Genomic DNA, 112,521 nt, shown 5'->3' with positions numbered 1-112,521 from the left:
TTCCTTGCAGCCGAGGGCGGCGCCCTTGCGGGCGATGTCGAGGACCTCGTCCGGGGACATGAACATCCCGTGGCCCGCGCGGCGGAGCTTGCCGGGGACGGTGACGAAGGTGCAGTAGTGGCACTTGTCCCGGCACAGCCGGGTGAGGGGGATGAAGACGCTCTTCGAGTACGTGATGACGCCGGGGCGGCCCGACTGTTCGAGGCCGGCGTCGCGCACCCGGGCGGCGGAGGCGGCGAGGTCGGTGAGTGCCTCGCCGCGGGCCTGGAGGAGGACGGCGGCCTCGGAGACGTCGAGGGCGACGCCGTCACGGGCGCGTTTGAGGGCGCGACGCATGGAGTTCTCGGTGGGGCCGGTGCCGCGGGGGGCGTCGGAGGAGCCGGTTCCGGAGGTCGCGGAAGTCGTCATCCTTCGAGCATACGGTCGAGCTGATCAGTGCCCAGGGGCCAGCCCCAGCAGGGCCCCGTACTCGTCCAGCACCCGCAGCACCTCCGCCTCCCCCGCCGGCGGCAGCTGGACCACGACCTCCTCGATGCCCAGGTCGGCGTAGTGCGCGAGCTTGCCGGGGGTCGGGAAGACGGCGTACGGGACGATCTGCAGTGCCTCCGGGTCCCGTCCCGCGTCGGCCCAGGCGGCGCGCAGCACCGGCAGCGACTCGGTGAGGCCGCGCCCGCCGATCGGCATCCACCCGTCGGCGTACTCGCTGATGTGGGCGAAGAGCTTGGGCCCGGCGGCCCCGCCGACGAGGGTGCGCGGCCCGATCACCGGTCCGCGCGGCTTCTGCACGGGCTTGGGATAGGCGGAGGAGGCCCGCACGCTCCCGAACTCCCCCTCGTACCCGACCGGTTCCTCACTCCACAGCGCCCGCATGAGCGCCATCCGGTCCCGTACCAGCTCGCGCCTGGTCCGCCACTCGACCCCGTGATCGGCGGCCTCTTCCACGTTCCAGCCGAAGCCGAGGCCGAGGGTGAAGCGGCCGCCGCTCAGATGGTCCAGGGTCGCGATCTGCTTGGCGAGGCCGATCGGGTCGTGCTGGGCGACGAGCGTGATGCCGGTGCCGAGGCCGAGCCGCTCGGTGACGGCGGCGGCCTGGCCGAGCGCGACGAAGGGGTCGAGGGTACGGCCGTACTCGGGCGGCAGTTCGCCACCCGCCGGGTACGGGGTGGTCCGCTCCACCGGGATGTGCGTGTGCTCGGGGAGGTACAGCCCGGCGAACCCCCGCTGCTCCAGCTCACGGGCGAGCCGGACGGGGGTGATGGTCTCGTCGGTGAGGAAGATCGTGACGGCGATTCGCATGTCCCATCTGTACCGGCCGGGGGTGGATATGTCCATACCGACCAGTCGGCATCGCATTCACACCAGGATTGAGGGGGTGTGGCGGGGCCACCGCGGCTTACCTTGGGAAACGTGAGCTTCGCGGCGGCGGACGGTGCGGACGGTCAGGAGCAGGGGCAGGAGACGCGGACGGTGCGCGGCACTCTGCCCGCAGGGTCGCCCGACTATGTGTACGTGCCGGTGGAAGTCCCCTCCGGCGTACGGGAGATCAGGGTCGCCTACACCTACGACCGGCCGTCCGTCCCGGCCGGCGCGCAGGGCAACGCCCTGGACATCGGCATCTTCGACGAACGCGGCACGGACCTGGGCGGCCGGGGCTTCCGGGGCTGGTCGGGCGGGGCCAGGACGGAGTTCTTCGTACGGGCGGACAAGGCGACGCCGGGGTATGTGCCGGGCCCGGTGCGGGAGGGGACCTGGCATGTGGCCCTCGGGCCGTACACGGTGGCGCCGCAGGGACTGTCGTACGAGCTCACGATCACGCTGACGTACGGGGAGCCCGGCGAGACGCCGACGCCGACGCCGACAACGACGTACCCGCCGTCGCGCGCGAAGGGGCGGGGCCGGGCGTGGTACCGGGGCGACTGCCACCTCCACTCCTGGTACTCGGACGGCCGCCGCACCCCGGCGGAGATCGCGGCCCTGGCGCGTGCGGCGGGCCTGGACTTCATCAACACGTCGGACCACAACACGTATGCGTCCCACGCCCATTGGGCGACGGAGGCGGGCGAGGACCTGCTGATCCTGCTGGGCGAGGAGGTGACGACGCGGAACGGACACGTGGTGGCGCTCGGCACGGACCCCGGCACCTTCGTGGACTGGCGCTACCGGGCACGCGACAACCGCTTCGGCCACTACGCCCGCCAGATCCGCCAGGCCGGTGGTCTCGTGGTCCCCGCCCATCCGCACGCCACCTGCGTCGGCTGCGGATGGAAGTTCGGGTTCGGGTTCGGGTTCGAGTTCGGGGCGGCGGACGCGGTGGAGGTGTGGAACGGGCCGTGGACGCCGGACGACGAGGTGACGCTGGCGGAGTGGGACAACACGCTGGTGGCGGCGGTCGGAGACAGCCGCGGGTGGCTTCCGGCGATGGGCAACAGCGACGCGCACCGGGACCCGGACGTCGTGGGCCTGCCCCAGACGGTCGTCCTGGCCGACGACTTGACCCGCGAGGCGATCCAGGAAGGCATCCGGGCGGGCCGCTCGTACGTCGCGGAGTCGCAGAACGTGAGCCTGTCCTTCACGGCGACGGCCAGTGGACGGGGCGAACTCGCGGGGATCGGCGGGCGGTTGGAGGTGTCCGCCGACAGCGAGGTGACGGTCCGCCTGGAGGTGACGGGCGCTCCGCGCTGCACGGCCCGTCTGATCACGGACCAGGGTGTGCTGCTGACGAGCGATGTGCTGCCGGTGACGGGGGCGGGGGTGGTGGAGTGGCGGACGACTGCGGCGTACGCGGCGTATGTGCGGGCGGAGGTGCGGCATGAGACGGCGGCGGGTCCCGTGCCGGGGGCGATGGCGGCGTTCACGAACCCGATCTTCCTGGGTCGCTGGCGGCGGGGCGGCTGACCGCGGGAGGGCTGACCGCGGGAGGGCTGGTGGCGGGAGGGCTGACCGCGGGAGGGCTGACCGCGGGAGGGCTGACCGCGGGACGTGAGGCGCCTATCGTCCAACCATGGACGCCACTACTCCTCCTCCCCGTGTCCTCGTCATCGGACTCGACCCGTACCGGGTGCCCGGGCCGTGGGATCCCGAGCCCGTGGCCAAGGGGATCGAGGCGGGTCTGGCCGAGTTCGCCGAACACGGCGTCGGGGTCGTGACCTGCCTGATCGGTCTGGACGGCAGTGACGACGTGGAGACGCTCGTCGGCAACGCGCTGCGGTCCCATCCGTGGGAGTGCGTCGTCATCGGCGGGGGCCTGCGGCACTCGGACGACCAGGCCGAACTCCTGGAGCAGGTGGTCAACCTGGTCCGCCGCCACGCACCCGATGCGGCGATCGCGTTCAACAGCACGCCGGCCGGCACGTACGAGGCCGCCGCGCGCTGGATCGGCTGACGAAGGGGTGCCGTGAGTCAGCTCACCATCACTTGGACGTTGCACCATCATGGCTGGGCGCTTTGCAAAGTGGCCGATCACAGCGGTGAGGCGGAGGCCCTCGCGTCATACGTGACCAGCGGCCCGGAACAATTCCTGCAAGCGATCGCCAGAATCGCACTGACGGACACCGAGGCACGGGCCGAGTTCGAGGGCGAGCCGGAGGTCTACCGGTGGCTCTTCCGCCGCGAAGGCACTGACGTCGAGATCGACCTGCTGAGGGCCAACACCTGCCGTACGCCGGACAGTTCAGCTGTCGTCCTGTGGTCCAGCCGCCATGCGATCAAGTCCGTCGTGAGGGCCGCGCTTCGCGCGTTCGACAAGGTCGCCCATGAGCTAGGCGAGGACGGTTACGCATCCCGGTGGGGCCGCCCCTTCCCCCACACGGAACTTGAAGCACTACGCGCCGCCCTCCAGACGAAAGGCCCGATCCCGATCCCGATCCCCACCGGCCCATCCGAAGGCGTGAGCGAAAACGACCGACGGCTGATGGCCAATCATCGCGTCCATGTCGTACCCGCCGTCCTGGCTCTGGCCAATCCGCCGTGGCAGCGGGACGTATGGCTTGACCCCACGGCGTTCGAGAACCTGGACCATGTCTTTCACACGCTCTTCGACGACTTCTGCGACGCCGACGAGCCTGAGCGGTATCTCGGCGTGAGTCTTCGAACCGCCGAGGAGGTGGCCCTCATGAGGGAACTCGGTGCCGCGCTGAACGCGGCTGCCGCCGAAGCGCCGGGCGACACCGACTCGGAGTACCTCCAGGCAGCTGCCTGGCCGGACGTCGTAGCCATCGCCGGACGCCTCTCTCAGGTCATGGTCGCGAACGACTTGAGGGAGCTTGCCGTACTGCTCGACGGCGGCGGTTGCGGCTAGCGTGTTCGCATGGCGGAGGCGGACGGAACCAGGCGCAGACCCAGGCAACTCGGCGAACTCGCGGATGTGTACGACTTCCTGGAGGAAGTACGACTCCGTCCGAACATGTGGGTCCGCCACAACTCCTTGCAGCACCTGGACTCCATGCTCACCGGCTACCGCGTCGCCCTGGGCATCCACGACATCGCGGAGCCGTTCGACTTCTGGAACCCCGGCTCCCACAGGCCCTTCTCCCAGTGGCTGTGCCAACGACTGGGCCGCCAGTCCTCCCTCGGCTGGGCAACGGAGATCGAACGCGAGGCGGAGCAAGCCGGCAGGCCCGCCATGGAGATGTTCTTCGAGTTTCTGGACGAGTTCCGCGGCCGTGCTCACGAGCTCTGAGACATCGACTTCAGTCCCTCTGTTCCTCAACCAGCCCGATCGCAAAGGGGAAGGACTCCAGGAACTCGCGCCGCGCGGGCTCCTGCTCCGCCTTGGCCAGGTCCGCGAGCACCTCCAAAAATCGTCGGCTTTGATGCGAGGGCAGCTGCAGAAGCACCCCGCCCACGCTTTCCATCATCTTCACCGCGGAGTCGGGATCGACTTCCTCGTCCTCACAGCTCTCCAGCCACCACACGACGTCGACGATCAGGCCGGTGAGCACCGGCACGAGCGGATCCTTGTAAGTCATGCGGGCAACTTAGCCGCGCCCTACGACATCGCCTCAGCGTCTGTGCCGGCGGCCCTCCAGCACTGCTTCCACCGTCACGGTTCCTGCCAGCGTGCCCGTCAGCCATTCCGCGAGGGTCATACCCTGGGGCCGGCACTCGCCTTCGTGGCTGCACCACATGGGGCCCGCGGGATCGCGGAAGTCGATCAGCGACCAGATGGCGCAGCCCCAGTCGTAGATCAACACCAGGCCGGCTGGGATGCGGCCGGACGGATCCGGGCCGTCCTGGTACAGCTCGGCGATGTCCGCGAAGTGGCCCTGCGCGGACCCGCCGCTCACCCCCAGGATCCCTTCGTTCGGACCGAATCCTCCATTGGCGACTTCGACGTACAGGCGCCGCAAGAGAGAAGGCAACGGGAACCCGATGACGTCCTCCGCCGCGGCGACGGCCTCCGGCGTCGCGGGCGGCGGCAATGTCCCCGCCTGGGCCACGGCCCGCACCGCCTCGACAACCTCGTCGTCAGTCACCCGGTCACACTCAGCGCATAGCTGATTTCCGAAAGGCGGCTCCCGGACAGAGCGAAGGCGTTGCCGGGGTTTCGGTACGAGTGGCCACCGTCGTTGATGCGGACGCCGTCTGTCATACGCCAGTGAGCGGGTGACCACTGGCCCTGGTTCTCCAGGAGCATGCCCGCCACTTCGGCAGTCTCTTCGATCAGGGTGAGAGCTGCGAGCGCGGTAGCGACAGGAATGGCCGCGTCGTCGGGAAGCTGTGCATCGCCGAGTGTCGGGAAGAGCAGCAAGAGCCGGGCGTCGGCGTCGTCCACGCCCTCCTTGGCCGGCTGCCGCGCCGTGGACAGCAACTCCGGCCAGGCCATGCCGGGTCCCATGAAATGACCGTCATCCACGGCAAGGGTTTCCGCCGCGGACCACGCAGGGTGATGGATCAGGTAGTCCACCCCGTGGTCGCCCTCGATGTTGCGGTAGACGACATGGATGGTGTGTCCGGACGACAGGGGCACACTGAACACCGGCCATTCACGCTCGGAGGACAGCACGCGGTACAGCTCCATGGCCGTATCCCAGTCAGCGCCGAACGCGGCTCGCTGTGCGTTCTCGCCACGGAGGCAGGTGCCGAGGTGGACTGGCCAGAACAGCGGATCGTCGAGGTAAGCGGTGCCCTGGACCAGGGGGCCGTCTTCGTATCCGGGGATCTTCAGCACGTGCGGATGATGACATGAGGGGCAGGCCCCGCCGAGGGCAGCGGTCGTAAAAGTGCGTGCTGATGCAGGGGCCGTTCGTCGAGGATGCCGTCATGGACAACGACCTCGTGGCCTTCCTCCGCGCGCGCCTGGACGAGGACGCCGACGTGGCCCGGCGCTGCGATGGGGTCGGCCATCCGGACCTGAGCGGATTCCATCCCGCGATCGCGCGGCACGTGGCCCTGCACGACCCTGTCCGCGTGCTGCGCGAGGTCGAGGCCAAGCGACGCGTGCTCGACAGGCACACGCTCAGTCCGGCCGAAGGCGACCCGGAGCGGCCCTGGGACGACCGTGACGACTGCCAGTTCGACGGCGATCCCTGGCCGTGCGCAGACCTGCTCGACTTTGCCCTCCCCTACCTGGACCATGCCGACTTTCCCGCGCGCTACAAGTCGAACCATGAGTCCGACTAGGGCGTGCATCGAATGTGGATCTTGGTGAGGCGCTTGCCTTACTTCAGAGGCAATCGTCTCGGCGTGCCTGCGCTGGCAGGTTTGGTGATCTCTTCGCGTCGGAGGACGCGGACCAGGACGGAGAGGTCAGCCATGTCCATGGACGCATCTACGAACACGCGCAGTGTGGTTGAGGAGTTGCTGCGCAGAATCCGCGAGGGCGGCCCCGAGCGCATCGCGGAACTGTATGCCCAGCAGGGCGATTGGAGGCTCGATTGGCCGGAGACCGAGCACGGTCGTACGGCTACGCCGTGGATCCGTCACCGATCCACCCGGGCTGACGCGGCCGCCCACTATCGCGAGTTGGCCGAGTACCACGTACCGGAGTGTGTGGCGACCGAGGTCGAGCGCATCCTTATCGATGGAAGCGACGCGGTCGTGCTCGGCGAGATCCGACAGACCGCCCGGCCCACCGGACGTGTCACCCGACACCATGTCTACGAGGACAGCCTGGCCGTCGCCCAGGCATTCGAGGCAGAGAGCCGTTGAAAGGCCGCCAGGCCAATCGAGAAGATGCTGCTCACAGCCACTCGTTGATGGCCGCGACGAGGACGGTCGCCTCGTAGCGGACCGCGAACTTGTCGTACCTCGTGGCCACGGCAGGTATCTCTTGAGCCGCTGCCGCACTCGACTCCGTGCAGAGCTTTGCAGTCCTGCGGGTCGAACTTCGGTGGCCGGCCGCCGCGCGAGCCGCGTCTCAGGGGTGGTGCAGCGGATCCCCCGCCGGCGCAGGTAAGCGCGGTTCTTCCGGGAGACGTACGCCTTGTCGGCGGGCACGCGATCGGTCCGGTTGCGCGGCCTGCCCGGCCGTGATCACGACGGACATGGGCTTCTGGCCCTGTTCGACGGCCAGGTGCACCTTGGTGGTCAGGCCACCACGCGAGCGTCCGAGGCCGGGGGCGTCCGGCTCGACGGTGACGCCGCCGGGCGGCTCCTTCTGCAGCTCCCAGGCAGCGGCATCGCTCCACCCCCCAGTATGGCCCTGGTCACCAAGCTCCCACCCCGCCCCCGCACTCCGCCCACAACAGCTTCCCGCCCTTCGACGCGCCCCATTCACGGAGTACCGATACGCCCAGGGCATCCGCGTACGCCCGGACCAGTGGCAGGCCGCGGCCGTGTTCCGCGTCCGGCGAGGGTTCCGGGGCCGCCGCGTTCGTGAAGCCGGGTGGGACTCGAGGGTCCGTGTCCCAGACCGCCACTCGGACGCGGCCCGGTTCCGACGAGAGGAGGCGGAGGGCGTATTGGCCGTGCGTGTGGCGGTGGGAGTTCGTGAGGAGTTCCGTCGCCAGGAGTTCTGCCGTGGGGGTCAGGTCCGGGAGTTCGTGGGCCGCGAGGATCAGTCTCAGGGTGGCTCGTGCGACGCCCGGCGCTCGTGGATCGCGGGGAAGGTGCAGGGTGTAGTTCCAGGACGGGGATACGGTGGCCATCGGAAGTCTCCGGTCACTGAGGGGAGTTGGGTGGGTGCGACGGGTACGACGGGTGCGACGGGTGCCTGGTGTCTTTGTCGTGGTGGCCCACGGTGCGCTTCCAGGCGGCGACACGCCCAGGAATGAAGATAGGGGCCCCGCAAAGCTGCTTTGCGTGGTTTCGAAGGTTCTCAGCGATACTTCCCTCGTGTGGGTGACGAGCTCGCTGTACGCCCGCTAGGAGACGTCGCATGACCCCAAGACCCGCGCCAACGGCCCGACGCGTACGGCTCGCCACCGAGCTGCGCAAACTCCGGGAGCGAGCCGGTCTGACGTCCACCGAGGCCGCGCAGCTGCTCGGCAGCAGCTCGGGTCAACTCAGCAACGTCGAGTCGGCCAGGTTCGGGGTGAGCCCCGAGCGCGTCCGGGCGATGGCGCACATCTACTCGTGTACGAACCAGCCCTACGTCGACGCCCTCGCGGACATGGCCGCCGAGAAGACGCGCGGCTGGTGGTGGGACGCCTACCGCGAAGTGCTTCCGTCGGGGCTGCTCACCCTCGCCGAGCTGGAGCACCACGCGACGGCCATCCGTACCGCGTTCACCTCGCACATCCCGGGCATGCTCCAGACCGCCGAGCACGCCCGGGAGATCTTCAGCCAGGCGATTCCGGCGCCGACCCCACCGGAGGTGGAGCACCGCGTCTCGCACCGCATCAAACGCCAGGACGTGGTGTTCCGCGCGCACCCGAATCCGTACAGCACCGTCATCCACGAGGCCGCCCTGCACATGCGGGTGGGCGGCCGAGGAGTGGCCCGTGCGCAGCTGACGCACCTGATCGAGATGAGCGAACGGGACCACATCTCCCTGCGGGTGCTTCCCTTCGACGTCGGGGCGTTCCCGGGATCAGGGCAGTCCATCAACTACCTGCGCGGCCCGGTGCCGGAGTTGGACACCGTGCAGCTGGACCAGTTCCACGGTCCCGTACTGCTCGACGCCGAGGCCCACCTGGAGAAGTACCGGCGCCTCCTGGACGTCGTCGAAGCCGCCGCGCTCAGTCCCGAGAAGTCCCGGGATCTCATCCACGCCATCGCCCAGAGTCTGTGAAGGAGCCAGTATGTCCACGCGTCGTTGGCAGAAGTCGTCGTACTGCCAAGAAGGTGAGGCCTGCGTTCACATATCCGTGGCCCCGGGCGCCGTTCACCTCACCGACCGCCCCGGCCCGCCTCAGCCCGTCCTGACCACGACCCCCGCCGCCTTCACCGCCCTTCTTCACGTGCTGAAGGCCGGCACCCCGCTGGCGTCCTCGCCGCCCCCGGTCAGCTCCGCCACCACCGCCGCATGATCCGACGCCCACACCCCGCCCACCGGCCCGTCCCCGGCCCGCCGGACCCCCCGTACCGTCCCGATCCCCTCCGGCCCCGCCGGGCCGCCCACGTGGATGTAGTCGATGCGGGCGGCGGGGCCGAGGCCCGGGTGGACGTACGGGTTCGCGGGGTCCCATGTCGCGGACGCGGCCGTCGCGTCCGCGTAGTCCCACGCGTCGAAGAAGGACTGGCCCGGCACCACCGGTGCCGTTCGCGTGCCGCCGAACAGGCGGACCTCGTCCGAGTCCGGTGGGGCGTTGAAGTCGCCGACCACGACCGGTGGGAAGTCGGTGCCCGTGCGGTGCTCGGCGACGAAGTGGGCCAGGGCCGTGACCTGGTCGCGGCGGATCGCGGAGGCGTGCGGCTGGGACGTCAAGTGGGCGGTGAAGAAGGGGACTTGGGATCGCGGAGCGTCCAGGCGGGCGTACAGTGCCAGCCGGCCGTCGTTCACCTCCGCCGGGGCCGGGAGTCGTAGCACCTCCCGCTCCACCACCGGCCACCGGCTCAGCACCGCGTTGCCGATCTCGACGCCCGGCTCACCGATCCGCCGCTGCCAGCGCTCCGAGGCGTCGGACGCGGCCCATGTCCAGTGCAGGCCCAGTTCGCCGGCCAGCCAGCCCGCGAGGTTGCCGCCGCCCGCCGCCCACACCTCCTGCAGGCCCACGACGTCCGGGCGCAGCTCCCGCAGGACCGCGAGGATCGCCTTCTGGCGCTCCGCCCACGGGCCGAAGCGCCACCACAGGTTCCAGGTCACCACGCGCATGGGGCCCACCGTTCCTCACCGGGGAACCGTCACGGAGAATCCGTTCGAGGTTCCATCGCTCGTTCTGGTCCCCGTGAGGAACATTGAAGAGCATCAGCACCGCCACGAGACAGGAGAACCGGAAATCATGCCCCGCAGCGCCGAGGACAAGTACCTGACCGTCACCGCCTTCCAGCGGCGCCTCAACGCCGTGATGCGCCGGCTGCCCACCCAGACGCTGCTGGAGACCACGGGTCGTGTCTCCGGGCAGCCGAGGCGTACGCCGGTGGGCGGGCGCCGGGTCGGCGACGCGTTCTGGCTGGTGTCGGAGTTCGGGGACCGGTCGCAGTACGTGCGCAACATCAAGGCCGATCCGCGGGTACGGGTGCGGATCCGCGGTCGCTGGTACGCCGGGACCGCGCATCTGCTGCCCGACGACGACCCGATCGCCCGCCTGCGCGCGCTTCGGTCACTGAACAGCGTGGCCGTACGGGCCATAGGCGCGGCACTGCTGACTGTGCGCGTGGATCTGGACGCCCCGGGGTCCCGTTAGGAGCCGGCCGGCCGCCTCCGCAGTGCCGGCTCCGTGAGGGGTCGCGGCTGCCAGACGCCGTCGGCCCGGTACAGGTCGGTGCCCGGTGGCACGATCTCGTCGATGCGGTCGAGTGCGGCGTCGTCGAGCACCAGGTCCGCCCCGGCCAGCAGGGAGGTCAGCTGGTCCATCGTGCGCGGGCCGATGATCACCGAGGTGACGGCCGGGTGCACCAGCGGGAAGGCGACGGCCAGTTCGGGGAGCGTGCAGCCCAAGTCGTCCGCCAGCGCTACGAGTTGCTCCACCGCCGCGAACTTCGCCGGGTTCCCCGGGACCGCCGGGTCGAAGCGGTGCGGGGTGAGTTTCGCGCGGCCGGTGGTGAGGTCGACCGGGCGGCCCTCGCGGTAGGCGCCGGAGAGGAAACCCGAGGCCAGCGGGGACCAGGTCAGCACGCCCATGCCCAGGCGCTCGGCGGTGGGCAGTACGGCGCGTTCGATGCCGCGGGCGAGGAGGGAGTACGGCGGCTGCTCGGTGCGCATCCGCATCAGCCCGCGCCGCTCCGCCACATGGTGGGCCTCCACCAGGTCCTCGGCCGGGAACGTGGAGCAGCCGAACGTCCGGATCTTGCCCGCCCGCACCAGGTCGGTGAGGACGGACAGCGTCTCCTCGATGTCGGTGGTGTGGTCGGGGCGGTGCACCTGGTAGAGGTCGATCCAGTCCGTGTCCAGGCGCCGCAGGCTGTCCTCGACCGCCCGGACGATCCAACGCCGGGAGTTCCCGCTGCGGTTGCGGCCCTCGCCCATCGGGAAGTGCACCTTCGTGGCGAGTACGACGTCGTCGCGCCGGCCCTTGAGCGCCTTGCCGACGATCTCCTCGCTCTCGCCCTTCGAGTACATGTCGGCGGTGTCCACGAAGTTGATCCCCGCGTCGAGCGCGGCGTGGATGACCCGTACGCCGTCCTCGTGGTCGGGGTTTCCGGCGGCGCCGAACATCATCGTGCCGAGGCAGTGGGTGCTGACCTCGATGCCGGTCCTGCCGAGGACGCGATAGCGCATACCGGTTCTCCGTACTCCGTGGCGGTCGGGCTCGGGAAGCGTCGTCACTCTAGGACTTGGAGTGTGCTCGACCGCAAGCGCGGCGGGGGGAGATGTAATCGCGTCAGCCGGTCGCCCTCGCGCACAGGTCCAGCACCAGCTCCCGTACCGCCTCCGGAGCCCGCAGCGTCGGCAGATGGTCGCAGTCCGGGCGGCGTACGAGGACGCAGTCCGGGATCGCCGCGGCCATCGCCTCGTTGCAGCGGACGGTCCGGGGCATGTCCTGCTCGCCCAGCAACAGCGTGCAGGGCATGGCCAGTTCGCCGAGCCGGGGGAAGGCGGGCGGGTCCTCGGCCTGGTGGCCGTACGTCGTGAACCAGGCCGGGACGGCCGCCCGTACCAGCTCGGCGGCCTCGGTGTCGGGAGGGGTGCCCGCCGTGCCCCAGGACGACAGGGAGAGGTCCACCAGCCCGTCCATGTCCCCCGCCCGCGCCAACTCGCCGATACGGGCCGTCAGTTCGGGCGACTCCAGGTCCGGGTAGCCCGTGATGCCGGGGACCAGGAGGGCGAGTCCCGCGACCCGGTCCGGCTCGTCCAGGGCGAAGTTGATCGCGGTGCCCCCGCCCATGCTGGAGCCGACCAGCACCGCGCGCCGGACGCCGAAGTGGTCCAGCACGGCCCGCAGGTCGGCGGCGAGGGAGTACGTGGTGGTGGGTGCGGGTGAGCGGCCGTAGCCACGGGCGTCGTAACGGATCACCCGGTACCGGTCGACGAGCGCCGGGGCGATCGGATCCCAGACCCGGGAGTCGGCGACGCCGGGGTGCAGCAGCACCACCGGGGTCCCCTCCCCGCCCGTGTCGTCCGCCCAGAGCTCACCGCCGTCGACGTACACCTTGGTCTCCATGGACCGAGGGTCTCACCGGGGCCGCACGGCTGTACGGCGGTGGCCCTGGGCGGGCGCGTCACTTCGCCGGCTTGTAGAAGGCGTACGTCGCGCTGTACGCCACGCTCGTCTGGTCCGTTCCGGTGCAGGCGCCGGCCGGGGCGACGCCGCCCGTCGTGTTGAGGCGCTGTATGTAGGAGACGCCGGCGAAGACGCCCGCGCCGCGGGTGGCGGTGGCCTGGAGCAGGAGCTCGGGGACGGCGTCGGTCCTCGGGGAGCTGGCGATCGCCGTGGCGTTCACCGCGCTGCCGTCGACCGTGGAGACCCAGACGGGGCCGCGGGAGTGCAGGGCGACCGCGCGGCCTCTCTTGTCCGACAGGGTGGCGGCGGGCTCCAGGAGCTTCCAGGCTCCGTCGGTGCAGGTGTAGGTCTGCACGCCCCGGGCGGCGTAGACGGCGGTCAGCTTGTTGCCGTCGGGCACCTTGAGCGCGGCGGGGGCCTTCACGGGCTTGGGGGCGGTGTCGGCGGGGGCGGCGTTGCCGGCGGTCGTCCCCAGGAAGGCGGTCGCGGCGGCGAGGGTAGTGGCGGTCAGGGCAAGGCGCTTGGCGTACTTCAAGGGAGTTCTCCGGAAGGGTTCTGATTGATTTGCGGAGGAACTCTACGGTCAAGTCACCTTGTTCTAGGTGTAGTTAGCGAACTGTTCGTCTCGACGCCCCTCAGCCCGGCCAGACGATCGCCTGCACCTCCCCGTACGCGTGCAGCGCGTACGACCCCACGTCCCGTCCCACCCCGCTCTTCTTGAACCCGCCGAACGGCGCCTCCATGTTCCGCCCGACGGTGTTGACGCCGACGCCGCCCGCCCGTAGCCGCCGGGCCACCCGGAAGGCCCTGGCCACGTCGCCCGACCAGACGTAGTCGATGAGCCCGTACTCGCTGTCGTTGGCCAGGGCGACGCCCTCGTCCTCCTCGTCGAAGGGGACGACCACGACCACCGGGCCGAAGATCTCCTCCCGGGCCACCCGCATGTCGTTCGTGCAGTCCGCGAGGAGGGTGGGGGCGACGAAGAAGCCGCGGTCGCAGGAGGCCGGACGCTCGCCGCCCGTCACCACCACCGCACCTTCCTTGCGGCCCAGTTCGACGTACGACTCCACGCGCTCGCGGTGGGCGGAGGAGATCACCGGGCCCACCACCGTCGCCGGGTCCCGGGGGTCGCCGATCTTCAACCTGCCCGCGTATCCGGCCAGTTGCTCGACGAGCCGGTCGTACACGCCCCGCTGCGCCAGCACTCGCGTCGGGGCCGTGCAGATCTGGCCGCTGTAGAAGGAGAAGGTGGTGCCGATGCCGGCCACCGCCGAGCCGATGTCCGCGTCGTCGAAGACGACCGCGGCGCCCTTGCCGCCGAGTTCCATCAGCTGCCGTTTCATGGCGCGCCCGCACACCTCGCCGATGCGCTGCCCCACGGCCGTGGAGCCGGTGAAGCTCACCATGTCGACGTCGGCCGACTCCACCGCCGCCTCGCCGACCGCCACCGACTGCCCGGACACCACGTTCACGACACCCGGCGGCACGCCCGCCGCCTCCAGCGCCTCGGCCATCCGGTAGACGGACAGCGGGTCCTGCGGGGCGGGCTTCACGACCACGGTGTTGCCCATCGCGAGGGCGGGGGCGATCTTGCCGGCCGGGTTCGCCCACGGGTTGTTGTACGACGTGATGCAGGTGACGACGCCGACGGGCTGCCGTATCGCCAGCGCGCCCATCACACCGGCCTTCCCCATCGGGCCCGCCTCGTTGATCTGCGGAGGGATCGCCCACTCGGCGGGCTCCACGCGCGCGTACCGGCGGAAGCGGGCCATGCCGACGCCGACCTGCATCGCCCGCGCCGTCCCCGTCGTGGCGCCCGTCTCCGCCTGCGCCAGTTCCGCGTACGGCGCGAAACGGCTGCCGATGACCTCTGCGGCGCGCCCCAGGATCGCCGCGCGCTCCTCCGGCGCCGTCCTCGACCACGGCCCGAAGGCCTCGCGGGCCGCGGCACAAGCCGCGAGCACCTGATCCCGCGAGGCCTCCGGAGCCCACCCGATGGTCTCCTCGGTGGCCGGATCGACGACGGCGTACCGGCCCCCGTCCGGCTCGACCCACTCACCCCCGACGAACAGCCGCTGCTCGGCGCCGACTTCACTCACCTGGCACTCACCGCCACCGCATCCGCCCCCAGCCGCTCGACCCACTCACCCCGACGAACAACCGCCGCCCGCCGCCGACTTCACTCACCCGACACCCACCGCCACCGCATCCCGACCCGAACCGCAACGGCTTCCCCAGCCCGGCACCGCTCACCGCGCGCCCGCCGCAGTCGCGGCCCGCCCCCGCCGCACGGCACCGCCCCGGCACGGCCGAGCTCGACCCCCACCCGGACCCCGGCACCGCCCCGCGCACGACCCTCGTCTCCCGCCTGAGCCGCGGGACCGCCCCGCGCACGGCCCTCGTCTCCCGTCGCAGCCGCGGCACCACCCCGCCCACGGCCTCCCTCACCGCGTACTCACCGTCCTCGTATCCCTCCCCGACCGCAGCACCCGCCCCGGCGCCGCTCACCGCGTGCTCGCCGCAATCGCGGCCCGGCCGCCGTACGGCGCCGGCTCCGGTGCGGCCGAGCTGGACTCCCGCCCGGGCCCCGGCACCGCCCCGCGCACGACCCTCATCTCCTGCCGGAGCCGCGGCACCGTCCCGTCCACGGCCCTCCTCACCTCGTACTCACCGTCCTCGTATCCCTCCCCGACCGCAGCACCCGTCCCGGCACCGCCCCGCTCACCGCGTCGTCACGGATCGCCTCGACGCCGTTGACCCACACGGCTCGTATCCCGATCGCCTTGGCGTCCAGGCGTGGGCTGTCGCCCGGCAGGTCGTGCACCAGGGTGGCCGGGCCCGCGTCGATCCGTTCCGGGTCGAAGAGCACGAGGTCCGCATGGAAGCCCTCCGCCACCCGGCCCCGCTCCCGCAGCCCGAAGAGCCGCGCCGGGTCGTCGGTCAGCATCTTCACCGCCTGCTCCAGTCCGACCAGCTTCCGGCGCCGCAGGCAGTCGCCGAGGAAGCGGGTGGTGTACGGCGCCCCGCACATGCGGTCCAGGTGGGCCCCGGCGTCCGACCCGCCGAGCAGCACGTCCTCGTGCTGCCAGGTCTCGGCCCGCAGGGCCCAGGACGCGGGGTCGTTGTCGGTCGGCATGGGCCACAGGACCGTACGCAGCTCGTCGGCCGCGCAGATCTCGACCAGCGCGTGGAAGGGGTCCTGGCCGCGCTCCTTCGCGATGTCCCCGACGACCCTGCCGCTCAGCCCGGCGTTCGCCTCGCTGTACGTGTCGCCTATGACGTACCGCCCGAAGTTCGCGAGCCGCCGGAAGACGCCCGCCTCCTTGGAGTTGGCCCGCTCCAGCATTTCCGCACGCACGTCAGGGTCCCGCAGGCGGGCGATCCGCTCCGGGACCGGCAGGCCCAGGATCGGGCCCCAGCCCGGGATCAGGTTCAGCGCGCAGAACGTGCCCAGGGACATGTTCATCGGCGTGAGGATCGGCATGGTCAGCGCGACGACCCGGCCGCCCGCCTTGCGCGCCTGCTCGCTCGCCAGCAGCTGCCGCGGCACGCGTTCGGGCACGGAGGCGTCGATGGTCAGCACGTTCCAGTTCAGGGGGCGCCCGGCCGCCGCGCTCATCTCCGCGAACAGCTCGATCTCCTCGTCGCTGAACTGGTCCAGGCAGCCCGCGACGATGGCCTCGATCTGCGTGCCCTCGTGCTCACCGACGGCCCGCGAGAGAGCGAGCAGTTCGGCGGGTTTGGCGTGCCGGGAGGCGACCGGCTGCCCGTCGCCGTCGGAGTGGGTACGGGACTGGGTCGTCGAGAACCCCCACGCGCCCGCGTCCATCGCTTCGTGCAACAGCCGTACGATCGCCGCCAGTTGGTCCTCGGTGGGCTGGCCACCCACCGCATCGGGCCCCATCACGTACCGCCGCAGCGCGCAATGCCCCACCATGAAACCGGCGTTGACCGCGATCCGCCCGTCGAGAGCGTCCAGGTACTCCCCGAAGGAGCTCCAGCTCCACGGCGCCCCCTCCTCCAGCGCCACCAGCGACATGCCCTCGACCTTGGACATCATCCGGCGGGTGTAGTCGGCGTCCTCGGGGCGGGCGGGATTGAGCGGGGCGAGCGTGAAACCGCAGTTGCCGGCGGCGACCGTCGTCACCCCGTGGTTCAGGGACGGGGTCGCGTACGGGTCCCAGAACAGCTGGGCGTCGTAGTGGGTGTGCGGGTCGACGAACCCGGGGGCGAGGACGAGCCCGGAGGCGTCCTCGGACGTCCGGGCCTCCTCGGTGACGGTCCCGATGACGGCGATACGACCGTCACGGATACCGACGTCTGCGGTGAAAGCGGGCGCACCGGTCCCGTCGACGACGGTGGCGCCCTTGATGACGTGATCAAGCATGCGGTGCCTCCTTGAACTGCGTTGGCCATGCCCACCCAGGGGCGCGGGGAACTGCGCGACCAGCCCCCACCCGCCCGCAGCCGCCGTACGACCTCAGACAGCCCCCCGGAACCGCGTAGTCCGATGCACCGGATCCGTGTCGATCTTCGGGATCACGTGCTCCCCGATCAGCCGGATCGTCTGCAGCGTCTCCTCCTTCGGCACCCCCACCGGCAGCCCGAAGCTCAGCTGGTCCGCCCCCGCCTGCTCCCACCGCTTGCACTGGGTGAGCACCTCGTCCGGGTCGCCGCAGATCAACAGCTCTTCCTCGACGAGCAGTTCGACGAACTCCGGCGTGTACTCCGGCAGCGTCTCCGGCCAGACCGGGAAGCCCTCGGGCCGCGGGAAGGTGTCGTGGTACCTGAACACCAGCGAGGGCAGATAGTGCAGCCCACCGTGCACCGCGATCTCTATCGCCTCCGCGTGCGTCGGCGCGCAGATCGCCGTCGTCGTCACCATCACGTTGTCGTTGACGAACTCCCCGACCGGCTCGGCGTTCACGATCGCCGTCTTGTACTGCTCCAGCACCCACTCCATGTCGGAGACCTTCTGGATGCTGAAGCCGAGCACGCCGAGGCCCTTGCGGGCGGCCATCGCGTACGACGGCGGCGAACCGGCCGCGTACCACATCGCCGGGTGCGACTTCCCGTACGGCTTCGGCAGGACCTTGCGCGGCGGCAGCTGCCAGTGCTTGCCCTGGAAGCCGACGTACTCGTCCTGCATCCACATCTTCGGGAACTCGGCGATCGTCTCCTCCCAGATCTCCTTCGTGTAGTTCATGTCGGTGATCCCGGGGAGGAAGCCGAGGATCTCGTGCGAGCCGGCGCCGCGGCCGGACCCGAACTCGAAGCGCCCCTCGCTGAGGTGGTCCATCATGGCGACCTTCTCGGCCACCTTCACCGGGTGGTTGACCTGGGCGAGGGGGTTGAAGATCCCGGAGCCGAGGTGGATGCGGTCCGTCGCGTGCGCCAGGTAGCCGAGGAACACGTCGTTGGCGGACAGGTGCGAGTACTCCTCCAGGAAGTGGTGCTCGGACGCCCAGGCGTACTTGAAGCCGGACTTGTCCGCCTGGATGACGTACTCGGTCTCCTCCATCAGCGCCTTGTGCTCGGCCAGCGGGTCGGTCTCGGCGCGTTTGCCCACGTATCCCTGTACAAAGAGCCCGAATTCCAAGGCGGGTCACCGTCCCAAGTCCAGGTGAGTTCTGAGTGTCTGAGTCTTTGAGTCTTTGAGTCTTCGAGTCCTACGACTTTCTGACGTGCCGTCAGAAACGTCAATAGTTGACGCCCCGTCAGATGATGCTCACCCCTGCCAGCCACCCGCCGTCGATCACGAAGGGCTGCCCGGTGATGTACGAGGAGTCGTCCGACGTCAGGAAGAGCGCGAGCTTCGCCACCTCTTCCGGCGCCCCGATCCGCCCCAGCGGCACGAGCTTGCGGTACAGCTCGTGCAGGGCCCGGCCGGTCTCCTCCGCGTCCGCCTCCGCGTCCAGCTGGGCCGGGTTGGACATCGCGGTGTCGATGGCGCCGGGGCACATGGCGTTGACGCGGATGCGGCGGTGGGCCAGCTCCAGCGCGGCGACGCGGGTGAGGCCGAGGATGGCGTGCTTGGTGGCGGCGTAGGTGCCGACCGCCGCCATGCCGGTCACGGCCGTGTAGGACGCGGTGTTCACGATCGTGCCGCCGTCCTCCATCACCGGCGCGACCGTCCTGATGCCGAGGAAGCAGCCGACCTGGTTGACCCGTACGACCTGCATGAACTCGTCGAGGGGCGTGTCCACCAGGGAGTTGAAGCGCAGGATGCCGGCGTTGTTGACCAGCCCGTCTATCCGGCCGTACGCGTTCTTGACGGTGCTCACGGCCGAGCGCCAGGCGTCCTCCTCGCCCACGTCCAGGTGGAGGTAGCGGCCGCCGATCTCCCGGGCGAGGGCCTCGCCCTGCTCGTCGAGCACGTCCGCGACGACGACCTCGGCCCCTTCCGCCCTGAACAGCCGGGCCTCCTGCTCCCCCTGTCCACGCGCCGCCCCGGTGACGATCACGACGCGTCCGTCCAGCTTGCCCATGCCGTAACTCCTTAGAGGTGGGGGGCCACTTCGGCGCCGAAGGCCGCCATCTGGTCGGTGAGTTCGGTGCGGCTGCGGCAGCGGAACCGCACCTGGATCTGGTCCACGCCCATCGCCGGGTAGGCGCGCAGGGACTCGGCGAGCGCGGCCGGGGAGCCGGTGAGCGTGCGGCGGCCGACGTCCCAGCCGGGTGTGCCGACGTACAGCGGCTCGGTGATGGCTCCCATCACGAACGGCCCCTCGACGTCTGCCTCTTCGCGCAGCCGCCGTATCCGGTCCATCTGGGCGGGCAGGCGGTCCCTCGGGTCCCCCTGCGGCAGCCAGCCGTCCGCCTTGAGGGCGGCCCGGCGTACCGCGGCGGGCGAGGAGCCGCCCACCCACACCGGCACCCGCTCCTGCGCCGGCCTCGGCCGCTGGCCCAGCCCCTCGAAGTCGTAGAGCTTGCCGTGGTGTTCGGGGTACTCGTCGGGGCCCAGGGCGGCCCGCAGCGCGTCGATCGACTCGTCGAGCACGGCACCCCGGTGCTCGAAGTCGACGCCCAGCACCTCGAACTCCTCCCGCACGTGCCCGGCCCCCACCCCGAGGACCAGGCGGCCCCCGCTGAGGTGGTCGAGGGTGGCGTACTGCTTGGCGGTGAGGAGGGGGTGCCGCAGCCCGATCACCGCCACGTGGCTCAGCAGCCGGACCCGCTCCGTCACGCCCGCCAGGAAGGCGAGGGTGGCGACGGGGTCGTACCAGACCGTGCTCATCGCGGCGGCGAGGCGGCGCGGGACGGCCACGTGGTCGCAGCCGGCGATGTAGTCGAAGCCGGCGCTCTCGGCGGCGCGGGCGATCCCCACCAGGTCGGCGGGGCCCGCGTCGGCCTCCCAGGGCTCGGCGTAGATGGTGCTCTGGGACTGGACGGGGAGTTGGATGCCGTACCTCACGTACGGCTCCACAGGCCCTCGGGGGTGAGCCCCAGCAGCTCGATGGCGTTGCCCCGGACGATCCGCTCCACCACGTCCGCGTCCAGATGCCCCATCTGCGCCTCCCCGACCTCCCTCGACTTCGGCCAGGTCGAGTCGGAGTGGGGATAGTCGGTCTCGTAGAGGACGTTGGCGACGCCGATCGCGTCGAGGTTGCGGAGCCCGAACGCGTCGTCGAAGAAGCAGCCGTAGACGTGCTCGGCGAAGAGTTCGGACGGCGGGCGGTGGACCTTGTCGGCGACTCCGCCCCAGCCGCGGTTCTCCTCCCAGACCACGTCGGCGCGTTCGAGGATGTACGGGATCCAGCCGATCTGGCCCTCGGCGTACATGACCTTGAGGTTCGGGAAGCGTTCGAACTTGCCGCTCATCAGCCAGTCGACCATCGAGAAGCAGCAGTTGGCGAAGGTGATCGTCGAACCGACCGCGGGCGGGGCGTCCTTGGAGGTCGAGGGCATACGGCTGCTGGAGCCGATGTGCATCGCGATGACCGTGCCGGTCTCGTCGCAGGCCCTGAAGAGCGGGTCCCAGTCGTCGCCGTGGACGGACGGGAGGCCGAGGTAGGGGGGTATCTCGGAGAAGGCGACGGCGCGCACGCCCCGGGCGGCGTTGCGGCGGACCTCGGCGGCGGCGAGTTCGGCGTCCCAGAGCGGGATGAGGGTGAGCGGGATGAGGCGGCCCCGGGCCTGCGGGCCGCACCACTCCTCCACCATCCAGTCGTTGTAGGCCTGGACGCAGAGCAGGCCGAGTTCGTGGTCCTGGGCCTCGGTGAAGGTCTGGCCGCAGAAGCGCGGGAAGGTCGGGAAGCAGACGGCGGACTGGACGTGGTTGACGTCCATGTCGGCGAGGCGCTGCGGGACGTCGTAGGAACCCGGTCGCATCTGCTCGTACGTGATGACTTCGAGCTTGATCTCGTCCCTGCTGTAGCCGACGGCGGTGTCGAGGCGGGTGAGGGGGCGCCTCAGTTCCTCGTAGACCCACCAGTCGCCGAGCGGGCCGTCGTCGCCGGGTTCGCCCATGACCGGGCGGAAGCGGCCGCCGAGGAAGGTCATCTCCTTCAGCGGGGCGCGGACTATTCGGGGGCCGACGTCCAGGTACTTCTTCGGGAGCCGGCTCTGCCAGACATCGGCGGGCTCCACGGTGTGGTCGTCGACGGAGATGATCAGCGGAAACGTCGCTTCGGTGTCCATGGCGGCCACGGTAGCGCCGATCTGACGGTCCGTCAGCTATGCCGACAGGGACGGGTGCGTGGGGCGACTCCGCGGTCGGCTCCGAGGTCGGCTCCGTGGTCGGCCGTGTCCGTATCTGTGCGAAGGGCGCGTGAGGGCTTTGTGATATCCCACGCGGCTGACTGTGACCGTGCCCTCCACAGCTGACGCATCCGGCGTGTACAAGGCAAACTGTCGGGGTTGCTCAAAGTTTCTAGGGGGACGGCGATGGTCGACCGTGTGCCGCGGGGTCCCGAGGTTCCGCGGGTGCCGCAGCAGAGGCAGCCCGCGCCCTCCGCTGGGCCGGAGGCCGTGCGCTTCGCCGTGCTCGGGCCCGTGCGCGCCCGGCGCGGCGAGGAGCAGCTCAGCACCGGTTCCCCGCAGCAGCGCGCCCTGCTCGCGGCCCTGCTGCTGCGCGAGGGCCGTACGGCGACCGCCGCCGAGCTGATCGACGCCCTGTGGGGCGAGGAGCCGCCCTCGCAGGCGCTGGCCGCGGTGCGCACGTACGCCTCCCGGCTGCGCAAGGTGCTCGACCCCGGGGTCCTGGTGAGCGAGTCCGGCGGGTACGCGGTGCGCGGCCTCGCCGAGGGCGCCTTCGACCTGGCGGTGGCGCAGGACCTGGCGGCCGAGGCGGAGAAGGCGCGCGGCGCCGGGGACCTGTGCCACGCCCGCGAGGTGCTGGACCGCGCGCTGCACCTGTGGGACGGCGAGACGCTGGCCGGCGTACCCGGGCCGTACGCGGAGGCACAGCGGGTGCGCCTGGAGGAGTGGCGGCTCCAACTCCTCGAATCCCGCCTCGACATGGACCTGGAGCAGGGCTGCCACGCGGAGGCGGTCGCCGAGCTCACCGCGCTGACCGCGGCCCATCCGCTGCGCGAGCGGCTGCGGGAGCTGCTGATGCTGGCGCTGTACCGCAGCGGCCGGCAGGCGGAGGCGCTCGCGGTGTACGCCGACACCCGCCGCCTGCTCGCCGACGAACTGGGCGTCGACCCCCGCCCCGGCCTGCGCGAGCTCCAGCAGCGCATCCTCCAGGCCGACCCGGGCCTCGCCGAGCCGTCCGCCCCGCAGGCCGCGCCGGCCCCCGCCCCCGTCCGCCCGGCCCAACTCCCCGCCACCGTCCCGGACTTCACCGGCCGCGCCGCCTTCGTCAAGGAACTCGGCGAGGTGCTGGCCACCGCCGAGGGCCGGGTGATGGCGGTGTCCGCGGTCGCGGGCATCGGCGGCGTCGGCAAGACGACCCTCGCGGTGCACGTCGCCCACCAGGCCCGGACCGCCTTCCCGGACGGGCAGCTGTACGTCGACCTGCAGGGCGCCGGCGCCCGCTCGGCGGAGCCGGAGACGGTCCTCGGCTCCTTCCTGCGCGCTCTCGGCACGGCCGACTCGGCGATCCCGGACTCGCTGGAGGAGCGCGCGGCGCTGTACCGGTCGGTGCTCGACGGCCGCCGGGTCCTGGTGCTGCTGGACAACGCCCGGGACGCGGCGCAGGTACGACCGCTGCTGCCCGGCACGGAGGGCTGCGCGGCGCTGGTCACGTCCCGGGTGCGGATGGTCGACCTCGCGGGCGCGCATCTCGTGGACCTGGACGTGATGTCCCCGGACGAGGCGCTGTCGCTGTTCACCAAGATCGTGGGCGAGGAGCGGGTGGCGGCCGAGCGGGAGGCTGCCCTGGACGTGGTCGCGGCCTGCGGTTTCCTGCCGCTGGCGATAAGGATCGCGGCGTCCCGGCTGGCGGCCCGCCGCACCTGGACGGTCTCCGTCCTCGCCGCCAAGCTCGCCGACGAGCGGCGCCGCCTCGACGAACTCCAGGCCGGCGACCTCGCGGTCAAGGCCACCTTCGAGCTCGGCTACGGCGCGCTGGAGCCCGCCCAGGCACGGGCGTTCCGGCTCCTCGGCCTCGCCGACGGGCCGGACATCTCGCTCGCGGCGGCCGCGGCGGTGCTGGACCTCCCGGTGGAGGAGACCGAGGACCTGCTGGAGGCCCTCGTCGACACCTCGCTGCTGGAATCCGCGGCTCCGGGCCGCTACCGCTACCACGATCTCGTACGGCTCTACGCGCGTGCCTGCGCCGAGCGGGACGAGTGGCCGCCGAGCGAGCGCGACGCGGCCATGTCCCGCCTCCTGGACTTCTACCTGGCCACCGCGGCCGGGGTGTACCTGATCGAGCGGCCCGGCGACCGGCTGGTCGACCACCTGGCCGCCCCCGAACACCCCGGGCTGGTCTTCGCCGACCGGCACCAGGCGCAGGACTGGCTGTACTCGGAGGCGGTCTGCCTGCTGGCCTGCGTGCGCCAGTCCGCGGGCTCCGGCTCGCTGCGGCGCGCGGTCGACCTGCTGTGGGCCGCCGTGGACCTCGCGGAGTCCGGCACCAACTCCAAGGCGTACGAAGGAGTCGCCTCGGCCCTGCGCGAGGCCGCGCGGGAGGCCGGGGACGCCCGGGCGGAGGCGCGGGCGCTGATCACGCTGGGGTACGCGCACAGTGTGACCGGCCGCTTCGACCTGGCGGACGAGGAGGCGGCCCTGGCCCACGAGCTGATCGGCGCCGCGCCGGATCCGCTGGCCGGGTGCTGGGCGTCGAACATCCTCGGCGTGATCGCGCTCTACCAGAGCCGCCACGAGGACGGCGAGACCCACATCAACCGCGCCATCGAGGGCTTCCGCGCCTGCGACGACCGGGCGGGCGAGGCGGCCGTGCTGTGCAACCTCTCCCGGATCCACCTGGCCACCGGCCGCACCGACAGCGCGGTGTCGCTGGCCCGCCAGGGCATGGAGATGTACGACGCCATGGGGCACGCCCTCAAGGGCGCCAACGGCCGCTACGCGCTGGGCCTCGCGCTCACCGAGCACGGTGAGCTGCCCGAGGCCGCCGACCGCCTCCAGGAGGCCCTGACCGTCTTCCGGGACAGCCGCCAACGGCTCTGGGAGGGCATGTCCCTGTTCCGGCTCGCGGAGGTCGACCTGGCCGCCGGGCGCCCGGCGCAGGCCGCGGCCAACGCCGAGAGCGCCCTGACCGTGCTCCGGGGCATCGGCGGCGACTGGCGCCGGGCAGGGGTCCTCGTCACCCTCGGCCACGGCCTGAGCGGCATCGGCCAGCCGGGCCGCGCCCAGGTCTGCTGGCGCGAGGCCCTGGAACTGTTCGAGTCCCTGGACGCCCCGGAGGCGGAGACGGTACGACCACTGCTGACGCCGCTGACGCTGGCCTGAGCGCTCCGCTGGAAGTGCCGTGATGAGTCGCCGATCGGCTGCGGCGCCATCGTGGCTGGTCGCTCCCCCACGCTCGGCTGCGCTCGCGCGGGGGGGACCCCCATCGCGGCGGAGCCGGACGACGCACCGCGAAGCCCCGCCCCGCAGCGCCTCCGCGGGCCGTTGACGAGCCGTCATCGCCTGCCTACCGTCCAAGCACAGCGAATCCGAACAAAGTTCGAGATATCGACCGGAAGAAGGTTCCGGATGGACGGCATGGAAAGGTCACGGCGGTCGCTGTCCGCGCTCGGGCTGCCGGATCGGGACCTCGGGGAACTGCCCGACTCGGACAAGCGCTTCCCGGACGGCGCGCAGTACCGGGTGGAGATCCCGTCGGTCGAGGGCCCGGGCCCGTTCCAGGCGGTCATGGACGAGGCCGATCGGCACGGGATCCGGATCCATCGCATCAGCCAGGGCAGCGGCATGATGCTCCTCACCGACCCGGAGATCGAGCAGATGGTGGCGCTCGGCCGCGAACGCGGGGTGGAGGTCTGCCTCTTCGTGGGCCCACGCGGCGGCTGGGACATCGGCGTCCAGGCCACGTCGGCCGCGGGCGGCGGCGCGGCGGCGGTGCTGCGCGGCGCCGACCAGCTGGCGTACGGGGTCGAGGACGTCATCCGGGGCTGCGACCTCGGCGTGCGCAGCGTGCTGGTGGCCGACATCGGCCAGCTGTGGGTCCTCGGCCGTATGCGGCGGTCCGGCGACCTGCCGCCGGACCTGGAGATCAAGGCGTCGATATCGATGCCGACTGCCAATCCCGCGGCAGCGCGAGTACTTGAGGACCTCGGGGTCACCACGATCAACCTGCCGATCGATCTCACCCTCGCCCAGATCGCGGCGATCCGCAGCGCGGTCGACGCACCCCTGGACGTCTACGTGGAGGGCGCCGACGACTTCGGCGGCGTGGTCCGCTACTACGAGATCCCGGCCCTCGTACGCGTGGCGGCCCCCGTCCACCTCAAGTTCACGGTACGGAACGCGCCATCGCTGTATCCCTCCGGAGCACACCTCACCGACATGGCCGTCGCGACCGCACGCGAGCGCGTACGGCGGGCGGCGATCGGCCTTTCCCTGCTCCGCCGCCACTATCCCGAGGCCGAGGCCGGTCCCGGACAAATGTTGGCGAAACCGTAGCCCGCTCAGGGCCTTGACGACATATCAGGCCAGTTCTACGTTCAGCCCCACCAAACGTGCCGAACGTCGTTCGAAATACCGTGCATCATGGGCCGAGCGCGCCGGAGTGGTCATGAAGAAGATCGATCCGCAGGTGGAAGAAGCCGTCGACACGCTCGGCCTGAACGGGCTGGCCAGGCGGCGGCTGCTGAGCGGCGTCGGAGTGGTGAGCGCCTCGGCCGCCGCGGCGGCCTTGCTGTCCGCCTGCTCGGCCGACAACAAGAGCGACAGCGACAAGTCGGGCGGCGGTGTCGGCGACTTCCCGAAGACGCCGAAGTGGAAGTTCGTGTTCGTCAACCACGTCACGACGAACCCGTTCTTCACTCCGACCCAGTACGGCGCGGCGGACGCCTGCGCGCTGCTGAACGCCTCGTTCCAGTGGACCGGCTCGAAGGACTCGAGCGTCCCGGAAATGGTCAGCGCCATGAGTTCGGCCATCTCCGCGAAGGCCGACGGCATCGCCATAGCGGTCGTCGACAAGAACGCCTTCACGTCGCCCGTCGGCAAGGCCCTCGACGCCGGGATCCCGACCCTCTCGTACAACGCGGACGGGGCGAAGGGGGATCCGGGGACGAGCCGGCTCTGTTACGTCGGGCAGGACCTCTACCAGTCCGGGGTCGAGCTGGGCCGCCGTATCGCCTCCCTGATGCCCTCCGGCGGACAGGCGGTGGGGTTCATCGCCACCCCGGGCGCGCTCAACATCCAGCCGCGCATCGACGGGGCCACCGACGCGATCAAGGCGTCCGGCAAGTCGATCGACTTCAAGTCGGTCGCCAGCGGCGCGGAACTGCCCCAGGAGCTGTCGACCATCGACGCGTACGTCAGCGGGCACAAGGACCTCAAGGGCATATTCGCGGTCGACGCGGGCTCGACGGAGAGCGTCGGCAAGGTCGTGAAGAAGTACGGCCTCAAGCAGAAGGGCGTGGTCGCGGGCGGCTTCGACCTGAACCCGAACACCCTCACCGCGATCAAGGCGGGGGACCTCGACTTCACCATCGACCAACAGCCCTATCTGCAGGGCTTCCTGAGCGTGCTCTACCTGTGGCTGTACAAGCTCTCCGGCGGACTGGTCATCCCGAGCGTCACCGACACCGGCCTGCTCTTCGTGACCAAGGACAACGTCGACCCCTATCTCCAGACCAAGACCCGGTACGAGGGCTCCAGCACGAAGCAGCAGTTGGTCAAGCGCTCCGGCCCCATCGCACACGCATGAGCGAGCGGACCGTGCAGGACACGACCGGCGGGACGACCACCACGGCCGGCACCCCGCCGGTGCGGCGGAGCGGCCCGCTGCGCCTGGCCTTCGAGGCGTTCGTCATCCGCCGCGAGGCCACCATCTTCATCGTCGCGGTGGCCCTGCTGCTGTACTTCTGGTCCAACAACTCGGACTTCCTGGCCCGCAGCAACCTCGTCAACCTCTCCCAGCAGACGGCGCCGTACGCGATCATCGCGGCGGGCATGGTGCTGCTGCTGGTGAGCGGCGAGATCGATCTGTCGGTGGGCGCCGTCTTCGCCCTGTCGCCGTTCCTGATGCACTACATGATCGACTACTACGGCACGTACCCGATCGTCGCGATCATCGGCTCGGTACTGGCCGGCGCCGTCATCGGTCTCGTCAACGGCTTCGTGGTGGTCGTGCTCAAGGTGCCGTCGTTCGTCGCCACGCTCGGCATGCTCTTCCTCATCCTCGGCATCATGCTGACCACGTCGCACGCCTACCCGGCGCAGATCCCGGAGGCGGCGCACGGGGTGCGCGGCTGGTTCGGGCAGGCGGACTGGTCGGAACTGATCTGGTGCCTGATCATCGTCGCGTACTTCCACGTGCTGCTCACCCGCTCGCGCTGGGGCCTGCACACGATCGCCACCGGCGGCAACCCGCTCGGCGCGAGCGAGGCCGGCATCAGGACCGGCCGCATCAAGTTCGGCAACTTCATGGCCACCAGCGCCCTCGGGGCCTTCGCCGGCATCCTGGAGGCCTTCCGCGTGGACTCGATCGACCCGACCTCCGCGGGTGCGGACGGCGCGTCCCCGATGTTCACCGCCGTCTCCGCCGCGGTCATCGGCGGTACGGCGCTGGCCGGCGGCTCGGGCACGGTCGTCGGCGCGCTGCTCGGCGCGCTCGTCCTCGCGGAGCTGCGCAACGGGTTCAACCTCATCGGCATCAACGCCAACCCGTTCAACATCATCCTCGGCGCGGCGATCATCCTCTCCATGGTGCTCAACGTGTACCTGGCCAGACTGCGAAGGGCGGGCCGCCGATGAGCGAGCCGACCGAGCCGCCAGCGGCACCCGCGCTCTCCGTGGAGCACGTGGCCAAGGGCTTCGGCGCGGTCACGGCGCTGCGGGACGTGAACCTGCGCCTGGACAAGGGTGAGGTGCTCGCCCTGGTCGGCGACAACGGTGCCGGCAAGTCGACCCTGTTGAAGATCCTCTGCGGGTTCCACCGGCCCGACGCCGGCCGCATCCTCCTGAACGGCGAGGAGGTGACGCTCAAGTCGGTCGACCATGCCCGCTCGCTCGGCATCGACGCGGTGTACCAGGACCTGGCCCTGGTGAACGAGCTGACGGTCTACCACAACATGTTCCTGAACCGGGAGATGATCCGGCCCACCCGGCTGCTGCACAACCGCGCGATGCGCAAGCTCGCCCAGGAGCACCTGGACGAGATGGGGGTGAACATCCCCTCGGTCGACGTCGAGGTCGCCAAGCTCTCCGGCGGCCAGCGCCAGGCCATCGCCGTGGCCCGCTCGGTCTACTCCGAGGCCAAGGTGCTCCTTCTCGACGAGCCCCTGGCCGCGATGGGCGCCAAGGAAGGCGCACTCATCCTCGACCTGGTCAACGACCTCAAGGCCCGCGGCGAGGTCTCCGTCATCATCATCGCCCACAACTACGCCCAGGTCTTCGAGGTCTGCGACCGGGTCAACCTGCTTCAGCACGGTGAGATCACCTTCGACAAGCGCACGTCTCAGACGTCGGTGGCCGAGCTGACCGACCTGGTGGTCGAGGAGTACCGGCGGTCGAGGACCAAGTAGGGCGTTCATCGTTCGTTTATCGCCACCCGGCACTCTGGTCCTGTCGTTCCGTCGCGTCGGGGGGCAGACGGGTCGACCTGGGCCGTTGCACTACGGTGAGCGGTCACGAAGCCGGCCCGGCGGCCCTCGGGGGAGTCGCCGGGCCGGCGGCCACATCAAGGAACCCGAACGGGGAGGCAGTCGTCATGAGCGACGAGAACACCACGGACAACCTGCACGCCACGGACGTCGAGGACGGCACCGAGGTCAGCCCGGACAACCTGCACGCGACCAGCGAGCCGCTCACCGGGGTGAACCCGCTCAAGGCGGACAGCGGCACCGCCACGGTCACGCCGGACAACCTGCACGCGACCGACGAGAAGGCCTGATCAGGCTTTTTTCCCACACGGGGACGGCCGCGGCGGCACCGAGGGGGAGCCGCCGCGGCCGAGGCGTGTCCGCGGTCAACCACGGCCGCGCAGCTCTCCCTTGACCACCTTCCCGCTCGCGTTGCGCGGCAGCTCCGGCACGAACTCCACCTCCCTGGGCACCTTGTAGTTGGCCATCTCGCGCCGGGCCCAGGCGATCAGGTCGTCCGCCGTGAGCACCGACGCCGCCCGCCGCACCACATAGGCCTTCCCGACCTCGCCGAGCCGCGGGTCCGGTACGCCGATCACGGCGACGTCGGCCACGTCCGGGTGGACGCCGAGGAGTTGCTCTATCTCCGCCGGGTAGGCGTTGAAGCCGCCGACGATGAACATGTCCTTGATCCGGTCGGTGATCCGGAGGTTCCCGGCCGCGTCCAGGACGCCGACGTCACCGGTGTGCAGCCAGCCGTCCTCGGTCAGCGCCTCGGCCGTGGCCGCCGCGTCCTCGTAGTAGCCGCGCATCACGTTGAAGCCGCGCACCAGGACCTCGCCGGGCTGCCCGGCCGGGGCCGCGACCCGCACCTCCGTGCCGGGTATGGCCCGCCCGGACGTCGCGGCGATCACCTTCGGGTCGTCGCCGCGCCGGCACATCGTCACGATGCCGCTGGCCTCCGAGAGGCCGTACGCCGTCAGGACGGTCTCCACGCCCAGTTCGCCGCGCAGCCGCTCCACCAGCTGGAGCGGCACCACCGCGGCGCCGGTCACCACGAGCCGGAGGGCGGACAGGTCGTGGGCGTCCCGCGCCGGATGGTCCAGCAGGGACTGGTGGAGGGTCGGCGGACCCGGCAGCACGGACACCCGTTCCGCCGCGATGTTGGCCAGGACGGTGTCGACGCCGAACACCGGCTGGGGAATCATCGTCGCGCCCCGCATGAGACAGGCCAGCACCCCGGCCTTGTAGCCGAACGTGTGGAAGAAGGGGTTGACGATCAGGTAGCGGTCGCCCTGCCGCAGTCCCGCCAGGTCGCACCAGATCTCGTACGCCCTGAGCGACTGGGCATGCGTGATCACCACGCCCTTGGAGCGTCCTGTCGTGCCGGACGTGAACACGATGTCCGAGGGCATCGAGCCGTCCAACTGAGCTGAACGCGCGTGGACTTCGGCCGCCCCGACGCCGTCCCCGGCCGCCAGGAAGTCCTTCCACGTCCGGAAGTCGGCCGGCGCGTCGTCCGACAGCACCACCACCTGCTCCAGCCCGGGCACCCCGCCCCCCTCCGCGAGCGCCCGCCGCAGCGAGGCCACGTACGAGGTGCCGAGGAACGTCCCGGTCACGAACAGCAGCCGCGCCCCGCTCCGCCGCAGCACGTCCACCGCCTCGCCGCCCTTGAAGCGGGTGTTGAGCGGCACCAGCACCGCGCCCGCCGACACCGCCCCGAGCGCCGAGACGATCCAGTCCAGGGAGTTGGGCGCCCAGATGCCCACCCGGTCGCCCGGTTCGACCCCGGCGGCGACACAGGCCGCCGCCGCGCGCTCCACCCGGTCGCCCAGTTCGCCGTACGAGATCCGGGTACGGCCCTCCACCACCGCCTCGGTCGACGCGTACCGCCGCGCCGACCAGCGGACCAGCTCCGGAATGCTCCGCCACTCCACCATCGGCCCTCCCCGCACAAGGAACCAGCGACCCATTAGCTGACTACCCGTCAGATTAGCTGTAGCCTGACGGGCTGTCAGCAGGCCTCACAGTGTGCGGAGGTGCGTGCAGCGTGACCTTCAAGGACGCGACGGCGATCGTGGGCATCGGTCAGACACCCTTCGCCAAGAACCTCGAAGACGACGAGAGAACCCTCGCCTGCCGGGCGGTGTTAGCCGCCCTCGACGACGCCGGGATCGCCCCCGGCGAGGTCGACGCCCTCGCCTCGTACACGATGGAGGAGACGGACGAGGTCGAGCTGGCGAAGGCGGTCGGCTTCGGGGACCTGACCTTCTTCAGCAAGGTCGGCTACGGCGGCGGCGGTTCGTGCGCCACGGTCGCCCACCTGGCCGCCGCGATAGCCGCCGGCCAGGCCACCGTCGGCGTCGCCTGGCGGTCGCGCAAGCGCGGCAGCGGACCGCGCCCCTGGAAGAACACGACCGTCCAACTCCCCACCCCGGCCCAGTGGACCCGCCCCTTCGGCCTGCTCCGCCCCGCCGACGAGATAGCCATGCTGACGCGCCGCTACATGCACGAGTACGGCGCGACCCGCGACCATCTCTTCAACGTCGCCCTCGCCTGCCGCAACCGCGCCAACCAGAACCCCGCCGCGATCATGTACGAGCGCCCGCTGACCCGCGAGATGTACATGACCTCCCGCTGGATCAGCGAGCCCCTCTGCCTCTTCGACAACTGCCTCGAGACGGACGGGGCGTTGGCGTGCGTGGTGGTCGGCAGGGAGCGGGCGCGCGACTGCCGGCGGCGGCCCGTGTACGTCCACTCCGCCGCCCAGGGCCTGCCCGCCCAGCACCACGGCATGGTCAACTACTGGAACGACGACCCGCTCACCGGCCCCGCCTGGACCGCGGCCCGACACCTGTGGAAACACGCCGACTTCACACCCCAGGACGTCGATGTCGCCCAGATCTACGACGCGTTCACCGCGCTGATCCCGCTCTCCCTGGAGGGCTACGGCTTCTGCGGCCGCGGCGAGGGCGGCGCCTTCACCGAGCAGGGCGCCCTGGAGACCGGCGGCCGGCTGCCGATCAACACCGGCGGCGGGGGGCTGAGCGAGGCCTACGTCCACGGGTTCAACCTCATCAACGAAGGCGTACGGCAGCTGCGGGGCACCAGCACCGCACAGGTCCCGGACGCCGGCACCTGCCTCGTGACCGCCGGCGAGGGCGTTCCGACCTCCGCGCTGCTGCTGACCAACAGGAGTTGACATGCTGGACCCGGTCAAGGACACCGACGGCGCCCCCTTCTGGCGGTACGCGGCCGAGGGCGAACTGCGCGTGCAGGCCTGCGCGGACTGCGGCGAGCTCCGCTTCCCGCCCCGCCCCTGCTGCCCGCACTGCCAGTCCTTCGCGGCCGAGTGGCGGCCCGTCTCGGGGCGCGGGCGCGTCTGGTCGTACGTCGTCCCGCACCCGCCGCTGCTGCCCGACTACGCGGCACAGGCCCCGTACAACGTGATCGTCGTCGAGCTGGAGGAGGCCCCGCGGATCCGTCTGGTCGGCAATCTGGTCGCCGAGGCGGGGGCGCGACTCGACTCGGTGGCGGTGGAGCGGATCCGGATCGGGGCGAAGGTGCGGGTCGTGTTCGCGGGCGGGCTGCCGCAGTGGGTGTCGGCGTGAACACCCTGCTCGTGTCGGGTGACAAGGACACCGGCGTCACCGTGGTGACCCTGAACCGGCCGGAGCGCCTGAACGCCGTCGACCTCGCCATGGCCGCCGAACTGGCCGAGGTGTGGCGGGAGTTGCGTTTCGACGCGGACACCCGGGCCGTCGTCCTCACCGGCGCGGGCGAGCGGGCCTTCTGTACGGGCCTGGACCGGGACTCGGTGGTCCCGCAGCCGGGATCGCCGTACATGATCGACGATCCGCTCCTGCGCATCGGGCCGAAGTCCAACGACCTCTGGAAACCCGTCATCGCCGCCGTCCGGGGCATGGCCTGCGGCGGTGCCTTCTACCTGCTCGGCGAGTGCGACTTCCTGATCGCCGGCCCCACCGCGACCTTCTTCGACCCGCACACCACCTACGGCATGGTCAGCGCCTACGAGTCGGTGCTGATGGGGCAGCGGATGCCGCACGGGGAGGTCGCCCGGACGATGCTCATGGGTACCGCCGAACGCCTTGGCGCGCGGCGGGCGTACGAGATCGGGCTGGTCTCCGAACTGACGGAACCCGGTGCGGAGTTGGCGGCGGCGACCGCATGCGCGTCCGTCATCGCCGACTACCCGCCGGAGGGCGTCCAGGGCACCGTCCGCGCCCTGTGGTCCGCCCGGGAGGCCGCGCTCGCCGCCGGGTACGCGCAGGCCCCGCACCTCATCTCGCTCGGCAACCTCCCGGACGAACGGCAGGCGGAGCTGTTCGCCGAACGGAACAGGACATATCGCACGCGCTGACGTAGCGTCTAGGTGGGACGGCCGCCGTCCACACCCTTCCGTGCGCTTGGTACGACGGCCGTCACCCGATCGTTCAGGCGGTACGGGCCGTGCCCGTGCCCTTCTCCGCGTCCAGCGCGTACACGCAGCGGTCCTTGCTGCACGCGTACACCACCCCGTCCCTGACGACCGGCGACCCGGTGATCTCGCCGCCGGTCGCGAGCTTCCAGCGCAGCCGGCCGTCGTCGGCCTTCAGGGTGTAGAGCAGGTGGTCCGTGGAGCCGAAGTGGATACGGCCCTCCGCGACCGCCGGGGCGCCCACGATGTCGCCGCCCGCCTGGAAGCGCCACTTGGGCGTGCCGGTGACCGCGTCCAGCGTGTAGAGGCCCTTGCCGCTGCCGACGTGCACGTGCCCCGCGGCCACCAGGACCGGGTCGATCGAGGAGCGGGACTCGGTGGCGATGCGCCAGCGGTCGCGGCCGTCGGCGGCGTCGAGGGCGTACACCGTGCCGAGGTAGTCGGCGAGGTAGATGCCGCCGCCGGTGACGGCCGGGCCGGGCGCGAAGGTCGGCGGGGAGAGGAAGACCGCCGGGGCCTCGAAGTGCCACTTCACATGACCGCTCGCCACGTCCAGGGCGAGGACGCGGGTGCCGGCGGAGACGTAGACACAGCCGTCCGGCGCGTGCGTCAGCCGTACCGGGACGCCGCCGCAGGAGGCCGCGTCGCCGATCGGGTACGACCAGCGCTCCTCGGCCGTACGGGCGTCGAGGGCCCGCAGCCGGGCGTCCTGCCAGACGTAGACCGTACCCTCGTGCACCGACGGCCCGGCCTCGGGCGACTCGAAGTCGGTCTGGGCGCCGGACAGCTCCCACAGCTTCTGGCCGTTCGAGGCCTCCCAGGCCTGGACGCCGCCGCCGCGGGTGCCGGTGACGACGGTGCCGCGGTCGGCGTGCAGGGAGTAGACCCAGGCGTCGGTGGACAGCCGCCACAGGTCGGCGCCCTCCCGGCAGTCGAGGGCGAAGAGGGTCGGCCCGTCGGAGGCGTGGATACGGCCGTCCGAGACCGCCATCGACCAGGCGACGTCACGGGTCTTGAAGCGTCGGCGGCCGGTCGCGACGTCGAGCGCGTGCACCTCGAAGGAGGTGACGTAAACGAGGTCCCCGGCGACCGACGGGGTGCCCCACACGTCGTTCGACATGCGGAAACGCCAGGGACGCCAGCCGGCGGCCGTCTCCGGGGGCGCGGGAGGGGCCGCAGGTACGACAGGGCCGACGGCAGGATCGGCGCCGTTGACGCCGGGGCGGGGCTTGGCCCAGGAGGCGGCCAGGGCGGCCTCCGGCGGGGGCGCCTTCACGGCCGCCGCGCGGACGTCGGAGACGCGGGGGCCGGGGCCGATCGGCACCTGGGCGCCGGCCAGCCGGACCGGGCCGGTGTCGGGGGCGCCCACGGGGACGGGCGAGGGGACCGCGGGGTCGTACGAGGGCGGGGGCGGCGGGACCGGGGCCTGGCGGCCGCCTCCGCTGCGGGCGCCGCCCTGCTGGCCGGGCTTGGCCGCCGGGCGGCCGTTGCGCCGCGCCTCGATCAGGCTCACCGCGCGCTCGGGCAGCCAGGCCGAGGCCGTACCGCTGTCGTCGGAACCGGAGCCGAAGAGGTGCGGGGCGAGCTGGGCCTGGAGGTCGGCCGGGTTCGGGCGGTTCGTCGCCTCCATCTGCATGAGGGACTCGATCAGCGGGCGCAGCTCGTTCGGCAGGCCCTCCAGGTCCGGGCCCTCGCGCAGCAGCATGAAGACCGTCTCCACCGGGTTGGCGCCGTGGAAGGGCGGGTGGCCGGTGGCCGCGAAGACCAGCATCGAGCCGAGCGAGAAGACGTCCGAGGCGCCGGTGACGGACCGCGAGTCCTTGGCCTGTTCCGGGGACATGTAGGCGGGGGTGCCGACCGCCACGTTCGTCATGGTCAGACGGGTGTTCGAAACGCCGGACGCGATGCCGAAGTCGATGACCCGGGGGCCGTCCTCCACGACGAGGACGTTCGAGGGCTTGAGGTCGCGGTGGACCAGTCCGGCGCCGTGGATGGACTGGAGCGCCTCGGCGACACCCGCCGCCAGCCAGCGCACCGCCTGGGCCGGGAGCGGCCCGCACTCGTTCACTATCTCCTCGAGCGAGGGCGCGGGGACGTACGCGGTGGCCAGCCACGGCACGGCGGCACGGGGATCGGCGTCCACCACGGCGGCCGTGTAGAACCCGGAGACCGCGCGGGCCGCCTCCACCTCGCGGGTGAAGCGGACGCGGAAGAGCTGGTCCTCGGCGAGCTCCGTGCGGACCGTCTTGATCGCCACGCGCCGGCCGGACGCCGAGCGCGCGAGATAGACCAGCCCCATGCCGCCGGCACCCAGCCGTCCCAGCACCTCGAACGGCCCGATCCGCCGCGGATCGTGCTGCGTCAGCTGATCCACCACTTGCCTGCCACCTCCCCGTACGGGCCCCGTCACCCACATATGTACGCGACCCCGTGCAGCGTCTCACCACCGCACCACCCCTGGCGGCGCGCACCCTGATTCTTCCTGTCCCGGGCACTGGTTGCGAACCCGGGTCCGAAACGGGGTGTCTCACGCCAAACCGGGACGATTCACCCGCCGATTCACCCGTCGAGCCGCTCCAGTACCGCGAACGACGCCCCCTGATTGTCGGTGACGACCGCCACCTTTCCGTAAGACGTCTCGAATGGTGGTGCCTGTACCCGGCCGCCGAGCCGGTTCACCGTCCCGAGGACGGATTCACAGTCCTCGACCTGGAAGTGGACCAGGAAGTGGGGCGGCATTTCGGCCGGAAACACCTCCGAGACGGCCGCCCGGCCGAAATCGGGCTTCGCGTCCGGCCCGAACAAGGCGTCGTGGAAGAGACCGCCGTAGAAGTCGTTCGCGGCCTCGGTGTCCCGCGCGTACAGCTCGGCCCAGGCGAAGGCGCCGGGCTCGTGCCGCCTGCCGAAGCCGGGGTGGCTGCCCGGCTCCCAGAGGCCGAAGACGGCCCCCTCCGGGTCGGTGACCAGCGCTGTCGTGCCCAGGTCGCCCACCGGCAGCGGCGCGGTGACGACCTGTCCGCCGGCCGCCCAGACCCGGTCCGCGAGGGCCTCCACGTCCGGTGTCGCGAAGTACACCGTCCAGACGGTGGGCATACGGCCGTCCGTCTTGTGCGCGAGCGCGGCGACCGGCTCGCCCTCGCGCAGCGCCCAGACGGAGCCGCCGTAGCGCTGCTCCTCGAAGGTCCACCCGAAGAGCTCACCGTAGAACCGCCTGCCCGCCTCGACGTCGGGAAGCTGCGCGTCCACCCAGCAGGGGACGCCCTCTCCGTACGTGGATGCCCTGTTTTCGGCCATGCGGCAAAAATAACGGCGCCTCGCGCACCGCGCAGGACCAGCACACCCGCCCCGCGGTGCTCGTGCACCCCATTTGCAGTCGGCCGAATCGCGCTCCGATCACCCCTCGGTAAGCTGACGGCATGACAGGACAAGTGCGTACCGTCGACGGCCGCGTGGCCGGCCGGCGTGGGCAGGCGACCCGGCAGAAGCTGCTCGACTGCCTCAGCGAGATGCTCAGCTCCTCCCCTTACCGGGACGTCAAAGTCATCGATGTCGCCCGGAAAGCGGGTACTTCGCCCGCGACCTTCTACCAGTACTTCCCGGACGTCGAGGGCGCCGTCCTGGAGATCGCCGAGCAAATGGCCACGGAGGGCGGTCAGTTGACCGCGCTGCTGGAGGGCCGGTCGTGGGTCGGCAAGGCCGGCTGGGCCACGGCCCAGGAACTCGTGGACGGTTTCCTGGAGTTCTGGCGCAAGAACGACGCGATCCTCAGGGTCGTCGACCTCGGCGCGGCCGAGGGCGACAAGCGGTTCTACAAGATCCGCATGAAGATCCTGAACTCGGTGAACAACTCCCTCACCGACTCGATCAGGGAACTGCAGTCCAAGGGCAAGGTCGACAAGGACGTGAACCCGGCGGCGGTCGCCGGTTCGCTGGTCGCGATGCTCGCGGCCGTCGCCTCGCACCAGAAGGGCTTCCAGACCTGGGGCGTCAAGCAGGCCGAACTCAAGCCGAACCTGGCGCTGTTGGTGCACCTGGGCGTGACCGGAAAGAAGCCGGCGAAGTAGGTCCGCGCCCTCCGGCTCAAGTCCTGTCTGGCAGGCGGTGGTCCACCTCGGTGGACCACCGCCTGCCGCTCTCCGCACGGGAGTTCGCACGGGCGGCGCGGCCCTATGAGGTCCGGGTGATCCGGAAGACCCGTATCTCCCGCTCGACCCGCGCCTGATAGGTGGCGTACGGCGGCCAGAACACCAGCAGCTTCTTCCACACCGCCGCCCGCTCCTCCCCCTCCAGCAGCCGGGCGCGCACCGGGATGTCCGTGCCCTTCCAGCTGATCTCGGCGTCCGGATGGGCGAGGAGGTTGTGGGTCCAGGCGGGGTGGTCCGTACGGCCGAAGTTGGACCCGATGAGGATCCACTCGCGCCCGCCCTCCTCGGGCATGCACGCCAGCGGCGTCCGGCGCGGCACCCCGCTGCGGGCCCCCTTGGCCGTGAGGATCACGCCCGGCAGCATCTGGGCACTGACCAGCACCTTCCCCCGGGTGAGCCGGTGGACGGCGCGGTCCAGGGCCGGGATGACATGCGGGGCCACCTTGGCGAAGCCCCTGGTCGAGGACACCCGCTGCACAACCCGTTCGCCGATCACACCGACACCTCCCGGCCCTCGAACAGTCGCGCCGCGTCCGCGGCGTGCGCCCGCAGCCGGTGCACCGGCCCGAACAGCAGCTCGTCGCCGGCGGCGCGCTTGAAGTAGAGATGGGCGTCGTGCTCCCAGGTGAAGCCGATGCCCCCGTGCAGCTGGATCCCCTCGGCGGCGGCGCACCGCAGCGCCTCCAGGGCCTGCGCGAGCGCGAGCCCGCCCGCGCTCTCGCCGTGCCCGGCCGCCCAGGCCGCGTAGTACGCCGCCGAGCGGGCCGCCTGGAGCTGTACGTACACGTCGGCCAGCCGGTGCTTGACCGCCTGGAACGACCCGATCGCCCGCCCGAACTGTTCCCGCTGCTTCACGTACTCCACGGTCCGCTCCAGCGCCCGGTCGGCGGCGCCGACGGCCTCGCAGGCGAGCACGGCGGCGGCCGAGTCGCCGACGGCACGAAGGGCGCCGAGGACCCCGCGCCCGTCCTCGCCGCCCAGCAACTCGGCCTCCACGTCGCGCAGTTGGAGGCGCCCCTGCGGCCGGGTCGCGTCGAGGGCGGTCTGCCGCGCCCGTACGAGCCCCGCCGCGTCGCCGGGCACGAGGAAGAACAGGGTCCGTGAGCGCGCGAACCCACCGGCATGCGCGGCGACCACCAGGAGCTCCGCGCTGTGCCCGTCGAGCACCTGCCCGACCTCCCCGTACAGCCGCCACCCCTCCCCCGCCCGCCGGGCCTGCACGCCTCCCGCGCGCCCGCCGCCCGCCCACTCCCCGCCGTTGCCGCCGGTCAGCGCGAGGGCGGTGGCCAGCGCGGTGCCGGGTACGGCGAGGGCGGCGGTGAGGGCGCCGGAGGCGAGCCGGGGCAGCAGCGCGGCGCACTGGGCCTCGGTGCCGAGGGCGCGGACGACCGGTCCGGCGAGGACGGCGGTGGCGAGCAGCGGCACCGGCGCGAGCGCCCGCCCCAACTCCTCTCCCGCCAGGGCGAGTTCGGTGACCGAGCAGCCCACACCGCCGTACGCCTCGGGAAGGGCGAGCCCGGGCAGGCCGAGCTGCTCGGCGAGGGCGGTCCAGAGGGCGGGGTCGTGGCCGTCGGGCGTGTCGAGGGCGGCGCGGAGTTCCTCGGGTCCGCAGCGCCGGTGCAGGAGTTCGCGCAGCGTACGGCGGATCTCGTCCTGTTCGGCGGTGAAGCCTGCGTCCATGACTCTTCCCTCCCGATCTGACGGTCCGTCATATTAGGAGCGCCGAAGCGATATGCCCAGAGGGAAGCGAGGGGTCATGGCCACCGGGATCCGGAAAGTCGCCGTGGTGGGCGCGGCCCTGTCCGACTGCGGCCGGGTGGACGACGCGACGCCGTACACCCTGCACGCCCAGGCGGCCCGCCGCGCGCTGGCGGACGCGGGCCTGGACCGTGCGGTGGTGGACGGCTTCGCCTCGGCGGGCCTGGGCACACTGGCCCCGGTCGAGGTCGCCGAGTACCTGGGCCTGCGCCCCACCTGGGTCGACTCCACGTCGGTGGGCGGCTCGACCTGGGAGGTCATGGCGGCGCACGCGGCGGACGCGATAGCCGCGGGCCACGCGAACGCGGTCCTCCTGGTGTACGGCTCGACGGCCCGCGCCGACATCAAGGCGGGCCGCCGCACCGGGAACCTCTCCTTCGGCGCCCGCGGCCCCCTCCAGTTCGAGGTCCCGTACGGCCACACCCTCATCGCCAAGTACGCGATGGCGGCCCGCCGCCACATGATCGAACACGGCACGACGATCGAGCAGTTGGCGGAGGTCGCGGTCCAGGCACGCGCGAACGCGGCCCTGAACCCGGACGCCGTGTTCCGCGCCCCGATCACGGTGGACGAGGTCCTGTCCGGCCCGATGATCGCGGACCCGTTCACCAAGCTGCACTGCTGCATCCGCTCGGACGGCGGCGCGGCGGTCCTGCTGGCGGCCGAGGAACTGGTACGGGACTGCCGTACCGCCCCCGTCTGGGTCCTAGGCACCGGGGAGCACGTCTCGCACGCGGCGATGTCCGAGTGGGAGGACTTCACGGTGTCCCCGGCGGCGGTGAGCGGCCGCCTGGCCTTCGAGCGGGCGGGTGTGACCCCGGACGAGATGGACTTCGCCCAGCTCTACGACGCCTTCACCTACATGACCCTGGTGACCCTGGAGGACCTCGGGTTCTGCGGGAAGGGCGAGGGCGGCGCGTTCGTGGAGAAGGGCCGGCTCAGGGTGGAGGGCGGGGAACTGCCGGTGAACACGGACGGGGGCGGCCTGTCGGCCCAGCACCCCGGGATGCGGGGGCTGTTCCTGCTGGTGGAGGCGGTACGGCAGCTGCGGGGCGAGGCGGGCGACCGCCAAGTGCGGGCACGGGACGGCGAGTTGCCGCGGCTGGGAGTGGCGTCGGGGACGGGCGGGTGGTTCTGCTCGTCCGGGACGGTGGTGCTGGGCCGGGACTGACGACCGCCGCGCCGCGAACCGTGAACGCGACGGAGGTCGTACCGGACGTAGGCTTCGACTGAACCCCTCCCGACCCGCAGCGCACCGACCAGCCGGCCACAGCCACAGCCACAGCCACCGGAGGAGAGCCGTATGGCACTGGCCCGTGAAGAGCGTGCAGAGTTCCTGGCCGAGCCGCATGTCGCCGCGTTCTCGGTGGACGGGGGTGAGGGGCGGGCGCCCGTCAGCGTGCCGATCTGGTACCAGTACGAGGACGACGGGACGGTGTGGATCCTGATCGTGCGGGACTCGCGCAAGGACCGGCTGATCCGGGCGGCGGGACGGTTCACGCTGCTGGCGGACCGGCTGGAGCCGACGATCCGGTACGTCTCGGTGGAGGGGCCGGTGATCGGGTCCGAGCCGGCGACGATCGAGCAGCTGAGGGAGATCTCGGCGCGGTACCTCCCCGCCGAGAAGGTGGACGAGTACGTGGACTTCGCCTGGAAGAACCACGGTGAGCAGGTGGTCGTCCGCATGCGCCCGGAGCGGTGGCTGTCGTCGGACCTGGGGACGGTCTGAGCTCGGATCGAGCCGTGCCGCACGGGACAATCGGGGCATGGGAACGGATCTGCACGAACTGCTGAGGTCACTGCGGGTGTGGGACCCGGAGGTGACCAGCCTGCCGCCCTTCGATCCGGCGGCGGCCCCCGCCGAACCCCTCCCCCTCTTCTCGGCCTGGCTCGCGGAGGCGGTGGCGGCGGGCCAGCGCGAGCCGCACACGATGTCCCTGGCGACCTCGGACGCCGACGGCAACCCGGACGTACGGATCGTGATGCTGCACGGCGCGGACGAGGAGGGCTGGTCCTTCGCGACCCACGCGACGAGCCGCAAGGGCACCCACCTGGCGGCCCGCCCGTACGCCGCCCTGGCCTTCTACTGGCCGGCGCTCGGCCGCCAGGTCCGCCTCCGCGGCCCGGTCACCACGGCCCCCTCCACCGACTCCCGGTCCGACCTGCACGCCCGCTCGACCGGCGCCCTCGCCGCGGCCCTCACCGGCCGCCAGAGCCAGGTCCTGGGCTCACTGGAGGAACTGGCCGAGGAATCCCAGGCGGCCTGGGACCGCGCCCGACGGGAACCGGACGCCCCGGTCCCGACCTGGACCCTGTACCGCCTCCGCCCGGACGAGGTGGAGTTCTTCCAGGGGGACGAGCGGCGACGGCACGTACGGCTGAAGTACGGGCGGGTGGACGGCGGGTGGGCCAGGGAGCTCCTCTGGCCGTAAGGCATCAGCGGCGCGCGAACTTCTCCACGGCCGCCGGGGTGACGGGTGTGAAGAAGTTGACCAGGTTTCCGTCGGGGTCGCGGAAGAGGAGTGAGCGGTTGCCCCAGGGCATCGTGGTGGGCTCGTTGACGAAGTCGGTGACGAAGCCCGTCAGGTTCTGGTGCACGCGGTCCACGTCGTCGACGAGGAACTCGGTGATCACGCTGTGGTTGGCGGCCGGGCGGGCGGAGCCGGGAGCGAAGAGCGGGACGGTGCGGGTGCCGCCGATCGCGAGGGTGGCGGCCCCGATCCTGAGTTCGGCGAAGTCCTCGGTGGCCCAGGCGGCCCGCGCCCCGGTGGCCCGCTCGTAGAACTCGACGAGGCGCGGCACGTCACCGGTGATGATGCGGATCGAGACGAAGTCCATGGAGATCTCCTTGGTCGGGGGCCGGTCGGGGGGGCCGGTCAGGGGCCGGTCGGGGCCGGTGGCGGCGTTCTCTTCACTTCGCAGGCTAGGAGAAATAGGGGACAGAATCGGTCCTGTATTCGCGTTAGGCTGCCGGCATGCCTCGACCCACCGGCCGCGTGCTGACCCTCCTGGAGCTGCTGCAGTCGGGCGGCACCCGGACGGTGGCCGAACTCGCCGACCGGCTCGGCGTCGAGGGGCGCACCGTGCGGCGGTACGTGGACCAGCTGGTCGAACTGGACGTGCCGGTGGAATCGGTACGCGGACGCTACGGCGGGTACCGCCTCGCCCCCGGCTACCGCCTGCCCCCGCTCATGCTCAGCGACGACGAGGCGCTGGCCGTGCTGCTCGGCCTGGTCGCCGGGCGCCGGGCGGGGCTGACGACGGCGGAGCGCACGGCGAGCGAGACGGCGTCGGCGAAGATCCGGCGGGTACTGCCCCAGCGCGTGGCCCGTCGGCTCGACACGCTCCTGGACGCCCTCGCCTTCACGGACCGGCCCGGCGAGTTCGACACCCCGGACGCCGAGGTCCTGCTCACCGTCGCCGACGCGGTGCGCCACCGCCGGCCGCTCTCGGTCCGTTACACCGATCGTGACGGCCGGCGCAGTGAACGCACGCTGCACGCGTACGGGGTCGTCGCCCACGCGGGCCGCTGGTACGTCACCGGCCAGGACGCCGGGATCGGCGAGGACCGGACCTTCCGGCTCGATCGCATCGCGGCCGCACGGCCCCTGCCCGGCTCGTTCGAAGCGCCCGAGGGGCCTGATCCGGCGCAGCGCCTGCTGTCGGCCTTCGCCGCGGTCGAGTACGAGCACGAGGTGACCCTGCGGATCCGAGGGACGGTCGAGCAGATCCGTGCCCGTCTTCCCGCGAGCGTCGCGAGCCTGGAGGAGTACGCGCCCGTGGCGGGCGAGGACCGGGCGGCCGAGGGCTGGCTGCGCGTCGGGCTTCGGGCGGAGCGGCTCGACTGGCTGCCGCCGCTCCTCGCCTCCCTCGACCGGCCGTTCGTCATCGAGCGCCCCGCCGAACTGCGCGACCTCGTCAGCGCACTCGCCGACCGCCTCGCGTCCTGTGCCCGCGCCGAGCCCGACCGCGCGGAAGCGGAGTAGCGCCGACAGGGCCTAGGAACCGGCGCCGTCCCCGAACTCGTACACCGCGAAGTCCGCCACCGGCCGGTAGCCGATCCGCTGGTAGAGGGCGTTGCTGGTGGGGTTCGCCAGGTCGGTGAACAGGAGCACCTCGGCGGCTCCCGCCGCTCGCGCCGCCCGGCTGACCTCGGCCGTGACCGCGCCGGCGTAGCCGCGGGCGCGGAGGTGGGACGGGGTGTAGACGGGGGCGACGCGGATCTGGCCGGCGACCTGCGGGGTGACGCCGGCCATGGAGAGCGGGGTGCCGTCGGGGGCCTCCCAGAGGGTGACGCCGCCGTAGGCGATACGGGCGTCGGCCCATTCCTCGGCGTCCTGGGACGCCCGTGCCTCGCCGACGGCGTGCGCGAACTCGTCGTACCAGCGGGCGAGTTGGGCCCGGTCGGCGGGTCCCGCGACCCTCGGCCGGCCCTCCGGCACGGGGCCCGGTTCGGTCAACTCGCCGAGCCGGTACAGCCGGTGGCGTGCGTGCAGGGTCGCCGGCGCCCCCGTGTGGCGTTGCCAGGCCTCGGCGAGTGCCGCGACCGTGGCGTGCTCGCCGTTGACGCCCGGCAGGGGGTGGCCGTGGCCGGCCAGGTGGACGGCGAGGGAGTGGGCCTCCTCGGGGGTGAGGGGCGTGACGACCAGGGGGTGGGGAGGGGTGCGGAAGTATGCGGCCCGTACCTCGCCGTCCCGCTCCAGCACCCCGAAATAGGGCGCCGCCTCATCGCCGTACACCTGCATCCCGCGCGTCCGCAGCGACTCGGTGACCGTCAAGAGGACGGTGTGCAGGGCGGGTCGGGAGTGGAGGAAGTCCCGGGCGCGGGTGAGAAAGGCGTCCAGGTCGTGGGTGAGGTACCAGTCATCGGGGCGCATGCCGCATGATCCCGCGCGCGGTGCGGTTTCCGCCTCCGAATTACGGCGCCCGCGGTCATGCGGGGATGAAGCCCGGCCACCAGGGTGGGACGTTGCCCGGGCAGGAGGGAGCGGGGTAGGAGTCCGGCATGCCCAGCCAGGTCACGAGGAACCAAGTGAGCCACAGGGTGAGGACGAGCCCTGCGGCAAGCGCGGCCCCTCGGTGACGTCTTCCGAGGGTGGTGTGCAGGACGACCCACGGAACCGCGGCGGCGATCCAGATGAGCGGGGCGAGCAGCAGCAGGGTCATGCCGTTGGCCGCCGTACCGCTGCCGACGTCGCATGCAGCCCATGCCCTCCCGATCGCGGTAACGGACACGACTGCGGTCAGGCCTCCGAAGAGGACGCCGAAGCCGACTCCCTTCGCACCGAAGCCGACGCCTCTCACAGCCCCTCCGGCTCCGGATCCCCCGCCAGCCGCCCGTGCAGATGCATGTCCCGGAACGCGTCCCGCCGTCCCGCCTCGAACATCGCGCCCCGCAGCGTCCCCTCGTACCGGAACCCGCACCGCTCGGCGATCCGGCACGAGGCCTCGTGGCCGACGGCGTGGTCGAGTTCCACGCGGTTCAGGCCGAGGTCGGTCAGGGCCCAGTGGGCGGCGAGCGCGAGGGCGCGGGTGGCGACACCCCGGCCGCGGGCCTCCGGCAGCACCCAGTAGCCGATCCGGGCGTGGCTCAGGACGAGGTGGATGGAGTTGACGCCGATGTGCCCGAGCGGCGTCCCGGTCGCCGCCTCGGTGATGCAGTACGAGGCCGAGGACCCGTCGGCCATGCCCGACTCCTTCGCCCGCAACGACTCCCGCGCGCTCCCCAGGTCCGTGACCGACCTGATCGGCGTGTTCCACCGCATGAACTCCGGGTCGGTGAGCCCACGCAGCCAAACACCCACGTCCGCCTCGGAGTCGGCGTCCCAGGGGCGCAACCGGAGTCCGCGGCCCTGGAGTTCGGGGAAGGGGGAGGTGAGGTGGTGCTCGTCGACTGTGGCCATGACAGCATTCAAGCCTGTACGGCTCTCCCGCGCGGCGTGAATCGCGGCCCGAACACCGCCACCCCGTCCCGGAAGACGACCTCCAGCTCCATCCCCGCCCGCAGCTCCCCCTCCGCGCACCCGACGATCTCCGTCATCATCCGCGGCCCCTCCGCCAGGTCCACCACGGCCGCCACGTACGGCACCCGCTCCCCGAACGGCGGCAGGTCGTTGCGGTGGACCACCGACCACGTATACAGCGTCGCCCGGCCGCTCGCCCGCTCCCAGGTGACGTCCTCACTCCAGCAGCGCGGGCAGAACTCCCGCGGATAGTGGTGCGCCCGGCCGCAGACCCCGCACCGGCGCACCAGCAGACGGCCCTCCGCCGCCGCGTCCCAGTACGTCCGCGTGAACGTGTCGGTCTCCGGTACGTCGAACCGCGCCGCGCCGCCCATCAGAACAGCCCCAGCGCGCTGTCCAGCGACCACACCTGCCACGACATGCCGAACAGCCCCACCACCGACATCAGCGCCATCATCGAGTTCTGCCCCTGCTCGGCCACCTCGTGGATCATGAGGGTGAAGTAGAGGACGTTGAGGAGCAGGCCGCCGACCAGGGCGATCGGGGTGAGGAAGCCGGTGACCAGGCCGAGGCCCACCGCCAGCTCCGCGTAGACGACGACGTACGCCATCGTCCGCGGGCGCGGCGCGACCATGACCTCGAAGCCGGAGCGGACCGCGTTCCAGCGGTGCTTGGCGGCGATGCCGGCCGCCCACGCGATCCCGGTGCCCCGCTCGAACCACGCCTTGCGGTCCTTGTGCCGCCAGCTCTCCAGCCACCACAGCCCGAGGCCTATGCGCAGCACGGCCAGCCACTCAGCGCCACTGAGCCAGATCGAGTCCATGAATCTGACGGTACGTCAGATGGCGGGTTCCGGGAAGCGGTGCGAGCCTGGGACCTGAAGACCCCTTTGGGGAATCTGTGCATCCACCATGAAGCTGTGCATCGCCTACGAATGACCACGGATTGTTGGCAATTTTGTCGTCAGCAACGCTAACTTCGCAGACGCAAGCCCAGCCGTCGAGGGAGTCGAAACCGTGAAGCACAGGGCAGTCAAGCGCAGGAACGTCGTGATCGGCATCGGTGCCGCAGCCGGCGCCGCCGCCGTCGGGGGCATCGCCCTCAGCGCCCAGGCGTCGAACGACTCCTCCTCTTCCTCGTCTTCCTCGTCCTCCTCGAACTCCTCGAACTCCCTGGTCTTCGACCCGGACGGCTACGAGAAGCTGACGACCACCGTCACCGACACCGCCGGCGACGAGCACAGCGTCACGTACCACTTCTGGAAGGCGATCACCTACGTCGCCAAGCCCGTGGACGAGGCCTACCAGTCGCTCGTCGTGAGCGTTCCGGTCGAGATCGACGGCAAGGCCGTTGACGCGAGCAACGCCCCGATCCTGTTCGCGAACTCCGTCGGCGGCTACATGCCGTCCTCCGTGGCGGACGCCACCGGCATCGGCGCCGGCGGCATGACCGGCGGTGGCGGCGCCCCGAGCGGTGCCCCCAGTGGTGCCCCCAGCGGCAGCGCCGCGCCCAGCGCCTCCGCCTCCAACGCGAACGGCAACACCAACGCCACCGGCGGCGCCACCGCCTCCAACCAGCTCCTCGCGCTCGCCGCCGGTTACGTCGTCGTCGAGCCCGGCGCCCGCGGCCGTACCCTCAAGAACTCGGACGGCGAGTACTACGGCACCGCGCCCGCCGCGATCGTCGACCTCAAGGCGGCCGTGCGGTACGTGAAGGCCAACAAGGGCCGGATCCCGGGCAACGTCGACCGGATCGTCTCGGCCGGCACCAGCGCGGGCGGTGCGCTGTCCTCGCTGCTCGGCGCCTCCGGCGACAGCCCGATCTACGACAAGTACCTCAAGGAGATCGGCGCCGCCGACGCCTCCGACGCGATCTTCGCGACCGGCGCCTGGTGCCCGATCACCGACCTGGAGCACGCCGACGGCGCCTACGAATGGAACTGGGGCACCAACGTCACCCAGTCCACCGGCAAGGTCGTCGACCAGACGGTGTCGAAGGCGCTGCAGGCCCAGTTCGCCGAGTACCAGGCGAAGCTGCGGCTGCGCGGCCTCAAGGGCTCCGGCTTCGGCACGCTGACCGCCCGCAACTACGACGACTACCTGCTCAAGCAGTACCTGGAGCCCTCGGCGACCACGTACCTGGCCGCCCTGTCGGACTCGGAGCGCGAGACCTACCTCGCCAAGAACACCTTCATCACCTGGTCCGGCGGCAAGGCCTCCTTCACCTGGGCCGACTTCCTCACCCATGTCGGCGCCCGCAAGAAGACCACCCCGGCCTTCGACGCCTTCGACCTGTCGGCCGGCGAGAACAACGAGTTCGGCGCGGGCACGACGGAGGCCCGCCACTTCACGGCGTACGGCGCCAAGAACGACAGCACCGGGCTCAGCACCAAGCGCGTCGCGAGCGACATCCCCGAGAAGCTGCACCTGATGAACCCGATGTACCACCTGGTGGAGAAGGTCAACGGCAAGCGCTCCAAGCACTGGTGGATCCGCCTCGGCACCAGCGACACGGACACCTCGCACGTCATCTCGGCGAACCTGGCCGCCGCCGTGAGCGGCCTCGGCGACGACGTGAACCACCTCTACTACTGGGACCAGGGCCACGGCGCCAACACCGACCCGGGCGACTTCATCACCTGGATCGCCAAGGTGACCGGTTACAAGGGCCCGAAGAAGGCCTAGCCGCCGCGGGAAGGACCGGGGCGGGGCTTGCGCCGTACGGACACAACCAGGTGGCCTACGTCACAAGCCCCACCCACTCCTCCTACACGCGTGATCAATCCGAAACCAATTCCCCTCTTGACCGAGACCCATCAACGGAGTGCGTGATTACGCTCGCGCACATGAGCGACTCCACTCCGTCCACGAGCCCTTCGGGCCGGCCCGTCTACGTCGTCGGCGGCGGACCCGGCGGGCTCTCCGTCGCGTACGCGCTGCGGGCGCGGGGCATACGGGCGGTGGTCCTGGAGAAGTCGGACAAGGTGGGCGCGGCCTGGCGCCGGCACTACGACCGGCTGCACCTGCACACCACCCGGCGGCTCTCCGCCCTCCCGGGGCTGCCGATGCCGCGCCGGTTCGGGCGCTGGGTGGCCCGGGACGACGTGGTGCGGTACCTGGAGAAGTACGCCGAGGTGCACGAGCTGGAGATCGTCACCGGCGTGGAGGTGTCGAAGGTCGAGCGCACCCCGGACGGCACCGGCTGGCTGCTGCACGCCACCGGCGGACGCGAGCTGACCGGTGCCGCGGTGGTGATCGCCACCGGCTACAACCACACGCCGTACGTGCCCGAGTGGCCCGGCCTCGACGGCTGGACCGGCGACTTCACGCACGCCGCCGACTACCGCAACGCCGAGCCGTACGCCGGCCGGGACGTCCTGGTCATCGGCGTCGGCAACACGGGTGCCGAGATCGCCGTGGACCTGCTGGAGGGCGGCGCCTCGCGGGTACGGCTGTCCGTACGCACTGCCCCGCACATCGTGCGCCGCTCGACCGCCGGGTGGGCCGCCCAGTACACGGGCGTGCTGGTACGACGGCTGCCGGTCGGCGTGGTCGACCGGCTCGCCCGGCCGATGGCGAAGCTCAGCGTGCCGGACCTGTCGGCGCAGGGGCTGCCCCGCCCGGACACCGGCCTCTACACCCGCGCCAAGGCGGGCGCGATCCCGGTGCAGGACGTCGGGCTCATCGACGCGGTGCGCAAGGGGCGGGTGGAAGTGGTGGCCGCCGTCGACGGGTTCGAGGACGGCAAGGTGGTGCTCGCCGACGGCACCCGGATCTCTCCGGAGGCCGTGGTCGCCGCCACCGGATACGTCCGCGCGCTGGAAGGTCTCGTCGGTCATCTCGGCGTGCTGGACGCGCAGGGCCGGCCCCTCGCGCACGGCGCCCGCGCCCCGCAGGACGCCCCCGGCCTGCACTTCACCGGCTACACCACACCCATCAGCGGCACGCTCCGCGAGGTCGCGATGGACGCCGAGAAGATCGCGAAGGCGGTCGAGAGGAACGGCGGCGACGCGCTGTCGCGGCTGCCCGTCTGACTTTCGGCTGCCCGTCTGGCTTCCGGCTGCCCGTCCGACGTAGAAGTCATCAACTCCCTTCATCAGCACTCCCGTTACACATGTGTCAGATGTGACGGGAGCGTTGAACCCTGCCCTCCTCCGGGGCCAGAATGTGAATCCTGCTCACCTTTCTGCTCCACACTCTCTCCACGACGGAGGATGCACGTGGCAAGTGAAAGACAGCTCTCCCGGCGCTCCCTGCTCGGCGGTGCCGCCGCTGCCGCGGGCGCCGTCACGCTCACCGGCACCGCCGCGGGAACGGCGTCCGCCGCCTCCACCCGCGACGTGGACGTCGCGGTCATCGGCGGCGGGCTCGCCGGACTGACGACGGCCCGCGACCTCGTGGCCGGCGGCAAGTCCGTGGCCGTCCTGGAGGCCCGCGACCGCGTCGGCGGCCGGGTGGTCAACCTGGCGCTGGCCAACGGCGGTGTCACCGAAGGCGGCGGCGAGTTCATCGGCCCCACCCAGGACCGCATCAAGGCCCTCGCGGACTCGCTCGGCGTGGCCACCTTCACGACGTACAACACCGGCAAGAACCTCCTCTACAAGGACGGCACCCGCACCCCCTACGCCACCGACGGCCTCCTCGGCTCGGTCCCGCCGGTCGACGCGGCCGGGCTCGCCAACGCCGCGATCGTGCAGGCCGAGCTGGACGACATGGCCAAGACGGTGCCGGTCGACGCTCCCTGGAACGCGGCCAAGGCCGCCGAATGGGACAAGCAGACCTTCGAGACCTGGCTGAACGCCAACGCGGTCATCCCGTCCGCCAAGTTCCTGCTGGACCTGGCCTGTACGTCGATCTTCTCGGCGCAGCCCCGCGAACTCTCCCTGCTCTACGTGCTGTTCTACATCGCCGCCGCCGGCAACGAGTCCAACGTCGGCACCCTGGAGCGCCTCACCGACACCGCGAACGGCGCCCAGGAGTCCCGCTTCGTCGGCGGCTCCCAGCAGGTGCCGATCAAGCTGGCCGCCACGCTCGGCGACAAGGTGGTGCTGAGCGCGCCGGTGCGCTCGGTGGTGCAGTCCGGCGGCAAGTACGTCGTCACGGCCGACGGCATCACCGTCACGGCCAAGCGGGTCGTGGTCGCCGTACCCCCGCCGCTGGCCGCCCGCATCTCCTTCGACCCGCTCCTTCCGGCCGCCCGGGACCAGCTGAGCCAGCGGATGCCCATGGGCTCGATCGGCAAGGCGATCGCCGTCTACAGCACCCCGTTCTGGCGTGCCGACGGCCTCAACGGCCAGGCGGTCAGCGACTCCGGCGTGGTCCGCTCGACCTTCGACAACTCCCCGCCGGACGCCTCCTACGGCGCCCTGATGGGCTTCATCGAGGCCGACGAGATGCGCGCCTACGACGCGTCGAGCGTCGACGAGGTGAAGGCGGCCGTCCTCAAGGACTACGTCAACTACTTCGGCTCCAAGGCCGCTTCGCCGACCTCCTTCGTGCTCCAGCGCTGGGACAACGAGGGCTTCTCGCGCGGCGGCCCGGTCGCCTACGCCCCGCCCGGCGTCCTGACCGAGTACGGCGCCGCCCTGCGCAAGCCGGTCGGCGGCATCTTCTGGGCCGGCACCGAGACCTCCACGTACTGGAACGGCTTCATGGACGGAGCGGTGCGTTCGGGCGAGCGGGCCGCGAAGGAGGTCCTGGCGAGCCTCTGAGTCGGCCGGTCCGGTTGCCGGTTCACCAACTTTGTGTGCACAGCGGTTCCTGACACTGTGTCAGTTCGCCTAATCTGACACCACGTCAGTTAATTGTGCTGTCACACAGGAGCGGGCGGACCGATGCTTGGATCAACCCACGGCACCCTCACCACCGACTCCCGCCGGGCCCGGGTGATCGCCTGCGGCGAGCAACCCGGTCCGGCCGTGCACGGCAGGCCCGCCGAGGTCGACGACCTCGACGTCGGCGGCCGGCCGCTGTACGCCGACGTCCCCGATCTGGACCGGTTCTTCCGCCCCGAGTCCGTCGCCGTCGTCGGCGCCTCGGACGCCGAGGGCCGGCCGAACACCGGCATCACCCGCCAGCTGGTGGCCTGGGCCGAGCGCGTCGGCGCCCGGCTGCACCCCGTCCACCCCACCCGCCCGTCCGTCTTCGGCATCCCCTGCGCGCCCTCCGTCGCCGACCTGCCCGAGCAGGTCGACCTCGCCGTACTCCTCGTCGCCGACCCACTCCCCGTGATCGAGGAACTCGCCGAGGCCAAGGCCAAGTTCGCGGTCGTCTTCGCCTCCGGGTTCGCGGAGACCGGCGCGGAGGGCGCGCTCGCGCAGGAGCGCCTGGCCGCCGCGGTCGCCCGCTCCGGTATACGGCTGCTGGGGCCCAACACCAACCTCAACGCCTTCGAGCGGTTCCGGGACGACCTCGACGGACCGGCGATCGCGCTGATCACCCAGTCCGGCCACCAGGGCCGCCCGGTCTTCGCCCTCCAGGAACTCGGCATCCGCCTCTCCCACTGGGCACCGACCGGCAACGAGGCCGACCTGGAGACCGCCGACTTCCTGTCCTACTTCGCCGAGCGGCCCGAGGTCGGCGCCATCGCCTGCTACGTCGAGGGCCTCAAGGACGGCCGCGCCTTCCTGCTCGCCGCCGACCGCGCCGCCCGCCGCAAGGTGCCGGTGGTCGCGGTGAAGGTGGGCCGCACCGAGACCGGCGCGCGCACGGCCGCCTCCCACACCGGGAAGCTGACCGGCGCGGACACGGTGGTGGACGCGGCGATGCGGCAGTTCGGCGTGATCCGGGTGGACGGTCTCGACGAACTCCAGGACACCGCGGCCCTGTTGGCGCGCGCGAGGCCGCCGCGCGCGGACGGGGTGGTCGTCTACTCGATCTCGGGCGGCACGGGAGCGCACTTCGCGGACCTGGCGACGGAGGCGGGGCTACGGCTGCCGGTCCTGTCGGAGGCTCGGCAGGCCGAACTGCACCAGTGGATACCCGAGTACCTGAGCGTCGCCAACCCCGTGGACAACGGCGGACACCCGGTCGGCGACGAGCGCGGCCGGAAGATCATCGACGCGATCCTCGCCGACCCGTCCGTGGGCGTGCTGATCTGCCCGATCACGGGCCCCTTCCCGCCCCTCTCCGACCGTCTCGTCCGGGACCTGGTGGACGCGGCCGAGCGGACGGACAAGCTGGTCTGCGTGGTCTGGGGCTCGCCGGTCGGCACCGAACCGGCGTACCGCGAGGTCCTGTTGGGCTCCTCCCGCGTCGCGACCTTCCGCACGGTCGCCAACTGCATCACCGCGGTCCGCGCCTACCTCGACCACCACCGCTTCACCGCCCACTACCGCTCCCCCTTCGACGAGGCCCCGCGCACCACCTCGCCCTCCTTCCGCAAGGCACAGGCCCTGATGCGCCCCGGCCAGCAGCTGAGCGAACACGCCGCGAAACAACTGCTCAGGGCATACGGCATCCGGGTCCCGCGCGAGCAACTGGTCACCAGCGCGGCGGCCGCCGTACGGGCGGCGGGCCTGGTCGGCTACCCGGTGGTGATGAAGGCGTCCGGCGCGCAGATCGCCCACAAGACCGAGCTGGGCCTGGTGAGGATCGGCCTGACGTCGGCGAGCCAAGTCAGGGACGCCTACCGGGAGTTGACCGACATCGCGCGCTACGAGGGCGTCACCCTGGACGGGGTCCTCGTCTGCCAGATGGTCGAGCGGGGCGTGGAGATGGTCGTCGGCGTCACGCACGACGACCTGTTCGGCCCGACGGTGACGGTCGGACTCGGCGGAGTCCTCGTCGAAGTCCTGCACGACGTCACCGTACGCGTACCGCCCTTCAGCGAGGACCAGGCCCACGCCATGCTCGGGGACCTGCGCGGGCGAGCGCTGCTGGACGGGGTGCGGGGCCGGCCGCCGGCCGACGTGGACGCGCTGGTCGAGGTGGTCCTGCGGGTCCAGCGCATGGCGATGGAACTCGGCGACGAGCTGGCGGAGTTGGACATCAACCCGCTGATGGTGCTGCCCAGGGGGCAGGGCGCGGTGGCGCTGGACGCGCTGGCGGTGTGCCGATGACCGAGCTGCTGCACAGGCTGGACGGCCAGGTCATGCACCTCACCCTCAACCGCCCCGAGACCCTCAACGCCATCACGCCCGACCAACGGGAGCTGCTGATACGGCTGTTGGGGGACGCTTCCGCCGATCCGGAGGTGCGTGCGGTGGTCCTCACGGGGGCTGGGCGGGGGTTTTGCGCGGGGGCGGATTTGCGGGGTGGGGCGGGGAGCGGGTCCGGGGGCGGGGCGAGGGGCGGTTCCGGGGGCGAGGCGGGAAGCGGGTCCGGGAGCAGCCCGGCCTCCGGGGAGCGGGTCGCCGGGGACGTGGCCCGGATGCTCCGGCTCGGTGCGCAACGCCTGACCGCCGCGGTCCTGGACTGCGAGAAGCCGGTGATCGCGGCGGTGAACGGCACAGCGGCGGGCCTCGGCGCGCACCTGGCGCTCGCCTGCGACCTCGTACTGGCCGCGGAATCGGCGAGGTTCATCGAGGTGTTCGCGCGCCGGGCCCTGGTCCCCGACGGCGGAGGGGCGTATCTCCTCCCCCGCCTGATCGGCCCACAGCGCGCGAAGGAGCTGATGTTCTTCGGCGACGCGCTCTCCGCGACCGACGCCGAACGTCTCGGCCTGGTCAACCGGGTCGTGCCGGACGGGGAGTTGGCGAAGACGGCGCACGAGTGGGCGGCCCGCCTGGCGTCGGGCCCCACCCGAGCCCTGGCGCTGACGAAACAGCTGGTCAACGCTTCCCTGGACACCGACCGCGCGACGGCGTTCGCCGCCGAGGCCGCCGCCCAGGAGATCAACATGACGACGACGGACGCGCAGGAAGGCGTACGGAGTTTCGTGGAGCGCAGGAGCGCCGAGTTCAAGGGCCGCTGAGTGTTCGGCGCAGCGCTGCCGGCGCCGGAGACGACTGACGTACCCCCTGGCCGTGGCCCTGCGCAATACGGGACTCCGGCCGGCGAGCCTGGGCTGCAAGCGCCGTACCTCCTCCTCCCCCCCCGCACTGTTCGACATGGTGATGGCATACGCGGGCCGTCCGGTCCGGCCGACCCGACCGTGGAGGCGGCCGTTCGTGCGGCACGGGCACCTTCCCTGGACAGCGACGAGATTCCGTCCCCCGAGCGGGAGCGGATATTCGACCGGATCATGCGGGTTCTGCCTGGCAGCGTCGAGATGGCCGCCGACGTCACCGTCCATCTCGCCCGTCGGCGCGACGATGCCTCCCCGCCCCTTCCCATCTGACGCACCGTCAGCTTCAATGGTTGACGTGATGGGACACGCAGGGGCGGCCGCAGCCGCCGTTCGCTACCTCAGGTCGGCGAGGGCCCCGACCCCGGTGGAACCACTGCCGCGCCCGGAGTTGCGCTGCGTCGGCGAGGACGAACGCGCCCCCGTCGACCCGACCGAGTTCCGCCGCGTCCTCGGAAACTTCGCGACCGGCGTCACGGTCATCACCGCCGCCGACGGCGAGAGCGCCCCTGCCGGTTTCGCCTGCCAGTCCTTCTCCTCACTCTCCCTCGACCCACCCCTGGTCGCGTTCATGGTCGGCCGTACGTCGACGACCTGGCCGCGCATCGCCCGTGCGGGCGCCTTCTGCGTCAACGTCCTCGCCGCCCACCAGGGCGAGTTGTGCCGTGCCTTCGCGGTGCGCGGCGCGGACAAGTTCGCGGGCGTGAGGTACGACGCGGCCCCGGTCTCGGGCTCACCGCGACTGACCGGCACGCTCGCGTGGATCGACTGCACGATCCACGCGGTGCACACCGGCGGGGATCACCTGATCGTGGTGGGGCGGGTGGACGCGCTGGGGGCGGGCGACGAGGACAGGACGCCGCTGTTGTTCCATCGGGGGCGGTTCGGCCGGCTGGACGGCGGCTGACTCTCGACGGCGCCAGTGCTCTGACCGGGATGGTCGCCGATGATCGGAAGGCGGCTCGCGGGACGAGCGCGCACGTAACGGCTGGTATTACTGGGGCATGCAGGAAGAGACGGCACGCTCCGCGATCGACACGTTCATCTCCGCGTTCAACGCCTCGGACGACAGCTATGTGACTGCCCTGCTCTCCCAGGCCCTGACCTCGGACGTCGTCTTCTGGGGACCATTGGGTCGCAGCGAGGGAATCGCGGCGGTCGAACGGTTCGTGCTGGACATCCGGCGCCACCCGGCGGGGACCGGCACGATGGTGCGCTGCTCAGCTGTGGACATGCCTGGCGAGTGGGCCCGGTACCAGTGGGTCTTCACCACGCCGGATGGTGGCCCCCGGCTGGCGGGAACGGACGTCGTCCATCTGCGACGGAGCCTCATCGACCAGGTCATCGTCTTCGCGGGGGAGATCGAGCCGTCCGCCTCCTGAGTCGTCCGCCTGCCGCGGTCCTTCTCCCGAATCCCGAACCTGCCCCCTTTTTTTCCGTACGTGGACGTCATCGCCGCGGAGAGCGAGAGCGGCGCCGGGCGACGGCCCTCACTCCCCTGCCGACGGCGTGGCGGCATCCCGTCACAGGTCGATCACACGGATTGGGAGAGCTGTTCGCGTACCCATTCGGGATCGGGGTTGGTGTGTGGCCGGCCCGCCACGACGACGGTCGGCACGGTCTCGTTGCCGTCGTTGGCTGCTCTCACTGCTGCGGCTCCCACCGAGTTCACACCGGCGAGCGCCAGGAACACCAGCAGGAGTGCTGCGGCTGTGCCGGGGCTCCCCTTGAAGACCTGTCCAGTGGCGACGGCTGAGCCACCGAGCACAAGCAGCGTCGGCAGGATCCAAGCCCGCATCATGGCAACGCAGGCTATCGACGAGTCGAACCTTCGCGACACCCACGGTGAGCGCGACCGAGCATGTCGCCGGGCGGTCTGCGCACTGCTTCGTGCACGACGACAGCGTGTGCACGAAGGACCTGGACGTGCCATACGCCTCAGTAGGCTTGCGCGTCGAACAAAGGAGCACTGCGCATGAGCTTTCGTCTGAAGGCGATCACCCGTGAGGATCATCTGGCCTTCGTCCGGGCCCGGCCCTCGGTGAGTCACATGCAGGTTCCCTCGTGGGGCGACGTGAAGCCGGACTGGCGGGCGGAGAGCCTGGGCTGGTTCGACGAGAGCGATCGTCTCGTCGGCGTGGGGCTGGTGCTGCTGCGGCCGTTGCCGAAGCTGAAGCGGTACCTCGCCTACCTGCCCGAGGGACCGGTCATCGACTGGGCCGCGCCGGATCTTCAGCGGTGGCTTGAGCCGATGCTCGCGTACTTGAAGGAACAGGGAGCGTTCTCGGTGAAGATGGGGCCGCCCGTGGTGGCCCGCCGCTGGAGTGCCGAAGCGGTCAAGGCAGCGATCGCCGACCCGCAGGCCGGGCGGCTGCGGGACGTGGAGGCCACCGTGCACGAGCCGATGGCCTTCGACGTCGCCGACCGGCTGCGCCGGATGGGCTGGCAGCAGACCGAGCCCGGCGACGAGGACGGCTTCGCCGCGGGCCAGCCGCGCTATGTCTTCCAAGTACCTTTCGCGGGGCGGTCCTTGGAGGAGATCCAACGGGGCCTGAACCAGCAGTGGCGCCGCAACATCAAGAAGGCGGAGAAGGCCGGCGTCAAGGTCGTCCAGGGCGGATACGAGGACCTGCCCGCCTTCTACGACCTCTACGTGGAGACCGCCGAGCGGGACCGGTTCATCCCCCGCCCGCAGGCCTACTTCCAGCGGATGTGGACCGCGCTGAGGGCCGAGGACGGTGACCGCATGCGTCTCTACCTAGCCCACCACGAGGGTGAGGTGCTCGCGGCGGCCACGATGCTGATGGTCGGCGAACACGTCTGGTACTCCTACGGAGCCTCCACCAGCCGCAAGCGCGAGGTCCAGCCGAACAACGCGATCCAGTGGCGGATGATGAGCGACGCCCACGCACTCGGCGCGGGTGTCTACGACTTCCGCGGCATCACCGACACCCTGGAGGAGAGCAACCACCTGCTGGGACTGCTGCGGTTCAAGGTCGGAACCGGCGGCGAGGCCGTCGAGTACCTCGGCGAGTGGGACTTCCCGCTCAACAAGATGCTGCACAAGGCCCTCGACCTCTACATGTCCCGCCGCTGACACCGCGGTTGTCTCGTGCTGGTCGTCGGCGTCGGTGCGGCGAGCATTGAGCTTCTTCGAGTTGGCCAGCGATCAGGTGACGGCCGACGAAACGCAACGAGCAAGGCCCCCGAGCTGTTGATCGAGATGTCTGACGTCTCAACCGCACTGTCCGTTCTCGGCAGGTTGCCGTGTATTGGCGGCGAATCCGTTCAAGAGGAGGTCGGCGACCTGGGTGCCGAGTTGGGCGGGGTCGGCGCGAAGGCTGCGGGCGAACCGGGTGACGATGTGCAGGGTGCCGGTGATGGCCTGCGGGAGGAGCTCCGGTGGCAGGTCGGCGCGCAGAACGCCTTCTTTCTGGCCCTGTTTGACGAGGTCGAAGACGGCTTGGTGCATGCGTCGTGACGTCGGCGGCGGGGAGGGGCGGTGTGCGTCGCCGGGCAGGGGCTGCCAGTCGGTGGCGACGGAGAGCACGGGGTATCGCTGGATGATCGCGGCCATTTCGGCGATGAGCTTACGCAGCGCGGTCAGTGCGTCGAGGTCGTGGTCGAGTGCGTCGGTGATGACCAAGTGGGCTTCGGCGGCGGCGGTGTGGAAGATGGCGCGGCGAATGGCGTCACGATTGGGGTAGCGGCGGTAGATGGTCACCCGTGCTACGCCTGCTTCGTCGGCGATGTGCTGAATGGTGGCGTGTGGGTTCTCCGCGAGCGCCCGGGCGGCGGTGCGCAGGATGTGTGCGTCGTTGCGTTGTGCGTCGCTGCGGGGGCCACGGCGGCGGGGCTGGGAGGCGAACGGACTCACCTCTTAAGTGTTACACATATGCCCCACCTAGCAGCCTAGCGTCGACGTCATGGCTACCGGAGCATCGCCGAGAGAGCGACTTGATCCACAGCTGGTCCGCCTGGGGCTGGTCCTGGTGCTGGGGATCTTCATGAGCATGCTGGATACCACGATCGTCAACGTCGCGGTGCGCACGCTGGGCAGTGAGTTGGACGCCGGCTTGTCGGTGGTCCAGTGGGTCGTCACCGGCTATCTGCTGGCTTTGGCCGTGGTGATCCCGACCACCGGATGGCTGGCCCACCGGTTCGGCGCCAAGCGGCTGTTCGTCACCTCGACAGCGCTGTTCACGCTCGCGTCCGGGCTGTGTGCGCTCGCGTGGGACGCGGGCAGTCTGATCGCGTTCCGGGTCGTGCAGGGCGCGGCCGGTGCGCTGCTGATGCCGGTCGCGCAGACAATCCTGGCGCGAGCCGCCGGACCCGAGCGGATGGGGCGGGTCATGACCGTGGTCGGTGTGCCCGCGCTGTTGGCCCCGATCCTGGGGCCCGTGCTGGGCGGTGTCCTGGTGGACACTCTGCCCTGGCACTGGATCTTCCTGATCAACGTGCCGGTGGGGGTGCTGTCCGTGGTACTCAGTGCCAGGCTGCTGCCCGCCGACGCACCGGCTTCCGGGCGGCAGGCGTTCGACTTCGGCGGTCTGGCGCTGCTGGGCCCGGGGCTGGCCCTGCTGGTCTACGGTCTGTCGCGGGCCGGCGACGCTGGCAGCTTCGCCCACCCCGTGGTGTGGTCGACGATGCCGGCCGCGGTGGTGCTGCTGGCGCTGTTCGTGCTGCATGCGCGGGGGCGCGGGGAGCGGGCGTTGATTCCCCTTGGGTATTTCCGGGATCGGGCCTTCGCCGGCGCGAGCGTGGTGGCGCTGGTCCTCGGTCTCACGATCTTCGGGGTGATGCTGTTGCTGCCGCTGTACTACCAACAGGTGCGTGCGGAAAGCGCGCTGACAGCGGGACTGCTGCTCGCTCCGCAGGGGCTCGGTACTGCCATGGCCATGCCCATCGCCGGCAGACTCACCGACGCCTACGGGCCCCGCCGCGTGGTGCTGGTCGGCAGCATCCTGGTCACGGCGAGCACCCTTGTACTGACCCAGATCACGGCCAGCACCTCGTACTGGCTGCTGGCCCCAGCGCTTACCGTCCGGGGGCTGGGCTTCGGCGCCACCATGATGCCCGCGATGGCGGCCGGCTACCGCAATCTGCCGCCGGCCGCGGCAGGGCACGCCAGCAGCGTCCTGCAGATCTTCTCCAGGGTGGGCGGCACACTGGGTGCCGCGCTGATGGCCGTCATCCTCGCCCAGCACATCACCGCCTCGGCCGAACGCACCCCCGCTGCACTGGCCAACGCCTACGCCACCACGTTCTGGTGGGCCACCGCCATCACCGCCGCCGGCGTCGTATTCACCCTGCTGCTGCCGAACACGCCACTCCACAAGGACCACGACGCCGCCACCCCGAGCCCGGCCCGCGGCACCACCGCGTGACCCCGCGGCAACCGCTCCGACGCCGGCAAGGAGCCGTCCTGAGCCCGGTTGCGGTGCGCTCGGCATGCTCGCCCGCGCCCGAGGTCATCAGCGCGTCGTCCGACGGCAAACCGAGTGCCGCCCACGGAGCGGGTCGTCGAGTCCAAGTGCCCCTTGGCCAGGGTGTCGTAGCCGTACAGCAGCTTCTCGCCGAACGCTCAAGCGACTCATTCCTCCAGGCCGGACTGGATCCGCTGCCAGTTCTCGTGTAGATCGATTCGATCGGAGACAGATCACGTTCGCGCAGCTCCCGGAAGACCCGCTCCTGCTCCAGGGCGTCCCGGCGGGACATCTCAGCGGCCAGTCCGTCCAGGAATGATCGGCCCATCAACCCTCTCCCAGGATCTCGTCGACATTCAGCGTCATGGACCCGGGCCGCCGGTAGACGGTTCCGTCCTTCCTCGGTATGTGCCGCTCAAAGGTGAGCCCTCCGACGAAGCCTCACCGAAAGCCCGGGAGGCGTACGACGCCGCGCGGATCCGCTTCGAGCTGGGGCACGCCGTGCGCGAGCGACGCGAAGCACTGGGTATGACACAGGTCAGCTCGCGCAGGCCACGGATATGTGGCAGCCGGCCGTCGGATTCGAACCCCTCGACCGCGCGAGCTGAGCCCCCGCGCTCAGGCCGCCACCGGCACCGGAGCCACCGGCCCCCGCCGGATCACCAGCGCCATCAGCGCCGCCACCGCGCACAGCGCGCCGGACAGGTACCAGACCATGTCGTACGAGCCGAAGGCATCCCGAGCCACACCCCCGAGGAAGGCGACCAGGGCCGCGCCGACCTGGTGGGAGGCGAGGACCCAGCCGAAGACGATCGCGCTGTCCTCGCCGTACTGCTCGCGGCACAGGGCGACGGTGGGCGGGACGGTGGCGACCCAGTCGAGGCCGTAGAAGACGATGAAGAAGAGCATCGGAGGGTGCACGGCCGGGGCCAGCAGCATCGGGAGGAACAGGAGCGAGACGCCGCGCAGGGCGTAGTACACCGCCAGCAGGCGGCGCGGCTCGAAGCGGTCGGTGAACCAGCCGGAGGCGATCGTGCCGACCACGTCGAAGACACCGATCACCGCGAGCAGCGAGGCCGCCGCCTGGATGGGCATGCCGTGGTCGTGGGCGGCGGGCACGAAGTGGGTCTGGATCAGGCCGTTGGTGGAGGCACCGCAGATCGCGAAGGTGCCGGCCAGCAGCCAGAACGTGCCGGTGCGGGAGGCCGTGCCCAGGACCTTGAGGGTGCGGCGGGCGGCGCCGGTCGCGGGCGGCGGCTTCGGTACGAACTCCTTCGCGCCGTACGGCTTCAGGCCCACGTCCGCCGGGTGGTCGCGCAGCAGCAGCCAGACGAAGGGGACGACCGCGAGGGCGGCGAGGGCCACCGTGACGGCCGCCGGTCTCCAGTCGTGCTTGTCGACGATCCAGGACAGCACGGGCAGGAAGATCAGCTGGCCGGAGGCGGACGCGGCGGTGAGGATGCCCGTCACCAGGCCGCGCCGCTCGGTGAACCAGCGGTTGGTGACCGTCGCCGCGAACGCCAGCGCCATCGAGCCGGTGCCGAGGCCCACCAGCAGGCCCCAGCACAGCAGCAGCTGCCAGGCGGCCGTCATCCACACGGTCAGCCCGGAGCCGAGCGCGATCACGGTCAGCGCCACGGCCACCACCCGGCGGATGCCGAAGCGGTCCATGAGCGCCGCAGCGAAGGGGGCGGTGAGGCCGTACAGGGCGAGGTTGATGGAGACGGCGGCGCCGATCGTGCCGCGCGACCAGCCGAAGTCCTCGTGCAGCGGGTCGATGAGCAGTCCAGGGAGCGAACGGAAGGCGGCCGCGCCGATGATCGTCACGAAGGTGACGGCGGCGACGAACCAGGCTCGGTGGATGCGGTGTCTGCCAGGGGTCGGGGTGTCCGTTACGGCCGCTGCGGGTTCGGTTGTCTGGGTCACGACATAGAGCATGCTGGCCGGAATTCTTCACAACCACTGGCCCGAAGGACAGCATTCGTTAGGATCGGGCCATGACCAGTGAGCCAGGTGGCCCGGAGTTCCGCCCGCACCGCGTCGTCGTCCTCGCCATGGACGGCCTGCTCCCCTTCGAGCTGGGCATTCCGCACCGCATCTTCGGGCGCCCGAAGGACGCCCTGGGGCGTCGGCTGTACGAGGTCCTGACCTGCTCGATCCGCCCACCGGGCCCGGTGCGGACCGACGCCGACTTCTCCATCACGGTCGAGCACGGCCCGGAGCTGCTGGCCACCGCCGACACCGTGATCGTCCCCGCCTCGTACGAGCTCGGCCCGGTGTTCGAGGAAGGTGTCCTCACCCCCGATCTGGCCGCCGCGCTCGCCCACATCCGCCCCGGCACCCGGCTCGCCTCCATCTGCACCGGCGTCTTCGTCCTCGCCGCCGCCGGCTATCTCGACGGCCGCCCCGCGACGACCCACTGGGCGGAGACCGACCAACTCCAGGCCCTCTTCCCGAAGATCGACGTCGACCCGAACGTCCTGTTCATCGACGACGGCGACGTCCTCACCTCGGCCGGTGTCGCCGCCGGCATCGACCTGTGCCTGCACATGGTGCGCCGCGACCACGGCGCGGCGGTCGCCAACGAGGTCGCCCGCCGCACCGTCGTACCGCCGCACCGCGACGGCGGCCAGGCGCAGTACATCGAACGCCCGGTGCCCGAGCCGCAGGTGGCGACCACGACCGGCGCCCGCGCGTGGGCCCTCGGCCGCCTGCACGAGCCGATCCAGCTGCGCGACATGGCCGCACAGGAGTCCATGTCGGTACGGACCTTCACGCGCCGCTTCCGCGAGGAGGTCGGCGTCAGCCCCGGCCAGTGGCTCACCCAGCAGCGCGTCGAACGGGCCCGGCACCTCCTGGAGTCCAGCGACCTGTCCGTCGACCAGGTGGCCCGGGACGCCGGCTTCGGCACGGCCCAGTCGATGCGCCAGCACCTACAGTCCGCCCTCGGGGTCACCCCCACCGCATACCGCCGCACCTTCCGCTCCGCCGGCGGCCCCAAGGGTTACGACGACGCCGGCGCCCTGCGCTGACCGCCGCGCCTCGCCCCACCAGCCGACCGCCGTCAGCAGCAGGGTGAGGACCACCCCGGCCAGGATCGCCGTGGACGGTGCCGTCACCCTCAGCAGGGTCCCGGCGAGGGAGCCGGTGGCGGCGTAACCGGCGCCCGCGGCCGCGTACATGACGGAGTAGCCCGCGGGCAGCAGGCTCGGCGGCAGGGCCTCGCGCAGCGACAGGTTGCGCACGAGCAGCACGCCCGACTGCAGCATCCCGCCCACGACCAGCGCGGCGGCGATCCCGGCCGGCGCCGGTATCAGCGCGACCAGCGTCACGCACGCCGTCATCGCGCACATCAGCACGAGACTTCGGGTGCGCAGCAGCCCCGGCCAGGCGCGCAGCCCGTAGAGGAACGCGCCGAGCCCACCGCCCACCGCGAGCCCCGTCAGCATCGGCCCGGACCAGCCGACGCCGATGCCGCGCTGCTCCAGCAGGGCGGGCAGGACGAGTTCCGCGAGGCCCAGCAGGGCGAGGCCCGCCGCGCCCGTGACGAACAACGGCCAGGCGCCGGCCAGCAGCCGTATCGGTGACTGGCCCGGCTGCTCCGCGCCGGGCGTGTGCCAGCGGGCCGGCAGCAGTCTGAGGCCCATGACCGCGGACGCCAGCAGGACCGCCGCGAGCAGCAGCGGCACGCGCGGTGCGACACCGAGGGCGAGGCCGGTGACGGCGGCCGGAGAGACCGCCCAGATGCCCGAGACCAGGATCGACTCGGTGGACAGCGCCTGCGCCACCGCTCGTTCCGGGACCAGGTCGGTGAGCAGCGCCCGTAACGCGCCCGCCGACGCGGCCGGTCCGCCCCCGGCCACGCACGCGAACGCGCCGAGGACGACGGGGTGCGCGTCGGGCAGCGCCCCGAGGCCCGTGAAACCGGCGGCCCCGGCGGCGAGGCCCGCGGCGAGCTGGGAACGGGCCCGGTCGGGGCGCAGGCGCATGCCGAGGGCCGGGGCGCCGATGATCTCGCCGATCACGTAGACCGCGGCGAGTACGGCGCCCAGCGCATACCCCCCGGGGCGTTCGCGCACCAGGAAGACCAGGGCCAGCGGAGCCATGGCCACCGGCATGCGGGCGCCGACGGAGGTGCAGGCCCAGACGAGGACCTGCTTGGAGGCGACGTCTCGGTAGGTCATGGGATCGACGTTAAGCGCCGCCACTGACAATCAGAACGTCAGCACACCCCTGGCCACCCGCCCCGCCTCCGCGTCCCCCACCGCCTTCTCGAAGTCCTCCACCGGGTACGTCTCGGTCACCAACTCGTCCAGCAGCAGCCGTCCTTGACGGTAGAGCTCGGCGTACAGCGGTATGTCCCGCTGCGGTCGTGAGGAGCCGTAGCGGCAGCCGAGGATCGACTTGTCCAGGAACATAGAGGAGACGAGGAAGGAGGCCTCGGCGGTCGCGGGTGCCGTGCCGAGGAGGACGGCCTGCCCGTGCCGGTCCAGCAGGTCGACGGCCTGCCGGACCAGTTCCACCCGCCCGACGCACTCGAAGGCGTGGTCCACCCCCGTGGGCAGCAGGTCCCGCACCCCGTCCGTCGACGCGAGGAAGTCGGTCGCCCCGAACTGCCGGGCCACCGCCTCCTTCCCCGGGTTCGCGTCCACGGCGACGATCCGCGAGGCCCCCGCGATCCGCGCCCCCTGAAGGACGTTGAGCCCGATCCCGCCGGTCCCGATGACCAGTACGGAGTCGCCTCGATCCACCCGCGCCCGGTTGAGCACGGCACCGACCCCCGTCAGCACCCCGCACCCGATGAGGGCCGCGGAGGGCATCGGGATGTCCTTGGGGATCCGTATCGCCTGCACGGCCTTCACCACGGTCCGTTCCGCGAACGCGGAGTTGGAGGCGAACTGGTGAACGGGCCGCCCGGCCTGTGTGAAGGGCTGCCCCGGCCGCCCGATCGCCTTGCGGCACATGGTCGGCCGCCCCCGGTCGCAGTCGGCGCAGGTCCCGCAGTTGGCGAGGGTGGACAGCGACACGTGGTCGCCGGGCGAGACATGCGTGACCCCGGCGCCGACGGCCTCCACCACCCCGGCGCCCTCATGCCCCAGCACCACGGGCACGGGGAAGGGTATGGTCCCGTCCACCACGGCCAGGTCGCTGTGGCACAGCCCGGCCGCCGAGATCGCGACCAGCACCTCCCCGGGCCCCGGGTCCCGTACGTCCAGGTCCTCGACGACCTCGACCCGCTTCCCGTCGTACACCACACCGCGCATCAGACGACCCCCTTGGGCTCCCTGGGCAGGCCGAGCACACGCTCGGCGATGATCGTGCGCTGAACCTGGTCCGAGCCCCCGTAGATGGTGTCGGCCCGCGAGAAGAGGAACAGGTGCTGGAGGGAGTCGAGTTCGTACGACACGGAGGCCGACCACTCCCCGGGGCCGACGCTCGCCACGGCGCCCCGCACCTGCATCGCCAGCTCCCCGAGCCGCTGATGCCAGCCGCCCCACAGGAGTTTGGCGACGCTGGGCGCGCCCGCGTCCCCCGAACTCCCCAGCGTCCGCAGGGCGTTCCACCGCATGACCCGCAATTCGGCCCACTGCCGCACGAGTCGCTCCCGCACGACGGGGTCCGCCACGGCGCCGGAGCCGAGGGCCGCCCGCACGACCTCCCCCAACTCCTTCGCGAATCCGACCTGTTGGGCGAGGGTGGACACCCCGCGCTCGAACCCGAGCAGGCTCATGGCGACCTGCCACCCGGCCCCCTCGCCGCCCACGACGTGCTCCACGCGCGCGCGTGCCCCGTCGAAGAAGACCTCGTTGAAGTCGCTGGTCCCGGTCAGCTGCCGGATGGGCCGGACCTCGACGCTCCCCGGCTGGTCCATCGGGACGAGCAGGAAGCTGAGCCCGTGGTGCCGCCGCGAGCCCGGTTCCGTACGGGCCAACACGAAGCACCAGTCGGCCTCATGGGCGAGCGAGGTCCAGATCTTCTGCCCGCTGATCCGGTAGTGCGCTCCCTCCCGTACGGCCGTGGTGCGCACACCGGCGAGGTCGGAACCGGCGTCCGGCTCGCTGTACCCCTGGCACCACAATTCCTCGCCCCCGGCGACCGGCGGAAGGAACCGCGCCTTCTGCTCCTCGCTGCCATGGGCGAGAAGCGTGGGCGCCAGGAGGTTCTCGCCGATGTGCCCGGACCGCGCGGGCGCTCCCGAGCGGGCGTACTCCTCGGCCCAGACGACCTGCCGGGTGAGGCTCGCGACACGGTTCCCGTAACCGGCCTCGGGCCAGCCGAGCCCGATCCACCCGGCCTTTCCGAGAGTCCGTTCCCAGGTACGACGGTCCCGGTCCGGCCCCACGTGCTCGGCGAGCCACTCCCGGGCCTCCAGCCGGAACTCCTCGTCCCCGGAGGCAAATGCGAAGTCCACGCGGATCTCCTCTGTCGGCGGATCTAGCGGATCTCCCCTGTCGGGCGGCTCTATCGGGCGTTGGGCCGGGCCCCTTCCTTCGCGGCCCGCTCCATGGCCGCCAGCCGTTCGAGCATCGGCATCGGATCCACGCCCACCGACCCCGGCAGGAACTCCGCGATCCGTTCCGGTGTCCAGGAGCCCTCGGCGTACGCCGCCCGCAGCTCCCGGGGCTGCGCCCAGACCGCCAGCTTGGGACCGGCGATCGTGTAGACCTGCCCGGTGATCCCCTGCTCCCTGGCCTGGTCGGACAGCAGATAGACGACCAGGGCGGCCACGTCCTCCGGCTCCCCGATCTCCGCCAGCTCCATGGGCACGTTGGCCGACATCCGGGTCCGCGCGACCGGCGCCACCGCGTTGGCGCTCACCCCGTACTTGTTCAGGCCCAGCGCGGCGCTGCGCACCAGCGAGATGATCCCTCCCTTCGCGGCGCTGTAGTTGGCCTGCGAGACGGACCCCTGGTGGTTCCCGCTGGTGAACCCGATCAGGGTCCCGGCCCGCTGCTTCCGCATGACCGCCGAGGCCGCCCGGAAGACCGTGAAGGTCCCCTTCAGATGAGTGGCGACCACCGGGTCCCACTCCTCCTCGGACATGTTGAACAGCATCCGCTCGCGCAGGATCCCGGCGACGCACACCACACCGTCCAGCCGCCCGTACGACGACACCGCCGTCTCCACGACCCGCGCCCCGCCCGCCATCGTGGACACGTCGTCGGCCACCGCCACCGCGTCCCCGCCGGCCGCCTCGATCTCCTTGACGACGCCTTCGGCGACCTCGCTCGTCGGCGACGCCCCGTCGATCGAGACGCCGTAGTCGTTGACGACGACCTTGGCCCCCTCGGCCGCCGCGCCGAGCGCGACCGCGCGCCCGATCCCGCGTCCGGCACCGGTCACGGCGACGACCTTGCCTGCCAAGAAGTTCCCCACGCCCGGCCCCTTCCCGCGGTTTCTGACGGACCGTTAGATTTTATGACCCGTCAGATGCCAGGAGACAAGCCCCGGGGAGGGCCGATGTCGCTGCCCGCCGAATTCCACGAGATCGCCAAGCGCGTGAACAACTGGGGGCGTTGGGGAGCCGACGACGAGATCGGCACCCTCAACCTGATCACCGACGAGGTGGTCCGCGAGGCGGCCGCCACCGTCCGCACCGGCCGCCGCGTCCCGCTCGCCCTCCCGCTGAAGCAGGACGGCGTGCAGACGGGGATGATCCCGGGCCGCGTCAACCCCCTGCACGCGATGGTGCAGATCAACCAGGAGCTCTTCGGCCCCGGCACCGTCGCGTGCAGCGACGACGCCGTGACCATGGGCCTGCAGGCGGGCACCCACTGGGACGCGCTCGCCCACGCCTCGCATTCGGGCAGGCTCTACAACGGCCGCCCCACCGCCACCGTCACCGCGCACGGCGGCGCCGAGTTCAGCGGCATCGACAAGCCGCGCCACGTCGTCTCGCGCGGTGTCCTGCTGGACGTGGCCCGCGCCCTGCACAAGGACCGCCTCGACGGCTCGCACGCGGTCACCCCGGAGGACCTGGAGGCCGCCGAGGAGCTCGCGGGCACACGCGTGCGTGCCGGCGACATCGTGCTCGTACGGACCGGGCAGGTCCAGGTGTATCTCGCCGGGAACAAGGAGGGTTACGGCTATCCGTCGCCCGGTCTCTCGGTCCGCACCCCGGAGTGGTTCCACGCGCGGGACGTGGCCGCCGTCGCGAACGACACCCTCACCTTCGAGATCTTCCCGCCCGAGATCGAGGACCTGTGGCTGCCCGTGCACGCCCTCGACCTGGTGGAGATGGGGATGCTGCAGGGCCAGAACTGGAACCTGGAGGAGTTGTCCACAGCCTGTGGAGAAACCGGCCGGTACGCGTTCCTGCTGTCCGCGATGCCCGAGCCGTTCGTCGGCGCAACGGGAACCCCGGTGGCCCCGGTGGCCGTTCTCTAGGGGGCAACTCCCCCAACTCGTCGACCGGCGGCGCGGCGCCCGCCCCGAACACGGCACCACGCGCCGCCGACCGACCTCGGCGCACCCGCCCCGACTCCTCCGGGCCCGGTGAGAAGCCGACGCCGAATCACGACCCACACTCGCCGAGGGTTTCCGTCACCGAAACCCTCGCCGTCCCCTCGCGGCGAATCGCTGACCACAAGCGTGATCAAACGGACACGATGCGTCAACACCCGTACGAGGATTTATTACTTACGCCCTATTTGCCGCAGGCGCGCACAGAAGCACACCCCCGGCGCACCGCCTCTCACCGGACGCGGCGTGGCAGTGGTTTCTGCAACCGTGCCCCGGACGTGACGGTCACACGGCCTCGAAGGCCAGCCCCTCGTACGCGCTGACGCCACCCGTGTAGGCGGCGGCGCCCTCCGCGTCGCCATCACAGCGGTCCAGTTCGCACCAGATGCGCTTGCCGGCGCCCTCGGGGCTCCAGCCCCAGCGGTCGGCGAGCCCGTCCACGAGGGCGAGTCCGCGCCCGCCGGTCGCGTCGCCGTCCACACAGCGCGGCACGGGCGCCCGGGAGCTGGCGTCGGCCACCTCCAGGCGGACGGTGGCCGTCTCGGCCGCGACGCCGGGCAGGGACAGCCGCAGCACGGCCGGACAGCCGGTGTGCACCACGGCGTTGGTGACCAGTTCGGAGACGAGCAGGATCAACGTCTCGGCGAGTGGCTCGTCGACCTCTATGCCGGACCCGGCCAGGCGCGAACGGGCCCACCTCCGGGCTCGCCCCACCTCAGCGGGGTCGGGCCGGACTTCCAGCTGCACCTGAAGCACCTGCACCGCTCACACCATCCGAACCGGCGGACACATGACCTCGCGCCACGGACGCGCCACAGCGAGGGCCACGATCGTAGCCATTTTCTGCATGGCCAGAACAATGGCCAGAGCAAGGGTCACGGAACGTGAATCCCTTACGAGACAGCATGGTTGACGTACAGTCACCCCAACAAGCGCTTCGGGCATATTCCAGCGCGAAGGAGTACCCGTGCGGCATACTGTGCGACGCTCTACGCGGGGAGTCGAACAGGTCAGTTCCACTCGCATCCCACAGAAGGTACCGGAGCGGGGCACCGACTCCAGGACGTGACGGGTCACACGTAGGACACAACCCGATATCAACGCTCCGTAATTCCGGTATGCCACAATCCGCGACATCTCCCCAGCCGATCCCTAGCCGACCAGCTCAGCGGCGAGCAGCTCCTCACTCTCCGTGCCGCCACCGCCACGCTGCGCCCGCACCCAGGCGCGCTTCAGCAGCAGATGCACCTCGCTCTCCCAGGTGAAGCCCATCCCGCCATGCACCTGAAGACAGTCCCGGGCCCCCCGCACGGCGGCGTCGTCGGCGAGCAGCCGGGCAGCGGCGATGTCACCCCGCTCCCCGGTGACGGCGGCGGCATACACGGCGGCCCGAGCCACCTCCACCCGCTCCAGGATCTGCGCACACAGATGCTTGACGGCCTGGAACCCCCCGATCGGCTGCCCGAACTGCTCCCGGGTCCGAGCGTGTTGCACGGCGAGCTCACAAGCCCGAGAGGCAGTCCCGAGCTGCTCGGCGGAGGTGAGCAGCACGGCGAGGGGATCGACCGGAGCGGGCGCCGGCACCCGATGCAGAGGCGTGAGCGGATCCAAGGACTTCAGGGCTACGGCCCCCTCGGCCCCCTTCCGCACGACATCGGCCTCGTCCATCCACTCCACGATCCGCCCATCAGCAGCGGCGACGACGACATCCCCTTCGGCAGCCCCCGGCACAACCCCGGCAGCAAGATGCGTGGCAACAAGCGGCCCAGGCACAAGCCCCCGCCCGGCCTCCTCAAAGGCCAACACGGCTTCGGGAAGCCCAAGTCCAGCCCCACCGTCGCCTTCGGACAACCGCATGGAGAAAAACCCAAGCTCCCCAAGAGCCCGCCACACGGTCCGATCCAAACAAGGCTCAGGGCCAACGCCCTCCAGGGGCGCGGGGAACTGCGCGACCAGCCACGACGAACCGTCAGCCGCCAAACGACCAATCACACCCCGCACGGCATCGCGCAACTCCCCCTGCTCCTCCGTCAGTTGAAACCGCACAACTCACCCCCTCCCCTTCGGCAGCCCAAGAATCCGCTCAGCCACGATGTTCTGCTGAATCTGCGAGGTCCCGGCGGCGATGGTGTACGACAGCGAGGACAGCCGATCGAGCACCCACGCGCGGTCGAGGTCAAGCGCATCCGCCCCCAGCACCTCGGCCGCGGCGTCATACAGCTCCTGCCGCGCATGCGAGTACCGCAACTTGAAGACCGAACCCCCCACCCCCGGCACCCCGCCGGAGGCCTCCGCCTCGCTGACGTTCCACTGCGTCAACCGCCACAGCGCCCGGAACTCGGCGTTCAACCGGCCCAGCCGCCGCCGCACCCCGGCATCGTCCCAGCGGCCGTTCCTCCGCGCCTCGGCGGCGAGTTCACGCAGGACGCGATGGCAGGCCACCACCTCGCCCACGAAGGCCGTACCGCGCTCGAAGGACAGCGTCACCATCGTCACGCGCCAGCCGTCGTTCTCGTCCCCCACCCGATTCCCGACCGGCACCCGCACGTCGTCGAGGAACACCTCGGCGAACTCGGCAGACCCCGCAAGGGTCCGCAGCGGCCGTACGGTGACCCCCGCCGCGGACATGGGCATCGCGAGCCAGCTGATCCCCCGGTGCTTCGGCGCAGCCGCATCCGTTCGCACCAACAGCTCGCACCAGTCGGCGACTTCGGCATGCGAGGTCCATATCTTCGACCCCCGCACCACGTACTCGTCCCCGTCCCGCCACGCGCGCGTGCGCAGTGACGCGAGGTCGGACCCGGCGTCCGGTTCACTGAACCCCTGGCACCAGACCTCCTCCCCGCGCAGGATCGGCGGCAGCCACCGCGCCCGCTGCTCGGCCGTCCCCTCCGCCGCGATCGTCGGCCCGGCATGCAGCAGCCCGACGAACCCGGCGCCCACATAGGGCGCGCCCGCCTTCTCGGTCTCCTCCAGGAAGATCAGCCGGACCGTCGGTGACGCGTCCCAGTGGACGTCGGCGTACCCGGCGTCGTACAGCATCCGCTGCCAGCCCATGTCGTAGGCCCGGCGCGCGGGCCAGTCGTCCGGGGACGGCTTCGGCGGCAGGGCGGGCAGCGCCTTGCCGAGCCACTCCCTCAGCCGCGCCCGGAACTCCTCCTCCTCGGGCGTGTACGACAGGTCCATTACCGGTCGAGGTCCAGATCCAGCATGCGGATCGCGTTGCCCCGCATCAGTTTGTAGACCGTCTCGTCGTCGAGCCCCTTCACATGGTCGAGGGCGACCTCCTTGGTGTGCGGGAAGGTCGAGTCGACGTGCGGGTAGTCCGTCTCGAAGGTGGCGTTGTCCCGGCCCACCACGTCCAGCGAGGCGACCCCGTGCTTGTCCCGGAAGAAGCAGCAGAACATCTGCCGGTAGTAGTACGTCGACGGCGGTTCGGGCACGAGGTCCCGCACCCCGCCCCACGCGCGGTGTTCCTCCCAGACGTCGTCGGCGCGCTCCAGGGCGTACGGGACCCAGCCCATCTGCCCTTCGGAGTAGGCGAGTTTGAGCGTCGGGAACTTCACCAGGACGCCGCTGAAGAGGAAGTCCATCATCGAGGCCATGGCGTTGTTGAAGCTCAGCGAGGCCTGTACGGCGGGCGGTGCGTCCGGGGAGGCGGCCGGCATCTGCGAGGACGAGCCGATGTGCATGTTGATGACCGTGCCGGTCTCCTGGCAGATCGCGAAGAACGGGTCCCAGTAGCCGGAGTGGATGGACGGCAGCCCGAGATAGGTGGGGATCTCGGAGAACGTCACCGCGCGCACCCCGCGCGCCGCGTTGCGCCGGATCTCGGCGACCGCCAACTCCACGTCCCACAGCGGGATCAGGCACAGCGGGATCAGCCGGCCGCCGCTGTCACCGCACCACTCCTCGACCATCCAGTCGTTGTAGGCGCGCACACAGGCCAGCGCGACCTCCTTGTCGTGCGCCTCGGCGAAGGTCTGCCCGCAGAAGCGGGGGAAGGACGGGAAGCAGAGGCTGGCCTCGACATGGTTGAGGTCCATGTCCTCCAGCCGCGCCTTGGGGTCCCAGCATCCCTTCCGCATCTGCTCCCTGGTGATCCCCTCCAGGGTCATCTCGTCGCGGTCGAAGCCGACGGCGGCGATGTTGCGCTTGTACGGGAACTTCAGGTCCTCGTAGATCCACCAGTCCGTCGGCGGGCCGTCCGGGTCCATCGTGATCTGGTACTTGCCCGCGACGTAGGCGAGTTCACCGATCCCGGCGGTCAGCGGCTGCGGGCCCCGGTCGCGGTACTTCTCCGGCAGCCAGGTGTCGAAGAGGTGCGCGGGCTCGATCACGTGGTCGTCGACGCTGATGATGCGGGGCAGTTCGCTCGTCATGGTCCCCTCCGCCGAACAGTACGTATCTGATGGTGTGTCAGATAGCATGTCACCTGACGAGTCGTCAGCCAAGCAGGGGGCATACGTGAACGAGACCCCGCACTCCCTGAGTTCCGCCCGCACCCTCTGGGAACTGGTCGCCCGCCGCGCCGGCCTCACCCCCGACCGCCCGGTCCTCCTCCAGGGCGACCGCACCCTCACCTTCGGCGCCCTGCGCACACGTGCCGAGCGGGTCGCGGCCGGCCTGTACGACATGGGCGTACGCCCCGGCACGGTGGTCGCCTGGCAGCTGCCCACCCGCATCGAGACGGCCCTGCTCTCCTTCGCGCTGGCCCGCCTGGGCGCCGTACAGACTCCGGTCATCCCCTTCTACCGGGACCGCGAAGTCGGCTTCGCGCTACGGGAGTCGAGGGCCGAGTACTTCGCCGTGCCCGGCGAGTGGCGGGGCTTCGACCACACCGGGATGGCGCGACGGCTCGGCGCGAAGGGGGTCTTCGAGGCGTACGACCGGCTGCCCGACGGCGATCCCGCCGTACTGCCCCCGCCGCCCGCCGAGGGCACCTCGGTGCGCTGGATCTACTGGACCTCGGGCACGACCTCCGACCCCAAGGGCGTTCTCCACACGGACCGTTCACTGATCGCGGGCGGCTCGTGCCTCGCCCACGCACTGCGCCTGTCGGCGGACGACGTGGGCTCGATGGCCTTCCCGTACGCCCACATAGCCGGCCCCGACTACACCGTGATGCTGCTGCTGTACGGCTTCCCGGCGGTGATGTTCGAGCAGTTCGCGCTGCCGGACGCGCTGGCGGAGTACCGCAGGCACGGGGTGACGGTGGCGGGCGGCTCGACGGCGTTCTACTCGATGTTCCTGGCCGAGCAGCGCAAGCAGCCGGGCGAGAAGGTCATCCCCTCGCTGCGGCTGCTGGCGGGCGGCGGGGCGCCGAAGCCGCCGGAGGTGTACCACGCCGTGGTGCGCGAGATGGGCGTGCAGCTCACGCACGGGTACGGGATGACCGAGGTGCCGATGATCACCATGGGGGCGCCGGACGACACGGCGGAGAACCTCGCGACGACCGAGGGACGGCCGCCGGAGGGGATGGAGATACGGATCGCGGCGGACGGGGAGGTGCGGCTGCGCGGCGAGGCGGTGTGCCAGGGCTATCTGGACCCGGCGCAGACGGCGGAGGCCTTCGACGAGGAGGGCTTCCTGCACACCGGCGACCTGGGGCACCTCACCCCGTCCGGGCATCTCGTCCTCACCGGGCGGCTCAAGGACGTGATCATCCGCAAGGGCGAGAACATCTCGGCGAAGGAGATAGAGGACCTGCTGGCCGCGCACCCCGCGGTCGGGGACGTCGCCGTGATCGGGCTGCCGGACGCGGAGCGCGGGGAGCGGGTGTGCGCGGTGGTGGAACAACCGCCGGAACAGCCGCCGGGGGCCTACAGGCTGACCCTGGACGTCGTGACCGCGTATCTGCGCGCGGAAGGGCTGTCGGTGCACAAGCTGCCGGAGCAGCTGGAGGTGGTGGACGCCCTTCCACGCAACGACACGCTCCGGAAGATACTCAAGTACAAGCTGCGCGAACGCTACGCGCAGGGCTCTCCTCAGAGCCCTACTCAGGGACCGTGAAGTAGCGGGCGAACGCGGGCACGATCTCCGCCTCCTGCACCCTGCCGTCGCCGTCGGCGTCCAGCGCGGCGGCGGCGAAGTCGGCGGCCTCCCGGGCCACGCCCAGGATGCGCAGCACGCGCGCGGTGTCGGCGACGGTGGCCGCTCCGTCGCCGTCGGTGTCGGCGAGGTCGAGGGCCGCGTGCAGGAAGGGGCGGGCGATCTCGGCGAACCGGTCGGGGTTGTCGCGCAGCCGCTTGACCGCGCCGGTGACGAACTCCTCGCGGGTGATCCGCTGGTCGCCGTCGCGGTCCGCTATCCCGGCCATGCCCTGCCAGAACGCCTCGGCACCGGCGTACAGCGCCTGCCCCTTGTCGGACCGGGCCGCGACACCGAACTCGGCGAGCAGCGCCTTGGCCGCCCCGCTGAAGTCCTCGCGGTCGATGTAGCCGTTGCCGTCCTGGTCGAAGGTGGCGAACCGGGCGGCGATCCTGCGCTCGTACTCGCTGCTGACCATGTCTTTCGGGCCGCCTTACGTCACGTCGGAGGTGGAACTGGTGGAGTTGGTGTGTGTCCCGACGGAGCGTACGACGCGGTGGCCCCCGCGGGCGCGCCAAAGCGACGCTTGTGCCAAGACCGGGGGAATTTTGCGACAACGGTGATGCAGAGGGCCCCGGGGCGTTACGCGGAGAGCGGTCCGGCGTCCTCGGTGACGGCTTCCTCCACGTCGCCGTACACGTCGAAGAGGCGGCGGACGCCGAGGGCGCCGAGGACCCGGTTGACGTGCGAGCCGTCGACCGCGCCCTGCGCGGGGAGTATCAGGCGCAGGCTGCCCTGGCAGGAGCGGATCAGCCGGCGGGAGGCGATGAGTACGCCGACGCCGCTGGAGTCGCAGAAGAAGACCTCGGAGAGGTCGAGGACGAGGCTGTGGCGGCCGTCGGCCACCGCGTCGTGCACCCGCTGACGCAGCACCGGGGAAGTCACCAGATCCAGCTCGCCCGACACTTGGAGCACGGTCCAGTCACCCTGCTCGCCGCCGGTCACATAGAACGCCACCACCATGCCCTTCGCTCGCCGGAACCCCCGCAAACGGAAGTCGTCCCTACGCTTCCTTGCAGCGCGGCTGCCCAGCGGCCGTTCCCTGAAACACAAGGCGAGAAACGGAAACCGATCGAAAGAGGCTTGTTTTAATCGACTTCGATCCTGTTCGATCGAATCTGAAACCTGATAGGCGGAGGTCCACTGCGGAGATCCCCTATCACCTGCGGTTCTGCCGGGGGCGCGCGTTGCGAGAAAGGGGCGTGCGTTGTCGGATGTGCCGACTACATTCGGGGAGACGGTTGGACGCAGGCTTGGCAGAGGCACGGGCACAGGTACGGGCACGGGTGAGGGGGTCGCATGGCGAAGAAGGACGCACCGCCTCGCTGGGACCGCAAGATGCAGCAGCGGCTGGCACGCGGTGAGGCAGCCGCCCTGGGCGAGCTCTACGACCGCTTCGCCTCGCTGGTCCACGGCCTTGCCCACCGTGTCCTGGGCGACGAGCGCGCGGCGGACGGCATCACGCGCGACGTCTTCGCCCACGTCTGGGAGCACCCCGAGACGTACGACCCCAAGGAGGGCCCGCTGCGCTCCTGGGTGGCCACGCTGACCCACCGCCTCGCGGTCCAGCGCCTGCGCGCGACGGAGACGGCGGCGCTGGCCGCGGGCGCGTCCACGGAGGAGCTGGAACGCAAGGTCCGCCGCGCGTCCGTCGCCGCGCGGGCCGACTACATCGTCACGTCCATGCCGTCCCCTCTGCGCTCGGCCCTGGAACTGGCCTACTTCCAGCGCCGCGACTACCGCCAGACCGCGGCCGACCTGGGCGTCACGGAGGACGAGGCCCGCCGCCGCCTCCGCCTGGGCCTCCAGCTCCTGGCCACGGCCCACGACACCGGCGCCCCGCCCGGATACGGCGGTGCGGTGTGACGGGGTTCGGGCCGTACGAGGAGGAGGGGTACGGCGTTCCGGGCATGGCCGGTGGGCAGGGTGCCGGTGCCGGTGGACCGGAGGGCGGTGCCGGTGGGCCGGAGGGCGGTGCCGGCCGGGACCCCGACCAGCCGCCGCGCATACCGATGCCACGAGCGTCCTTGGAGGACGGCGACGGTCCGCTGCCGACGCCTGCCCAGCCGGAGGCCCCCGAAGCGTCCGCGTCCGGGGCGTTGGTCCTGGAGCATCGGGTTCTGAAAGCCTTGCTCGGGGCCTGGGCCCTGGCCGCGTGTTCCGGCGAGGAGACTCTTGCCGTCGAGGAGCACCTCGGTGAGTGCGGGGCCTGTGCCGACGAGGCTTTGCGGTTGCGGGATGCCGTCGGGCTGTTGCATCCGCCGGAGAGCCTCGATCTGGACCCCGCCCTGCGGACCCGCGTCCTGGAGCGCTGCCTCGACCGGCGCCCGCCCCGCATCCCCGTGCCGGAGTGGGCCGCGCCGTACGACGCCGAGACCGCCCGCCTGGACGCCCTGCTGCAGGACATAGGCGACGCCGAGTGGCACGCCCCCGTACGTCTGCGCTGGTTCGAGGACGACGGCCCCACCAGCCGCCGTACGACCGTCGCCGGCGTCATCGCCCACCTCCTCACCGTCGACGGCCTGGTCGCCCTCGCCCTCGGCCTCGACGACCCGCTGGGCGACGTGCCCGCCGAACGCCCCACACCGGCGGCCCGCACGGAGGCGTACTGGCGCACGTCGTACTTCCCGCCGACCCGCGCGGTCCGCGCGCCGTGGCGCGAGCAGACCCACGACCTGGTCCGCACGGTGTCCTTCACCAGCGGCTCCGGCTCCGCGCGCCTGGCCGTCCCGTACGGCGACTTCGAACTGCCGCTGCACGACGCGATGCTGGACCGGGCCTTCGAGTGCTGGGTGCACGCGGAGGACATCGCCGAGGCGGTGGACTACCCGTACGAGCCGCCCTCCCCGCGCCACCTGCACCGCATGATCGACCTGGCGGCCCGCACGCTTCCCGCGGTGCTGGCTCGGCGCCGGCAGAGCGGGCTGGCTTCGCCGGGCCGGGAAAGGCACCTTGCCGTGGCCGGCGAGCCGGGGCGGAGCCTGCGGCTGGAGATCGAGGGTTCCGGCGGCGGCGAGTGGCTGATCCCGCTGGACTCACCGGCGGCGGTGGGCTCGACGGAGTTCGAGGTGGCGCACGTCGCGCTGGACGGCGTGGAGTTCTGCAGGCTGGCCGCGGGCCATGTGCCGCCGGAGGAGGCGGCGGCGGGTCAGGTGGGTGACCGGGGTGCGATCAGGGATGTGCTGTTCGCGGCGGCGTCGTTGAGCCGGATGTAGGGGCTGGTCGCGGAGCGTCGGCGGCTGCGGGTGTCGCCCCTAAAAGCGGGGCGCAGCCCCGTCTTTTTTAGGGGCGCGGGGAACTGCGCGAGCAACCACGAACCACCCGCAGCCGCCCGGAAACCTACGAACCCGAACTCCTAGGCGAACACAACCGTCCGCCGCCCGTTGAGCAGAATCCTCCGCTCGGCATGCCACTTCACCGCCCGCGCCAGCGCCTGGCACTCCACGTCCCGCCCGATCGCCACCAGCTGGTCCGGCGTGACGTCGTGGCCCACCCGCTCGACCTCCTGCTCGATGATCGGCCCCTCGTCGAGGTCGGCGGTCACATAGTGCGCCGTCGCCCCGATCAGCTTCACGCCCCGCGTATGCGCCTGGTGATACGGCTTCGCACCCTTGAAGCTCGGCAGGAAGGAGTGGTGGATGTTGATGATCCGGCCGCTCAGCTGCTTGCACAGGTCGTCGGAGAGGACCTGCATGTAGCGGGCCAGCACCACCAGCTCCACGTCGTTCTCGCGGACCAGCTCCAGCAGCCGCGCCTCCGCGTCGGCCTTCGTGTCCTTCGTCACCGGAATGTGGTGGAAGGGGATGTCGTACGAGCCCACGAGCTCGGCGAAGTCGGTGTGGTTGGAGACCACCGCCGCGATCTCCACCGGCAGCGCCCCGATCCGCGCGCGGAAGAGGAGGTCGTTCAGGCAGTGGCCGAACTTGCTGACCATGAGGACGATCCGCATCTTGTCCTCGGCCCGGTTGATCTGCCAGTCCATGTGGAACGAGTCACCGATCGCCGCGAAGCTGGCCCGCAGCTTGTCCACGGTCACCGGCGACTCCGCCGAGAAGTGGACCCGCATGAAGAACAGACCCGTGTCGTGGTCGCCGAACTGCTGGCTGTCCTCGATGTTGCAGCCGGTCATGAAGAGGTAGCTCGACACGGCGTGCACAATGCCCTGCTTGTCGGGGCAGGAGAGCGTGAGGACGTACTGCGCGGACTGGGCGGACTGCTCGTTCATGCGGGACAGGGTCCCATATCCGTCCCGGACCAGGGACAGCCGTCCGTTACGCGGACCGCGTCATGATCCGCAGGATCTCCAGCGTGCGCGGTGGCGCGTCCGGGTCGTCCCCGTCGGCCATCGCCATCCGCACGTGCGCGTCCCGCGCCGCCCGTACCGCCTCCGGCCACCCCTGGTGCTCCAGGTACGCGGAGACGGGCGCGTCCGGCCCGACCTGGTGCATGATCCGCAGCACCCGCAGCACCGCGGTGTCGACGAGCGCCGCCTCCTGGGAGTCGCGGAAGATCGTGCCGACGTACTTCTCGGCGGACCAGTTGTCCAGCCAGGTGTCCTCGACGAGGCGGTACACGGCGTCGGTGACGTCCCCGTACCCGTCGACCCCGGCCAGCCAGACGTCTCTCTGGAACGCCGGGTCGGAGAGCATGTGCAGCGCGGAGCGCACATTGCTGCGCCAGCGCCACCACGGCATGTCGTTCAGTGGCATGCCGCCCATGGTGGAGGAGCGACGGCCACGACGGGAAGAGTTCTCCGAGCCTTGCACGGTGATAGATCGTACGTTCTTCCTTTCCGGCGCCTCACCGACCCCCGTAATTCACCTGCACGTCACCGATCAATAACCATGGGTCATCCCCGGGTTCCGGATGTGGCGGAAGCGTGTCGACCCATGACCGGCAGGCGACTCGACCGCAGCACCTTCCTCCCCACGCACACCCGGCCCGTCAGATCCACCGTCCTCGCGGCGGTGGCGCTGGCCGCGTGTGCCTCACTCGCCGCCGGATGCGGGGTCGTCCCCGGTACCACGGGGGGTTCCGGGGACGACTCGATCACGGTGATGACCTGGGCCCCGCAGAACACCAGCGCCACCAACAAGCCCGGCATGCCCGCCTTCGCGCAGGCGTACGCCCGCTGGGTCAACGCCCACGGCGGCATCGACGGCCGCAAGCTGAAGGTGCTGACCTGCAACGACCACAACGACAGCGTGGCCGCCGCGAAGTGCGCCCGGATCGCCGTCAAGCGCAACGTCGTCGCGGTCGTCGGCTCCTACAGCCAGTACGGCGACTCCTACCTCCCCGACCTGGAGGGCGCCGGCATCCCCTACATAGGCGGCTACGGCGTCACCACCGCCGAGTTCACCAGCCCGCTGTCCTACCCCGTCAACGGCGGCCAGCCCACGCTGCTGGCCGGCCTCGGCAAGGAACTCGCCGCGGGCTGCGGCCCGGTGACGCTGATACGGCCCGACACCATCGCGGGCGACGAGCTGCCGCCCATGCTCGACTCCGGCCTGAAGGCGGGCGGGCACGCCGACTCGGTCGACCAGCGCGCGGCGGACGACACCACCGAGTACGAGGGGCCCTCGCAGAAGGCGCTCACCGCCGCCACGAGCGACCCGGTGAAGAAGGGGTGCGTGATCCCCGCGCTCGGGGACCGCACCAGCACCTTCATGGACTCCTTCCAGCGCGAGCGCGAGGACTACCCCGCGGTGAAGACCGCGGCCACGCTCGACAGCGTCGACCAGACGGCGATCAACGAGACCGGCGGGGCGAGGGGGCCGTACGAGGGCTCGTACATCACCGGCTGGTACCCGGCCTCGACCGACGCGCGCTGGGACCCGATGAAGAAGGTGATCAGCGAGCAGGCCTTCGGCGACAACCGCATCGACCCCGCGGACGCCGGCGTGCAGACGACCTGGATCGCCTACACCGTGTTCAAGAAGGTCGTCGAGTCGCTGGACGGCGAGGCCGTCACCTCCGACGCGATACGGCGCAAGCTCGACGACGGCCTGAAGATCACCACCGGCGGACTCACCCCGACCCTGCGGTGGGGCGGCCAGGGCCCGCTCGCCAGCATCGGCCTGTCCCGCATAGTCAACGCCGACGTGACCCTCCAGGCCGTACGGCAGGGGCAGTTGGTGGCGGTCGACAAGGGTTTCGTGGACGTGACGAAGACGCTGCAGGGCGCCGAGGTCGACTGATCAGCGGGTGCGGGCGCGGTCACGGCCGCACCCGCACCGCCCGGGTCACAGCTGGGTCGGCTGGCGCTGGGTCAGGCCGTACGTCTTCGCGATCGTGTTCCACAGCTGGGCGGCCTTGACCTTCTGCTGGCTCGCCGTGCCGCTCGCGCGGTTGCCGGCCTGGGTCTGGCCGGTGGAGCGGGCCTGGCCCTTCTTGCAGCCCTTCTTGTTGCCGCCCACCTGGTCGGCCCAGGCCGCGTAGTGGTTGTCGGCCGCCGCGGAGGCCTGCCAGGCCTGGGTGAGGGCGGTGGTCAGGGCGGCGTGGTCCGGGAGCTTGTCCACGGCGAGGCCGGCCAGGCTGCTGACCAGCTGGGTGCGCTGCTTGGCCGCGGCGCGCAGGTCTGAGGCGGCCGTGTCCAGGTTCCTGCACCCCTTGACGTTCGCGACCGCGGCGATCACCGAGGCGCGGCTGTCCCCGCTCTGCGCGAGCAGCTTGTCCAGGGCGACGGCCTGCTGCTCGGCCGGGTCGGCGGACGGCGATGCGGACCCGTCACTGGCCGGAGCGGTGGCGGACACGGTCTGGTTCTTGTCCTGCCCGTCGCCACCACCACCGCCGCTGAGCATCGCCCCGGCGCCGACGCCGAGGACGACGATGCCGATCCCGACGGCGGCGATGAGCGGCACCTTCGAACGGCCGCGGCCACCGCGCCCGCCCCGCCCGTCGTCGTGGCCGTCATGGCCGTCGTGGCCGCCGGGCGGGAAGTAGGCGGGCTGGGGCCGGCCGTAGGAGGGCCCCGGCTGCCCGTACGCCGACTGGTGCTGCGCCGGGGGCTGCTCGAACCGCGGGAGCTGCTGAGTGGCTCCGGCGGGGCTCCCGCCGCCGGGCCCGCTGCGGAACAGGTTGTCGAACTCGGCGGGCGTCTGCCGCGCCCCGTCGGTCACCGGCGCGATGTACTGGGTGGCCTGGGAGTCCGGATCGGCGACGGGAGGCAACGGTCCGGGTCCGGCCTGGGCTCCACCATGGGGCGTGTGCCCGAGGAACTGCGTGGCGTCGGGCGACGGCTGCGGCCCGGCCTCGGGCGGCAGGGCCCCGGGCCCGACCGGCGGAATGAACTGGGTCGCCCCTTCGTCCACGGCCGGAGCAACGGGCGGCAGGAACTGCGTGGCCCCTTCACTGCCGGGGGCGGCGGGTACGGGCGGGATGTACTGCGTGGCACCTTCGTCGGCCGGAGGCAGCGGCATGCCGCCCGGGGCACCGTGCTGCGCGGGCGGAAGCGGCGCGCCGTACGGCGTCTGCGGGGTCTCCTGGGGCAGCGGCTGGGACGGGATCGCGTCAGGCACCGGGGCGCCCCACTGGCTCTGGTGGCTCTGGTGGCTCTGGTGGCTCTGGTGGCTCTGGTGGCTCTGATGGCTCTGATGACTGTGCTGGTTCTGCGTCGCGTCCGTGCCCCACTGCTGGGCCGGAGCGGTCGGCCAGGTCTGGTCCTGCTGCTGGGGTGGGGTCTGCTGCTGGTCCGGGCCCCACGCGTTTCCCCAGGACTGACCGCCGGGCGGGGCCGAGGCCGGGGCCTGCGGGCCGGGCTGGGGGGCGGGGTAGGAGCCGCCGCCGTAGGGGCCGGGGCCGGAGGGCGAGGCGCCGTACGGGCCCGCGGGCCGGGCGCCCAGCATGCCCGGCAGCAAAGGTTCGCCGCCGTCGGAGGGCAGCACGATGCCTTCGCGCGCCTGGCGCTGCGAGGGCTCCTCGCCCTGTCCACTCTGCGTCACCGGGACTCCTACTAATGGGGGACCTTGTGAATCGTCGGCTCACGCTACCGGGTCCCCCGAGCCGGGTGCCACGCAGCTCAGGCCGCAACCTCCCTTCCTGTGACAGCAGTAACAGCGCCGCTCTACACCGCGCTGTATATGTCCACCTCCTCCACGCATCCACGGCCCGGCCGGTCGCCCGCCCTCACGCCGCCGCCTGCAACTCCAACCGCGCTCCGAACTCCCGTACCACAGGCTCTTCCCGGTACGGCTCCAGCCGCTGCTGGAAGTCCTCCAGGTAGTCGGCGCCCCGGTTGGAGCGCAGGGACTCCAGGAGCTCCACGGCCTTCAGCCCGGTGTTGCAGGCCTGTTCGATCTCGCGCTGCTGCACCTGCGCGGTGGCGAGGAGCACGTAACCGATCGCCCGTCGGCGGGCCTTGGACTCGGGGAGCTTCACCAGCGCCTCCTCCGCGCGTCGTGCGCCCGCCTCGGCCTGCCCGAGGTCGCGGTGGCAGTGCGCCAACTCGTCGGCCAGATAGGCCTCGTCGAAGTGCGAGATCCACGCCGGGTCGTCGCCGGAGGCCGCGTCGGCACCCTCCAGCGCCGTGACGGCCCGCCCGGACGCCACCTGAGCCGCGCGCGCGTCGCCCATCAACGCGTGCCCGCGCGCCTCCGCCGCGTAGAACATGGCCTCCGCGCGCGGTGTCACGCGCCCCCGCGCCCCTTCCTGCGCCGCCCGCGCCAACTGGGCGATCTCCCGCGGGTTTCCGAGCTGCGCGGCGAGATGGCTCATGGACGCGGCCAGCACGTAACCGCCGTACCCGCGGTCGCCCGCGGCCTGGGCGAGCCGGAGTGCCTGGATGTAGTAGCGCTGGGCCAGGCCCGGTTGGCCGGTGTCGACGGCCATGTACCCGGCGAGTTCGGTGAGTCGGGCGACGGCCGCGAAGAGGTCACGGCCGACGGCCTCCCGGTACGAGCCCGCCAGCAGCCCCGAGACGACGCTGTTGAGGTAGTGCACGACGACCGGGCGTACGTGCCCGCTGCCGTACTGGTGGTCGAGGTCGACGAGCGCCTGGGTCATCGCCTTCACGGCCGCCACGTCGGACTGTCCGACGCGTGGGCCCGCCGAGCGCGCCACCTGGGAGTCCGGCGAGGAGATCAGCCAGTCGCGGCTCGGCTCGACGAGCGCGGACGCGGCGACGGAGGAGCCGGACAGGAAGTCCCGGCGGCCCACGTCACTGCGCCACAGCTCGCAGACCTGCTCGATGGCCCCCAGTACGGTCGGCGAGAACTGGAGGCCGACGCCGGACGCGAGGTTCTTGCCGTTGGCCATGCCGATCTCGTCGATCGTGACCGTACGGCCGAGCTTGCGGCCCAGCGCCTCCGCGATGATCGCGGGCGCCCGGCCCCGCGGCTGCTGTCCGCGCAGCCAACGGGCCACGGACGTCTTGTCGTAGCGCAGGTCGAGGCCGTGCTCGGCACCGCACATGTTGACCCGGCGGGCGAGCCCGGCGTTCGAGCACCCCGCCTCCTGGATGAGCGCCTGCAGCCGTTCGTTCGGCTGCCGCGCGACGAGAGGCCTTGCGGCCATGGCGTACCCCCTGGGAACAACCCCTGAAGCGAAAAGATCCGGCCTTGAAGATCAATGCCCCGCGGACATACCGAAAATGCGAGGCTTGCGCGGATTGCCGGGGTAAAGGCTGTTGCCGCCCCCACTCCTGGCTACCCTGCTCACCCCGGGGTTCCTCCTCTGCGCCCCCACCCGTGCACCCATGCGCCCCAGCAACGGAAACGATGCCCCTCCCCCGCGCGCAGGCCCTGCCGTCAATCTCCCGTCGTCCGCCCGAAGGGCGGGCCGCGCGGCGTCTGGTGCGTGCAGCTGCAAGGCGGAGGAGGGAGTCATGGCGGAGCCATGGCGAGTGACGACAACGCCGCTGGGGGTCCCCCCACGCCCTTGAGGCAGTGGGGGAGCGCGTGCCAGACGCCGCGCGGCAGATGGGAGATTGACGGCAGGGCCTGGACCCCCGTAACCCGAGGTGGATGCGGGAGTTGTGTTGGGCGTGGAAGAGACGATCGCGGGTACCGAAGCCGCTCAGATTCCGAAGCAGCGCGGGGAATCGCTGCTGGAGACCGCCGTGCGCTATGCCGAGGAGCGCCACTGGGACGTGTTCCCGGGGACCTGGCTGGAAGCCGTCGACGGGGTGCAGCGCTGCTCCTGCGGCGACGCGGCGTGCGGTGCGCCGGGGGCGCATCCGGCGCGGGAGGACTGGGCGACGCAGGCCACGGGCAGTGCGACGGTGGCCCGCCGGATGTGGCAGAAGCAGCCGACGGCTTCGATTCTGCTGCCGACGGGGCGTACGTTCGATGCGATCGACGTCCCTGAGACCGCGGGGTTCCTGGCGCTTGCACGTATGGAGCGGATGGAGCTGACACTCGGGCCGGTGACGCTGTCCCCGGATCGGCGCATGCGGTTCTTCGTGCTCCCCGGCGCCGCTGTGAAGCTTCCCGAGCTCGTCAGGAAACTCGGATGGGCGCCGTCGTCGCTCGACCTCGCCGCGCTGGGTGAGGGCAGCTACGTGGCTGCGCCGCCTACCCGGTATGGATCTCGCGGTGCTGTTCAGTGGGCGCGTCGGCCCACTCCGGCGAACCGGTGGCTGCCGGATTCGGAGGAGTTGATCTCGCCGCTTGCTTATGCGTGCGGGCGGGATCGGTAGCGCCTATTGGGGTGGCTCGCGTTCGCCGTTGGCGGGTGCGGGTTGTGTGTGGCTGGTCGCGCAGTTCCCCGCGCCCCTTTTAGGTTGGCATGCATGACGTCGGCTGTGAGTGTGCGTGGGCTTTGGAAGCGGTTTGGGCAGCAGGTTGCTGTTGCCGGGATCGATCTCGAATTGCCCGCCGGGAAATTTATTGGGCTCGTCGGTCCCAACGGGGCCGGGAAGACCACCACCCTCTCCATGGTCACCGGGTTGCTGCGGCCGGATCATGGCACTGTCGAGGTCGTCGGGCATGACGTGTGGCGGGATCCGGTGGCCGTGAAGGCGCGGATCGGGGTGTTGCCCGAAGGGCTGCGGCTGTTCGAGCGGCTGTCGGGACGTGAACTGCTCGGCTACAGCGGGCGGTTGCGGGGACTGCCGGGCGCGGAGGTCGAGCGGCGGGCCACGCAGCTGCTCGACGTGCTCGACCTGGCCGGCGCCCAGCACAAGCTCGTCGTCGACTACTCGACCGGCATGCGGAAGAAGATCGGGCTCGCGGCGGCGCTGCTGCACAACCCCGAAGTGCTGTTCCTGGACGAGCCGTTCGAGGGCGTCGACCCCGTCTCCGCGCAGACCATCCGGGGCGTCCTGGAGCGCTACACGGCCTCCGGCGCCACCGTCGTCTTCTCCTCCCATGTGATGGAACTCGTCGAGTCCCTGTGCGACTGGGTCGCCGTGATGGCCGCCGGCCGCATCCGCGCCCAGGGCACGCTCGCCGAGGTCCGCGGCCAGGCGCCCACCCTGCAACGGGCCTTCCTCGAACTCGTCGGCGCGGGCGGGCGCGACGCCGGTTCGGATCTCGACTGGCTGGGCGGCGGGGCGCGATGACCACCGACGGCGCCACGCCCGCCGACATCACCTCCGTCGTCGTACGACTGAAGCTTTCCCTGCTCAGGAACGGGCTGCGGCAGTCGGGCGGGCGGCGGGCCGCCTACGTCGTCTCGGCCGTCGTCGTGCTGCTCTTCGGCGCGCTGCAACTGCTCGGCCTGATCGCGCTGCGCGGTCACGCGCACGCCGAGGCCGTCGTCGTGCTGCTGGTCGCCGTGCTGGCGCTCGGCTGGGCGGTGATGCCGCTGTTCTTCCCCGGCGGCGACGAGACCCTCGACCCGACCCGGCTGGTGATGCTGCCGCTGCGGCCCCGGCCTCTCGTACGGGCCCTGCTGGCGGCCTCGCTGGTGGGCATCGGCCCGCTGTTCACGCTGCTCCTGCTGACCGGCTCGGTGATCACGGTGGCGCACGGCGGTGCCGCGTACGCCGTCGCCGTCGTCGGCGTCGTGCTCGCGCTGCTGGTGTGCGTGGCCCTCGCGCGGGCCGTCGCCGCCGCCAATATCCGGCTGCTGACCAGCCGCAAGGGCCGCGATCTCGCGGTGCTGAGCGGGCTGGTGATCGCGATCGGGGCGCAACTGGTCAACTTCGGGGCGCAGCGCCTCGGTTCGAGCGGGCTGTCGCAGCTCGAACCGGCCGGGGACGTGCTGAGGTGGGTGCCGCCGGCGTCGGCGATCGGCGCGGTGGACTCGGCGAGCGAGGGGTCGTACGGCGTCGCGGTGCTCCAACTGGCGCTGAGCGCGGGCGCGTTGGTGGCGCTGATCGCCGTATGGGCCCGGCATCTCACGAAGTTGATGACGTCACCGGACGGCTCGACCCTCCAGTCGGCCACCGACCAGCCCGCCCGCGACCCCGGCACCTCCGGCGGCCTCGCCCGCCTGCTGCCCGCCGGCCGCACGGGCACGGTCATGGAGCGCAGCCTGCGTTACGTCTGGCGCGACCCCAAGACCAAGGCGGCCTGGGTCACCTCACTCGCGATCGGCCTGATCGTGCCGGTCTTCAACGCGCTCCAGGGCACCGGCTCGATCTACTTCGCGTGCTTCGCCGCCGGGATGCTCGGCATCCAGATGTACAACCAGTTCGGGCAGGACACGTCCGCGTTCTGGATGGTCGCGACGACCATCTCCTCGGCGCGGGACGCGTACGTCGAACTACGCGGCCGGGCACTGGCGTTGCTGGTGATCACCCTCCCGTACGCCACCCTCGTCACGGTCCTGACCACGGCGATGCTCGGCGACTGGCCCCGCCTCCCCGAGGCCCTCGGCCTCTCCTTCGCCCTCCTCGGCGCGATGCTGGCGACCGGCGCATGGACCTCGGCCCGCTTCCCGTACTCCATCCCCCAGGAGGGCTACAAGAACGTCGCCCCCGGCCAGACGGGCCTGGCCTGGATCTCCATCTTCGGCGGCATGGTCTCGGCGGCCCTACTGACGGCCCCGGTCATCGCGGCGACGATCTGGGCGAACGTCGCGAAGAACGGCGACGACTGGGGCTGGCTGCTCCTGCCCGCGGGCGCCGCCTACGGCACCGCCATCACCCTGACGGGCCTACACCTGGCCGCCCCACGGACAGCGTCCCGCCTCCCAGAAATCCTGACGGCGGTGAGCAAGGGCTGACGGCTGCCGTATGACAGACCCGAGGAGAAGCGCCCCGAAAGGGGCGCGGGGAACTGCGCGAGCAACCACGAACCACCCGCAGCCGCCACAAGACCGCAACCCCACCCCCATTAGGCCCCTCAAACCGCCAGCACAGAATCAAGAAACGGCTCGACAGCCTCCCGCCAGGCCGCCGGCTGGTCATAGTGCACAAGATGCCCCGCATCAGCCACTTCCGCGTACTCCCCCCTGGGAAGGACCCGCACCATCTCCTGCGCCTCCGCCCGCCCCAACTCCCCGTCCAGCCCCCGCACCACCAGCGCCGGACACTGCACCTGGGCCAACTCCTCCCAGTGCGCGTCGTACACCCACGTCTCCCGCGACTGAAGCATCTGCGCCGGATCGAACACCGGCCGCCACCCGTCGGGACACTCGTGCATCACCTCGGCGTAGAACTCCCCCCGCGCCGGATTCGGCCGCTCCACCCACGGATCGTCCTCGCCGAACCACTTCCGTACGTCGGCGAGCGTGGCGAAGGGAACGGGCCAGGCCTTGAACCAGTCCTGCCACTCCCGCTGCGAGGCCGCGCCCAGCGCCGACGCCCGCATGTCGCAGATGATCACGCCCCGCACCAGGTCGGGCCGTTTCGCGGCGAGCTGCCACGCGGTCAGCGCGCCCATCGCGTGTCCGATGAGGACGGCCGGGGAGAGCCCCAGCTGTTCCAGCGCGGCCTCCGCGTCCTCGACGTAGGCCTCCCGGGTGAACGCGGCCTGAGGGGGCTTCTCGCTCTGTCCGTGCCCGCGCTGGTCGAGTGCGACCGCGCGATGCCGCTCGGACAGCCAGCGGGCGGTGGACGCCCAGTGCGAGGCGCGGCCCATCAGGCCGTGCAGTAAGAGCACGCCGGGTCCGCACTCGTGCCCGCCGGGCGGCCCGGCCTGGTCCCGGGTCCCCGCGGGGTCGGTCTTGGGAGGGTCGCCGAACTCCCAGGCCGCGAGGCGTACCCCGCCCGCCCCGGTCACGTCGATGCGTCGCGCCATGGTCCTGGCAACCCCCCTAGCTCCGCTCGGACCGGCTCGCTCCCGCTTCGAGCCGGCCGGTCCTGTGAACCGTTTCCTGCCGTGCCGTGCAGCTGCCTTCCGCCGTGTGGGTTCCACGTCTCGCGCACTCACTCCTGAAGCGCACCTTCCGCGTCTCCCGTCACCCGCAGACTATCGAATGGGTATTCGAAAATGCCGTTTCCGTGAGCAACACCCCTCGTTCGAGTGACCGCACTCAAGGAATGATCGCCGCTGCCGAGGGGAGATCTTCAGCGGGAGGCGGACCGCTCGGGGAAAACGGTCCGAGGGGGATGACCCTGGGAGCTCGGGGCTCCGGGTCAGCACAGGGGAGGACCGGCCCCGGCGCCACTCGGCGCCGGGGCCATCCACACGTCTGCGGCACATCCTCCCGCCCCCTCAGGTCATATGCCTCACGCGCCAGCCTCGCACGCGAACCGTCCGAGCGCTCCGAATTCGGCACATAAAATCTCGACGTCAAGGGACCGCCGAGCAACCCCGGTTGCTCAGCGCTTGGCGACGAACACATGGGAGGCGACGTCCGCCTCCAGCTCGGCCGCCTCGCCGCCGCTGCCGACCAGCACACCGCCCGCCGACTCCGTCACGCTCACCACCGAGCCGGGCTGCACGCCCGCGCGGCGCAGCGTGTACATCAGCTGCGCGTCCGTCTGGATCGGCTCGCCGATACGGCGCACCACGACCGTCTTGCCGTCGGCGCCCGGGTCGAGGTCCGCGAGCGACACCATGCCCTCGTCCAGGAACGGGTCGGCGCCGTCCTTCTCGCCCAGCTCCTCCAGGCCCGGGATCGGGTTGCCGTACGGCGACTCGGTCGGGTGGCGCAGCAGCTCCAGCACGCGCCGCTCCACGGCCTCGCTCATCACGTGCTCCCAGCGGCAGGCCTCGGCGTGCACCTGCTCCCACTCCAGGCCGATCACGTCGACGAGCAGACACTCGGCGAGGCGGTGCTTGCGCATCACGCGCGTGGCGAGGCGGCGGCCCTCGTCCGTCAGCTCCAGGTGCCGGTCGGTGGCCACGGAGACCAGTCCGTCCCGCTCCATCCGCGCCACCGTCTGGCTCACGGTCGGCCCGCTCTGGTCGAGCCGCTCGGCGATCCGGGCGCGCATGGGGACCACACCTTCCTCCTCAAGCTCGAGGATGGTGCGGAGATACATCTCCGTGGTGTCGATCAGTCCGGACATACGTGCCCCTCGATGAGATCTGCCGGAAGCGCGAACAGCTTCCCGGCGCGTGCGCTGGCCCTGGATTCAATTCTGACGCATACCACTGACAACCGTGCCGCGCCGTTGAAACCACGGGGTTACGGGCGGGTACTCGGGAGTAGCCGCCCGTATTCGTGCGGTTGCGGGCGCCTGGTCCGGCGGCCGTATTGACACCGCACTGGTCCAGACCGCACGGTGATCCGCGACACAGCCTCATGACGACCCGATGACGACCCACCGACGACCACTGACGACCCATGGCTCCCGTGACCCGTGACCCCACCCGGAAGGACCCGCATGAGCGACGGCAAACTGGCCGACCAGTTCTTCGACGCCGCGATCGATCTCCTGGAGCGGGTGCGCGACGAGGAGGGTGAGGCCATCGCCGCGGCGGGCACGCTGCTCGCCGACACGGTCGCCGACGGGGGCCGGCTCTTCGCCTTCGGCGCCGGGCACTCCTCGCTCGCCGCGCAGGACGTCGTCTACCGGGCGGGCGGGCTCGCCCTGATGAACCTGCTGGCGGTACCGGGGGCCGTGGGCGTCGACGTGATGCCGGCCACGCTGGGCTCCGCCCTGGAGCGCGTCGACGGGCTCGCGAGCGCGGTCCTGGACACCTCGCCGCTGCGCGCGGGCGACGCCCTGGTCATCATCTCCCTCTCGGGCCGCAACGCGCTCCCGGTCGAGATGGCGATGCACGCCCGCGCCCTGGGCGTGAAGGTCATCGGCGTCACATCGGTCGCGTACGCGACGGAGACCCGTTCCCGCCACAGCTCGGGCACCTACCTGAAGGACCACTGCGACATCGTCCTGGACTCCAAGATCCCCATCGGCGACGCGACCCTGACCCTGCCCCCGATCCCGGCCCCCTTCGCCCCGGCGTCGACGGTGGTGACGAGCGCGATTCTCCAGTCGGTCATGGCAACGGCGGCGGGAGCCCTGTCGGACCGCGGCATCGAGCCCCCGCTCCTGCGCTCCGGGAACGTGGACGGCGGCCACGAGTGGAACGGCAGGGTGTTCGAGGAGTACGGCGACCGGATCTTCTACCAGCACTGAACAGCACCGCTGGACCGGCGCAGCTGCCCTGGACCGGCGCAGCTGCCCTGGACCGGCGTGACTACTCCCGCCCCACAACCCCCGCCAGATCCAACGCCGCGGCGATCCGAACGGCCACGTCCTCCGCGTACACCGCATCGGCCCGCTCGAACTGGCTGCGCCCGCCCCCACGCAGGAAGGTCACCACCCCCAGCGTCCGCCCCCGGCTCCGCAGCACCGCGCACAGCGCGTGTACCGCGTCCCCCGGCCACTGCCGGGCCAACGCCCACTCCCGGGCCTGTTCCGCCGCCACCGCCCCGACGCTGGCCCGCACGGACCCGGCCCGTTCCACGCACTGCAGGGCCGGGTGCCCCTGCCCGTACCGCACGGGCAGCCCGGCCTGCCCGGCCAGCAGGCTCGGTCCCGGCGCGCCCGAGGGCGTGGCCGCGACCCGCACCAGCCGCACGGGCCCCTCGGCCTCCCCGTCCACGGGCGCCGCGCCTCCCGCCACCCGGTCGATCAGCGCGTGATCGGCGAACCCGGCCAGCGCGAAGTCCAGATGGACCGTCGCCGCCTCGCGTGGGTCCTCGCACTCACCCGCCGCCCGCGCGGCTCGGTGCAGCTGGTTCGCCCGGAACCGCAGCAGCGAGGCCTCCTGCTCCGCCTGCTTGCCCTCGGTGACGTCCTGGAACAGCCAGCCGACCCCGAGCGGAACCGGTTCCTCCGCGAGCGGTGACGCCAGCCGTACGAACCCGCACCGCCAGCAGCGCCGCTGCTCGCCGTCCGGCGTCCGCACGCTCACCCAGATCTCCGCGGGAGCCGGCGGCGCGCCCTCGGCGAGGACGTGGGTGAGGGCGCTCTCCAGTTCCTCCACGCCCTGGGAGAGCAGTTCCCCCAGCGGCCGTCCGAGTGCGGACGTACGGCCGATGCCCAGCGAGCGGGCCGCGTGCGCGTTCACGACGGCGGGCCGGAGATCGGCGTCCACGAGCACGACACCCCAGCTGGCGTCCTCGAACAGGGCCTCGCTCAGCGCGATCGACCGCTCCAGGTCGATCTGCGCGTGCACCTCGCTGAAGGCGCAGTACAGCCCGGCGGGCTTGCCGTCGGGCCCTCGTACCGCCGCGGACTGCGTGCGCACGAGCACCCGTCCGCCGTCCTTGGTCAGCAGCGCGAACTCGTGCACCTGGCGGCCGGGGGCCTGCATGGCGGCCATCAGCCGCCCCTCGACCTCCTCGGCGTCGGCCTCCCGCACGGCCCATCCCGCGAACCCGTGCCGCCCCACCGCCTCGGCCGCGGTCCAGCCGAGGATCCGCTCGGCCTCACGGTTCCAATGGGTTACGACTCCGTCGGCGTCGAAGGCGCACAGGGCCGCGTCCATCCCGTCGAGGAGCGCGGCGAGCAGATCGGAGCCGTCGGGGCCCACGGGGCCGGCCCGCTCGGGCTCGTCGGGCCCCAGCTCATCGGTGGTCCCACTACGCCGGGAAGCACTCACCTGGACCCCCTGCCAAGCCGCGTCCGCACGCACGGCGCGTCGGTTCGCTCACTCGCAATCATCTAACTCGAACGTGACGCAGCACACACCGAGTTCCCACAAGTTGAGGGAATCGTTGCAACCTGCCTCACGTCCCACAATCAGCCCTACCCCAGGCGAAGATCAACCCACAGATCATTCTCACCGTCGAGCACATACCGCTCGACCTCGACGAACCCGACCCGCTCGGCGAACCGCAGCCCGTCGTCATTGGCGGCCAGCACACAGGTCTCGATCCCCTCGGCGCCAAGCACACGCGCGTGCGCGAGCGCCCGCTCGTACGTCGCCGCCCCGATCCCGCGCCGCCGGTACTCGGGCAGCACGCGCGCGATGACGGTGGCCACCCCGCCCACCCCCTGGGGCGGCCGCACGGTCGAACACCCCACGAGCACATCCCCCAGATACACGTTCTCCAGCCGATTCCGCCCGACCCGCTCCCGCGCGGCCCCGACGGACATGGCAGCAGGCGGAACGACGACGTTGTGCACATGCCGCCACTCCTCAACCATCCGCTCCCCGACCACCTGCTCGAACCTGATCGCGGCCACACCGCCCCCTCGTTGTCAGACCCTGCTGCCACAGTCTCCGCCATGACCACGGACGACTTCTGGCACCTCGTCGAGACGGCCCGCAACCACACCACACCCGACCGCCCCTTCGACCAGGCACTCGTCGAGTTGCTCTCCCGCCGCACCCGCCGGGAGATCCTCGAATACCAGGAATGCTTCGACGAACTGCGCGAAGCCCTGTACCGCTGGGACGTCTGGGCCGCCGCCTACCTCATCGGAGGCGGCTGCTCCGACGACAGTTTCATGGACTTCCGCGCCGGGCTGATCGCCCAGGGCCGCGAGTGGTACGAGCGTGCCGCCGCCGCACCCGACAGCCTCGCCGAGCATCCCGCGGTCCTCGCCGCAGGCGACGGCCTCGACGAGCGTGCCCTCTTCTTCGAGGAGGTCAACTACTGCGCCGCCGGGGCCTTCGAGGTCGTGGCGGGCAGCGTGGAGGGCTTCTACGAGGCCTGGAAGGGGTACGCGGCCGAGCGTCCGGATCCCAGTTTCGCCGCCTCCGACATGGGTGAGGACTTCGACTTCGACGACCCGTCCGAGATGCGTCGGCGGCTGCCGCGGTTGGCCGGGGTCTTCCTCTCGGAAAAAAGTGGTTGATCGTGCGTCGCGGCGTTCTTAGGGTGTGGGCTACACGAGAAGGGAGGTGGTTCGGCAGATGTGTGAATACCGGACGCGTGAGGTGACTGCGGGCTAGCGGCCCGTCACCACACCGAGTGCGGTGCCGGACCAGCACGCGAGAGAAACGTGCAGCCGGCCCAATCCCAGGCAGTCACCCGACCCGCGAGCTCGCCGGTACGTCCGGCCGGCTCCTCCGCGCAGGCGGAGGGACCAGAGCTCGCGGGTCGTCTGCATGCCCCACTCCTCAGTGGGCTTCCGACTCCTCAGTGGGCGATGCCCTCGTACCCCTCGATGTCCTGCGGAGCCCGCACCCCCGGCCCCACGTACCGCGCCGACGGTCGCACCAGTCGCCCCGTCCGCTTCTGCTCCAGGATGTGGGCCGACCACCCCGCCGTACGCGCGCACGTGAACATCGACGTGAACATGTGCGCCGGTACCTCCGCGAAGTCCAGCACGATCGCCGCCCAGAACTCGACGTTCGTGGCAAGCACCCGGTCGGGACGGCGCGCGTGGAGCTCGGCCAGTGCCGCCTTCTCCAGTGCCTCCGCCACCTCGAAGCGAGGGGCGCCCAGTTCGCGGGCGGTGCGGCGCAGCACGCGCGCGCGTGGGTCCTCGGCGCGGTACACCCGGTGGCCGAAGCCCATCAGGCGCTCGCCCTTGTCGAGGGCCTGCTTGACGTACGCCTCGGCGTCCCCGGTCCGCTCGATCTCCTCGATCATGCCGAGGACCCGGGAGGGGGCGCCGCCGTGGAGCGGACCGGACATGGCTCCCACGGCGCCGGAGAGTGCCGCGGCCACGTCCGCGCCCGTGGACGCGATCACCCGTGCCGTGAACGTCGACGCGTTCATGCCGTGCTCGGCGGCCGACGTCCAGTACGCGTCGACGGCCGCCACGTGCCTCGGGTCCGGCTCGCCCCGCCAGCGGATCATGAACCGCTCGACCACGGACTGCGCCTTGTCGATCTCGCGCTGGGGGACCATCGGCCGGCCCTGCCCGCGCGCGGACTGGGCGACGTACGAGAGCGCCATGACGGCGGCCCGCGCCAGGTCCTCGCGGGCCTGCTCGGCGTCGATGTCCAGCAGGGGTTTCAGGCCCCACACCGGCGCGAGCATGGCCAGCGCCGACTGGACGTCCACCCGGATGTCACCGGAGTGCACGGGGATCGGGAACGGCTCGGCGGGCGGCAGGCCGGGGTTGAAGGCGCCGTCGACCAGCAGCCCCCAGACGTTGCCGAACGAGACGTGACCGACCAGGTCCTCGATGTCGACGCCCCGGTACCGAAGGGCGCCGCCCTCCTTGTCCGGTTCGGCGATCTCCGTCTCGAACGCGACGACTCCCTCGAGTCCGGGTACGAAGTCGGACATCAGGCGGCTCCTCGTGATGTGTACGACAGGTGCTTGCGACAGAAGCGGCGGCTCCGCCTCCGGATCCCCGGTCGGTCGTGCGACTCGCGGTCCTGGGCGGCCACCCTGGTGATGCCCCGTACGGCTGGTCACTCAACCGGAACGGCATCAGCACGATATCCCCGAGTGCCACTCTTGGGGAGACTTGGCGGCACTCAGTGCCATGGATGTGCGGTATACCTCGCGTGGCATCGGTGTGTGTACGGCAAGATGACCGCGTGACCGACCGAGACGCCGTCCCCCTCGATCCCGCCGCGATGCGCAAGCAGTACCGGGCCGAAGGCCTCGCCGAGTCCGAGCTGGCCGCCACTCCGGTGGCGCAGTTCGCGCACTGGTTCGAGCAGGCCGCGACCGAGGCCCATCTCTTCGAGCCGAACGCCATGGTCGTGTCGACGGCGGACGCCGAGGGCCGCCCCAGCGCGCGCACGGTGCTGCTGAAGCAGTTCGACGAGCAGGGCTTCGTCTTCTACACCAACTACGACTCCCGCAAGGCGCGCGAGCTGGCGGAGAACCCGTATGTCTCGCTGCTCTTCCCGTGGCATCCGATGGCCCGCCAGGTCATCGTCACCGGCGTCGCCCGCCGTACCGGCCGTGACGAGACCGCCGCGTACTTCCGCACCCGCCCGCACGGCTCGCAGCTCGGCGCGTGGGCCAGCGCCCAGTCCAGCGTGATCCCCTCGCGCGCCGAACTCGACGCCTCGTACGCCGAGTTGGAGTCCCGCTATCCTGAGGGCGAGCAGGTCCCGGTGCCGCCGAACTGGGGCGGCTTCCGGGTGGCGCCGCAGACGGTCGAGTTCTGGCAGGGCCGCGAGAACCGCCTCCACGACCGCCTCCGGTACGTGGCGGAACCGGACGGCGGCTGGCGGGTGGAGCGGCTCAGCCCCTGATCTCCCGGTCGAGGATCTCCGACCACTGGGCGATGACCCGGTCCCGGCGGCCCGTGTCGTCGGTCAGGAGGTTCGCGAGGCCCAGGCCCCGGGCCATGTCGAGCAGGCCCTGCACGGTCTCCCGTACGCCCGGCCGGGACTCGTCCGCGGCCAGCAGCTCGACCGCGATCCGGTGCGTCTCGCGGCCCACCCGGGCCTCCAGCTCGGTGACCCGCGGGCGCAGCTGTTCCTCGTTGGAGGCGGCCACCCACAGGTGCAGGGCGGCACGGAACAGGGGGCCGGTGTAGAGGTCGACGAGGGCGGAGATCACCGCCGGACGGTCGGCCGCCGCCGTGCCCTGCGGGAACAGCTCGCGGATGGCCGTGGAGCGTTCCTCGGCCACGTACTCGACGGCGGCCGTGAAGAGGTCCTCGCGGGTCGGGAAGTGGTGCTGGGCGGCGCCGCGGGAGACGCCGGCGCGTTCGGCGACGACGGAGACCGTGGAGCCCGCCCAGCCGCGTTCGGCGAGGCAGGCCACGGCGGCTTCCAGGAGCCGCTGCCGGGTGGCCCGGCTGCGGTCCTGCTTGGGGAGGCGCTCGACGCGTTCGTCGTCGGCGTCCGTGGTCACAGCACCCATGGTGGATCCCGTCGTTCCAGGAAGGCCGTCATCCCCTCGCGGGCCCGCGGGGAGGCGAACAGCCGGGCCGAGAGCGCGGTGAGGTGGGCCGCGTCCCGGTCGAATGACTCCAGCACCCTAGCCGTGAGCAGCGCTTTCGTCTCCGCCAGCCCCTCGGGTGCGGACCGCCGCAGCCCGTCCAGGACCGGTTCGAGTACGGCGTCCACGTCGTCCCCGGCCGCGGTGAGCAGCCCGATGCGGGCGGCCTCGGGGGCGTCGAAGCGCTCGCCGGTGAGGTAGTAGCGGGCGAGGGCGCGCGGGTCGGTGCGCGGGAGGAGCGGGAGGGAGATGACGGTGGGGGCGACTCCGATCCGTACCTCCGTGAAGGCGAAGGTGGCCGCGGTCGACGCGGCGGCGATGTCGCAGGCGGCCAGCAGGCCGAGGCCGCCCGCGCGGACGTGTCCGGTGACCCGGGCGACGACCGGCTTGGGCAACTCCACGATCTGGCGCAGGAGTTGGACCAGGCCGTCCGGGGGCGGCGGGTCGCGCAGGTCGGCGCCCGCGCAGAAGGTGTTGCCGGTGTGGGTGAGGACGATCGCGCGTACGTCCCCGTCCTTGGCGCAGTCCGCGAGCGCGTCGGCGAGTTCGCCCACCAGGGCGGCCGAGAGCGCGTTGCGGTTGGCCGGGGAGTCGAGGCTCAGGGTCTCGACTCCACGCGCGCGTGCCCGTCCGATCAACGTCACGTCCGCTCCCTGAGTTCCCGGCGCAGGATCTTGCCGGAGGCGGCCCGGGGGACGCCGTCGATGAAGGTGACCCGGCGGACGCGCTTGTAGGGGGCGACGCGCTCGGCGACGTACATCATGACCTCCCCCTCGGAGAGGTCGGTCGCGGTCGGCTGGCGGACCACGTACGCGTGCGGGACCTCGTTGTTGTCCTCGTTGTAGACGCCGATGACGGCCGCGTCGGCGATGCCCGGGTGGGTGAGGAGCAGTGCCTCCAGCTCCGCGGGGGCGACCTGGAAGCCCTTGTACTTGATGAGCTCCTTGACCCGGTCGACGACGAACAGCCAGCCGTCGGCGTCGACATGGCCGACGTCGCCGGTGTGCAGCCAGCCGTCGGGGTCGATCATCTGCGCGGTGGCGTCGGGGCGGCCGAGGTAGCCCTTCATGACCTGGGGTCCGCGGATGACGATCTCGCCGGACTCGTCGACGCCGAGGTCCTTGTCGGGGTCGTCGAGGGAGACGATCCGCATCTCGGTGCCTGCGATGAGCTTGCCGACGGTGCCGGGCGGGGCCTCGCTCATGGCGTCGAGGGGGACGACGTGGGTGCCGGGCGAGAGTTCGGTCATGCCGTAGGCCTGGCCGACGGGCGGCAGGCCGAGCCGCTCGGAGCAGGCGGCGGCGAGCTTCGCGTCCAGCGGGGCGGCGGCGCTGACGATGTGCGTCAGGGACGACAGGTCGTACTGGGCGACCAGCGGGTGCTTGGCGAGGGCCAGGACGATCGGCGGGGCCACGAACAGGCCGGTGATGCGGTGGTTCTGGATGGCCGCGAGGAAGGTCTCCAGCTCGAAGCGCGGCAGCACGACGACCGTGGCGCCCTGCCTGAGCGGTGCGTTCATCAGGGCCGTGAGGCCGTAGATGTGGAAGAAGGGCAGCACGGCGAGGATCCGGTCGCCGGGGTTGGCCGGCATGATCGGCGCGAGCTGGGCGAGGTTGGTGGCGATCTGCCGGTGCGTGAGCATCACGCCCTTGGGGATGCCGGTCGTCCCGGAGGAGTACGGCAGCGCGGCCACGTCTTCCACCGGGTCGATGTCGACGGCCGGTTCGGGCGCGGCGGAGGCCAGCATGTCGATCAGCGACCGGTGCCCCGGCGCGCTGTCGCAGACGAAGATCTCCTCGACGCCGCCCGCGATCTCGGCGGCCCGGCGGGCGGTCTCAAGGAGCGGCGACACGGTGACGATCCAGCGCGCCGCCGAGTCCCGCAGCTGCTTGCCGAACTCCTCGGCGGTCGCGAGCGGGTGCACGGTCGTGACGGACGCCCCCGCGCGCGTGGCCGCGTAGAACGCCGTGGGGAAGGCGATCGTGTTCGGGCTGTGCAGGGCGAGCACATCGCCCTTGCGGACGCCTGCCTCGGCGAGCGCGGCGGCGATCCGCCGGTGGAAACGGTCGAGTTGTTCGTACGAGAGTGTGGTGCCGTCGGTCCCGTCGATCAGGGCGGGCCGGTCACCGTACTCGGCGGCCCGGCCGAGGACCGCCTCGTGGATGGGGAGTTCTACGGGCGGAACGTCTGCGTACTCGCTGCGGAACATGGTTCCTCCAAGGCGGCGACGGGGCCTTCACGGCCACGGCCTAGTACGACTTGGGCAGGCCCAGGGTCTGGTGGGAGACGTAGTTGAGAATCATCTCCCGGCTCACCGGAGCAATACGAGCCACGCGCGCGGCCGTTATCAACCTGGCGAGCCCGAACTCGCGGGTGAGGCCGTTGCCGCCGAGGGTGTGCACGGCCTGGTCGACGGCCTTCACGCACGCCTCGCCCGCCGCGTACTTCGCCATGTTCGCGGCCTCACCCGCGCCGACGTCGTCCCCGGCGTCGTACAGCGCCGCCGCCTTCTGCATCATCAGGCGGGCGAGTTCGAGGTCGATGTGCGCCTGTGCGAGGGGGTGGGCGACGGCCTGGTGGGCGCCGATGGGGGCGTTCCAGACGGTCCGGTCACGGGCGTAGGTGATCGCCTGGGCGAGGGCGTAACGGCCCATGCCGATCGCGAAGGCGGCCGTCATGATGCGCTCGGGGTTGAGTCCGGCGAACAGCTGGAGGAGGCCTGCGTCCTCGTCCCCGACGAGCGCGTCCGCGGGCAGCCGTACGTCGTCCAGGGTCAGCTCGAACTGCTTCTCCGCGGCCTGCAGTTCCATGTCGATCTGCCGCCGCGAGAAGCCTTCGGCGTCGCGCGGGACGATGAACAGGCAGGGCTTGAGGCGGCCGGTGCGGGCGTCCTCGGTGCGGCCGACGATGAGGGTGGCGTCGGCTATGTCCACGCCGGAGATGAAGACCTTGCGGCCGGTGAGCAGCCAGTCGGTGCCGTCCTTGCGGGCGGTGGTGGTGATGCGGTGGCTGTTGGAGCCGGCGTCGGGTTCGGTGATGCCGAAGGCCATGGTGCGGGAGCCGTCGGCGAGGGCGGGCAGCCACTCCCGCTTCTGGGCGTCCGTGCCGAAGCGGGCGATCACCGTGCCGCAGATGGCCGGGGAGACGACCATCATGAGGAGGGGGCAGCCGGCGGCGCCCAACTCCTCCAGGACGATGGAGAGTTCGGAGATACCGCCGCCTCCTCCTCCGTACTGCTCGGGGAGGTTGACGCCGAGGTAGCCGAGTTTGGCCGCCTCGGCCCAGAGCGCCTCGCGGTCGAAGTCGCGGCCGTGGCGTTTGCCGAGGGCGGCGACGGCCGATCGCAGGGCCTTGTGCTCGTCCGTTTCCAACGTGGCGCTCACTGATCCTCCTGGGAAACCTCGACTACGGCCAGCAATGCGTTGACCTCGACCTGCTTGCCGAGCACGGCGTGCAGGGCCGTGAGCGTGCCTGTGGCCGGCGCAGTGATCCTGTGCTGCATCTTCATCGCCTCCAGCCAGAGGAGGGGCTCTCCGGCCTTCACGGCGGCTCCTACGGCCAGACCATCGGCCACCTTCACGACCGTTCCGGGCATCGGGGCCAGGAGGGAGCCCGGGGCGTGCTGTGCGGCCGGGTCCGGGAAGCGGGGCAGTGCCTTCAGGGCCGTCGCGTTCACGTACACCTCGTCGCCGCCGTACCGCGCCACCTCGAACTTCCGCTGTACGCCGTCCACTTCGAGTACGACGAGATCCGCGCCGGCGTGCACGACCCGCACCCCGTCCGCCTCCAGGCCGCCCGCGCGCGTGTGGCGGTAGTGGACCTCGTGTTCCTCGCCCGCCATCGCGTAGCGCCTGGTCTGCGGCTGGGAGGGCAGGTTGCGGAAGCCGCCGAAGCGGGAGCGGCCCGGGGCCTCGGAGAGGGCGGCGGCCAGGGGCGCGAGCGGGTCCGGGGTGGGCGTGGTCAGCGCGGCGAGGTGGCGGTCGTAGAAGCCGGTGTCCATGCGGCCGGCCGTGAACTCCGCGTGCCGCAGGGAGCGGACGAGGAGGTCGCGGTTGGTGGCCGGGCCGTGGACCGTCGCCCGTTCCAGGGCTCCCGCGAGCTTGCGCAGCGCCTCCGCGCGCGTGGGGGCGTGCGCGATCGCCTTCGCGAGCATCGGGTCGTAGTGGACGCCGATCTCGTCTCCGCCCTCGTAGCCCGTGTCCAGGCGGACGCCGGGGACGGTCAGCCGGTGCAGGGTGCCGGTCTGCGGGGCCCACTCGGCCGCCGGGTCCTCGGCGTACAGGCGGGCCTCGACGGCGTGGCCACGCGCGCGTGGCGGGCGTTCCTCCAGTGCGTGTCCCTCGGCGACGCGGATCTGCTCCGCCACCAGGTCGATGCCGAACACCGCCTCCGTCACGGGGTGTTCGACCTGGAGGCGGGTGTTCATCTCCAGGAAGTGCGCCCTGCCGCCCGGCGCGACGAGGAACTCGACGGTGCCCGCGCCGACGTACGAGACGGCGTGCGCGGCGCGCACGGCCAGCGCGCACAGCTCCTCCACGAGCCCCTCGGAGAGACCGGGCGCCGGCGCCTCCTCGATCACCTTCTGGTGGCGACGCTGGAGGGAGCAGTCGCGCGTGCCCAGCGCCCACACCGTGCCGTGCGCGTCCGCGAGCACCTGCACCTCGACGTGCCGGCCGCCCTCCACGTACGGCTCGACGAACACCTCCCCGTCCCCGAAGGCGCTCGCGGCCTCGGCGCGCGCGCCCTCCAGTGCGGCGCCCAGCTCCTCAAGGCGGCGCACGATCAGCATCCCGCGCCCCCCACCGCCCGCGGCCGCCTTCACCAGCACCGGAAGGTCGGAGTCGGTCACCTCCCCCAGGGGCGCGATCCCCATGAGCTCCTTGGCGCGCGTCTTGGACGCCATCGCCTCGATCGCCTCCGGCGGCGGCCCGATCCACACCAGTCCGGCGTCGATGACGGCGCGCGCGAAGTCGGCGTTCTCGGAGAGGAAGCCGTAGCCGGGGTGCACGGCGTCCGCGCCGGCGCTCACGGCCGCCTTCACCACCAGGTCGGCGCGGAGATACGTCTCCGCGGGCGCCGCGCCCGGCAGCCGTACGGCGGTGTCGGCCACGCGCGCGTGGAGCGCGTTCTCGTCGGCGTCCGAGTGCACCGCGACCGTCCGGATTCCCAACTCACGGCAGGTGCGGAAGATCCGGCAGGCGATCTCGCCCCGGTTGGCGACGAGGACTGAAGTGATCACTGGAAGGTTTCCTCACATCCGGAAGACGCCGAAGCCGCCGCGCGCACCCTCGTACGGCGCCGTGTGGATGGCGGACAGGCACAGGCCGAGAACGGTGCGGGTGTCGCGCGGGTCGATGACGCCGTCGTCGTACAGCCGCCCGGACAGGAACATCGGCAGCGACTCGGACTCGATCTGCTGCTCCACCATGGCGCGCAGCGCCGCGTCACCCTCTTCGTCGTACGGCTGTCCCTTGGCGGCGGCCGACTGGCGGGCGACGATCGAGAGCACGCCGGCGAGCTGCTGCGGGCCCATGACGGCCGACTTGGCGCTGGGCCAGGCGAACAGGAAGCGCGGGTCGTACGCCCGCCCGCACATGCCGTAGTGCCCGGCGCCGTAGGAGGCGCCCATGAGGACGGACAGGTGCGGGACCCTGCTGTTGCTGACCGCGTTGATCATCATCGCGCCGTGCTTGATGATGCCGCCCTGCTCGTACTCCTTGCCGACCATGTAGCCGGTGGTGTTGTGCAGGAAGAGCAGCGGGATGTCGCGCTGGTTGGCGAGCTGGATGAACTGGGCGGCTTTCTGCGACTCCTCGGAGAAGAGCACGCCTCGGGCGTTGGCGAGGATGCCGACCGGGTAGCCGTGCAGCGAGGCCCAGCCGGTGGCGAGGCTGCTGCCGTACAGGGGCTTGAACTCGTCGAAGTCCGAGGCGTCGACGATCCGGGCGATCACCTCGCGCGGATCGAAGGGGGTCTTGAGATCCCCCGGGACGATGCCCAGCAGCTCCTCGGCCGCGTACTTGGGCGGCTCGGCGAGGCCCGGATCGGCGTACGCCTTGCGGTGGTTGAGCCGGGCCACCACCCTGCGCGCCTGCCGCAGCGCGTCCCGCTCGTCCACGGCGAAGTAGTCGGCGAGCCCCGACACGCGCGCGTGCATCTCGGCGCCGCCCAGCGACTCGTCGTCGCTCTCCTCGCCGGTCGCCATCTTCACCAGCGGCGGACCGCCGAGGAAGACCTTCGCGCGCTCCTTGACCATGATCACGTGGTCGGACATGCCGGGGATGTACGCGCCGCCGGCGGTGGAGTTCCCGAAGACGACGGCGACGGTCGGGATGCCGGCGGCCGAAAGCCGCGTCAGATCCCGGAAGATGGCACCCCCGGGGATGAAGATCTCCTTCTGGGACGGCAGATCGGCGCCGCCCGACTCCACCAGGCTGATGCAGGGAAGGCGGTTGGCGAGCGCGATGTCGTTGGCCCGCAGAGCCTTCTTCAGCGACCAAGGATTGCTGGCGCCACCGCGCACGGTCGGGTCATTGGCGGTGATCAGGCACTCCACGCCCTCGACGACCCCGATGCCGGTGACCAGCGAGGCACCGACCGTGTACTCGCTCCCCCAGGCGGCGAGCGGCGACAGTTCGAGGAAGGGCGTGTCCGGGTCGAGGAGCAGCTCGATGCGCTCGCGTGCGAGCAGCTTCCCGCGCTTCCGGTGCCGTTGGACGTACTTCTCACCGCCCCCCGCGAGCGCCTTGGCGTGCTCGGCGTCCAGGTCGGCGAGCTTGCCGAGCATGGCCTCACGGTTGGCCCGGTAGTCCGGACCGGCCGTGTCCAGGCCCGAGTTGATGACCGTCACAGGAGGGCCTCCGGGATGTCCAGGTGGCGGGAGCGCAGCCATTCGCCGAGCGCCTTGGCCTGCGGATCGAAACGGTGCTGCGCGGCGACGCCCGCGCCGAGGATGCCCTCGACGACGAAGTTGAGCGCGCGCAGGTTCGGCAGGACGTGCCGGCTGACCGCCAAGTCACGTGTCTCCGGCAGGAGTTCACGGAACCGGTCGACGGTGAGGGTGTGCGCCAGCCAGCGCCACTCCTCGTCCGTACGCACCCACACCCCGACGTTGGCGTTCCCGCCCTTGTCGCCGCTGCGGGCACCGGCGAGGAGCCCGAGGGGGGCGCGGCGGACGGGCCCGTCCGGCAGGGGCGCCGGAGCCGGTGGTTCCGTCAGGTCTTCGAGTACGAGGGTGTCCTGGGGCGGCGCCACAGGGATCCGGCGGCCGTCGTGGAGGACGGCCACATGGTCGACGGCGCCATAGGGGACGTACACATCCTCGAAGACCCCATAGGGGGAGCCCTTTCCGGGTGGGGCGAGGACGTGGAAGCCCGGGTAGCTGGCGAGGGCGAGTTCGATCGCCGCGCCGCTCAGCACCCGCCCCACGGCCTCCTGCCGGGGATCCCGTACGACCAGGCGGAGCAGGGCGCTCGCGGTCTCCTCGGTGTCGGCGTCGGGCCGGTCGGTGCGGACGAGCTCCCACCGGGCCTCGGCGACCTTGCCGAGGGCCTCCGCCAACTGCCCCTTAACGAGTTCGGCCTTGGCCTCGATGCCGAGGCCGGTGAGGACGAAGACGACCTCGTTGCGGAAGCCGCCGAGGCGGTTGAGGCCGACCTTGAGGGTGGGCGGCGGAGCCTCGCCGCGCACCCCTTCGATGCGCACCCGGTCCGGCCCGTCCTTGGTGAGCCGTACGGTGTCCAGCCGGGCGGTGACGTCGGGTCCGGCGTACCGGGCGCCCCCGGTCTCGTACAACAGCTGCGCGGTCACCGTGCCGACGTCGACGAAACCACCGCTGCCGGGGTGTTTGGTGATGACGCAGCTGCCGTCCTCGTGCAGCTCGGCGAGGGGGAAGCCGGGCCGTCGGACGTCGTGTGAACCCTCGTCGAAGAACGCGTAGTTGCCGCCGGTGGCCTGTGTCCCGCACTCCAGCACATGCCCGGCGACGACGGCCCCGGCGAGCCGGTCGTGGTCCGTGGGCCGCCAGCCGAAGTGGGCCGCGGCGGGCCCGGTGACCAGCGCCGCGTCGGTCACCCGGCCGGTCACGACGACGTCCGCGCCACCCTTGAGGCACTCGGCGATCCCGAACCCGCCGAGGTAGGCGTGGGCGGCGAGGCTGTCGGGGTGCCGGTCCTTGAGGTCATCGCCTTCGACGTGGGCGACGCGGACCGGAATCCCCAGCCGGTCGGCCAACTGCCGTACGGCATCCGCCAGTCCGGCTGGATTGAGCCCACCGGCATTCGTCACGATCTTCACGGACCGCTCGTGGGCGAGCCCGAGGCACTCCTCCAACTGCCGCAGGAACGTGCGGGCGTACCCGGCGCCGGGGTCCTTGAGCCGGTCCCGGCCGAGGATCAGCATGGTCAGCTCGGCGAGGTAGTCGCCGGTCAGGACGTCCAGTTCACCGCCGGTGAGCATCTCGCGCATGGCGTCGAAACGGTCGCCGTAGAAGCCGGACGAGTTGCCGATACGGAGGGTGCGGAGGGTCACGCGGCACCCCCCTTGGGCGCGCGTCCGGCGCCGGGGGGTCCGGCGAAGGCCTGGGCGATGTCCAGCCAGCGGTCCGCGCCGGCGCCGACGGTTTCGAGGGCGAGGTCGGAGCGGTGGGCGCGCTGGGTGACGAGGAGGCAGAAGTCGAGGGCGGGGCCGGTCACGCGGTCGTCGGCGTCCTCGGGCCCGTACACCCACAACTCCCCGGACGGCGCGGTCAGTTCGACCCGGAACTCCTCGAAGGGTGTCGCCAGCCCGTGCACTCCGAAGGCGAAGTCGCGGGTGCGGACGCCGAGCCGGACGATGTGGCGGAGGCGGTCGGTGGGGGTACGGGTGACGCCGAGCGCGTCCGCGACGTCGCCGCCGTGGGCCCAGGTCTCCATCAGGCGGGCGGTGGCCATGGAGGCGGTCGCCATGGGCGGGCCGTACCAGGGGAAACGGGCGCCGTCGGGGGCGGCGCGGAGTGCGTCGAGGAGGGCCGTGCGCCCGGCGCGCCAGTCCGCGAGCAGCTGTTCCGGGGGCTTGGCCACGCCTTCCTCGGCGCCGTTGTCGACGAAGTCGCCGGGCTGGGCGAGCGCCTTCTCCACCTCGCGGGAGAAGGAGTTCTGATCGGTCATGGCGAGTACGGCGTGGTGGTCCGTCCAGGCGAGGTGCGCGATCTGGTGGGCGACGGTCCAGCCGGCCGCGGGGGTGGGGAGCGCCCACTGCTCCGGGCTCAACTCGGCCACGAGGGCGTCGAGTTCCTCGCCCTCCACGCGGAGATCGTCGATCACGGGCGTCGGGTCTGCCATGGGGCGAGCATGGCAGCGCGACCGGAAACAAGCAAGCGTGCTTGCATTTTTCTTCCCCCGAAGCCGGAAGAAATTGGAATAGACCGGAAGGTACAAGTCCCGTCGAGGCGAGTGACTTAGGGCACATCGACTTCCCCTAATGCGCAATAACAGATCACCCGAAATCAGCAAAGCCGCAGGTCAAATGCAAGATCACTCCAGATCACTCCAACCGGAAGAGACCCCGCTCCCGTTTTTCCCAGTCGTAACAATTCCCGTCTTGCGACCATCGCAATGCCGGGTGTTTTCTATGGAAGCGCTTTACCGCTCCACCTGATCTTGTCATGGGCACGACACTTCACACGGAAGAGACCCCCCACATGTCCCAGACGAAGACCACCGCGCCACCGGCGACCGAGGAGGGGAGCGGCCTCGGCGTGCGCCATGCGCTCGTCATCCTCTCCCTCCTCTGGGCGGTCGCGCTGATGCCGATCGTCAGCATGCTGTCCGGCAACTCCCAGTCGCTGATCGCGATCCACTTCCACACCACCCAGATCGCCTGGTTCACCCTCAGCACCGCGCTCGTCGGAACCTTCGCCACGCCCTTCGTCATGAAGGCCGCCGCGATGTACGGCAAGAAGCGGGTCATGGTCGTCATCGCCGTGTTCGGCCTGGCCGGCGACCTGCTCGCCGCGCTCGCGACCAACTACGAGACCCTCCTCATCGGCCGGAGCGTCGCCGGGATCTACGGCCCCGCCGCGCCGCTGGCCTACTCGATGGCCCGCGACGTGTTCCCCCGCCGGCTGGTCGGACCCGCCAGCGGGTTCCTCGGCGGCAGTGTCGGCCTCGTCGGTCTCGGCGGGCCGTTCCTGTCGGGGTGGGTCATCGACAACCACGGCTTCCGAGGCGCGCTGTGGTTCATGGTGATCTCCACGGTGGTGTGTCTGGCGCTGGTGCTCGCCTTCGTGCCGGAGAGCCCCGTACGCCAGGAACGCACCCGCATGGACTGGCTCGGCGGGCTCCTGCTGGGCGGCGGCCTCACCGCGATCGTCTACGGCATCGGCGAGGGCACCGCCTGGGGCTGGACCAGCGCAAAACTCCTCTCCTACCTGGGACTTGGACTGCTCGCGCTGATCGTCTTCCTGGTCGTGGAGAGCCGCGTCGCACACCCGCTCCTCCCCCTGTCGATACTGGCCCGGCGCCCGGTGTGGACCGTCCTGCTGGCCACAGCCGTGGCCTCGGGAGCGATCCTGGCCTCCGGCCTGCTCACCCAACTCCTCGCGCTCATGCCGAAGATCCCGCACGTCTCCGGCGGTCTGGGCTGGTCGGCGACAAAGAACGCCCTGGTCCTCGCTCCGATGAGCCTGACCACCATCCTGATGGCCACCGCGGCCGGAGCGCTCGCGCGGAAGATCGACACGCGCGTCCTGCTGGGCCTCGGCAGCGTCCTCACCGCCGTGGGCTTCGGTCTGGGTTCCCAAATCCACGAGACCGCGGCCCAGTTCGCGATCTGGGGTCTGATCGTCGGTCCCGGCGTGGGGCTGGTGATGGCCATCACGCCGATCATGATCATCGGGACCGTGGCCCCGGAGGAACAGGCCCTCGCCAACGGCACGCAGTTCCTGATCCAGGGGGTCGCCCAAGGCGTCTTCGTCCAGCTGTTGTTCGTGGTCATGGCCAGGAACGGCACGGTGGTGCAGGGCACCCAGTTCTATCTCGACTCCGGCTTCACCAACGGGCTGTGGCTCATTTCCGGGCTGTGCGCGGCGGGCGCCCTGCTCGTGCCCCTGACGCCACGGGTGAAGCGGATCGACGACACGCTCGTGGGGCAGGCGGTGGCCTGACCGGCGGTATCTCTCTCCACAATTGTCAGATCTCTGTGCAGTTGATCGGCTACCGTCGGTGATGGGAGGTGGTCTGCATGCACATTCGTGAGCTTGATCCGAGTGCGTCGCCGTTGGATTACTACGGCAATGAGTTGCGGCGAGCGAGAGAGACCTCGGGGTTCACTCAGCGGGGGCTGGGCAAGGTGGTGTTCTGCACGGGGTCGCTGATCGGGCAGATCGAGACGGCGACGAAGGTGCCACAGCGGGAGTTCTCGGAGCGCGTGGATGTGGCACTGGGGACGGACGGCACGTTTTCGAGGCTCGTCGGACTGGTTCTGCGGAGCCAGTTGCCGAGCTGGTTCCAGCCGTTTGCGGAGCTGGAGGCACGCGCGACGAATATCGCCACGTTCCAGACCCAGGTGGTGTACGGCCTGCTCCAGACACCGGAGTATGCGCGAGCGGTACTGGAAGCGGGCTGGGCGGACAATCTCGACGATCAGGTTGCCGCACGAATGGACAGGCAGCGCATCTTCAACAGGGAGAAGCCGCCGTTGACATGGGTGATCCTGGACGAGGTGGTGCTACACAGGCCGTTCGGAGGCCGGGAGGTCATGCGGCAGCAGCTCACCCACCTGTTGAGCCTCTACAACCGGCGGGAGCTCCGCGTGCAGGTGTTGCCCCTCGGAGTCGGCCAACACCCGGCTACGGCTGGCTCGTTCACCATCCTGCGCTTCAACGACGACCCCGACATCACGTACTCCGAGAACTACGACAAGGGGTACATGACCGCCAACCCGGACGTCGTCATGGACTGTTCGCATCGTTACGATCATCTGCAGGCCGCGGCCCTCTCCCTTGAGGACTCGGCAGCGCTGATCGCCCGCGTACGGGAGGAACGGTATGCAGAACAGCCAGCACCTGATCGGAGCGCGGTGGCGTAAGTCTTCGTACAGCGGGGGCACCGGAGGCGAATGCGTCGAGTGTGCCCCCCTCGGCTCCGCCGCCTGGCTCAAGTCGTCGTACAGCGGCGACACCGGAGGTGAATGCATCGAGGTCGCCGACCTCACCCCCCACATAGCCGTCCGCGACTCCAAGAACCCGACGGCCGGTGTGCTCACCCTCTCCCCCGGCGCCTTCTCCGCCTTCGTTCTGGCCTCGGCGGGGAACAACCTCGCCTGAGGTGGGTCAGGGGAGCGGATCCGGCGTCACTTGCCAGATGCTGACCAGACGAAGAAGCCGCCCGCCACGAACGCATGCTTGGCTCCCTCGTCCGCACTCCGCCAGGCCGCTCCGTGTAGGTGAGGTGCCTCAGCGGTCCGCACCCGCCGCCACGGTCTCCTCGTCGGGCACGTACTCCCAGTGCCAGGTCACGCCGCGTGTACCGCCCGTGCCGCGTCCCGGTAGATGGCCGCGGCGTGGGCCAAGTGCTCTCGTGCCTCTTCGGGCACGGTCGCGACCTGCGCCAGGTACTCGGCCCTGTGGTACGCCCTCGCCGTCTCCGGATAGCGCTCGATCTCCAGCAGGGCCGCCCAGTGGGCCAAGTAGGCATGGACCGGAGCGAGTGAACCGTGCTCGACCGCTTCCGCGAGAGCCTGGTCCTTGGCCTGGTCGTAGACGGCCAGGAGCTGCGGAGCCACGACGGCACACGCAGCTCGCAGTGCCCCGGGAGTGCGCTCCGGGCACGGGATCAGCGGCCCGTCGGCCGACGGCTCGGTGTGCTGCACGCTCATGAGCCCGACTCTTGCCCCACGGAGTCACGGTCGTGCCCGGAAAATCCCGCGCGCCCCCCGCCACCCCCGAAGTACCGTCACCCGGTGCTTGATGACGACGGTTACTTCGGAGAGTCGGTTGCCGCGGGGTACGACGAGTCGACCGCGGACATGTTCGCGTCGGGTGTGGTCGGGCCGGCCGTGGATGTGCTGGAAGAGTTGGCCGGGGGCGGGCGGGCCCTCGAACTGGGGATCGGGACCGGGCGTATCGCGTTGCCGTTGGCCGAGCGGGGCGTCGAGGTGCACGGCATCGAGTTGTCCCGCGCGATGGTGGAGCGGATGCGGGCCAAACCGGGCGGGGACGCGATCGGCGTGACCATCGGGGACTTCAGCACGACCAAAATCGAGGTCGAAGGGGGATTCTCCCTGGCCTATCTCGTCTTCAACACGATCACGAATCTGACCTCGCAGGACGCCCAGGTCGAGTGCTTCCGCAATGTCGCCGCGCATCTGGAGCCCGGCGGACACTTCGTCGTCGAGGTCGGTGTCCCCGATCTGCGACGCCTGCCGCCCGGGCAGAACGCCGTGCCGTTCCGGGTCGGTGACGGGCGGCTGGGGTTCGACCTGTACGACGACCTGGCGACTCAGTCGATGAGCTCGCATCACGTGAGGGTCGACGGGGACGGGAATGGGTCGTATTTCGCCATGCCCTTCCGGTACGTATGGCCCTCGGAGCTCGACCTCATGGCCCGGCTGGCCGGGATGCGGCTGCGCGAGCGGTGGGACGGGTGGACCCGGGAGCCCTTCACCGGCGAGAGCCGGCAGCACGTGTCGGTGTGGGAGAAGGTCGCCGGCTGAGGCGGGCCGGACCCACCCCGGCCGTCAGGCCTCCGGCGCTACCGGTGTCACCGGTGTCACCGGGGCCGGAGGCGTACCGGCCTTGCCCCGGCCCACCTGTGTCCGCACCGCGCCCATGCTCGCCGCGATGACCAGGGCAATCGCCGCCGCCTGCACCAGGCTGAGGGACTGGCCCAGGATGAGGAAGCCGGCCGTGGCCGCGAGGGCCGGTTCCAGGCTCATCATGATCGCGAAGGTGGACGCGGGCAGGCGGCGCAGGGCGAGGAGTTCGAGGGTGTAGGGCAGGACCGAGGACATCACCGCCACCGCCGAGCCGAGGGCGATCGTGGTCGGGTCGGTGAGCTTCGTACCGGATTCCGCGATGCCCAGCGGGAGCATCAGCAGCGCCCCGACCGCCATGGCGAGGGCCAGTCCGTCGGCCTGCGGGAAGCGGCGGCCCGTACGCGCGCTGAAGACGATGTACGCCGCCCACATCGCCCCCGCACTCAGCGCGAACGCGGCCCCGACGAGGTCGAGGTCACCGAAGCCACCGCCGCCGAGCAGGAAGACGCCGGCCAGGGCGAGCCCGGCCCACACGACGTTGACCAGGCGGCGGGAGGCGAGGACCGAGAGCGCGAGCGGGCCGAGGACTTCGAGGGTGACGGCCGCGCCGAGCGGGATACGGGCGACCGACTGGTAGAACAGCCCGTTCATCGCGCCCATGGTCACACCGAAGGCGATCACCGTGCCCCAGTCGGAACGCGAGTGGCCGCGCAGGCGCGGGCGGCAGAACAGGAGCAGCACCACGGCCGCCGCGGCGAGGCGCAGGGTCACGACGCCCAGCGCGCCGGCCCGCGGCATCAGGTTCACCGCGAGCGCCGCGCCGAACTGCACCGAGACACCGCCCGCCAGCACCAGGCCGACCGGGCCGAGGGAGGTGCGGGGGCCGGGGGCGGCGTGGGCATGCGTCGCTACGGATGGGGTGGTGGTGCCGGGCGTGGTCACGGGCGGTCCAGGTACTCGGGGCTCGTTCATCGTGGTGCACTGTCGAGTCCAGGGTAATGACCTGGGTCAGGCACGTAAACCCGTTATGCAACTGTCCTGGAGTGTGAGACGCCTCAGATGCCGGGCCAGGGCTCCTCGTCACGGAAGAGGGGGCGGCCGTCGGGAAGGGTGGTGGGGACGGTCGTCACCGGTGCGGGGGCCTGCTGGGCATAGGCGTACTGATCGTGGCCGTCGTGGCCGTACTGCTGGTACGCCTCGTAGGTGTACGACGGTGTCTGGCCGGCCCCGTACGACTCGTACCCCTCGTACGCGTAAACCGGCTGCGGCGCCGGCTGTTCCACGAACAGCGGCATCCGCAGCTCGCCCGTGTCCATCACCGCGCTGTTCTGCGAGCGGTGCAGCCGGGCGTACGCCCCACCCCTCGCGAGCAGTTCCTCGTGGCGGCCCGTCTCCACGATCCGGCCGCGGTCGACGACCAGGATGCGGTCGGCGTCGGGGGCGAGGTTGAGGTCGTGGGTGATCATGATGGTCGTGCGGCCGGTCATCAGGCGGCGCAGGGGTTTCACGACCCGGCGGGCGGCCATCGCGTCGAGGCCGGTGGTCGGTTCGTCGAGGACGAGGACGGGGGCGTCGCGCAGGATCGCGCGGGCGATGGCGAGGCGCTGGAGCTGACCGCCGGACAGGCGGGCGGAGTTGGGGTCGACCCGGGTGTCGTAACCCTCGGGCAGTCGCACGATGAAGTCGTGCGCGTCGGCCGCCCGCGCCGCCTCCTCGATGGCCTGGTCGCTGGCGCCGGGGCGGCCGCAGGCGATGTTGGCGCGGACGGTGTCGTGCAGGACGAGGGTCTCCTGCGGGAGCAGGGTGACGTACTCGCGCAGGCGGGCGAGGGGGAAGTCGCGCAGGGGGACGCCGTCGAGGAAGACCTCGCCCGCGTCGGGGTCGTAGAAGCGGAGGAGGAGCTTGGAGACGGTGGACTTGCCGGCGCCGCTCGGGCCGGTGACGATCACCAGCTCGCCGGGGTTGACCGTGAAGGAGAGGTTCTGGAGGGCCGTGGTGTCGGCGCCGGGGTAGGCGAAGGTGACGCCGCGCAGTTCGACCGTGCCGTCGGGGCGGCCGGTCTCGGTGCCGTGGCGGGGGTCGGTGACGGACGGTTCGACGTCCAGGATCTCGATGAGGCGCTCGGCGCCCGCGGTCGCCGCGGTGACCGTGAGGCCCAGCTGGGCGAGGCCGCGGACCGGCGGGTAGAGGTAGCCGAGGAAGGCGGCGAAGGCGAGGAGCTGGCCGAGGGTCATGCGGCCGGTGGAGATCTCCCAGGCGCCGATGCCGATGACCGCGAGGACGCAGACCGTCTCGATGACGGCCACGAGCTGCTCGTACGCCTCGTTGAGGCGGGTGGAGCGGACGGAGGCGCGGAACCAGGCGGTCGCCTCCTCGTGCAGCCGCCGGCGTTCGGCGTCCCGGCGGTCGTACGCCTGGGTCAGCACGATGTTGCCGAGGGACTCCTCGACGACGGAGGTGATCGCGCCGTCGGCGACGCGGCCCTCGCGGGAGACGTCCTTGATGGAGCCGGAGAAACGGCGGGCCGCGAGCCAGAAGA

At 71.2% G+C, this 112,521-nt stretch carries 107 protein-coding genes and 2 pseudogenes (2 of these 109 cut by a window edge); 48 read left to right on the top strand and 61 right to left on the bottom strand.

Translation table 11 applies throughout. The annotated features are described in order from the left end of the window. Both MQP27_RS14720 and MQP27_RS14715 read right to left on the bottom strand, forming a co-directional pair. Positions 1–408, bottom strand: the start of a protein-coding gene (locus MQP27_RS14720; protein ID WP_242765522.1) for a bifunctional FO biosynthesis protein CofGH. 2,205 nt of this gene lie to the left of the window's left edge; only the first 408 of its 2,613 coding nucleotides appear in the window; it begins with the start codon at positions 406–408; its stop codon lies off the left edge, out of view. Positions 409–432: 24 nt separating this feature from the next. Further along, positions 433–1,296 (bottom strand): LLM class F420-dependent oxidoreductase, encoded by an 864-nt coding sequence (locus MQP27_RS14715; RefSeq protein ID WP_242765521.1) that lies wholly within the window; start codon positions 1,294–1,296, stop codon positions 433–435. Between the two features lie 96 nt (positions 1,297–1,392). Between MQP27_RS14715 and MQP27_RS14710 the strand changes: the two are divergent. The 4 genes and pseudogenes from MQP27_RS14710 to MQP27_RS14695 form a co-directional block, all read left to right on the top strand. Next, positions 1,393–2,895 (top strand): annotated as a pseudogene (locus tag MQP27_RS14710) (CehA/McbA family metallohydrolase); the annotation flags it as partial. A gap of 106 nt (positions 2,896–3,001) precedes the next feature. Continuing rightward, entirely contained in the window at positions 3,002–3,382 is a 381-nt protein-coding gene (locus tag MQP27_RS14705; RefSeq protein WP_242765520.1) for a hypothetical protein, read from the top strand. Positions 3,383–3,394: 12 nt separating this feature from the next. Beyond that, positions 3,395–4,297, top strand: a complete 903-nt coding sequence (locus MQP27_RS14700; RefSeq protein WP_242765519.1) for an SCO4402 family protein — start codon at positions 3,395–3,397, stop codon at positions 4,295–4,297. Between the two features lie 9 nt (positions 4,298–4,306). Continuing rightward, positions 4,307–4,678: a hypothetical protein gene (locus MQP27_RS14695; protein ID WP_242765518.1), complete on the top strand. Its 372-nt coding sequence runs from the start codon at positions 4,307–4,309 to the stop codon at positions 4,676–4,678. A 10-nt stretch (positions 4,679–4,688) separates the two neighbouring features. Here MQP27_RS14695 and MQP27_RS14690 read toward each other — a convergent pair whose 3' ends face one another. The 3 genes from MQP27_RS14690 to MQP27_RS14680 are packed head-to-tail and all read right to left on the bottom strand — an operon-like array spanning position 4,689 to position 6,169. Next, positions 4,689–4,946 (bottom strand): hypothetical protein, encoded by a 258-nt coding sequence (locus MQP27_RS14690; protein ID WP_242765517.1) that lies wholly within the window; start codon positions 4,944–4,946, stop codon positions 4,689–4,691. Between the two features lie 54 nt (positions 4,947–5,000). Then, positions 5,001–5,474, bottom strand: a complete 474-nt coding sequence (locus MQP27_RS14685) for an SMI1/KNR4 family protein (protein WP_242765516.1) — start codon at positions 5,472–5,474, stop codon at positions 5,001–5,003. Beyond that, positions 5,471–6,169, bottom strand: a complete 699-nt coding sequence (locus MQP27_RS14680; RefSeq protein WP_242765515.1) for a hypothetical protein — start codon at positions 6,167–6,169, stop codon at positions 5,471–5,473. The genes MQP27_RS14685 and MQP27_RS14680 overlap by 4 nt, the downstream gene beginning before the upstream one ends. Positions 6,170–6,261: 92 nt before the next feature. Here MQP27_RS14680 and MQP27_RS14675 point away from each other — a divergent pair, with 92 nt between their 5' ends. Together MQP27_RS14675 and MQP27_RS14670 are read left to right on the top strand one after the other, a co-directional pair. Further along, complete coding sequence (locus MQP27_RS14675; protein ID WP_242765514.1) at positions 6,262–6,621, top strand: DUF6221 family protein; 360 nt, start codon at positions 6,262–6,264, stop codon at positions 6,619–6,621. A 132-nt stretch (positions 6,622–6,753) separates the two neighbouring features. Beyond that, positions 6,754–7,149 carry a nuclear transport factor 2 family protein gene (locus MQP27_RS14670; protein WP_242765513.1) on the top strand — a complete coding sequence of 132 codons (396 nt, stop codon included), beginning with the start codon at positions 6,754–6,756 and terminating at the stop codon, positions 7,147–7,149. A gap of 207 nt (positions 7,150–7,356) precedes the next feature. Here the strand turns inward: MQP27_RS14670 and MQP27_RS51905 are convergent. Both MQP27_RS51905 and MQP27_RS14660 read right to left on the bottom strand, forming a co-directional pair. Then, positions 7,357–7,467 (bottom strand): annotated as a pseudogene (locus tag MQP27_RS51905) (IS5 family transposase); the annotation flags it as partial. A 179-nt stretch (positions 7,468–7,646) separates the two neighbouring features. After that, a complete protein-coding gene (locus MQP27_RS14660) occupies positions 7,647–8,087 on the bottom strand; it encodes an ATP-binding protein (RefSeq protein WP_242765512.1) in 441 nt (146 codons plus the stop codon). Between the two features lie 230 nt (positions 8,088–8,317). On the opposite strand from MQP27_RS14660, the gene MQP27_RS14655 reads away from it, so the two are divergent. Further along, the gene (locus MQP27_RS14655; RefSeq protein WP_242765511.1) at positions 8,318–9,172 is read left to right on the top strand and encodes a helix-turn-helix domain-containing protein; all 855 of its coding nucleotides are present in this window, start codon (positions 8,318–8,320) and stop codon (positions 9,170–9,172) included. Between the two features lie 10 nt (positions 9,173–9,182). Then, entirely contained in the window at positions 9,183–9,410 is a 228-nt protein-coding gene (locus MQP27_RS14650; protein ID WP_242765510.1) for a DUF397 domain-containing protein, read from the top strand. On the opposite strand, the gene MQP27_RS14645 is transcribed toward MQP27_RS14650, so the two are convergent. Continuing rightward, positions 9,338–10,195: an endonuclease/exonuclease/phosphatase family protein gene (locus MQP27_RS14645; RefSeq protein WP_242765509.1), complete on the bottom strand. Its 858-nt coding sequence runs from the start codon at positions 10,193–10,195 to the stop codon at positions 9,338–9,340. The genes MQP27_RS14650 and MQP27_RS14645 overlap by 73 nt on opposite strands. 127 nt (positions 10,196–10,322) lie before the next feature. Between MQP27_RS14645 and MQP27_RS14640 the strand changes: the two genes are divergently transcribed. Further along, the gene (locus MQP27_RS14640) at positions 10,323–10,727 is read left to right on the top strand and encodes a nitroreductase/quinone reductase family protein (RefSeq protein ID WP_242765508.1); all 405 of its coding nucleotides are present in this window, start codon (positions 10,323–10,325) and stop codon (positions 10,725–10,727) included. Here the strand turns inward: MQP27_RS14640 and MQP27_RS14635 are convergent. The 9 genes from MQP27_RS14635 to MQP27_RS14595 all read right to left on the bottom strand — a co-directional run bounded on the left by MQP27_RS14635 (position 10,724) and on the right by MQP27_RS14595 (position 21,344). After that, positions 10,724–11,761, bottom strand: a complete 1,038-nt coding sequence (locus MQP27_RS14635; RefSeq protein WP_242765507.1) for an aldo/keto reductase — start codon at positions 11,759–11,761, stop codon at positions 10,724–10,726. The two genes, MQP27_RS14640 and MQP27_RS14635, sit on opposite strands and share 4 nt — an antisense overlap. Before the next feature lie 103 nt (positions 11,762–11,864). Continuing rightward, on the bottom strand, positions 11,865–12,644 hold the full coding sequence (locus tag MQP27_RS14630) for an alpha/beta fold hydrolase (RefSeq protein WP_242765506.1): 780 nt from the start codon (positions 12,642–12,644) through the stop codon (positions 11,865–11,867). 58 nt (positions 12,645–12,702) lie between these two features. Then, positions 12,703–13,239 carry a DUF3455 domain-containing protein gene (locus tag MQP27_RS14625; RefSeq protein ID WP_242765505.1) on the bottom strand — a complete coding sequence of 179 codons (537 nt, stop codon included), beginning with the start codon at positions 13,237–13,239 and terminating at the stop codon, positions 12,703–12,705. A 100-nt stretch (positions 13,240–13,339) separates the two neighbouring features. After that, on the bottom strand, positions 13,340–14,803 hold the full coding sequence (locus tag MQP27_RS14620) for an aldehyde dehydrogenase family protein (protein WP_242765504.1): 1,464 nt from the start codon (positions 14,801–14,803) through the stop codon (positions 13,340–13,342). Positions 14,804–15,360: 557 nt separating this feature from the next. Beyond that, the gene (locus MQP27_RS14615; protein ID WP_278196128.1) at positions 15,361–17,130 is read right to left on the bottom strand and encodes an N-acyl-D-amino-acid deacylase family protein; all 1,770 of its coding nucleotides are present in this window, start codon (positions 17,128–17,130) and stop codon (positions 15,361–15,363) included. Between the two features lie 54 nt (positions 17,131–17,184). Next, complete coding sequence (locus tag MQP27_RS14610) at positions 17,185–18,303, bottom strand: LLM class flavin-dependent oxidoreductase (RefSeq protein ID WP_278196072.1); 1,119 nt, start codon at positions 18,301–18,303, stop codon at positions 17,185–17,187. A 118-nt stretch (positions 18,304–18,421) separates the two neighbouring features. Beyond that, positions 18,422–19,192: an SDR family NAD(P)-dependent oxidoreductase gene (locus MQP27_RS14605; RefSeq protein ID WP_242765501.1), complete on the bottom strand. Its 771-nt coding sequence runs from the start codon at positions 19,190–19,192 to the stop codon at positions 18,422–18,424. An 11-nt stretch (positions 19,193–19,203) separates the two neighbouring features. Beyond that, positions 19,204–20,118 carry an LLM class F420-dependent oxidoreductase gene (locus MQP27_RS14600; RefSeq protein ID WP_242765500.1) on the bottom strand — a complete coding sequence of 305 codons (915 nt, stop codon included), beginning with the start codon at positions 20,116–20,118 and terminating at the stop codon, positions 19,204–19,206. Continuing rightward, positions 20,115–21,344: an amidohydrolase family protein gene (locus tag MQP27_RS14595; RefSeq protein WP_242765499.1), complete on the bottom strand. Its 1,230-nt coding sequence runs from the start codon at positions 21,342–21,344 to the stop codon at positions 20,115–20,117. Before MQP27_RS14595 ends, MQP27_RS14600 begins: the two co-directional genes overlap by 4 nt. Positions 21,345–21,590: 246 nt before the next feature. Here MQP27_RS14595 and afsR point away from each other — a divergent pair, with 246 nt between their 5' ends. The 6 genes from afsR (at position 21,591) to MQP27_RS14565 (ending at position 29,175) form a co-directional block, all read left to right on the top strand. Then, positions 21,591–24,563 (top strand): SARP-family global regulator AfsR, encoded by a 2,973-nt coding sequence (gene afsR, locus MQP27_RS14590; protein ID WP_242765498.1) that lies wholly within the window; start codon positions 21,591–21,593, stop codon positions 24,561–24,563. 246 nt (positions 24,564–24,809) lie between these two features. After that, positions 24,810–25,736 carry a U32 family peptidase gene (locus MQP27_RS14585; RefSeq protein WP_242765497.1) on the top strand — a complete coding sequence of 309 codons (927 nt, stop codon included), beginning with the start codon at positions 24,810–24,812 and terminating at the stop codon, positions 25,734–25,736. 112 nt (positions 25,737–25,848) lie between these two features. Continuing rightward, the gene (locus MQP27_RS14580) at positions 25,849–26,988 is read left to right on the top strand and encodes a sugar ABC transporter substrate-binding protein (protein ID WP_242765496.1); all 1,140 of its coding nucleotides are present in this window, start codon (positions 25,849–25,851) and stop codon (positions 26,986–26,988) included. Further along, the gene (locus MQP27_RS14575; RefSeq protein ID WP_242765495.1) at positions 26,985–28,037 is read left to right on the top strand and encodes an ABC transporter permease; all 1,053 of its coding nucleotides are present in this window, start codon (positions 26,985–26,987) and stop codon (positions 28,035–28,037) included. Before MQP27_RS14580 ends, MQP27_RS14575 begins: the two co-directional genes overlap by 4 nt. Continuing rightward, the gene (locus MQP27_RS14570; RefSeq protein ID WP_242765494.1) at positions 28,034–28,807 is read left to right on the top strand and encodes an ATP-binding cassette domain-containing protein; all 774 of its coding nucleotides are present in this window, start codon (positions 28,034–28,036) and stop codon (positions 28,805–28,807) included. The genes MQP27_RS14575 and MQP27_RS14570 overlap by 4 nt, the downstream gene beginning before the upstream one ends. A gap of 185 nt (positions 28,808–28,992) precedes the next feature. Next, positions 28,993–29,175 (top strand): hypothetical protein, encoded by a 183-nt coding sequence (locus tag MQP27_RS14565; protein ID WP_242765493.1) that lies wholly within the window; start codon positions 28,993–28,995, stop codon positions 29,173–29,175. Between the two features lie 75 nt (positions 29,176–29,250). Here the strand turns inward: MQP27_RS14565 and MQP27_RS14560 are convergent, their stop codons facing one another. After that, complete coding sequence (locus tag MQP27_RS14560) at positions 29,251–30,807, bottom strand: FadD3 family acyl-CoA ligase (protein ID WP_242765492.1); 1,557 nt, start codon at positions 30,805–30,807, stop codon at positions 29,251–29,253. Between the two features lie 110 nt (positions 30,808–30,917). On the opposite strand from MQP27_RS14560, the gene MQP27_RS14555 reads away from it, so the two are divergent. The 3 genes from MQP27_RS14555 to MQP27_RS14545 are packed head-to-tail and all read left to right on the top strand — an operon-like array spanning position 30,918 to position 33,248. Then, a complete protein-coding gene (locus tag MQP27_RS14555; protein WP_242765491.1) occupies positions 30,918–32,069 on the top strand; it encodes a lipid-transfer protein in 1,152 nt (383 codons plus the stop codon). A gap of 1 nt (position 32,070) precedes the next feature. Continuing rightward, positions 32,071–32,478 carry a Zn-ribbon domain-containing OB-fold protein gene (locus MQP27_RS14550; protein WP_242765490.1) on the top strand — a complete coding sequence of 136 codons (408 nt, stop codon included), beginning with the start codon at positions 32,071–32,073 and terminating at the stop codon, positions 32,476–32,478. After that, a complete protein-coding gene (locus MQP27_RS14545; RefSeq protein WP_372511188.1) occupies positions 32,463–33,248 on the top strand; it encodes an enoyl-CoA hydratase/isomerase family protein in 786 nt (261 codons plus the stop codon). Before MQP27_RS14550 ends, MQP27_RS14545 begins: the two co-directional genes overlap by 16 nt. Positions 33,249–33,321: 73 nt before the next feature. Here the strand turns inward: MQP27_RS14545 and afsK are convergent, their stop codons facing one another. Both afsK and kbpA read right to left on the bottom strand, forming a co-directional pair. Next, a complete protein-coding gene (afsK, locus tag MQP27_RS14540; RefSeq protein WP_242765488.1) occupies positions 33,322–35,682 on the bottom strand; it encodes a protein serine/threonine kinase AfsK in 2,361 nt (786 codons plus the stop codon). Positions 35,683–35,864: 182 nt separating this feature from the next. Further along, positions 35,865–36,599, bottom strand: a complete 735-nt coding sequence (kbpA, locus tag MQP27_RS14535) for an AfsK-binding protein KbpA (protein WP_242765487.1) — start codon at positions 36,597–36,599, stop codon at positions 35,865–35,867. 134 nt (positions 36,600–36,733) lie between these two features. Between kbpA and MQP27_RS14530 the strand changes: the two genes are divergently transcribed. Next, complete coding sequence (locus MQP27_RS14530; RefSeq protein WP_242765888.1) at positions 36,734–37,369, top strand: TetR family transcriptional regulator; 636 nt, start codon at positions 36,734–36,736, stop codon at positions 37,367–37,369. 103 nt (positions 37,370–37,472) lie between these two features. On the opposite strand, the gene MQP27_RS14525 is transcribed toward MQP27_RS14530, so the two are convergent. Both MQP27_RS14525 and MQP27_RS14520 read right to left on the bottom strand, forming a co-directional pair. After that, a complete protein-coding gene (locus tag MQP27_RS14525; RefSeq protein ID WP_242765486.1) occupies positions 37,473–37,946 on the bottom strand; it encodes a nitroreductase/quinone reductase family protein in 474 nt (157 codons plus the stop codon). Continuing rightward, a complete protein-coding gene (locus MQP27_RS14520; protein ID WP_242765485.1) occupies positions 37,943–39,130 on the bottom strand; it encodes an acyl-CoA dehydrogenase family protein in 1,188 nt (395 codons plus the stop codon). The genes MQP27_RS14525 and MQP27_RS14520 overlap by 4 nt, the downstream gene beginning before the upstream one ends. Before the next feature lie 76 nt (positions 39,131–39,206). On the opposite strand from MQP27_RS14520, the gene MQP27_RS14515 reads away from it, so the two are divergent. From MQP27_RS14515 to MQP27_RS14505, 3 genes are all read left to right on the top strand, one after another. After that, positions 39,207–40,379: a thiolase C-terminal domain-containing protein gene (locus MQP27_RS14515; protein ID WP_242765484.1), complete on the top strand. Its 1,173-nt coding sequence runs from the start codon at positions 39,207–39,209 to the stop codon at positions 40,377–40,379. A 132-nt stretch (positions 40,380–40,511) separates the two neighbouring features. Continuing rightward, positions 40,512–40,937 (top strand): pyridoxamine 5'-phosphate oxidase family protein, encoded by a 426-nt coding sequence (locus MQP27_RS14510; RefSeq protein WP_242765483.1) that lies wholly within the window; start codon positions 40,512–40,514, stop codon positions 40,935–40,937. Between the two features lie 37 nt (positions 40,938–40,974). After that, complete coding sequence (locus MQP27_RS14505) at positions 40,975–41,640, top strand: pyridoxine/pyridoxamine 5'-phosphate oxidase (protein WP_242765482.1); 666 nt, start codon at positions 40,975–40,977, stop codon at positions 41,638–41,640. A 4-nt stretch (positions 41,641–41,644) separates the two neighbouring features. Here MQP27_RS14505 and MQP27_RS14500 read toward each other — a convergent pair whose 3' ends face one another. Further along, entirely contained in the window at positions 41,645–42,046 is a 402-nt protein-coding gene (locus MQP27_RS14500; RefSeq protein ID WP_242765481.1) for a VOC family protein, read from the bottom strand. Positions 42,047–42,183: 137 nt separating this feature from the next. Here MQP27_RS14500 and MQP27_RS14495 point away from each other — a divergent pair, with 137 nt between their 5' ends. Next, on the top strand, positions 42,184–43,194 hold the full coding sequence (locus MQP27_RS14495; RefSeq protein WP_242765480.1) for a helix-turn-helix transcriptional regulator: 1,011 nt from the start codon (positions 42,184–42,186) through the stop codon (positions 43,192–43,194). Positions 43,195–43,206: 12 nt separating this feature from the next. Here MQP27_RS14495 and MQP27_RS14490 read toward each other — a convergent pair whose 3' ends face one another. From MQP27_RS14490 to MQP27_RS14470, 5 genes are read right to left on the bottom strand one after another with little or no spacing between them, the layout of a single operon-like run. Beyond that, on the bottom strand, positions 43,207–44,085 hold the full coding sequence (locus MQP27_RS14490) for a GNAT family N-acetyltransferase (RefSeq protein WP_242765479.1): 879 nt from the start codon (positions 44,083–44,085) through the stop codon (positions 43,207–43,209). A gap of 55 nt (positions 44,086–44,140) precedes the next feature. Further along, entirely contained in the window at positions 44,141–44,512 is a 372-nt protein-coding gene (locus tag MQP27_RS14485) for a hypothetical protein (RefSeq protein ID WP_242765478.1), read from the bottom strand. Further along, positions 44,509–45,111: a GNAT family N-acetyltransferase gene (locus MQP27_RS14480; protein ID WP_242765477.1), complete on the bottom strand. Its 603-nt coding sequence runs from the start codon at positions 45,109–45,111 to the stop codon at positions 44,509–44,511. Before MQP27_RS14480 ends, MQP27_RS14485 begins: the two co-directional genes overlap by 4 nt. A gap of 8 nt (positions 45,112–45,119) precedes the next feature. After that, on the bottom strand, positions 45,120–45,545 hold the full coding sequence (locus MQP27_RS14475; protein WP_242765476.1) for a Zn-ribbon domain-containing OB-fold protein: 426 nt from the start codon (positions 45,543–45,545) through the stop codon (positions 45,120–45,122). Then, positions 45,545–45,994 carry a DoxX family protein gene (locus MQP27_RS14470; protein ID WP_242765475.1) on the bottom strand — a complete coding sequence of 150 codons (450 nt, stop codon included), beginning with the start codon at positions 45,992–45,994 and terminating at the stop codon, positions 45,545–45,547. Before MQP27_RS14470 ends, MQP27_RS14475 begins: the two co-directional genes overlap by 1 nt. Before the next feature lie 193 nt (positions 45,995–46,187). On the opposite strand from MQP27_RS14470, the gene MQP27_RS14465 reads away from it, so the two are divergent. From MQP27_RS14465 to MQP27_RS14435, 7 genes are all read left to right on the top strand, one after another. Next, entirely contained in the window at positions 46,188–47,855 is a 1,668-nt protein-coding gene (locus tag MQP27_RS14465; RefSeq protein WP_242765474.1) for a subtype B tannase, read from the top strand. A 161-nt stretch (positions 47,856–48,016) separates the two neighbouring features. Continuing rightward, the gene (locus MQP27_RS14460) at positions 48,017–49,204 is read left to right on the top strand and encodes a flavin-containing monooxygenase (RefSeq protein WP_242765473.1); all 1,188 of its coding nucleotides are present in this window, start codon (positions 48,017–48,019) and stop codon (positions 49,202–49,204) included. Positions 49,205–49,390: 186 nt separating this feature from the next. Further along, on the top strand, positions 49,391–50,881 hold the full coding sequence (locus tag MQP27_RS14455) for a flavin monoamine oxidase family protein (RefSeq protein WP_242765472.1): 1,491 nt from the start codon (positions 49,391–49,393) through the stop codon (positions 50,879–50,881). Positions 50,882–51,004: 123 nt separating this feature from the next. After that, the gene (locus MQP27_RS14450) at positions 51,005–53,230 is read left to right on the top strand and encodes an acetate--CoA ligase family protein (protein WP_242765471.1); all 2,226 of its coding nucleotides are present in this window, start codon (positions 51,005–51,007) and stop codon (positions 53,228–53,230) included. After that, on the top strand, positions 53,227–54,084 hold the full coding sequence (locus MQP27_RS14445; protein ID WP_242765470.1) for an enoyl-CoA hydratase/isomerase family protein: 858 nt from the start codon (positions 53,227–53,229) through the stop codon (positions 54,082–54,084). The genes MQP27_RS14450 and MQP27_RS14445 overlap by 4 nt, the downstream gene beginning before the upstream one ends. A gap of 394 nt (positions 54,085–54,478) precedes the next feature. Then, positions 54,479–55,084 carry a flavin reductase family protein gene (locus MQP27_RS14440; RefSeq protein ID WP_242765469.1) on the top strand — a complete coding sequence of 202 codons (606 nt, stop codon included), beginning with the start codon at positions 54,479–54,481 and terminating at the stop codon, positions 55,082–55,084. A 97-nt stretch (positions 55,085–55,181) separates the two neighbouring features. Continuing rightward, positions 55,182–55,559, top strand: a complete 378-nt coding sequence (locus MQP27_RS14435; RefSeq protein ID WP_030278697.1) for a nuclear transport factor 2 family protein — start codon at positions 55,182–55,184, stop codon at positions 55,557–55,559. A gap of 152 nt (positions 55,560–55,711) precedes the next feature. Here the strand turns inward: MQP27_RS14435 and MQP27_RS14430 are convergent, their stop codons facing one another. Next, positions 55,712–55,978: a thioredoxin domain-containing protein gene (locus MQP27_RS14430; protein WP_242765468.1), complete on the bottom strand. Its 267-nt coding sequence runs from the start codon at positions 55,976–55,978 to the stop codon at positions 55,712–55,714. Between the two features lie 174 nt (positions 55,979–56,152). On the opposite strand from MQP27_RS14430, the gene MQP27_RS14425 reads away from it, so the two are divergent. After that, a complete protein-coding gene (locus MQP27_RS14425) occupies positions 56,153–57,274 on the top strand; it encodes a lipid II:glycine glycyltransferase FemX (protein ID WP_242765467.1) in 1,122 nt (373 codons plus the stop codon). A gap of 138 nt (positions 57,275–57,412) precedes the next feature. Here MQP27_RS14425 and MQP27_RS14420 read toward each other — a convergent pair whose 3' ends face one another. Then, positions 57,413–58,054, bottom strand: a complete 642-nt coding sequence (locus tag MQP27_RS14420) for a TetR/AcrR family transcriptional regulator (protein ID WP_242765466.1) — start codon at positions 58,052–58,054, stop codon at positions 57,413–57,415. A 49-nt stretch (positions 58,055–58,103) separates the two neighbouring features. On the opposite strand from MQP27_RS14420, the gene MQP27_RS14415 reads away from it, so the two are divergent. Further along, the gene (locus MQP27_RS14415; RefSeq protein WP_278196069.1) at positions 58,104–59,564 is read left to right on the top strand and encodes an MDR family MFS transporter; all 1,461 of its coding nucleotides are present in this window, start codon (positions 58,104–58,106) and stop codon (positions 59,562–59,564) included. 657 nt (positions 59,565–60,221) lie between these two features. Here MQP27_RS14415 and MQP27_RS14410 read toward each other — a convergent pair. Beyond that, positions 60,222–61,529, bottom strand: a complete 1,308-nt coding sequence (locus MQP27_RS14410; RefSeq protein WP_242765465.1) for an MFS transporter — start codon at positions 61,527–61,529, stop codon at positions 60,222–60,224. Between the two features lie 71 nt (positions 61,530–61,600). Between MQP27_RS14410 and MQP27_RS14405 the strand changes: the two genes are divergently transcribed. Then, positions 61,601–62,635, top strand: a complete 1,035-nt coding sequence (locus MQP27_RS14405; RefSeq protein ID WP_242765464.1) for a GlxA family transcriptional regulator — start codon at positions 61,601–61,603, stop codon at positions 62,633–62,635. On the opposite strand, the gene MQP27_RS14400 is transcribed toward MQP27_RS14405, so the two are convergent. From MQP27_RS14400 to MQP27_RS14385, 4 genes are read right to left on the bottom strand one after another with little or no spacing between them, the layout of a single operon-like run. Continuing rightward, positions 62,537–63,787, bottom strand: a complete 1,251-nt coding sequence (locus tag MQP27_RS14400; protein WP_242765463.1) for an MFS transporter — start codon at positions 63,785–63,787, stop codon at positions 62,537–62,539. The two genes, MQP27_RS14405 and MQP27_RS14400, sit on opposite strands and share 99 nt — an antisense overlap. Positions 63,788–63,817: 30 nt before the next feature. Next, positions 63,818–64,867, bottom strand: coding sequence for a Zn-dependent alcohol dehydrogenase (locus MQP27_RS14395; RefSeq protein ID WP_242765462.1), 1,050 nt, complete (start codon positions 64,865–64,867; stop codon positions 63,818–63,820). Continuing rightward, entirely contained in the window at positions 64,867–66,015 is a 1,149-nt protein-coding gene (locus tag MQP27_RS14390) for an acyl-CoA dehydrogenase family protein (RefSeq protein ID WP_242765461.1), read from the bottom strand. The genes MQP27_RS14395 and MQP27_RS14390 overlap by 1 nt, the downstream gene beginning before the upstream one ends. A 50-nt stretch (positions 66,016–66,065) precedes the next feature. Continuing rightward, positions 66,066–66,980, bottom strand: coding sequence for an SDR family NAD(P)-dependent oxidoreductase (locus MQP27_RS14385; RefSeq protein ID WP_242765460.1), 915 nt, complete (start codon positions 66,978–66,980; stop codon positions 66,066–66,068). An 84-nt stretch (positions 66,981–67,064) separates the two neighbouring features. Here MQP27_RS14385 and MQP27_RS14380 point away from each other — a divergent pair, with 84 nt between their 5' ends. Next, on the top strand, positions 67,065–67,991 hold the full coding sequence (locus MQP27_RS14380; RefSeq protein WP_242765459.1) for a cyclase family protein: 927 nt from the start codon (positions 67,065–67,067) through the stop codon (positions 67,989–67,991). A 360-nt stretch (positions 67,992–68,351) separates the two neighbouring features. Here the strand turns inward: MQP27_RS14380 and MQP27_RS14375 are convergent, their stop codons facing one another. The 4 genes from MQP27_RS14375 to MQP27_RS14360 all read right to left on the bottom strand — a co-directional run bounded on the left by MQP27_RS14375 (position 68,352) and on the right by MQP27_RS14360 (position 72,448). Beyond that, positions 68,352–68,813: an ATP-binding protein gene (locus MQP27_RS14375; RefSeq protein WP_242765458.1), complete on the bottom strand. Its 462-nt coding sequence runs from the start codon at positions 68,811–68,813 to the stop codon at positions 68,352–68,354. A 405-nt stretch (positions 68,814–69,218) separates the two neighbouring features. Beyond that, positions 69,219–70,022 (bottom strand): acyl-CoA dehydrogenase family protein, encoded by an 804-nt coding sequence (locus tag MQP27_RS14370; RefSeq protein WP_372511202.1) that lies wholly within the window; start codon positions 70,020–70,022, stop codon positions 69,219–69,221. Positions 70,023–70,115: 93 nt separating this feature from the next. Next, the gene (locus MQP27_RS14365; protein ID WP_242765456.1) at positions 70,116–71,252 is read right to left on the bottom strand and encodes an acyl-CoA dehydrogenase family protein; all 1,137 of its coding nucleotides are present in this window, start codon (positions 71,250–71,252) and stop codon (positions 70,116–70,118) included. Continuing rightward, complete coding sequence (locus MQP27_RS14360) at positions 71,252–72,448, bottom strand: amidohydrolase family protein (protein WP_242765455.1); 1,197 nt, start codon at positions 72,446–72,448, stop codon at positions 71,252–71,254. The genes MQP27_RS14365 and MQP27_RS14360 overlap by 1 nt, the downstream gene beginning before the upstream one ends. An 85-nt stretch (positions 72,449–72,533) precedes the next feature. Between MQP27_RS14360 and MQP27_RS14355 the strand changes: the two genes are divergently transcribed. Beyond that, positions 72,534–74,078, top strand: coding sequence for a class I adenylate-forming enzyme family protein (locus tag MQP27_RS14355; RefSeq protein WP_242765454.1), 1,545 nt, complete (start codon positions 72,534–72,536; stop codon positions 74,076–74,078). Here the strand turns inward: MQP27_RS14355 and MQP27_RS14350 are convergent. Then, a complete protein-coding gene (locus MQP27_RS14350) occupies positions 74,062–74,574 on the bottom strand; it encodes an EF-hand domain-containing protein (protein ID WP_242765453.1) in 513 nt (170 codons plus the stop codon). The two genes, MQP27_RS14355 and MQP27_RS14350, sit on opposite strands and share 17 nt — an antisense overlap. A gap of 164 nt (positions 74,575–74,738) precedes the next feature. Further along, positions 74,739–75,119 (bottom strand): STAS domain-containing protein, encoded by a 381-nt coding sequence (locus tag MQP27_RS14345; RefSeq protein WP_242765452.1) that lies wholly within the window; start codon positions 75,117–75,119, stop codon positions 74,739–74,741. Between the two features lie 336 nt (positions 75,120–75,455). Between MQP27_RS14345 and MQP27_RS14340 the strand changes: the two genes are divergently transcribed. Together MQP27_RS14340 and MQP27_RS14335 are read left to right on the top strand one after the other, a co-directional pair. Next, entirely contained in the window at positions 75,456–76,022 is a 567-nt protein-coding gene (locus MQP27_RS14340) for a sigma-70 family RNA polymerase sigma factor (RefSeq protein WP_242765451.1), read from the top strand. Between the two features lie 44 nt (positions 76,023–76,066). Further along, entirely contained in the window at positions 76,067–77,371 is a 1,305-nt protein-coding gene (locus MQP27_RS14335; protein ID WP_242765886.1) for a zf-HC2 domain-containing protein, read from the top strand. A 140-nt stretch (positions 77,372–77,511) separates the two neighbouring features. On the opposite strand, the gene purU is transcribed toward MQP27_RS14335, so the two are convergent. Together purU and MQP27_RS14325 are read right to left on the bottom strand one after the other, a co-directional pair. Then, positions 77,512–78,381 carry a formyltetrahydrofolate deformylase gene (purU, locus tag MQP27_RS14330; RefSeq protein WP_242765450.1) on the bottom strand — a complete coding sequence of 290 codons (870 nt, stop codon included), beginning with the start codon at positions 78,379–78,381 and terminating at the stop codon, positions 77,512–77,514. Positions 78,382–78,427: 46 nt separating this feature from the next. Then, entirely contained in the window at positions 78,428–78,928 is a 501-nt protein-coding gene (locus tag MQP27_RS14325; RefSeq protein ID WP_242765885.1) for an SCO4402 family protein, read from the bottom strand. 117 nt (positions 78,929–79,045) lie between these two features. Between MQP27_RS14325 and MQP27_RS14320 the strand changes: the two genes are divergently transcribed. Next, positions 79,046–80,353 carry an ABC transporter substrate-binding protein gene (locus tag MQP27_RS14320; protein ID WP_242765449.1) on the top strand — a complete coding sequence of 436 codons (1,308 nt, stop codon included), beginning with the start codon at positions 79,046–79,048 and terminating at the stop codon, positions 80,351–80,353. A 45-nt stretch (positions 80,354–80,398) separates the two neighbouring features. On the opposite strand, the gene MQP27_RS14315 is transcribed toward MQP27_RS14320, so the two are convergent. Together MQP27_RS14315 and MQP27_RS14310 are read right to left on the bottom strand one after the other, a co-directional pair. Next, entirely contained in the window at positions 80,399–82,096 is a 1,698-nt protein-coding gene (locus tag MQP27_RS14315; RefSeq protein ID WP_242765448.1) for a hypothetical protein, read from the bottom strand. A gap of 184 nt (positions 82,097–82,280) precedes the next feature. Further along, positions 82,281–83,666: an NsdA family TPR-like regulatory protein gene (locus tag MQP27_RS14310; RefSeq protein ID WP_242765447.1), complete on the bottom strand. Its 1,386-nt coding sequence runs from the start codon at positions 83,664–83,666 to the stop codon at positions 82,281–82,283. Between the two features lie 460 nt (positions 83,667–84,126). Between MQP27_RS14310 and MQP27_RS14305 the strand changes: the two genes are divergently transcribed. The 3 genes from MQP27_RS14305 to MQP27_RS14295 all read left to right on the top strand — a co-directional run bounded on the left by MQP27_RS14305 (position 84,127) and on the right by MQP27_RS14295 (position 87,263). Further along, complete coding sequence (locus MQP27_RS14305) at positions 84,127–84,789, top strand: bifunctional DNA primase/polymerase (RefSeq protein WP_242765446.1); 663 nt, start codon at positions 84,127–84,129, stop codon at positions 84,787–84,789. A gap of 93 nt (positions 84,790–84,882) precedes the next feature. Beyond that, on the top strand, positions 84,883–85,653 hold the full coding sequence (locus tag MQP27_RS14300) for an ABC transporter ATP-binding protein (protein WP_242765445.1): 771 nt from the start codon (positions 84,883–84,885) through the stop codon (positions 85,651–85,653). Next, positions 85,650–87,263, top strand: coding sequence for a transporter (locus tag MQP27_RS14295; protein WP_242765444.1), 1,614 nt, complete (start codon positions 85,650–85,652; stop codon positions 87,261–87,263). The genes MQP27_RS14300 and MQP27_RS14295 overlap by 4 nt, the downstream gene beginning before the upstream one ends. A gap of 119 nt (positions 87,264–87,382) precedes the next feature. Here MQP27_RS14295 and MQP27_RS14290 read toward each other — a convergent pair whose 3' ends face one another. After that, positions 87,383–88,279 (bottom strand): alpha/beta fold hydrolase, encoded by an 897-nt coding sequence (locus MQP27_RS14290; protein WP_242765443.1) that lies wholly within the window; start codon positions 88,277–88,279, stop codon positions 87,383–87,385. 524 nt (positions 88,280–88,803) lie between these two features. Further along, positions 88,804–89,496 (bottom strand): iron-dependent transcriptional repressor DtxR, encoded by a 693-nt coding sequence (locus tag MQP27_RS14285; RefSeq protein ID WP_030941023.1) that lies wholly within the window; start codon positions 89,494–89,496, stop codon positions 88,804–88,806. Between the two features lie 318 nt (positions 89,497–89,814). Here MQP27_RS14285 and MQP27_RS14280 point away from each other — a divergent pair, with 318 nt between their 5' ends. Further along, positions 89,815–90,570 carry an SIS domain-containing protein gene (locus tag MQP27_RS14280; RefSeq protein ID WP_242765442.1) on the top strand — a complete coding sequence of 252 codons (756 nt, stop codon included), beginning with the start codon at positions 89,815–89,817 and terminating at the stop codon, positions 90,568–90,570. A gap of 61 nt (positions 90,571–90,631) precedes the next feature. Here MQP27_RS14280 and MQP27_RS14275 read toward each other — a convergent pair whose 3' ends face one another. Continuing rightward, positions 90,632–92,041 carry a PAS domain-containing protein gene (locus MQP27_RS14275; protein ID WP_242765441.1) on the bottom strand — a complete coding sequence of 470 codons (1,410 nt, stop codon included), beginning with the start codon at positions 92,039–92,041 and terminating at the stop codon, positions 90,632–90,634. Positions 92,042–92,187: 146 nt separating this feature from the next. After that, a complete protein-coding gene (locus MQP27_RS14270; RefSeq protein WP_242765884.1) occupies positions 92,188–92,589 on the bottom strand; it encodes a GNAT family N-acetyltransferase in 402 nt (133 codons plus the stop codon). Positions 92,590–92,670: 81 nt separating this feature from the next. On the opposite strand from MQP27_RS14270, the gene MQP27_RS14265 reads away from it, so the two are divergent. After that, the gene (locus MQP27_RS14265; protein ID WP_242765440.1) at positions 92,671–93,243 is read left to right on the top strand and encodes a DUF4240 domain-containing protein; all 573 of its coding nucleotides are present in this window, start codon (positions 92,671–92,673) and stop codon (positions 93,241–93,243) included. A gap of 284 nt (positions 93,244–93,527) precedes the next feature. Here the strand turns inward: MQP27_RS14265 and MQP27_RS14260 are convergent, their stop codons facing one another. Then, on the bottom strand, positions 93,528–94,628 hold the full coding sequence (locus tag MQP27_RS14260; RefSeq protein WP_242765439.1) for a citrate synthase 2: 1,101 nt from the start codon (positions 94,626–94,628) through the stop codon (positions 93,528–93,530). A gap of 257 nt (positions 94,629–94,885) precedes the next feature. Here MQP27_RS14260 and pdxH point away from each other — a divergent pair, with 257 nt between their 5' ends. Next, positions 94,886–95,554 carry a pyridoxamine 5'-phosphate oxidase gene (gene pdxH, locus MQP27_RS14255; protein ID WP_242765438.1) on the top strand — a complete coding sequence of 223 codons (669 nt, stop codon included), beginning with the start codon at positions 94,886–94,888 and terminating at the stop codon, positions 95,552–95,554. Here pdxH and MQP27_RS14250 read toward each other — a convergent pair. The 8 genes from MQP27_RS14250 to MQP27_RS14215 are packed head-to-tail and all read right to left on the bottom strand — an operon-like array spanning position 95,544 to position 105,568. Continuing rightward, entirely contained in the window at positions 95,544–96,170 is a 627-nt protein-coding gene (locus tag MQP27_RS14250) for a TetR/AcrR family transcriptional regulator (protein WP_242765437.1), read from the bottom strand. The genes pdxH and MQP27_RS14250 overlap by 11 nt on opposite strands. Beyond that, entirely contained in the window at positions 96,158–96,892 is a 735-nt protein-coding gene (locus MQP27_RS14245) for an enoyl-CoA hydratase family protein (protein ID WP_242765436.1), read from the bottom strand. Before MQP27_RS14245 ends, MQP27_RS14250 begins: the two co-directional genes overlap by 13 nt. After that, on the bottom strand, positions 96,889–98,457 hold the full coding sequence (locus tag MQP27_RS14240; protein ID WP_242765435.1) for a 4-coumarate--CoA ligase family protein: 1,569 nt from the start codon (positions 98,455–98,457) through the stop codon (positions 96,889–96,891). Before MQP27_RS14240 ends, MQP27_RS14245 begins: the two co-directional genes overlap by 4 nt. 40 nt (positions 98,458–98,497) lie before the next feature. After that, positions 98,498–99,631, bottom strand: coding sequence for an acyl-CoA dehydrogenase family protein (locus MQP27_RS14235; RefSeq protein ID WP_242765434.1), 1,134 nt, complete (start codon positions 99,629–99,631; stop codon positions 98,498–98,500). After that, on the bottom strand, positions 99,628–101,487 hold the full coding sequence (locus tag MQP27_RS14230) for an acetyl/propionyl/methylcrotonyl-CoA carboxylase subunit alpha (protein WP_242765433.1): 1,860 nt from the start codon (positions 101,485–101,487) through the stop codon (positions 99,628–99,630). Before MQP27_RS14230 ends, MQP27_RS14235 begins: the two co-directional genes overlap by 4 nt. Before the next feature lie 12 nt (positions 101,488–101,499). After that, on the bottom strand, positions 101,500–103,140 hold the full coding sequence (locus MQP27_RS14225; protein ID WP_278196064.1) for an acyl-CoA carboxylase subunit beta: 1,641 nt from the start codon (positions 103,138–103,140) through the stop codon (positions 101,500–101,502). Then, positions 103,095–104,777 (bottom strand): acyclic terpene utilization AtuA family protein, encoded by a 1,683-nt coding sequence (locus tag MQP27_RS14220; protein ID WP_308289932.1) that lies wholly within the window; start codon positions 104,775–104,777, stop codon positions 103,095–103,097. Before MQP27_RS14220 ends, MQP27_RS14225 begins: the two co-directional genes overlap by 46 nt. Next, complete coding sequence (locus tag MQP27_RS14215) at positions 104,774–105,568, bottom strand: TIGR03084 family metal-binding protein (protein ID WP_242765431.1); 795 nt, start codon at positions 105,566–105,568, stop codon at positions 104,774–104,776. Before MQP27_RS14215 ends, MQP27_RS14220 begins: the two co-directional genes overlap by 4 nt. Before the next feature lie 359 nt (positions 105,569–105,927). Here MQP27_RS14215 and MQP27_RS14210 point away from each other — a divergent pair, with 359 nt between their 5' ends. The 3 genes from MQP27_RS14210 to MQP27_RS14200 all read left to right on the top strand — a co-directional run bounded on the left by MQP27_RS14210 (position 105,928) and on the right by MQP27_RS14200 (position 108,552). After that, complete coding sequence (locus MQP27_RS14210; RefSeq protein ID WP_242765430.1) at positions 105,928–107,391, top strand: MFS transporter; 1,464 nt, start codon at positions 105,928–105,930, stop codon at positions 107,389–107,391. A 77-nt stretch (positions 107,392–107,468) separates the two neighbouring features. Next, positions 107,469–108,314 (top strand): helix-turn-helix domain-containing protein, encoded by an 846-nt coding sequence (locus MQP27_RS14205; RefSeq protein ID WP_242765429.1) that lies wholly within the window; start codon positions 107,469–107,471, stop codon positions 108,312–108,314. Then, positions 108,274–108,552, top strand: coding sequence for a DUF397 domain-containing protein (locus MQP27_RS14200; RefSeq protein ID WP_242765428.1), 279 nt, complete (start codon positions 108,274–108,276; stop codon positions 108,550–108,552). Before MQP27_RS14205 ends, MQP27_RS14200 begins: the two co-directional genes overlap by 41 nt. Positions 108,553–108,740: 188 nt before the next feature. On the opposite strand, the gene MQP27_RS14195 is transcribed toward MQP27_RS14200, so the two are convergent. Next, positions 108,741–109,103: a DUF6247 family protein gene (locus tag MQP27_RS14195; protein ID WP_242765427.1), complete on the bottom strand. Its 363-nt coding sequence runs from the start codon at positions 109,101–109,103 to the stop codon at positions 108,741–108,743. 84 nt (positions 109,104–109,187) lie between these two features. Between MQP27_RS14195 and MQP27_RS14190 the strand changes: the two genes are divergently transcribed. Continuing rightward, positions 109,188–109,940: a class I SAM-dependent DNA methyltransferase gene (locus MQP27_RS14190; RefSeq protein ID WP_242765426.1), complete on the top strand. Its 753-nt coding sequence runs from the start codon at positions 109,188–109,190 to the stop codon at positions 109,938–109,940. 24 nt (positions 109,941–109,964) lie between these two features. Here the strand turns inward: MQP27_RS14190 and MQP27_RS14185 are convergent, their stop codons facing one another. Further along, positions 109,965–110,954 carry an EamA family transporter gene (locus tag MQP27_RS14185; RefSeq protein WP_242765425.1) on the bottom strand — a complete coding sequence of 330 codons (990 nt, stop codon included), beginning with the start codon at positions 110,952–110,954 and terminating at the stop codon, positions 109,965–109,967. An 83-nt stretch (positions 110,955–111,037) separates the two neighbouring features. Beyond that, positions 111,038–112,521 carry the 3' portion of an ABC transporter ATP-binding protein gene (locus MQP27_RS14180; protein ID WP_242765424.1) on the bottom strand. It continues 574 nt past the right edge of the window, so only the last 1,484 of its 2,058 coding nucleotides appear in the window; its start codon lies off the right edge, out of view; it ends in the stop codon at positions 111,038–111,040.

It is taken from the genome of Streptomyces cylindrosporus (genome assembly GCF_022698165.1).
Classification (GTDB): Bacteria; Actinomycetota; Actinomycetes; order Streptomycetales; family Streptomycetaceae; genus Streptomyces; species Streptomyces cylindrosporus.
The sequence above is the reverse complement of the archived record's forward strand: the minus strand, read 5'-3'. Positions and strand labels throughout refer to the sequence as shown.

What these genes read in the sequence shown, in the direction of transcription:
- MQP27_RS14395 (WP_242765462.1), bottom strand. Translation starts at nt 64,867, where the DNA reads ATGCGCGGTGTGGTGTACGACGGGAAGCGGGTCGAGGTCGTCGAGGAC.
- MQP27_RS14480 (WP_242765477.1), bottom strand. Translation starts at nt 45,111, where the DNA reads ATGGCCACAGTCGACGAGCACCACCTCACCTCCCCCTTCCCCGAACTC.
- MQP27_RS14515 (WP_242765484.1), top strand. Translation starts at nt 39,207, where the DNA reads ATGGCCACCGGGATCCGGAAAGTCGCCGTGGTGGGCGCGGCCCTGTCC.
- MQP27_RS14225 (WP_278196064.1), bottom strand. Translation starts at nt 103,140, where the DNA reads ATGGCTGCGCTCCCGCCACCTGGACATCCCGGAGGCCCTCCTGTGACG.
- MQP27_RS14425 (WP_242765467.1), top strand. Translation starts at nt 56,153, where the DNA reads ATGAGCTTTCGTCTGAAGGCGATCACCCGTGAGGATCATCTGGCCTTC.
- MQP27_RS14470 (WP_242765475.1), bottom strand. Translation starts at nt 45,994, where the DNA reads ATGGACTCGATCTGGCTCAGTGGCGCTGAGTGGCTGGCCGTGCTGCGC.
- MQP27_RS14460 (WP_242765473.1), top strand. Translation starts at nt 48,017, where the DNA reads ATGAGCGACTCCACTCCGTCCACGAGCCCTTCGGGCCGGCCCGTCTAC.
- MQP27_RS14595 (WP_242765499.1), bottom strand. Translation starts at nt 21,344, where the DNA reads ATGGACACCGAAGCGACGTTTCCGCTGATCATCTCCGTCGACGACCAC.
- MQP27_RS14350 (WP_242765453.1), bottom strand. Translation starts at nt 74,574, where the DNA reads ATGGTCAGCAGCGAGTACGAGCGCAGGATCGCCGCCCGGTTCGCCACC.
- MQP27_RS14575 (WP_242765495.1), top strand. Translation starts at nt 26,985, where the DNA reads ATGAGCGAGCGGACCGTGCAGGACACGACCGGCGGGACGACCACCACG.
- MQP27_RS14320 (WP_242765449.1), top strand. Translation starts at nt 79,046, where the DNA reads ATGACCGGCAGGCGACTCGACCGCAGCACCTTCCTCCCCACGCACACC.
- MQP27_RS14195 (WP_242765427.1), bottom strand. Translation starts at nt 109,103, where the DNA reads ATGAGCGTGCAGCACACCGAGCCGTCGGCCGACGGGCCGCTGATCCCG.
- MQP27_RS14240 (WP_242765435.1), bottom strand. Translation starts at nt 98,457, where the DNA reads ATGTTCCGCAGCGAGTACGCAGACGTTCCGCCCGTAGAACTCCCCATC.
- MQP27_RS14405 (WP_242765464.1), top strand. Translation starts at nt 61,601, where the DNA reads ATGACCAGTGAGCCAGGTGGCCCGGAGTTCCGCCCGCACCGCGTCGTC.
- MQP27_RS14335 (WP_242765886.1), top strand. Translation starts at nt 76,067, where the DNA reads ATGGCCGGTGGGCAGGGTGCCGGTGCCGGTGGACCGGAGGGCGGTGCC.
- MQP27_RS14605 (WP_242765501.1), bottom strand. Translation starts at nt 19,192, where the DNA reads ATGGGCAAGCTGGACGGACGCGTCGTGATCGTCACCGGGGCGGCGCGT.
- MQP27_RS14210 (WP_242765430.1), top strand. Translation starts at nt 105,928, where the DNA reads ATGTCCCAGACGAAGACCACCGCGCCACCGGCGACCGAGGAGGGGAGC.
- MQP27_RS14660 (WP_242765512.1), bottom strand. Translation starts at nt 8,087, where the DNA reads ATGGCCACCGTATCCCCGTCCTGGAACTACACCCTGCACCTTCCCCGC.
- MQP27_RS14490 (WP_242765479.1), bottom strand. Translation starts at nt 44,085, where the DNA reads ATGCGCCCCGATGACTGGTACCTCACCCACGACCTGGACGCCTTTCTC.
- afsR (WP_242765498.1), top strand. Translation starts at nt 21,591, where the DNA reads ATGGTCGACCGTGTGCCGCGGGGTCCCGAGGTTCCGCGGGTGCCGCAG.
- MQP27_RS14205 (WP_242765429.1), top strand. Translation starts at nt 107,469, where the DNA reads ATGCACATTCGTGAGCTTGATCCGAGTGCGTCGCCGTTGGATTACTAC.
- MQP27_RS14475 (WP_242765476.1), bottom strand. Translation starts at nt 45,545, where the DNA reads ATGGGCGGCGCGGCGCGGTTCGACGTACCGGAGACCGACACGTTCACG.
- MQP27_RS14340 (WP_242765451.1), top strand. Translation starts at nt 75,456, where the DNA reads ATGGCGAAGAAGGACGCACCGCCTCGCTGGGACCGCAAGATGCAGCAG.
- MQP27_RS14260 (WP_242765439.1), bottom strand. Translation starts at nt 94,628, where the DNA reads ATGTCCGACTTCGTACCCGGACTCGAGGGAGTCGTCGCGTTCGAGACG.
- MQP27_RS14250 (WP_242765437.1), bottom strand. Translation starts at nt 96,170, where the DNA reads ATGGGTGCTGTGACCACGGACGCCGACGACGAACGCGTCGAGCGCCTC.
- MQP27_RS14570 (WP_242765494.1), top strand. Translation starts at nt 28,034, where the DNA reads ATGAGCGAGCCGACCGAGCCGCCAGCGGCACCCGCGCTCTCCGTGGAG.
- MQP27_RS14550 (WP_242765490.1), top strand. Translation starts at nt 32,071, where the DNA reads ATGCTGGACCCGGTCAAGGACACCGACGGCGCCCCCTTCTGGCGGTAC.
- purU (WP_242765450.1), bottom strand. Translation starts at nt 78,381, where the DNA reads ATGAACGAGCAGTCCGCCCAGTCCGCGCAGTACGTCCTCACGCTCTCC.
- MQP27_RS14715 (WP_242765521.1), bottom strand. Translation starts at nt 1,296, where the DNA reads ATGCGAATCGCCGTCACGATCTTCCTCACCGACGAGACCATCACCCCC.
- MQP27_RS14310 (WP_242765447.1), bottom strand. Translation starts at nt 83,666, where the DNA reads ATGGCCGCAAGGCCTCTCGTCGCGCGGCAGCCGAACGAACGGCTGCAG.
- MQP27_RS14500 (WP_242765481.1), bottom strand. Translation starts at nt 42,046, where the DNA reads ATGGACTTCGTCTCGATCCGCATCATCACCGGTGACGTGCCGCGCCTC.
- MQP27_RS14215 (WP_242765431.1), bottom strand. Translation starts at nt 105,568, where the DNA reads ATGGCAGACCCGACGCCCGTGATCGACGATCTCCGCGTGGAGGGCGAG.
- MQP27_RS14565 (WP_242765493.1), top strand. Translation starts at nt 28,993, where the DNA reads ATGAGCGACGAGAACACCACGGACAACCTGCACGCCACGGACGTCGAG.
- MQP27_RS14270 (WP_242765884.1), bottom strand. Translation starts at nt 92,589, where the DNA reads ATGGTTGAGGAGTGGCGGCATGTGCACAACGTCGTCGTTCCGCCTGCT.
- MQP27_RS14645 (WP_242765509.1), bottom strand. Translation starts at nt 10,195, where the DNA reads ATGCGCGTGGTGACCTGGAACCTGTGGTGGCGCTTCGGCCCGTGGGCG.
- MQP27_RS14280 (WP_242765442.1), top strand. Translation starts at nt 89,815, where the DNA reads ATGAGCGACGGCAAACTGGCCGACCAGTTCTTCGACGCCGCGATCGAT.
- MQP27_RS14560 (WP_242765492.1), bottom strand. Translation starts at nt 30,807, where the DNA reads ATGGTGGAGTGGCGGAGCATTCCGGAGCTGGTCCGCTGGTCGGCGCGG.
- MQP27_RS14705 (WP_242765520.1), top strand. Translation starts at nt 3,002, where the DNA reads ATGGACGCCACTACTCCTCCTCCCCGTGTCCTCGTCATCGGACTCGAC.
- MQP27_RS14450 (WP_242765471.1), top strand. Translation starts at nt 51,005, where the DNA reads ATGCTTGGATCAACCCACGGCACCCTCACCACCGACTCCCGCCGGGCC.
- MQP27_RS14495 (WP_242765480.1), top strand. Translation starts at nt 42,184, where the DNA reads ATGCCTCGACCCACCGGCCGCGTGCTGACCCTCCTGGAGCTGCTGCAG.
- MQP27_RS14200 (WP_242765428.1), top strand. Translation starts at nt 108,274, where the DNA reads ATGCAGAACAGCCAGCACCTGATCGGAGCGCGGTGGCGTAAGTCTTCG.
- MQP27_RS14435 (WP_030278697.1), top strand. Translation starts at nt 55,182, where the DNA reads ATGCAGGAAGAGACGGCACGCTCCGCGATCGACACGTTCATCTCCGCG.
- MQP27_RS14300 (WP_242765445.1), top strand. Translation starts at nt 84,883, where the DNA reads ATGACGTCGGCTGTGAGTGTGCGTGGGCTTTGGAAGCGGTTTGGGCAG.
- MQP27_RS14630 (WP_242765506.1), bottom strand. Translation starts at nt 12,644, where the DNA reads ATGGAGACCAAGGTGTACGTCGACGGCGGTGAGCTCTGGGCGGACGAC.
- kbpA (WP_242765487.1), bottom strand. Translation starts at nt 36,599, where the DNA reads ATGGCCGAAAACAGGGCATCCACGTACGGAGAGGGCGTCCCCTGCTGG.
- MQP27_RS14585 (WP_242765497.1), top strand. Translation starts at nt 24,810, where the DNA reads ATGGACGGCATGGAAAGGTCACGGCGGTCGCTGTCCGCGCTCGGGCTG.
- MQP27_RS14440 (WP_242765469.1), top strand. Translation starts at nt 54,479, where the DNA reads ATGGGACACGCAGGGGCGGCCGCAGCCGCCGTTCGCTACCTCAGGTCG.
- MQP27_RS14675 (WP_242765514.1), top strand. Translation starts at nt 6,262, where the DNA reads ATGGACAACGACCTCGTGGCCTTCCTCCGCGCGCGCCTGGACGAGGAC.
- MQP27_RS14520 (WP_242765485.1), bottom strand. Translation starts at nt 39,130, where the DNA reads ATGGACGCAGGCTTCACCGCCGAACAGGACGAGATCCGCCGTACGCTG.
- MQP27_RS14670 (WP_242765513.1), top strand. Translation starts at nt 6,754, where the DNA reads ATGTCCATGGACGCATCTACGAACACGCGCAGTGTGGTTGAGGAGTTG.
- MQP27_RS14380 (WP_242765459.1), top strand. Translation starts at nt 67,065, where the DNA reads ATGTCGCTGCCCGCCGAATTCCACGAGATCGCCAAGCGCGTGAACAAC.
- MQP27_RS14360 (WP_242765455.1), bottom strand. Translation starts at nt 72,448, where the DNA reads ATGACGAGCGAACTGCCCCGCATCATCAGCGTCGACGACCACGTGATC.
- MQP27_RS14650 (WP_242765510.1), top strand. Translation starts at nt 9,183, where the DNA reads ATGTCCACGCGTCGTTGGCAGAAGTCGTCGTACTGCCAAGAAGGTGAG.
- MQP27_RS14655 (WP_242765511.1), top strand. Translation starts at nt 8,318, where the DNA reads ATGACCCCAAGACCCGCGCCAACGGCCCGACGCGTACGGCTCGCCACC.
- MQP27_RS14640 (WP_242765508.1), top strand. Translation starts at nt 10,323, where the DNA reads ATGCCCCGCAGCGCCGAGGACAAGTACCTGACCGTCACCGCCTTCCAG.
- MQP27_RS14505 (WP_242765482.1), top strand. Translation starts at nt 40,975, where the DNA reads ATGGGAACGGATCTGCACGAACTGCTGAGGTCACTGCGGGTGTGGGAC.
- MQP27_RS14400 (WP_242765463.1), bottom strand. Translation starts at nt 63,787, where the DNA reads ATGACCTACCGAGACGTCGCCTCCAAGCAGGTCCTCGTCTGGGCCTGC.
- MQP27_RS14265 (WP_242765440.1), top strand. Translation starts at nt 92,671, where the DNA reads ATGACCACGGACGACTTCTGGCACCTCGTCGAGACGGCCCGCAACCAC.
- MQP27_RS14510 (WP_242765483.1), top strand. Translation starts at nt 40,512, where the DNA reads ATGGCACTGGCCCGTGAAGAGCGTGCAGAGTTCCTGGCCGAGCCGCAT.
- MQP27_RS14295 (WP_242765444.1), top strand. Translation starts at nt 85,650, where the DNA reads ATGACCACCGACGGCGCCACGCCCGCCGACATCACCTCCGTCGTCGTA.
- MQP27_RS14415 (WP_278196069.1), top strand. Translation starts at nt 58,104, where the DNA reads ATGGCTACCGGAGCATCGCCGAGAGAGCGACTTGATCCACAGCTGGTC.
- MQP27_RS14580 (WP_242765496.1), top strand. Translation starts at nt 25,849, where the DNA reads ATGAAGAAGATCGATCCGCAGGTGGAAGAAGCCGTCGACACGCTCGGC.
- MQP27_RS14185 (WP_242765425.1), bottom strand. Translation starts at nt 110,954, where the DNA reads ATGAACGAGCCCCGAGTACCTGGACCGCCCGTGACCACGCCCGGCACC.
- MQP27_RS14285 (WP_030941023.1), bottom strand. Translation starts at nt 89,496, where the DNA reads ATGTCCGGACTGATCGACACCACGGAGATGTATCTCCGCACCATCCTC.
- MQP27_RS14635 (WP_242765507.1), bottom strand. Translation starts at nt 11,761, where the DNA reads ATGCGCTATCGCGTCCTCGGCAGGACCGGCATCGAGGTCAGCACCCAC.
- MQP27_RS14430 (WP_242765468.1), bottom strand. Translation starts at nt 55,978, where the DNA reads ATGATGCGGGCTTGGATCCTGCCGACGCTGCTTGTGCTCGGTGGCTCA.
- MQP27_RS14290 (WP_242765443.1), bottom strand. Translation starts at nt 88,279, where the DNA reads ATGGCGCGACGCATCGACGTGACCGGGGCGGGCGGGGTACGCCTCGCG.
- MQP27_RS14365 (WP_242765456.1), bottom strand. Translation starts at nt 71,252, where the DNA reads ATGGACCTGTCGTACACGCCCGAGGAGGAGGAGTTCCGGGCGCGGCTG.
- MQP27_RS14695 (WP_242765518.1), top strand. Translation starts at nt 4,307, where the DNA reads ATGGCGGAGGCGGACGGAACCAGGCGCAGACCCAGGCAACTCGGCGAA.
- MQP27_RS14345 (WP_242765452.1), bottom strand. Translation starts at nt 75,119, where the DNA reads ATGGTGGTGGCGTTCTATGTGACCGGCGGCGAGCAGGGTGACTGGACC.
- MQP27_RS14445 (WP_242765470.1), top strand. Translation starts at nt 53,227, where the DNA reads ATGACCGAGCTGCTGCACAGGCTGGACGGCCAGGTCATGCACCTCACC.